Here is a 115,343-nt window from a genome sequence, read left to right as displayed (position 1 = left end):
TTGCAGCATCCAAACGATAAAGCCATAACCACCGACAAAAGCTACGGCCAAAATAGGAAACAGAATAACTGCGATAAACAGGAATACTTTCCACTCGTCAGACTTACTGGGTTTGTCATCCACGACATTGTTACTAGACATGCAAATGCACTCCTACATTTATGTTATGCATACAATTTAACTTAGTCTTGTTACTTAATTTTGACCAGTTTGTGCTTAGATCTTTGAGCTAACCTGTGGCAAGGATCAACAACACATCAATAGCGATGTTTCACTTTTTCAGGCATTGCGGAAAGTTGCTGGTTAGCAAGGGCGCGTAGTATACCCACTAAGGGAGTAGGGTCAAACATTTCTATCTGCTCAAGTGAATATCCGATAGCTTCAATAGTTGAAAGGCCTTTATCTACCGATGTTTTCCGTATTTTATATTGCCCGCTTGGTGCGCTGGTAAAGTGAAATTGATCTAAATTGTGTAACCATGGATTGAGGTGCCAAAGCCGCTTAGCTTTTCGCCAAGTGCCATCTAAAAAAATGAGGCTAGGTGGGCATGGTGGATCGTTGAGGGGCGGCTCTTGAGTTTTTATTGAGGAAAACACCTCTTCAATAGCTCGGCTTTGTGAACTGGGGTAAATCAAATAAAATCGCTCTGGGTGGGCTAACACTTGCTGTTTAAGCATGGCAAAATCAAGTGGCGTTTCTCCCACCAAAATCTGCGCTTTATTCAGTGCCAAACAAGCCAGTTGAGCGGTGCCTTTGGCGTGTTTTTGCTCACTAGGGTGCTGCAAAATAATCACCGAGTGGTGATGCTCACATGGATTAATGTGCTTACATAAGCAGTGAGTTTGCGGGCGCAAACAACGCTGACAGCGGGCTCGACTCATTTAACGATTTGTCAGTGGCAATAATGAACGCCGAGTATAACCTGCCTAAATAGCCTAGTCACAAAACTCAGCCTGCTGTTGCTTGAGCCAAGCGCTGATATCGTCAGGGCACCGCTGAGCGAGGTGTAAATAGGTAGGTAACTCACCACTAGGCTCTGGCCAGGCTTTAAGTATTCCTTCAGCTAGGCGAGACTCAACACTAATTTGTGGCAGGATTGCCCAGCCTAAGCCCGCTTCTAGGGCATCTAGCAGTAAAGTCTCACCATTAAACAGGTTGTTCTGTTCGGCTTCACGCACGTCAAATAGCTTGAGATGCCCGTCGAACCGTTGCTGATGGTTTACCAACTTAGGATGAGCCACCTTGATTAAGCTCGCGGGTTTCCACTTAAGCGTGTCTACCTGCTGCTTTGACGAGCTGGCAGAGAAACTAAAGTGAACCGGCTGCTGAGAAGTACAGCTAAAGTGCAACTCTAGCAAAGGATCAAAGCGTTGTAGTTGGTTGGCCAACAACGTGAGCCATGGGCTAGGAAACCAGGCTTGAAAGCTAATACTTAAGCTTAAGCTTTTGCCGAGTTGAAGATGACGGCAGTGCCGTTGTAGTTCCTGATAGCGGCTTACAATAAGCTCTGCCTGCTCCACCAACGCGAGGCCAGCACTACTCAGTTGATAGGCCGGATTATGCTGGCTAAACAGTGTGCAATTTAGCTGCTGCTGAAGTGCATCTATCCGTGTCAGTATTTGCTGAGGCGAGCATTGTTGCTGCGCAGCGCATCTGGCTAAGTCGGCATGTTTGGCCAGGCATATAAAAGCGGCAAGTGCTTGTTGCTTAGTATTCTCATCCATCATAAGCACTCAAACCTAATAAATTTAAGCATTGGGCGACTTGGCTATCGTGCTGGCTATTTAGCCACAGTATTTCTATTTCTAATTTTGTGGGGGAAAAGTAATTGCTTAAGTGCAGCTCAATCAAGCTCCCGTTTCTAAAGCTGGACTCCAGCCAATGGCGTGGCGCAAAAGCCCATCCCATACCCAAAACTAATAAATCATGCAGCATTTCTCGGTGGGCCAGTTGCCAGCAATTTACCCGATTAAGCTGTAGCTCGACAGGAAGGTGATTTAAACAAAGCTGACGATGGCGCTGCAGTTGTTCGGCGCAGAGTTGCTGATGTTTACTCAGGCTATGGCGCGCAGCACACGCCAAAGCCAGATTAAGGTTACAGTAACGGCGCGAGTGGGTTTTTGGCGGCTTTTGTTGCTGAGCAACACGCAAGGCGATGTCTATTTCACCGGCACAGAGTTGTTGCTGTAATTGAGCGCTACTGAGTTGCACTAACTTGAGTTGTTGCAGTGGCAGTTCGCTAATAAAGCGTGGGTAGTAATGCAGTAAGCTTTGGCTTGGTACAAACTCATCTAAACCAATAATGATTTGCTGTGGCTGAGGTTTTTCTAATGGGCTTTGCAAGAAATTATCTAACTGCAGTTGCAGTTGTTTAGCGCGTTGGTAGAGCAGCTGACCTTGTGAGTTAAGGTTTGAGTAATCACCATCAAATAGTTTGCAGCTTAGCGATTGCTCAAGGGCGGCAAACACTTTTTTACGGCTGCTGGGGCTACTCGTTTCTGGGTAATGGTGACGTTGCTCGTAGGCATTAACAAACCGGTTGAGCAAATCAATATCCGGTTCTTGCATTCGCCTTCGCCATGATTGCAGTTCTTCTATAAGGCTAGCAGATAATGGCGAAGCGAGCGGTTTTAGAACAGGTAACGAACCCCTGCGCTAGCCTCAAGTTTTACTTCTAAGTCGTCAATCACGTACACAATCGGCTGAATTTCGGCAAAAAAGCGAAATTGCTCAACCACAGTATGCGCGCCAAATACTGCTCGAGCACCCAGCTTGTTATGATGGTGGTCACTCCACTTACCGCCAAAACCATAATAAAAGTGTTCTTGGTCGGGAAAGCCAATGATTTTGTCGCCACTTAGCGAAAATTCGCTAAACCCTAGATTTACGCGAATGTCATCAAATTGGGCACTTAAGCCATTGTCGCTACCTACCATTACACCCACTTCAGGGTTTGCTTGGCTAGATAACGCCACCACACTCAGTAGGCTCACGCCAATTACTGCAATTTTCATAGTCACCTCATTTATTATTTGCTGGGCATTTTAAAGAGGCTTATCAATAAGGTAAACAAAACCGCTGCTGCTTTTATCGGCACCACTGCGCATTTATCGTGACAGCCTAGCTTGTTTGGATATTTGCAGATAAATAGTACTTGTTGAGGGCGAAAATGCGTGCTAAATGTAAGGTAAGTGGTGGCATTTTGTTTGGCTTGCCACCCTTGAGCGCTAGCTATTAATAGTCGTAAGGAGTGCTTATGAGAAGAGAACAAGATTTTGCAAAAACCGGTTTGCTAGGCCGTTACTTGGCAGAAAGAGAACAATTCTTTAAAGGGGCATGCTGCTTTGTTCCTGATTCCCACCAAAACTTAAAAGAGCAGCAACATTGTGCCTTACAACACGCCTATCAACAGTCTTGGATTAACATTTCTGAATTTCAACATTGGTCGCAACAGCTCGATTTGTGATTAGCTACTGTGCTTAGCTCACTTCGCGATGGCTTTAGTGAGTTTTGCTCGGGTAAATCAAAATAGGCAATCGGCAGTTTGATTGCCGCTAGCTGCTGGCGTAAAAACTTATTTAACTGCTGTGGGTTAACGTCCTGTTCGCTACTAATAAACGCCACCGGTCGTTGACCATATTCGCTGTTTTGCTGCGGTACAACTATCGCTTGGTTGATCTGTGGGTGCTGTAACAAGGCCAATTCAATTTCTTCTGGCTGAATGTTTTCGCCTGCGCAAATAAACATATTGTTGCTGCGGCCTAAGGTAAACAGCTGCGCGCCTTCAATACGGCCTAAATCACCGCTGTTAAACCAACCATCGGGGTCGCAAGCGCGTATTATGTCGCCATTTTTCCAGTAGCCTAAAAATAAGGTTTTTCCGCGTAAATAGATTTCACCCTGATGAATCTTAGCGCGCCGGTGCGGCAGCAATTGGTAAGTTGCTTGCCCTAGGCGGTGGTGGCGAGTAGCAATTTGTGAGCTCATTTCGCTACTGCCATAGGAACTATAAACCTGAAAACCGCGACTAATGGCTTCTTCTAATAAGCTATCGTTACACGCTGCGCCGCCAATCAAAATGTGTTTTAGGCTAAGCGCGCTTGCCCAAAATTTGGCTTGTGTGAGCAAACGGTACAGTTGAGTGGGCACCAGCGATACATGGGTGGTTTGGCTTGCTAGCAAGTCGGGGAAAACGCGACCTTTGTTCTGTGCCACTACAATCCGTGCACCGGCTAAAATACAGCGCCATACAATGGCTTGGCCGCCAATATGATACAGCGGTAAAGACAGCAACCATTGGCCGTTTTCATCTAATGGAACAACGGCTTGTGAGCCTAGTGCGCTAAAGAAGTGATTACGCCAACAATGCACCACTGCTTTTGGTGGGCCGCTGCTGCCAGAGGTAAATACCATGCTTTGCGGTAACTCGCTATCGAGTTCTGCTTCGGCGTTAAAGCTTTGTGCTTGATGGGGGTTAAACTCTACGCGCTTGGGTGTTGTTAAACAGAGATCTAAATCGCTCCAATAAAACTGACTATCTACGGTTTCGCTTAAGGCTTGTAATTGGCTGAGCGGGTTATGGTGATTGAGCGGGCAAAAAACATAAGCTAGCTGCAAACTGGCGAGTTGTAATAGCAGCATGCGCAGTGGGTCTTCGCCAAAACAACATACTCGCGAACCTTTGCTGATTCCTTGCATGCGCAATTGCTCAGCGGTAGCACTTACCATGGCATAAAGCTGCTGATAACTAATATGCTGCTCACCAATGCTTAGAGCAATGTGCTTGGGCCTAAGCTGGCTTTGCTGTTGCAGGGGCTGGGTTGACAAAGAATTGATGCTCATAGCGGCATTATGCCGCAAACTGTGAAGTTTGTCGCCGCTGTTGCTATGCGCCAGCGGCGTATCATTACGTAAGAATTAAGCGACTAAGGCACTAATGCCAAACGCACCTGCTAGGCCTGCAATGGTGCGAGTGATTTTTTGCGTATATTGAGATTGTTGAGCTGCCTTACCTAGTGCGAATCCGGCACAAATTAGCGCTACTGAACTGGCAATGAAACCAGCGAAGAACAATTTCATGTCTGCGCCAGCGGGTACCTCGTTACCGTGAGCTGCGCCGTGTAGAGCCGCCACTAAACATACCACTAAACCTACAACACCGGTTGAGCGTGGTAGCACTTTAGCCACTAACACTGCCATTACTAGCAAGGAAATGGCTAAGCCTGTTTCTAGCATTGGTGGTACAAAACCCATGCTTGCCACTACTGCCGCTAGTATTAAAGCAAATACGCTTTGAGCAAGACTAAGTTTTAGCTTTCCGGTTTGGCTAGCCAGTAAACCAATTAGGCTTAAGGCGATAAGGTGGTCAAGGCCTGTTAGGGGGTGTAATAAACCTTCTGACAAACCGTGGTGGTGACCTTCGTGAGCAAAACTCGGTAACGAAAATAGTAAGCCTGCGGCTAAAGTAAGTAGCTTTTTCATGTTTGATATCCTTATAAAATAGTTTAGTTAGCAGCGGCTGGGCTGGTTTCTTCCAGCATGCCTTGCTCAATAATAAAGGTGATGATGTCTTGTAAACCTTTATTGGTTTTTAGGTTACTGAATACAAACGGGCGCTCGCCGCGCATCTTTTTCGCATCGCGATCCATCACTTCAAGCGAGGCACCTACATGCGGTGCTAAGTCAGTTTTATTGATGATTAATAAGTCTGACTTAGTGATGCCTGGGCCGCCTTTGCGGGGAATTTTGTCACCAGCGCTTACATCAATCACGTATAGTGTGAGGTCACTTAACTCAGGACTAAAAGTGGCACTTAGGTTGTCGCCGCCGCTTTCTACTAAGACCAAATCGAGGCCTTTGTGGCGACGGTTAAGCTCGGCAATTGCTGCTAAGTTCATTGAAGCGTCTTCGCGAATAGCAGTATGTGGGCAGCCGCCAGTTTCTACACCCAAAATACGATCTTCTGCTAGGGCATCGTTACGTAACAAAAACTGGGCGTCTTCTTTGGTGTAGATATCGTTAGTCACTACCGCTAAGTTGAAACGATCTTTTAGTTCACGACATAAAGCGGTGAGTAATGCTGTTTTGCCAGAGCCTACTGGGCCGCCAACACCTACGCGTAAGGTTTGTTTAATACTCATTGTTATTCCTCTTATTTGTGGCAGCGCTTAAGAGCGGAACAGCCGACAATACTGGGTTTCGTGTAAGGCGCTGGCCAAGCTTAATGCTGGCAGCGACCCGCTAATTTGGTTAAAAGGTAAGGCTAGCCCTGCTTCTCGTGCTGGTGGCAGTAAGGGCAGTAATTCGCTCAATAGCTTTTGGCAGGCGGTTTGTCCCAAGGGCAGCGTTTTACCTGCCACGGCCAGTTGGTTTTCTAGCCAGGTCCATAGATAGCCGTCGGCCAGTTCATCTAGCTCAACTTGCCAATGAACACCGGCCAAGGCAAACATACTGGTCCAGCTCATGGGTTTATCGCTTAAATGCGCAGTGATGCTCTCATCGAGTTGGCTTAATAAGGTGCGCAATGCGTTGCCCATTTGCACATCTTCTAGCTCCAGCTCAAGCGTTTCGCGACTGGCGATTAGCTCTAGGTTTACGCTTTCAAATTGGGCAAAATCTTTGTCTGCGCACGCTTTATACAGCGCCGCTAACATAGGGATGTCTAAACAAGCCAAGCCCGCGTTTAAACAACCACTTATCCACGCTGCCAGTTGCTCTGGGTTATTCACCCAGCCGTTTTCTATGGCGTATTCCAAACCTTGCGAATAGGCAAAGCCCCCCACTGGCAAGCTTGGGCTAACCAAACGCATGAGTTGCAGTTGCGCCATGCTAGACATTAGTGGCTGTGCGCCGGCAAGTGGCTATGGTAAGCGCCTGTTTCTGGGTCAAAGGGGCCTTGATGCTGCTCCACTCGCAAACCATATAGCTCAACCAAGTCTTGCAATACGTGGTCGGGTTGAAAGCGCACCCAACCTTTGCCTACTTGTAGCGGCGTATGGCGGTTGCCTAAGTGGTAACAGACCTTGGCAAACATTAATGGGTTGTCGCTGTAGGCGGTAGTCACCAGCTCGTCGGCACTTTTAATCTCCACCACTTCGCCATTTTCAGCTTCTAAAAACTGTCCATTTTGCAGCACTTGGCCACGCTCCAAGAAAAAGCCTATGTCTTGCTTATCCTCGGTTTGCGCCTTGATGCGGGCTTTTTTGCGCAGCTCGTAACTCAATACCACCTGGTGATGCACCGGGCCGTGGTAGTGATGGAGGGTTTGATACACCTTTAACATTCATTCTCTCCTTAAAATAAAAAGTAACGCTGAGCGAGCGGTAGCTCGGTAGCGGGTTCGCACTCAAGCAATTGACCATCGGCACGCACTTCATAGGTTTGTGAATCAACTTCCATATGCGGCTGATAATGGTTATGCACCATGTCTTGCTTCTTGATGTTGCGGGTATTTTTACAGGCCACTAGGCGACTCGATAAACCTAGGGTCTCATCAATTTTTGCATCTATGGCGGCTTGGCTAACAAAGGTGACGCGAGTTTCGGTCATGGCTTTGCCATAGGCACCAAACATTGGGCGGTAGTGCACCGGTTGTGGTGTAGGAATAGACGCATTAGGGTCGCCCATTGGCGCCGCAGCAATCGCCCCACCTTTAATAATTAATGAGGGCTTAGCGCCAAAAAAGGCTGGCTTCCACAATACTAAATCGGCTAATTTCCCCACTTCAACCGAACCTACTTCATGGGCGATGCCATGAGTAATTGCCGGGTTGATAGTGTATTTGGCGATATAACGTTTAGCGCGAAAGTTATCACAACCAATGTCTTTATCTTCTGGCAACAAACCACGCTGTACTTTCATTTTGTGGGCGGTTTGCCAGGTGCGGGTAATCACTTCGCCAACTCGACCCATGGCTTGTGAATCTGAGGCAATCATCGAGAATGCGCCTAAATCATGCAGAATATCTTCAGCGGCAATGGTTTCTTTGCGAATTCGAGAATCCGCAAAAGCCACGTCTTCAGGAATGGCAGGATCAAGGTGATGACACACCATCAACATATCTAAATGCTCATCAACGGTGTTAATGGTATACGGTCGAGTAGGGTTGGTTGACGACGGCAGAACGTTATCTAAACCACAGGCGGTAATAATATCGGGAGCGTGTCCGCCCCCCGCACCTTCGGTGTGATAGGTGTGGATCACGCGGCCTTTAAAGGCTGCAATGGTATCTTCAACAAACCCTGATTCGTTCAAAGTATCGGTATGAATCGCTACTTGAACATCATAGTTCTCGGCCACGCTTAAGCAGTTATCGATAGACATTGGCGTAGTGCCCCAGTCTTCGTGCAGCTTCAAACCCATGGCACCAGCCATGAGTTGCTCTTCAAGCGGGCGCGGCAAACTGGCGTTCCCCTTACCTAGAAAGCCCAAATTCATTGGGAAACTGTCGGCCGATTGAAGCATTTTTCCTAAGTGGAAAGGCCCAGGAGTACAAGTAGTTGCGTTAGTGCCCGTTGCTGGGCCGGTACCGCCACCTAACATGGTGGTAGTACCCGACATTAAGGCTTCTTCTATTTGCTGAGGGCAAATATAGTGAATGTGCGAATCTACGCCGCCAGCGGTAATAATTTGGCCTTCGCCAGCGATGACTTCGGTACCGGCACCAATTTCGATGTCGATATCGTCTTGAATATCTGGGTTACCGGCTTTACCAATGGCTTGAATACGGCCTTCTTTAAGTGCGATATCGGCCTTAACAATGCCCCAGTGATCGAGAATTAACGCGTTGGTGATAACCGTATCAGGCACCATGGCGCAGCTAGCTTGGCTTTGTCCCATGCCATCACGAATCACTTTACCGCCACCAAATTTTACTTCGCTGCCGTATTGGGCGTAGTCTTTTTCTACTTGAATGATCAGTTCGGTATCGCCTAGGCGTACTTTGTCACCTACAGTGGGGCCAAACATTTCGGCGTAGGCGCGTTTATCCATCTTGCTCATGCTTGTTCCTTATCACTTAGTGGGCCCATTACTTCGCCCCTAAATCCGTACACTTCGCGTTTACCGCTTAGCGCGACCAATTCTACTTTGCGGCTTTGGCCAGGTTCAAAACGTACTGCAGTGCCAGCGGCAATGTTTAAGCGAAAACCCAGTGCGGCTTTGCGGTCAAAATGTAAAGCCGGATTCGTTTCGGCAAAATGGTAGTGGGAGCCTACTTGTACTGGGCGGTCACCACTATTGGCTACATCAACGGTGATAGTGGCTAAACCAGGGTTTAGTTCTATCCAACCGTCTTCAACAATCAATTCTCCAGGTATCATTGGTGGTTCCTCTGTGGTGGCCTAAGGGATTGGGTTATGCACGGTGACCAGTTTGGTACCGTCTGGAAAGGTGGCTTCAACTTGAACTTCATGCACCATTTCAGCAATACCATCCATCACCTCATCGCGACTCAATAGGGTGCGCCCCCAACTCATTAGTTCGGCAACACTGCGGCCTTCACGCGCGCCTTCAACAATACTGGCAGAGAGGTAAGCAACCGTTTCTGGGTAGTTGAGTTTTAGCCCTTTGTCTTTGCGTCGCTCGGCGACCAAAAACGCGGTAAACAGCAATAACTTGTCTTTCTCTCTTGGGGTTAATTCCATGTTTGCCTCGTAGTGTTAAAATTAGGTATTCCAAATGCGTGGGCGAACAGCTGCATGCCCTAATGTACGTGGGCGAATCACTGCCCAAGCCGCTTCAAACTCTTCTCGTACTGTTTCTGCGTTGTCGCCGAGGTAGCGCAATATCACTAAACCGCGCACTAAGGTGATGCCAATATCTGGGCAAGCCAGTTGTTCGCGTAGTTCTTCTAGTAGCTGTTTTTGCGCTTGTTCATCTAGCTTATCTACCGTGGCCAACATGCAGGCATAAACATGCTTGCCAGCTAGTGCCGCTGGGTTAGCCGCCGTTTGTGCGTTGTCGATACGAGTGTTTTCAATCAGTAGTGGACGTTGTTCGCGGTAGACTTTAATTGACTGCATTAGCTCGCCATGATCGAAATCTTCGTCACTGGCTTTACGCCCCAAGCAGGTGATTTCCCAGGCGATAAGCTGAGCATCGCCTTGCAACATGAAATGACTGTCGAGGCGCCCCTGGGCGCCATTAAATATAATGGTTTCTGGTGGAAGCCATTCAAGGCTGCTGTTGTCTTGCAGATGAAAACGTTGCTGCTGACACTGTTCTTGGCGGGCTAAGTTAGAGCGGTATAACTTGCCTGAGGCTGGCGTGGTAAGTACCACTTTGCTGCCTTCGAGGCATTCCACATTCATCAGCAATGTATCACCGGCCACTAATCCACCGGGTGGGTGCAATAAATAAACGTGGCAACAGTCGGGTGCACCAAGTTCTGGATGAAAGGGGCGTTGCACCCTTAAAGGGCCAATGCTCTTATTTAGGGTTAAGCGCGTTTTGTTGGCAATGGGGGCAAAACCAAGCTCAAGCTTTGCTAACCAACCTTGTTTGATTGGCACTGCTGCTTTGCTGTGCTGAGTTTGAATAAGCTGGCTCACATTGCTCCTTTAGTTAACTGCTTGTTTTCGGCTGTGTTTCATTAGCTATATACAGCAAGAACTAAACCAGTTTTTTGGCCTTACTAGGGGCGCGGTTTTGTTACATATTGGTGCTTTTATTTGGTTCATTGGTGGATCAATTTGGTGCGAGCGATTCAAGTTAGTGCATCAGTTTGGGGATTATTATCTATTCGATCATTTTGGTGCGTTTTTCTGAGGCTAACGCTCGTAAAGTGTGCAGTTAAAATCTATTGAGCTAAATGTTTATAAATTAACTTGTTGTTATTGCTGTGTTTTTTGTGTTTGGCACAGTCAATGCTGTAGTCCCTTCAGCACTGCATGAGGTACCGCATGCTCTAAAGGACTATAAAAAAATAGGAAATATAGCAATGACACAACATAGCAAATGGAAGAAGTTAGCAACGGTAGCAAGTGGTGTAGCCCTTGCGTTCTCTCTTAACGCAGCGCAAGCCGCTGAAACCATCAAAGTAGGTGTTTTACACTCTTTGTCTGGCACCATGGCGATTAGTGAAACCACACTGAAAGACACTGTGCTTATGATGATTGAAGAGCAAAACAAAAAGGGTGGTTTGTTAGGTAAGAAGTTAGAGCCAGTAGTGGTTGACCCTGCGTCAAATTGGCCTTTGTTTGCTGAGAAAGCACGTGAGCTACTAGACAAAGAACAAGTAGACGTAATTTTTGGTTGCTGGACCTCGGTATCTCGTAAGTCAGTATTACCAGTAATTGAAGAGTTGAACGGTATGTTGTTTTACCCGGTTCAATATGAAGGTGAAGAAAGTTCTAAAAACGTATTCTACACCGGTGCTGCGCCAAACCAGCAAGCGATTCCTGCAGTGGATTACTTAATGGCTGAAGAAGGTGTTGAACGTTGGGTATTAGCGGGAACCGATTATGTTTACCCACGTACCACTAACAAAATTTTAGAAGCTTACCTTAAGTCTAAAGGTGTGGCTGAAGCTGACATCATGATCAATTACACACCGTTTGGTCATTCTGATTGGCAAACCATTGTTTCTGATGTGAAAAAATTTGGTGGTGCTGGTAAGAAAACAGCGGTTGTTTCAACCATTAACGGTGACGCAAACGTACCATTTTATAAAGAGTTAGCTAACCAAGGCATCTCGGCTGAAGACATTCCTGTAGTAGCCTTCTCAGTAGGTGAAGAAGAGTTATCTGGTTTTGATACTGCCCCTCTTGTTGGCCACTTAGCTGCTTGGAACTACTTCCAAAGCGCTGACAGCGAAGCGAACGAATCATTTATTGCTGCTTGGAAAGCTTACACCGGTGACGACAAGCGCGTAACGAACGACCCAATGGAAGCCACTTACATTGGTTTCCAAATGTGGGCCGAAGCGGTTGAGAAAGCTGGTACTACAGATACAGACCCAGTACGTGAAGCAATGTACGGTATCACTGTGCCTAACCTAACTGGCGGTTACGCGGTAATGAACACTAACCACCACCTCACTAAACCAGTTCTTATTGGTGAAATCCAAGCCGACGGTCAATTCGACACAGTATGGCAAACTGCTGGTGGCGTAATTGGTGATGCATGGACTGACCATCTTGAAGAGTCTGGTTTGATTGTAGCTGACTGGACTGCCCCGATTAAGTGCGGCAACTTCAACATTAAAACCGGCCAATGTTCTGGCCAGAACTACTAATTTAGTTCGCGTACACAGTTAAGTGCCGAAAGGCACTTTTTTAAAGGCGCGATCGAAGTGGTTCGGTGGCGCCTTTTTGTATTGAATCAATCAAGAGTAGGGATTGTTTTGAGCATATACATATCTCGTTTCTCTCGCTTTATCGCCAGTGTATTACTCGTATTATGGGTATTACCTGCGGCAGCTAGCGATTGGGAACAGGCAGTGCAGGCCTTAACTGCTAAAAAAAATAATCAAAAACAACAAGCAATCGAACAGCTTATTGCCACAGGTGATAAGCGTAATAGTCTTATTTTTAACAGCTTGCTAGAAGCAAATTTGTACTATCAAAAATCTGATAAGCAAGTGGTTGTGGCGATTAAAGAAGGCAGTCTTTATCGTTTAAGTTCGGTTATAGATGGCGCCGATTTAGGTACAGTTAAAAAATCTAAAATTAAAAAAATTTCGGTTAACAATAAAATTCGTCGCCAATTACGTAATGGCTTGGCGCTAGTGGGTTTAAACGCCGACGATGCAAGCGAACGTATTGCTGCGATCCGCTCGTTAATGAATACCGCATATGCCTCGTATACACCAATTATTGAGCAACGTTTGGTAGCTGAGCAAGACAAAGACGTGATCGCCAAACTAAAAGAAATGCAGGCGATCATTAACTTGCAAGACGGAGATGCAGCAGCAAGAGAAGCAGCAGCTGAACTGCTCGCTGGTAAGCTTGATCCCGCTTCACGAAACGTATTGGTAAAACAGCAATCAGCTGAACAAGACCCGCAGGTTCTGGCTGCCATTGATAAAGCTATCGCCACTAATCAACAACTACTGCAAATTAACACCGTTGCCGAGAATATGTACTTCGGTATTAGTTTGGGTGCAGTGCTGTTACTGGCCGCAGTAGGTTTGGCGATTACCTTTGGTGTGATGGGCGTGATTAATATGGCCCATGGCGAAATGATAATGCTGGGCGCGTACACTACTTATGTGGTTCAACAATTAATGCCTAACAATATTGAATGGTCTCTGCTGGTGGCAATTCCGGCGGCCTTTGTAGTGTCGGGTTTAGTGGGCATTCTTATTGAACGTGGTGTGATTCGCTTTTTGTATGGTCGCCCATTGGAAACCTTGCTGGCGACTTTTGGTTTAAGTTTGGTGCTGCAGCAAGCAGTACGCAGTATTTTTGGCCCCTTAAACCAAGCGGTAATTACTCCGCAATGGATGAGTGGTTCGCTAGAAATAAACGGCGTGTTGTCGCTTACCTATAACCGCTTATACATCATTATTTTCAGTTTTATGGTCGTTGCCACTCTATGGACTATTTTGCGTAAAACCTTCTTTGGTTTGCAAATGCGAGCTGTTACTCAAAACCGCCCAATGGCCAACTCAATGGGGATCCGCTCAAGTTGGGTAGACGCCATGACCTTTGGTTTAGGCTCGGGCATTGCGGGTATCGCAGGCGTAGCCTTAAGTCAGCTTACCAATGTAGGCCCTAACTTAGGTCAAAACTACATTATTGACTCGTTCATGGTGGTGGTATTTGGTGGTGTAGGCAACCTGTTTGGTACCGTGATTGGTGCCCTTACTTTGGGTATTGCCAATAAGCTAATGGAACCTTTTGCTGGGGCAGTATTGGCCAAAATCTTGGTGTTAGTTTTCATCATTCTGTTTATTCAAAAACGTCCTCGAGGCTTGTTTGCCTTGAAAGGCCGTACAGTGGAGGACTAAACCATGCCTAAGTCATTATTAGTTCGATTTTTAGTGAAAGATAAAGTGGGCAACGCGATGTTGCTGGCTTTGTTATTGTCGGCGATTTTAGTGCCGATTATGAGCCTAGCGCTTAGCCCAGAAAACCCAGTGCATTTAAGCTCTTACTGGGTAACCTTACTGGGTAAATACCTGTGTTATGCCTTATTAGCGATAGCGGTAGATTTAGTCTGGGGGTATTGCGGTATTTTGAGTTTGGGACACGGGGCATTTTTTGCCTTAGGTGGTTACGCCATGGGCATGTATTTGATGCGCCAAATTGGCGACCGTGGTGTGTATGCCAACCCAGAGTTACCCGACTTTATGGTGTTCCTAGATTGGTCTGAAATACCGTGGTATTGGATGGGGTTTGATATGTTCCCCTTTGCCATGCTGATGGTGTTTTTAGCACCAGGTATTTTGGCCTTTATCTTTGGTTACTTAGCCTTCCGTTCACGTGTTACTGGGGTATATCTGTCGATTATTACTCAGGCGCTTACTTACGCGCTAATGCTGGCGTTTTTCCGTAACGACATGGGTTTTGGTGGCAACAACGGCTTAACCGATTTTAAAGATATTCTTGGCTTTAGTTTACAAGCCGATACCACACGCGCCGTGCTATTTGCTTTAAGTGCCCTGGCCTTGGCTGGTGCCTATGTCTTGTGTCGCTGGATTGTTAATTCAAAACTAGGTCGAGTGCTTATTGCGGTACGTGATAGCGAAAGCCGTACTCGTTTTATTGGTTATCGGGTAGAGCGCTTTAAGCTATTTGTATTTGTAGTATCGGCCATGTTGGCCGGCGTTGCTGGCGCTTTATATGTGCCGCAAGTAGGCATTATTAACCCCGGCGAATTTGCTCCGCTTAACTCTATTGAAAGCATTGTATGGGTAGCGGTAGGTGGTCGTGGAACCTTATTTGGTGCGGTATTTGGCGCTTTGTTGGTTAACTTTGGTAAGTCTTGGTTTACTGGGGCATTCCCAGAGCTTTGGCTGTTCTTCTTAGGCGCCTTATTTGTGATTACCACGTTGTGGTTACCTAAAGGTGTGGTGGGTTTATATGGCAGCATTAAAGCTAAGCTGCAAGAACGTGCAGCCACTAAAAAGAACGCGGAACTTGCTCAGCTAAAAGCCAGTGAAGAAGCGGCAACCGCAGCTAAAACGGATTCAGCTGACTCGGCAGAAGGAGCAGTAAATGCGTAGTGTACATATTCCTCAAGACACCATTTTGTATGTAGATGGTGTAACCAAAAGCTTTGATGGTTTTAAAGCCTTAAACAGCTTGTCATTGATTCTAGAGCCGGGCCAAATGCGCGCCATTATTGGCCCTAATGGCGCCGGTAAAACCACCATGATGGATGTAATTACTGGGAAACTGCGCCCCGATGAAGGCACGGTATTTTTTAACAACGACATCGACCTTACCCAACATGATGAAGCCGAAATTGCCAACATTGGCATTGGACGTAAGTTTCAAAAACCCTCGGTGATTGAAAACCTCAGCGTATTTGAAAACTTAGAGTTAGCCCTTGCTGGTCGCCGTGGTGTATTTGAATCACTGATCCATAAGTTATCGTCTAACGATAATCAACAAATCAACGACACCTTAGCGCTGATTCGTTTAGCCGATAAACAAGATTGGCTAGCGGGCTCGTTGTCTCATGGGCAAAAACAGTGGTTAGAAATTGGCATGTTAATTATGCAAGAACCGCAGCTATTGCTCATTGACGAGCCTGCCGCAGGCATGACCGACGAAGAAACCGCCCTTACTGCTGAACTGTTTAAGGAGCTGGCTAAAAAGCACTCCTTAGTTGTGGTAGAGCATGATATGGATTTTGTTAAAGCCCTCGATTGCCCAGTAACGGTATTGCATGAAGGCTCGGTATTAGCCCAAGGCACCCTTGAGCAAGTACAGCAAAATCAGCAAGTCATCGAAGTTTACTTAGGGCGTTAGGAGAAGAATTAATGTTAGAACTTTCTCAGGTTGATAGCCAAGTGATTTGTGGTTTGAGCCAGCTTTGCAGTGAGGTAAGCCAATGCTAGAGCTTTCTCAAGTTGATAGTCATTACGGGGCAAGCCAAGCGCTTTACAATGTAGGCCTAAGTGCCGAGCCCGGTAAAATTAGCTGTGTACTAGGGCGTAACGGTGTGGGTAAAACCACCTTGCTTAAAGCCTTAGCTGGCCAGCAAAGTATTAGCGCGGGCAGCATCATGTTTAACGGCAAAGACATAAGCAAAATGTCGGCGGCGCAACGTGCCAAACAAGGTATAGCAATAGTGCCGCAAGGGCGTGAGATTTTTGGCCAACTTACGGTATTAGAAAACCTTAAAACGGGTTTTTCGGTATTGCCAAAATCGGAGCGTTTTATTCCCGATGAAATCTTCCGTTTGTTTCCAGTGTTAAAGCAAATGCTAGCGCGCCGTGGCGGTGATTTGTCAGGTGGCCAACAACAACAGTTAGCCATTGCGCGAGCTTTAATCATGCGCCCTAAGTTGCTGATGTTGGATGAACCCACCGAAGGTATTCAACCCTCAATTATTAAAGACATTCAAAAGGTATTAGCACTACTGCGCGATCGCGGCGAAATGGCGATTGTATTGGTAGAGCAGTACTTTGATTTTGCGGTAGCTTTAGCTGACCACTACACCGTGTTAGATCGCGGCAACGTAGTGTTGCAAGGCAGCAAAGATGAAGTAGATGAAGCCGACGTAAAACGTTGGATGAGCGTTTAAAAAGTTAACTCGCGTTAATGTTATAGCCGCTCACTTGAGCGGCTTTTTTTATATGTTCTGGTAGCTTATTGCTAAATTTCTAACCTTTTTTAACAAAGCGTGTTATCAAGGAGGGTATTAATGTATTGCCAAATTTACTGCTTAATCAATCGATATTTGAAGTCAGCCATTATTGCTTCCATATTTTTACCATCGAAGCTTGTTACTTCAATTTTCGCGTAATCTAGATCAATTGTCCCTTCTTTTATTTCAAATTGGTCTGGGCTCATTCTAGAATTTCCCATTTTTTGATAGAACTGATTCCCTTCAAACTGCCATTTAGTATTATCCTCATCAGGACTACCCATAAACTCAACTACTAGCCACTCTCCCTGTAATGTACTTTCACTTAAGTCGGCTGCATATGCAGAGGTTGATAGGGTCAACGCTATAATAAACTGTGTGATTTTTTTCATTTAAAAGTCCTTTTGTTGATTGAAATATAACAGCTTCTTAATAGGAAAAACGCCTTGTTTAAACAAGGCGTTTTTCCTATTAAGGTTTATTTTAACAATGCAAGAATATCACTTTTTAATATTGCCATCAGCTACCTACGGTATAAAATGATAAATAAATTATTAGTGGTTGGTGGCGAGTTATACAAGTACCTTTGAATACAGGTATTAATAACCCCTGTGCTTTGCCTGCTAACAAATCTAAAGCATGTATTAGAGGGGTAGGCGGTAAAGGGATGATAACAAGTTAACTAAAGCAACTTGAATTTCAGCTTAGGGACTAACATTTTGTTTAGTCTAAATTCTTAACTTTGAGAGTCACACCATCGTTGACTGCTTTTGGTCGTCGTTCACAAGCGCCTGATTTACAGTTTTGCAGGCACATTTTCCACAGAATGGGTTTTGCTTCTGCTTGAATGTCTGACAAGTCGTTAATGCAAATCGCTCCTGAGGCCAGCAGCTGTTGTAGTTTGTCGACCGACAAGCTCATGTGGATTCTAGGTGGTGTTGCCGATTGATGAGCCATAGTCCTCTCCAAACACTTGTTGCGAATAGTTATCATTAACCAGCCTTTAGGTTAGAGCAAGTGTCGGTTTAGTATTTGTTCGAAAATTCTGTTTGGCGTATAAAAAAGGCTTAACAACATAGCTTGTTAAGCCTTTAACTAAGCGGTTTACTTTTGTTGCTTGAGTAGGGTTTTTATCTCTTTTAGTTCTTGCTGTAACTCGCGTAACGAAGGCTCGTTGGTGCCTTCTGCCACACTGTTTTCTTCTCTTACTTTAGCGTGTTCTTGCTCCATTACATTCACCACAATGCCAATTACCATGTTGAGAAAGGCAAAAGCCGAGAGGAAGATAAAGCTTAAGAAGTAACTCCAGCTTAAGGGGTACACCGCCATGGTCTCGTACATTACGTCGGTCCAATCCTCAAAGGTCATTACCCTAAACAGCGTAAGCATTGAGATGGCAATATCGCCCCAAAGATTAGGGTTTATTTGCTCAAACAAGGTGCTACCAATGGCGGCATAAATATAGAAGATGATAAACATTAGCAGCATTACATAACCTAGTTGCGGTAATGCTTTAACCAAAGACGTAAGCAGAATGCGTAACTCGGGAATAATCGACACCATGCGCAGCACCCGAAATACGCGAATTAAACGGCCAATAACCGCTAGTTCAGAGTTTTCTATCGGGACGAGGCTCACCAATACAATCAGCGTATCAAACACATTCCAGAAGTTATTAAAGAAGCGCTTTTTGTGGGGCTCGGCGATAAAGCGAATAGTAAGCTCAATCAGGAAAAACAAGGTGATGAGGTAGTCGAGAATCACCGTTGCTGTAACTACTTGAGGTGGCAGCGGGTAGGTTTTGGCACCAATCAGTAGAGCAGATACCAAGATCACCGAGATAACAAATAGCTCAAACAGCTTGTTACGTTTTAGCCGTTCAAATTGAGTTTGTAATTGATTGCTAGGCTGAGACAAAGGAAAGCAACTCTGTGGTTAAATAAGACTTATTTAGAGTTTGCCTGAAGTATGCCAGCGAACTCAAGCCTTAGATGATGCCAATAGGGATTACTGGTTTAGGGAGGAGCGAAGTAAAAAGTAAGCCAGCAGCCCGAAAAGGCTGCTGGCTTAAGTGGCTTAGTGAGTATCGGCCTCGGTGGCTAACTCATCTTCAGCATCGTTTTTTTGCGCTAAAGCAGCTTGTGCTTTAGGTGCGTCTAAGCTTAATTCGCTGCTGCGATTAGCTAAACGCTCTGGTGCTGATTCTGCTTTCATCTCTAGGTTTGAGCTGTTGTACTCGTCAATCACTTTGCGCTGTTCATCATTCATGGCGGCTGTGCCTGCTCGACCAGTAATGCTGTGCATTAGTTCGTGATGTAACTCGTCGGCTAAGTTCTCGTCGCCATGCATGGTCATAATGTGGCGTGGGAACATTAGATTAGTGTTACCAATACCTGCAAAGGTAGAGCTGATGACACGAGTAACAAACAAGCGTGGCTGAATAGTAGAGGTGAATACGCTGGTTTCTAGGCTGGTGCTGTCGTTATAGCCTTTACCAAAGGTACGGGTATCTTCTTTAACTGTGCCCTTACACTTGAAATAAACCAAGCTTGATTCAAACTGAATCTCACTCCAGAAGGGGTGACTTAGGTTGCTTAGTAAGCGGCCAAAAATACCACATACGGCAGCGGCTGCTAATACTCCTAATACTGAGAAAAAGCTCTCAATACTGATAAGCGCCAACTCTTTACCTTGTTCATTGCTTAAGGCATCGAAATCAATGCCATCAAAGTAATCGGTAAAGGTTGTTACAGGCGTTAGGCTGTAAAACACTAACAAGGTGGCTAGCAGCAATAATGCTTGAGCGATACTGGTGGTAATAATGCGCAGCTTTTTAGCGACGGGCTCATCATTTTTATCCAGTGTTTTAGGCTGGGTTTCCTGAATGACTTCTCCGTCAAATTCACCATTGTTTGGGTTTTGACGAGCACTTAAAGGTTTATATACACGGTTGGGCACTTTCATGTAGCGGCGACGTTCCATCACTTGGTGAGTGAACTCGTTGAAAATGTCCATTGGTCGCGCACCTACTTCACTGGTGCGAGGCAGTTTGTCGGTAATCTCGGTGCTTGGATTGGCTTCTCTGGCACGCAAAGCGGTAAGGCCAAGAACCAGCGCGCAGCTGATAATTGAGAAGACAAAGATCAAACCTAACCAGGTTGAGTTGCTATAACTGTTATAGGCAAGGTTAACCATGTTGGCGACTTCAGCTTCGGCACGGTTCAATAGCTCTGGTGCTAGTTCTACGCCGCGTAAGCTGTCGATAATCGCGGCTTTCATAGTGTCTTCGTATTGAAACAGTTTGTTTAGTAAAGAGTTTACAATGACCGGGACTAAGCTACAGATCACCACCATTTTTACAAAACCCAATGCACTGACGGTTTCAATGCCGCGACCAAGCTGGCGATTAAGCGGTCTGCCTGCTCTAAACCATACTAAGGCGATGTAGCATAACAAGGTGAAAGCAAAAAATGGCATGAGCAAGGTAGCGTTTCCACCCGCTAAACCTACCGAGGTGACAAAGCTTAAAATAGCGAAGATGAATAAGGCGACGAGGGTTTGCGTTAAGGCGCCGGTAATTCGCTGTGCTAGGTTTTGAATTGGGTAAGGCACAAAAGTAATTTTGGGGAACAAGGTGTGCAGTAAGCGCGCCACTAAGCCAACCGGCTCTTTAAAGGTGTAGTTTTTGCTGCCAACCAACATAGATTCTATTTGTTGCTGGTCGTAGGCCACATCTCTTTTTTCTCGGCTGGCGCTATCTTGCTCAGACTTAGCATGGTTAAACGACAGCGAAGTAGGCGCTGAGCGTCCAACGTAAAAGCGCATAACCTGCATTAAGCCGCGGCCTAAGGTCCATAAGCCATTAGCCATTAATAAAAAGCCAATCAGTGCGTAGGTCCAGCCAGTAATAGGGTGGGTTTGCACTGCGCTCGCAACGTTTAGTAGCGCGAGTAAACCAAGAAATGCGGTAATACCACCGCGAATGGCACGCAAGGTACCTTCAAAGCGAAAGGGATTGCGGATCCCTAAATTGAGAGAACCATGTTCAAAAGACATGTTATTTCCTTAATCGATATCTTGGATTAAATAAGAGTTTGGTAGCCGTCGGCGTCGGTTGTTGCATCTGAGCTAGGCTTGCCAGAAACCGGAGCTGCAGGTGCTGCTTGCTTAGTATTCTCAAAAGCTTTGATAAGCTCTTGTTTTAGCGAGCCAGCAAAGGCTAAGCGCATCTTGTTGCGCAGCCGACCAAGCGGAATACCAATGAATAATTTGCTGAGCACAAAACCGGCAATAGCGCCCATGAATGCCCAACCGTAGCTAACATTGTTGTAGCGCGCGGCATCAGAAAAGTTGCTAATTAAATGAGGGGTGTCGATCAATATATAAGGTATTGATTGAAAGAAAGACATTATTCCGTAGCGGCTGATACTGGCGCCAGCCCAGAATGCACTCCAAGCAAACAGTAGTGCTAAAAAGCCAGTGATTAACGGCTTCCACTTCTCTAGTTTTGCGGCAAAGCCTTGCAGTGGAATGATGCGCTTGGCAGCGTTTAATAGATTAGCTTGAGAGGTATAACCCAAGAAGTCATTGGAATGCAGGTAGTAGCCAAAACGAAAGGTTTTTTTAGTTTTTTTGTCTTCACCCCATAGGGTTGAAATATGCTGAGTAGTTGGCGGAATATCAGGCTTAAAATCAACGCCCATTGTTTCTACTTTGCCATTGTTATCTTCTAGATATATGTTGATACCATCACTAAAGTGTTTAGAACCACCATAGGTTTTTGTTATTGAAATAATGTCGAAGTCATAGTCATTTTTACCCACTCTTATGGTGGTTGGGTGAGATATTTCCATACTGTTCTCGCTACTGCAATTGGTCTATTTAATACAAAAGGAATGGGCTATAAGTTGCCCATTTGCGCAGATTTTGCGGGAAGATTATTACACTAACAATGCGGTGGTTCGTAACTTAACGAATCTATTTGAATTATTTATAGATGATTGATTTAATTTATTTTTACTTGCCTTTCTTGTTTGTTATTTGCCCGTTTATTTAGGCGTGAATAAGTGAAGTTGCCCTGCTCAGTCTGCCGCATTTATATACTCACGGAGTCGTTCGGCGGAGTGAGCGGCATTATCTTGGCAAACAAATAAGCCAATTTGCTCATAACCCCCCATCATTTGAGTTTTAGGCAGAAATTCCACATATAAGCCACAGCCTGGCCCATTGTTAATGATCATGTTGTAAGCAGGCAATATGTTCATTTGCTCCATTAAAGCCAAAATCGCTTGAATGGCTTGCTGTAATCCCAACACCACCTGCTGCTGTTCATCTTGATTTAACTGATGTAAATAGCGTTTGTCGGCGTCTTTTAAAATGAGCAACATGTCTAGTGGTCGTTTCATAAAATAAGGCACCAGTAATTGCCACTCGCCGTAATCTTTGATCAGCAATTCTGGCGGGTTTTCTTCAATCATGTATTGGCTAAAGGATTTGTTATGGCGTTTTCTAAAACGCAAATTGTTGAAAAAGTGCTGCGGCAAAATATTACTGTAAGCGATCTGCTGATGCCCATGCACCAAAGACGCGCCAGCGCTCGCTCCATAGTTTTTAATGATCGACACATAGCCGCTCACCACTTCTTGGTTAAGCTGAGTTTCTGAACGCGCCATAAAGTCGGTAGGTTGGCAAAGCAAACTTTTCTCTAATATTGCCAAGCGTTCAAAACTGATAAGGGCGTCGGCATAAGGCAAGTTTTGCCAATCTTTATCGTGTAAAGATGAGGTCCATTGCAGTAAGTGAAAGCCATAAGATGCGCGGCCTTGGTGCTCTGGATCTTGATGCAGAAAGTAGTCGGCTTCTTCCTGAGGAATATCTTGAATCGGGTGGAAGATGGGATAGAGGTTTTTATTGATAAAGGTAAAGCCTTCGCTGTGTTCGGCAATATCTAATATATCGGCGCTTTTCCCCTCACAAATTGGGCACTGTGTATCGTTTTGATGGTGGCTAGGTTTAGTGGTGGTGTGCACCCGTTTTGCCCGGGCCGAATTGTAGATTACTAAGTTGCCATTGCGTGGATCAATTTGGCAAATACCATCTGGGGCAAATTGTTTGAGCTGCGGGTCGTCACTAATGTTTTGCAGTAGCTGGTGAAATTGCAGCTGGCTAACGTCCTTGCTTAGTGCCAAAGATTGCGCTAATTCTAGGGGTAACTGATGCTTCATCTCGTTGCCTTAACAGGGTGAATAACTATCACTTTTGTGCAATTTGAGTATAGGCAAGCTGAGTGAATTTGTTGGCACTGCTTTAAACAGAATGTTTTTCTAGGCGTCTAAAGCAGCTATCAAGATAGCGGTTTAAACAATAAAGATTGATTAATTAACTTACTTTCATTGGTTTAGCTTTGCTTTTAAATCCTTGTTTAGAGGTGCTTATTGGCGGCTTTATCGTGGTGAAAGAAAATGGTTATGATATTTCAGTGTACATGTGTACGCTGAAATATTATGGTGATAAAAAGTAGATAATAGTTTGGGTAATTAAATGCTGGCTACTAGCTATAGCGCTAGAGAAGAACAACTCAATGTGATCTCTCATGTATTGGGCTTACTGATAGCGATTGTGGGTTTAGTGATGTTAGTTGCTAAAGCGGATGGCGTTATGGAATTAACCGCGGTGAGTATTTATGGCGGTTCACTGATATTGTTATTTTTGGCCTCATCTTTGTATCACGCTGTGGCCCAACACACTTGGAAAGCCGGCTTAAAACTGTTTGATCATTCGGCTATTTATATACTGATAGCGGGCACCTATACGCCGATTTTACTGGTGTCGTTTGACGGTTTGTTATCGCTTATTTCGATGATAGTGATATGGACCTTAGCGGCTTTTGGCGTGGGCTTTAAGTTACTCACTGGTACTCGTTTCCCTAAAGTCTCGCTTACCACTTACTTATCCATGGGGTGGTTATCGTTAGCCTTGGCGTACCCTATGTATCAACATATAGCAGCGGAAGGGTTGTGGCTGTTAGCGGCCGGAGGCTTGCTGTTTAGCGTGGGCGCGATGTTTTATGTCGCTAAGCATAAACCCTATACTCACGCCATTTGGCATCTGTTTGTTGTGGCCGGATGCGCATGCCACTTTGCCACGGTGTATGGCTATGTTATTTAAGTTCAGCCAAAGGCTTATTAGTAATAAGCTTTACCTACTTTTTGTCGGTACAGTATGTTTTGTTGACCTTCACCATCTATGTACAATAGCTCGTTTTCGTTTATTGAAATGATCTGATCACACCAAATACTGCCAATAGGCATAATTTGCGGAATAGTTGATTTAGTAATGGTGGTGCAAAGCGTTTTATCGGTGGTGTCGCTTATCTCATAGGTGCCATCAATTCTAAAGTCAGCATAGGTATCTGGAATCACTCCCCAACTCAGCGTTGTACCGTCAGCATTAAATTGATCGAAGCCCCATACCGACTGACCATGGTCGTCAGAGTTCCCCCAAAGGCCTACCAACGAAGGAGGGGGTGATGTTGCTTTGGTTACCGCCGCTTGCTCTACATATGAGCATGCAATAATGCTTAAGCTCATAATCGAAATAGCTAATGTACTGAGATTCATAGAAAAATTACGTTTATAGTTATGGGAAATCAAAGTGACTTAATTATCATTTAAGCTGGGGAAGGTCAACGTTAAACCTCTCACAACAGCCAATAACTGCTTGCTAACGCACCTTTTTACTAGGTAACACTTTTGTTCGCTAAGGCAACCAGACTAGCTCGGGTAGAGCGCCTAAATCTAACTTGTCACCTCGTTTGGCTGCGACTAAAGCCTGTGGCTGACAGGCCGGTGATTCCCGTATAGCATCAATAAGTCCTTGCTGAGCGCTGGTCTCGCCGTGCACTAATATTAATGGTGGAGAATCTACAAATTGTTGATACCAGCTAATTAACTCGGCTTGATCGGCATGGGCCGATAAACCGCCCACGGTATGTAATTTTGCGGCAACTTTTACAGGCTTACCGCGGATGGTGAGGTGGTCGGCACCATCAACTAACATACGCCCAGGTGTACTGATTGCCTGGTAGCCACAAATAATCACATCGCATTCGCTACGCCACAAATTGTGCTCTAAATGACAGCGGATCCGGCCGCCGTTACACATGCCACTGCCTGCAATAATGATTAAGCCTTTACTTACCTCGTTTAGCTCCATTGATTGCTCAGTACTTTGAATGAATTCTACATTGGACAACAGTGGATGTTCGCCAGGGTGCTGACGAGTGAAGCGTTTGAAGTCATCATCCATCACCGGATAATTGTTGATATACACTTTGGTTGCTTCAATCGCCATGGGACTGTCTAAGCAAATCTTCCAGCGTGATAAGTCCCATTGTTTGGCATAAAGATGGAATAAATACAGCAATTCTTGGGCGCGCCCTACCGAGAATGCGGGCAGTAGTATATTGCCTTGGCTGCCACTAATGGCGGCGGAAAATATCTGCTCCAACTCACTAATGGTATCGTCCCACGAGCGGTGGAAGCGATTGCCGTAAGTGCTTTCCATTAGCACCAAGTCGGCTTGCTCAATGGCTACAGGGTCATTCAAAATAGGCATGCCTTCTCGGCCTAAGTCACCGCTAAAGACGAGTTTTTTGCGAGTACCTATTTCACTTAGCCATAACTCGACAATCGCCGACCCTAGAATATGCCCGGCATCAGAAAGCCGCACACTGAGTTGCGGAAACAGCGCTACCTTTTCGCCATAATTTAGCGGCACAAATTGTTTTACGGTTTGTGCAACATCTTGGTCATCAAACAAGGCTTCAAGTTCAGGCAAGTTATTGCGAATACGCTTTTTGTTAAGCCTTTGAGTGTCTCGGGCTTGCAGCATTGCAGTGTCTTTAAGCATGATTTCGCAAAGTTCTGCCGAGGCTTTATGGGTGTATATAGGGCCGGTGAAACCCGCTTTGACTAGCTGGGGAATACGCCCAGAGTGATCGATATGAGCGTGGCTAAGAATGACCGCGTCGATGCTACTGGGATCAAAGGGGAAGTCTTGATAATTGCGCATAGCATCGGCTTTGCTGCCTTGAATAAGCCCACAATCTAATAATATTTGGTGTTGATCTAGCGTGAGTAAGTGACAAGAGCCGGTGACTTCTTCGGTGGCACCTAAAAACTGCAGAGTCATGGTCATGTTGGGTCCTCTTTTCAGTTCTTTGGCGTCTTATTTAGACGTCTTCACTGTAAGGATAGACCAGCGTTTGTGGGTATTTTGTGCGCCATAGCAAATCGTGACAGTTAGTTGGGTAAAAGAGCACTGAGATAAGAGGTATTGGCTGGATTGGCAAAAGCATGTGCTAGCGGGATGTTAAGTGAAGATAACGCTTATAAGTGGTATAAATATCAATAGTGTATTAGTTAATGGAATAACAATGAGTAGAATTGAACCGAGCTTATCAGACATAGATGACGCAGATACCTACGGAAACTCTTTAGCGGCTAAGCCTCAACATTTAAGCTCAACAAAATTAGCGTCTGTTGGGCGTAGATATGTCGGACAGGTGATTGATGGCTTGATCAGTGTTTTGCTGTATTTAGTTTGTTTAAAGTTGGCCAGCTATGTGGTTAACGATACGGAGAATGCTAGCTGGATAGCGCTATTCGCTGCTGCGAGCTATTTTTTGTTATCTGATGGTTTGCCTAAAGGCCAAAGTATTGCCAAAAGGTTTTTAAGGATCACGGTCATTGATAAGGACAGCGGCGCATATTGTAGTTACTTTCAGTCTTTTGGACGGAATATTTTGAGTCCATTTATTGGCTGGATTGACGCGATTTTTATTTTGTTTCAAGGAAAACGCCGTTTAGGCGACCGTATGGCCAATACCATTGTGATAAAGAATCAAGATTAAGCCATGCTGATACAAAAAAGGCTGCCAATGGCAGCCTTTTATCATCTAGAACTAGGTTTACGCTTTTAATGTAGAAAGCTGACTATCAATTAACTTAGCCACTTGCGACAACTCAGTACTGATGGTTTCTATGTCATGCGCTAATGAGTTCTGTACGCCAGCCGCTTCGCCAATGCCGGTAATGTTGCGATTAATTTCTTCGCTGACTTGGCTTTGTTGTTCGGCAGCTGTTGCTACTTGAACGGCATTGTCGTTAATTGCGGTAATGCTTGCTACTACAGTGTGTAGCTGCTCGTAGCTGGCTTCAGTATCTACAGCGGTGGTGTTCACTTGCTCACGGCTAGTGGCAATTAAATCAACCGTTGCGTTCACGTCGCTTTGTAGCGCTTGAATGAGCTGATTAATCTCTTCAGTTGAGCTTTGTGTTCTACCTGCTAGGTTTCTCACTTCATCAGCAACAACTGCAAAACCACGCCCTTGCTCACCTGCTCGCGCTGCTTCAATCGCTGCATTCAGTGCTAATAAGTTGGTTTGCTCGGCAATGCCGCGAATGGTTTCTAGAATGCTATTAATGTCTTGGCTGCGTCCGGCCACTTTAGTGATACGTTCGCTAATGCCTTCCATGCTGGTGGATACACCGCGAATTTGCTCAACCGAGTTTTGAAACTCTTGCTGAGTTTTACTGAGCTGTTGTTCAGCTTGTTGGGCGTTATTGGCAGTGCCTTGAGCAAGGCCGGCAACATCGCTAGCCGTAGAAGACATTTCGTTTACGGCAGCGGCTACGTTGTCGGTATCGTTGCGTTGTAAACGGCTAGCTTCTCCGGCAGATTCTGCATTTTTAGCGAGAGTTTTTGAGCCTTCAGTGAGTTGGCCAGACTGCTGTTGCAGTTGGGTAATCATCAGGCGTAGCTTTTCAGTGAAGGCATTAAACTGCGTAGACATTTCAAGCAGTTCTTGGTGGCTTTGAATATCTAACTTTAAGGTTAAATCACCATCTTTGCCGGCAAGGTAGCCAATGCGACGCGTTATGGCGTTGAGTGGCTCCAAAAAGCCCTGCACAATACGAGATACAATAAATAGCGCGATGATTCCCACAACCGCAGAAATCATGATCATCTTGCCTTTTGCGTCAGCTGCCGTTTGAGCAAATAGTGCCTGCAATTCTGCAGCACTTAGCTGGCTAGCGGCTGCCGCTTGTTCGGCACTGAGCGAGGCTCCGCCAAACATTAACATGCTGGTTAACACAACAATAAATAATACAGTGATACTGATAAGTAGTTTAAATTTAAACGACAGATTCGCCATTCTGATCCTCCGTGAATGCGTCTGCGGATACAATCGCATACTTTTGAATTTTGCGCTCTATTTTCCTTGGATATTGTTGATGAACAAGCAAAAAAGTTCAGTTTTAGATGCCGTGCAGTGAGCGATATCTAAAACTGTTGGCATGGTAAAGTAAAACTGCGGCCTAGCGGGTTAAGCTGCTGGCCGCAACCTTGATTAAGGATGGCTTTGTAAATCGATTTGATAGAGGGCAAATCCGCTATCATCTAAGCCGACTTTCTGCATCGGATAAATAGCGTTATCAGCGATAAATTTGGCGGCTTTGTCGCTGGGCGAGGTTTCGAAAAAGATGTTTATTTTGGCTTTGCTTTTTGACTGCAAGGGCGCAAATGTCCAGTTGTTATCCGCAGTAGGGTTTATTTCCCCTTGGCTTTTGCTCACTCGACTAATGTAATTGGCCAATACGGTGCGGTTTTCATCGGGGGCCTGAATCACTACTTTATCTTCGCCGGTGCCTGCAAAGCCTCCGCTATAGGCGCGGTAGTTGTTAGTGGCAATTAAAAACTGTTGTGAAGGGTCAATCGCTTTGCCTTGATAAGTAAGTTGTTTAATCCGCTCAGACTGAGGATTAAACGGTTTGCAATCGGCGTCAAAGCGCGCTGGCTGGCTCACATCAATTTGGTAATTGACTCCATCAATCACATCAAAGTTATAGGTTCTAAACTCGCCCCAGTTAATTAAGGCTTGCGGGGTGGCTTGCATTGGGTCTATTTGATTAAATTGTCCGGCTGAACATTCAAGCCAGTCTTTAACCTCTGCTCCGCTTACTTTAAGTACCACCAGAGTATTAGGGTAAAGATATAAGTCGGCGGCATTTCTAACGGTAAGCTCGCCGGCTTCCACCTCAGTGTAATTACTTGGGTCGTTTTTTCGCCCTCCAGCTTTAAATGGCGCCGCAGCAGATAACACCGGTAAGTCGGCTAAGTCTGGGTCACCTTGAATCAATGTTTGCACGTAATCGGTTTGTGCTAGGTTAACAATTTGAATGGTTGGGTCGTCTTGCACTAAGGCCAAGAAGCTGTACATCAAATCACTCGACTTGCCCAAAGGTTGATTAACATAATCACGAGTGGCTTGATGATCGGACGCCACCGCGGCAACAATTTTAGGGTCTGGTTTAGCGAGGGCTTGCTGGCTGCTGTTATCAAAAATAGGCCGATTGAACGATTGGCTTTTGCTAACTTTCCAACCGCTTTCGGTGTGTGTTAACTCTAAGTCGATAATGCCCACATGGCTGCCCCAGCGACCAGGCATTACCGCAGCCACTCCATTAATAGTGCCAAGTTGGTTGTCTACTCCTGGTAAGTTATCAAAGCCTTTACCTGGAAATACGCTGTGGGCATGGCCGAAGGCAATAGCGTCTATATTGGGGACTTCAGAAAGATAATAGACCGAGTTTTCTGCCATCAGTTTATACGGGTCGGTAGATAAACCTGAGTGAGGAATCGCGACAATAATATCGGCTCCCTCTGCTTTCATTTTTGGCACCCAAAATTCGGCACTTTGCTTAATGTCTTGAGCGCTGACTTTTCCTTCTAAGTTAGCTTTATCCCAAATCATAATTTGCGGCGGCACAAAGCCGATGTAACCAATCTTCAGTGCTTGAGCTTGGCCAGCCTTATCGTTAAAGCTATAGCTTTTAATCAAGTAAGGGGAGAAGTAGTTTTGCTGGTTGTCACTTCGAATAACATTGGCGTTAATATAGGGGAAAGTAGCGCCACTCAAGGCTTTGTCCAAAAAGGCTAAGCCATAGTTAAACTCATGATTACCGATATTACCCACCTCGTAATTTAAGGTATTCATGGCTTTGTAAACCGGATGAACTTGCTGCTTATTCAAGCCCCTATTGGCAATGTAGTCACCCATAGGGCTACCTTGTATTAAATCGCCATTATCCACCAATACACTGTTAGCGACTTCTGCTTGTGCTTGTTTCACTAAGCTAGCAGTGCGAACTAAGCCAATTTTTGCCGAGGGTTTGTCTTTGTAATAATCAAAATCCATCACATTGGCGTGAATGTCGGTGGTTTCAATGATCCTCAGTGTTAAGGTTGAATCGTGGGCATGAGCACTGATTGATAAAAATAGGCTGGAAAAAACTAAAAATTTTAAACCCTGCATGATGACTCCATGGTTATAAACTAAGTAATAAAATAAACCATAGCAGACCCAACTAAGTGTTGTGTCTCATTGCGTTGTTAAAGTGTATTTGCAGTACTAATTCAAAGTCTTAGCTATGCTAAAATAGTGCAAAATTTTTGGAGTTGCCATGCCCTACCAGTTGGTTTTACTTGGCCTCGCCGGCTTGATTGCCGTAGGCATTTTATTACACCACCCCTCGCGTACTTTGGGTATTCCCTCGTTGCTGATTTTTATGGGGGTAGGTTTGTCGATTGGTAACGGTGAATTCAACTTTGTTTACGACAACTTGCAAGTGACTTCATTGGTGGGGTCATTTGCGCTGAACATTATTGTGTTTGTTGGTGGCATTAATACTCCAATAAGCAATATTAAGCTGGCGTATAAAGAAGGCGGAGTGCTATCTACGCTGGGCGTGCTGTTTACCTCATTTATTTTTGCGATTATCTTTCACTTAGTTAGCGACTACGACTTTGTATACTGTTTGTTGTTTGCTGCGGTGGTGTCCTCTACCGATGCAGCAGCAGTGTTTTCTATTCTTGAATCAAAAAAGCTCAAACTTAAAGAAAGTACCGATACGGTGCTGGAGTTTGAATCGGCCACCAATGACCCGGTGGCACTGATTATGGTAGTGATTCTTACGGGCTTGTCGTTAGCGCCTGATAGCGGTGTATCGGCCCTAGAAATAAGCCAAACCTTAACTCTGCAAATTGTTGGTGGCCTCGCCATTGGTTATGTAGTGGGTAAATTATGTGTTATTGCTCTGCGCCAAATTAGCTTGCAAGAATACGGATTGATTCCAGTCTTTGTATTAGCCTGTTTCATTCTGGCGGCCTATGGCAGCGAATTGGCGGGCGGTAATATTTTGGTGGCATCGTATGTTGCTGGTGTAGTGATTGGTAATGGTTTGAAGCGAGGAAAAGAAGTAAATAAACACTTCTTTAATAGTGTGTCTTGGCTGGCACAAGCCATCATGTTTATTATCTTGGGCTTGCAGATCTTCCCTCAACAGTTGCTTGAGGTGGTATGGCTAGCCCTTATCCCTAGTGTGTTGCTCATGTTGGTAGCAAGGCCGCTAGCGGTGCAGCTTTGCTATTTACCTTTTACCAAAGCGTCTTGGAAAAAGCGTTTATTTATTTCCTCCATTGGTTTGAAAGGGGCCACTCCAATTGTGTTTGCCCTCATCCCAGCCGCCGCTGGAGTAGAAGGTGCTTTAGAGATGATGCACATGGTGTTTTTTGTGGTCCTCTATTCGGTATTTATCCAAGGCGCAGCCATTGAACCCTTGGCTAAGAAGTTAAAACTTAACCAGGATTAACGGGCTTGGTGGTTTTGCTGCAATGCTCAATAATGAATTGACGTAACCAGCGATGTGCTTGGTCGTGCTCTAAATGTTGCGGCCAAGCCAGTAAATAGCTAAACGGCGCCATTACTACCGGTAAGGGCAACATGGTGAGCTGGTGAGTATCCATCACTTCAGTGGCGAAGCTGCGGGTACAGGTAAACACTAAATCACTGGATTTACATAATAAGGATGCTGCAAAAAAATCCGCAGTAAGAGTGCTGTTTTCAATGTGTAAGCCTTGGTCGGCCAAGACACTGTGTAATAGCCAACGGTCGCCCACTTCACATTCACAATTTACATGCGCTTGCGCTAAATAGAGCTGCAAGTTCCATGGTTTTTGTAGCACTGGGTGGTTGTTGCGAACTAAGCATACATGGTCTTCGGTAAACAGTTCTACAGTTTGCAGTTGCTCGGGGATTTGTCGCGTTTGAAAGGTACTAGGGGCGCGTTCATCGTTGTCTCGAGCAATAATCGCAAGATCAAATTCACCCTTAATTAAGCCATCAATACTGTCACTGTCTAAACGGTGAGTATCGAGTTTTAAGCCCGGTGCTTGTTGCATTAATTTGCCAAAAAAGCGCGGCAGTAAGGTCGTAAAACAGGTTTCGTTCAAGCAACAACGAAAGTTTCGTTGGCTGGAACTTGGCTCAAAACCTTCCGCTTCAATCATGTCATTGGCGCTTTGCAGCCATTGCCTCAGTTTGGGTTCAAGGTTACGCACTCGCGGCGTGGGGCTTAATCCTCCGGCATGGCGAACAAATAGTTGGTCGTTAAGTTGTTGTCTTAACTTGGCTAATTGTTTGCTAACGGCAGATTGGGTGAGGAATAGTTTTTCTGCCGCGCGCGATACACTTTGCTCTTCTAGCAAGGTGAGTAACACTCGCAGTAAATTTAGGTCATATTGCTGTGACATAATATTCCTTAAAGGACTTAGCGTGAATCCAAACTATCATTATCATTCATATTACTGCAGTTCTACAATATTCAACTAGAACTAGGAGTGATTAATGCGTTTGTCTAACCCTTTACCCATATTCATGCTAATGGTGCTGTTTTCTCCCTTAGCCATCGACATCTTTTTGCCTGCTATACCGGAAATGGCCGAAGCCTTTAATGTGCCGGTGGCGTGGATAGCGCAAACCATTCCGGTATTTTTGTTTGCTTTTGGCATTGGTCAGCTATTTGTGGGGCCTTTAGCGGATCGCTTTGGCCGCCGACCCATCGCCTTGGTCGGTGCGCTGCTTTACCTGGTTACCTCTGCACTTGCAGCGCTAGCCAACAGTTATGAAGTATTAATGGTTGCCCGCTTGGGCCAAGGCATTGCGGCCAGCTGTTTATCGGTGGCTGCATTTGCTGGAGTACGAGACCACTTTGGCGCTGAGCGCTCCAAAAGTATGTTTAGTTATCTCAATGGCGTGATTTGCATCGTGCCGGCACTAGCCCCTTTGCTGGGTGGTGTGTTAACTCATTGGTGGTCTTGGTCGGCTAACTTTTGGTTCATGGTGGGTTTTGCCGTGCTGGTGTTTTTGAGCATGCTGCTGGCACTAAAAGAAACCAAACCACAAAGTGATACTTTTAGTGGGCGTTTGTATTCACTAAGCCGTTATAGCAGCGTACTACGGGTGGCCAGTTTTCGTTTTTATTCGTTATTGGTGATGCTAGGCATGGCAATGATTATCGCTTATGTGTCTCAATCACCTAGTCGTTTAATGGTGGATATGCAGCTCTCAAGCAGTGATTACGCCTTTTGGTTTGGTAGCAATGCGGCGATTAACATCGTTGCCGCATTTATAGCGCCGCAAGTGATTAAGTGGCTTGGCCAAACAGTGGGCTTGTGGCTTGGGGCTAGTTTGATGGCTGGCGCGGCAGTCGCCTTGGTGCTGGCACAAAGCATTTTGCATCCCTTGGCGTTTATGGCACCGGTATTTGTATCAAGCATTGGTTTTTGTTTATTAATCGCAGTAGGAACGGGCAGCGCTTTAGCGCCGTTTGGCAATAAAGCGGGTACTGCGTCTGCGTTGCTGGGCTTTATTCAAATGACTGGCTCCGCCTGTTTAGTAGGCATATTAGGCGTGAGTGGATTAGCCAGTAGCGAACAGCTGGCCTTGTTAATGGCCTTACCTTGCGTATTGATGTTTGCTGGTTTGTTTGGCTCACCACTAAATAATCAGGCTTACAAATAGTTATTTGAATTTGTTGAGTTATTTGTTTAAAAGCGCCACTTGGCGCTTTTTGCGTTTATTAGGGTGGTTAGGGCGAGTTTTAACAAACTAAACAGGCTAAATCCGCAGGGTGGTTTATAGTTTTAACTAAGCAAAACCAATACTTGCTGGTTGCCTTAATTTGAAAAGAGACGTGGTTATTTTATTGTTAGTGTTTTGCCCGTTGGTATGGGGGCAAGGTTCTGTGGTGTTTTTGAACCCTGGTAAAGCAGATGAAAGTTTTTGGCAGGACGTAGACACCTTTGCAGCCGTTGCTGCTAAACAGCTGGACCTAGATTTACAAACTTTTCATAGTGAACGTAATCACTACTCTAAGCTCAAGTATATTGAATGGATGATTGAGAACCAGCAATTACCCGACTATTTAATGTTAGTAAACGAGCGCCAAGCCTTGCCGCGTATGCTTAGTTTGTTAGAAGGGCATGCGGTTTATGTGGTCGTGATATTAAACGATTTGGATGAAGAGCAGCTGGCCTTGCGCAAGCTAAATCCACATTGGCAAAAATACTTATTAAGTAGCCTAGTCCCTAACAACTACGCGATTGGCTATGCGACCGCTCAAGCCATGCATGCTGCCGCGGAGGGAGGCGGGGGTGATGCAGTGATTATTTCCGGTGACAAGGCCACTCCCGCCTCCGTGGCCAGAGAAGCGGGGGCAGAGGCGTTTTTTCTGCAGCAAACATCGATCAATATGCGCCAAATTGTTTATGGGCAATGGGACGAACAACGTAGCTACTACCAAACCAAAGTGTTATTGCAGCGTTATCCGCAGCTACGCTTTTTGTGGGCGGCCAACGACCATATGGCATTTGGCAGCCTGAAAGCCATTAAAGAAGCGGGTAAACAAGCAGGAAAAGATATATTTGTTGGCACCGTGAATACCTCAGCAAAAGCCTTAGAGCTGCGTGAAACTGGCGAGATAAGTGCCTTAGGCGGTGGCCATTTTAGTGCTGCAGGTTTAGCTTTAAATCTTATCTATTTACATCAGTTGGGCAAACCTATTCCAGCTACCGTTAATTCCAATATGTTTCAACTGCTGGTTCCGGGAACCCAGGAGTACCAGCAATTGAAAGACAAAAACTGGAGCGATATCTCCTTTGATACCTTGTTGCTAGAGCGGGACAAGTCTTTTAATTTCCCCGTTGTGCAATGAGGTGACTATGGTGAAAGGTTCTTTCAAGCTACACACTCCCATTGCCAAAAGATTACTCATTTTAATTGTGGGTGCCAGCACCCTATTTGCGCTGGTCTCGGTGGCAGTGCAACTTGCATTCAATTTTTCTGGTGCGGTGAAAAATGCAGAGCGCTGGGTTGATGAATACAATCAAGCCAATATGGCGGCCATAGAACGGGCTATTTGGGATGTAGACTATCAGCTATTAGATGAGCTACTGCAGGGGTTTGTACAGCAGCAATATGTTGCCACGGTTAACCTTAGCTCTGGCGATGGCATTAGTTTGGGTATTGGAGATGCCAATTTAAACCAAAAATTCTACGTTTATATGCTTAGTTACCGTGAACGAGATATTGGCCAATTAACCGTTGGTTTAGACTTGTCGTTAATAAAGCAAGACATCGCCGAACAAGCCTTGGTGATACTGTTAACTAACGGCTTAAAAACCTTTTTGATGAGCCTGATTATATTGCTTTTGCTTGGGCGCTTAGTGACTGGCGACTTACGCCGCTTGGCTGAGGCAGCCGATCAAATATTTACCGAAGAGCAACAAATAGTACAGTTGCCTAGCAAGCTGATTCAGCGTAATGATGAGATTGGTTTAGTGGCCAGCTCAATGCAGCAATTGCAGCAACGTTTGCAACGTGGTTTAGATGCCCGGCTAGAAGCCGAGCAACAGCTTCATCAGCACCGTCAGATACTAGAAGAAACTGTAGAACAACGTACCGCACTGTTAAATTGGCAAACCGAAGCCAACCAGTTGCTGTCTGAGATATCGCTATCATTTCTTAATCAAACCCCAAGAAATTCTAAAGCTCTACTGCAGCGCGCAACGTCGGCGATTGGCAGTTTGTTCTCAGTGGAGCGAGTGGTGATATTAGAGTTTGAACGCCAGCAGGCTATTTACCGAGACGTATGGAGTGTGCCCGGTCATTTAGCGCCTATAGAGCCGATAGATCTAAGCCAATTAAGTGAACTTAAGCGGCGTTTAGTGAATGTTGCGCCGATTGTTGTGAACGATGTAGAGAAGATTAAGCGCCAAGCTAAAGAAGAATATAAGCTGCTTAAACAGCATGGTATTAAGTCGTTTGCCGGTTTTCCGTTAAGTGATGGCAACAAAGCCTTTGGCCTGCTTAATTGTGTCAGTTTGAGCTACTGCGCGCTGTGGGACGAGCACCAAATTGCGCTACTTGGGCAGTTTGCCGCGGCAATTAGCGGTTTGTTAATTCAAGAGAAAAATGCCTTAGCCATGGCACGACTACAAAATGAGTTACTGCAAGTGAATGAGCGCTTGCAAGTATTAGCAGAAACCGACGAACTCACAGGCTTGGTGAATCGCCGACCGTTTAAACGGGAATTAAACCGCGCTATTGCTAGTGCTAGGCGTCATCGCTCGCAAATTGCAGTAATGATGGCCGATATTGATTACTTTAAAGCCTATAACGACCGCTATGGTCACCTGCAAGGTGATGAGGCCTTAAAGCTGGTAGCTAAAGCGCTATCTTCCGTAGTTAAACGCAGTGAAGATTGTGTGGCGCGAGTCGGTGGGGAAGAGTTTGCGATATTGCTCTCCGATGTTAATCAGCAAGATTTGCCGCAAATGGCAGAGCGGATAGTACAAGAGGTATCGGCGCAAAATATTGAGCACCAAGGCTCGCAGATTTCTGAAGTATTAACCATTAGCCTTGGCGGTATATTGGTGGAGCCAGATGATGTGCTGGACCCAACCAACTTACTGGAAATGGCCGATACATGTTTGTATAAAGCCAAGCACCAAGGGCGCAATAGAGCGGTACTTGATCTCGACGTATAGCGACTCTGTTTCAGTTCAAAATTCCTACAATTACTTCTTCTATCTTGATACTTGTTGTTACTGATCATGGTCTTAGCTGATCTGATTATTCATGAGTAAAGCGGTGAGCTTGGTCGCATCTATTAGCGAACAATTTTACAACAATGGGTCACTATAGCGTGTTGCAAGGAGAGGAAGATGAACGAACGTTTATTACGGGTTCTCGCGTTAAGTATAGTGTTAAGCAAATACATCGGCATTTTTATTGTGACTGGTTTAGCACTTAGTTCTGCGGCCCTGGCGGCAGAGCTGATGCTTTTCTTGGGTATGGAAAGCCAAGAGTAACGGGCTTATTACGCAGGCTAGCCACTTAGTAGCTTGTTTATCAGTTAATAGGCGTATATGTTTTATACTATAAATATTGGCTGACTAGGAGTGAGTGCCTGCGTATGAGTCATACCAAATTTTTAAAATTAGCCATTACGGCTTATGTCATCTGTGCTTTACTGGCATTTTTGGCGACGGCTTTTAGTGACGCTTATGCCGATAATTTGCTGCTGCAACGGATTTGGATATTTCCGCTACGTTTTGAATTCGCCTTAGTATTGCTGTTTTTAAGCCTCATCGCTGCGTATTCCTTGTTGCATAATAGTTTTCATGGTCGCTTGATGTTGACCGGCGTAGCGGTGGTACACATTCTCAATATGATTTTTGCTACCAGCTTAGTGGAGTCAGCCTTTGCTGCTTTGTTGAGTACCGCCAGTATGCTGAGTTTGGGTTTGCTGCTGTATGTGGCATGGACCAACCCTCAATCTCATAAAGTTAAGCGTTTACAGGCCTATCAGCAGCAGCGCCGCAGAGCCAAAGAAGAGCAAGACAAAATAGATTTTGCGTATTTAAACCCGGTCATCCCGCCGCCAGAACATGGGGCTAAAAAATCCCAACACGAGCAATAATCACTCGGGCTTCGGTGCTTGTAATTGCTGGCAATAACTCCATAAATACAAACTGCCAATCGCTAGCCCAGGTAAAATAGCCTCGACTAAGTCGGGTGTATTTTGCCAAGTATGCAATACCACCGGAATGGCCAACATAACCAACCAACTTACCGACATGGCAGACCAGCGCACCGTTTGACTAAAGCCCCACCGCAGTAACATCCATTTAGCAATAAAGCTTATTAGCCAAGTAGAAACGAAAGCATAACTGCCTTGCACTAAACCGGCTTTAATCGCCACGCCATTGCCATGTTCGCTATTAACAAAAGCGGCCCAAGCGCCGTATACCAAGGCGGCTAACAGCGCTATTTGCCAAGGACTTAGCTGGTTAACTAGCTGGCGGTAGCGTTCAATCATTCTATAACGCTTGGCCAGTTGTTTTCGGCGCTTTGGATATAGTCATCGCGTTTGGCTAGCCATTTTTCTTGCACACTCGCGTTGTAATTGAGGTAAAGCTTGCCGTCTAGCACGGTGAATTGCTCTGGTTCAATGCTGGCTGTCTTACCTTTGGCCACTGCGTAGGCGCAATAACCTCCATATTGCGGAGCATATTTTTCAGGCTCGGCGCTAAACTTAGCTAAGTTGTCGGCGCTGCTAAAGCGCCAAGTCGCCCCTTGCCATTCATATTCAAAGCTTTCTTTACCTTCTACTGGTTTGTTTTCGGTGAAGTAGGCCACACTGTCGTAACCCTTTATCGCTAGGTTATTAAACCAAGGAGTGTAAATGGGGGCGGCGGCAAAACTGTAACCAGAAACAAACAAAAGCGCTAATAGCAGTTTTCTCATGATGATACCTCTTCGCTGAATATGCGGTTAAGCAGTGAATATTGATGGTGTTGTTTATCTAGCGTTGTAACGAGTGGCTTAGCGTTGGCTTGGTGAAGCTGCTCTCGCCATATCTGTAAGCTCGCCTCGGGGTAGTAATTAAGCTCGCAGGTGTGTGAGCTAAGTACTACCTGACAAATACTTTTACTGTGGGCATCTTCGCGATCCATTAATACTGAGTGATCGCGATTATCCCGACATTGTTGTAGGTGAATATCTTGCAGCACGGCGCCGGCGCTGCGGGTTTGGGTACTGTGTAGCCATTGTTCAAAGCGTTGTTTACGAATTGCCAATACTTGCTCGGTATTGAGGGCAGACGAACTTAACTGAAAGGCTGCTTGTTTGATATGAGTTCGACTGAGCAGCTGACCATTCCAGGTGAAATGCTCACTCGTGTTATTGGCCACTAACACTAGATCAAAAGGGTTATAGCCCTGATAGCATTGCTCTGCTAAATGTTCACTTACTTTGCTTGGCGCGCCAAGTAATAAGGCCTGAGGGATGATTTGCCCACGGGTAGGCGCAGGGCTATGTTGTGGATCTTGGTAGCGATTGAGTAAGGCTAGCACCACACCATGGTTATTAATGCCAAACCACGTTCCCCCTGCTTGGCCGTCTACCGGATAGATGGTTTCGGTCAGCGCTGAAGCTTGTTGTTTTAAACCTGCTTCATGGCGCAAGCGAGCTTCATCGCGATTCATGGTGACAAGGGTGCGCTCATTAAGGCGCAACACGCTAAGCGTACACATTTAAGAACCCTGTTGGCGCAAGTAACTGGCAGTGCTAGGGGCAATGCCCATGTTTTCGTCTACCAATAGACCAAGCTCTTTGGCGACTAACTTGGCGTAAGCCACATGGTGCACAGTATGATTGATGAGATAACAAAGCTCGCGACTTAGGCTGCTATCAAACTGCATACTTTGTTGCTGCTTTAGCGAAATCTCTGATTCCACTTTAATCGCCTGCTCATCAATTGCCGATTGTGGATGCAAAAACCAGTTCGATAGCTGCTGAATTAACTGCAGCGCAAGGCTAGGGTTATTTTCAATATCACTATCTCGATGGCGAGTATTGTAATCAATACTGCCTTTATCAAGACCCTGTTGTAGCGCTAAAAAATGGTCCAGTATATGTCGTACATGGCGACCAATGCCCGACTCACTATGCATGGAAGGCTGGTTATAGAGTGTTCCTTCACTCGCTTCTACTAGTTGCTGCACTTGTTGAAGTGCGTCCACGGTAGCCTCACGCAGCTGCTTCATTTTTTCTCCATTTACTTAAAAATATCTTGCTACCAGTTTGACCGAGGTAACGGCGTAAATATTTCTCAGGGGTTTTTCTTAGATCAACAATAATCAAACCGTCTAAAGATTGGTTAAAGCTGTTATTCACTGAGAAACAGACAAAGCGGCCATTTAGAGCCAAATAATGGCGAAGTAAAATGGGGATCGATTTCCCCGGTTCACATTGGCCGACCAGCTTGTTTAATATGGCTATGTTACTTAACGACGCTAGGACTTTGCTGGTCCACACTTTGCCTTTTACCTTAAGGGGCACAATGGGTTTTACGTCATTTAAATACCGTTGTTCGGCACGAAATGCAGAGATCATTGAGTCTGAAATAAAGGCTTGAGCGAGCTCGGAGTGCTCTTGAGATATGCTCACACAGCCAAACAAGGTGTGGTATTGCGGATTTTTAGCCACGTAATGGCCAATGCCTTGCCATAACAAATCCAGTGCTCGAGGATGACGCTGATATTTAGGTACAACAAACGAGCGGCCCATTTCTAAGCAATCACCCATCCGTTTTAAATAGTTTTGATCAAAGTCGTAAAGCGAACGGCTGTACAAGGCGTTAATACCATGTTTTTCTACCACTTCGTTGGCGTGACCGAGTCGGTATCCTCCCACCAAGCAGTGAGTGTCGTTATCCCACACAAATAAATGTAGATAGTGAGGATCGAACTGGTCACTATCTAGATTTTTACCGGTACCTTCGCCAGCGGCTCTAAAGGTGACCTCTCGCGCTAAGGCTATCTCGTCCATAATTGGGCCAAGCCGTTGGTAGGGGGCACAGTAAACGGTAAAATTACGATGAGTCACCAATGCACAATCTTCTAATGTGTCTAGCTGGTCGCGTAAGTTTTGTCGGCCATTGGGTAAACATTCCACTAAGTGCAGCGGAGGATGTTTAGGGAGGACTTTAGCTTGAGGGTTGAGCGGTAAACTCAGCAAGTCGGTGGCTACGCGAAGGTAGTCTGTGACCGCTTGTTGATCACTTAAGTCTTGGTAATCTTTGGGTTTTATTAACTCGCCAATTTGCATGGTAAATTCACGGCCGCGTTTGTTTATCAACTCACGTGGTAGCATCGCGGTACGCAGGCGGCGATGTATTAAACCCGCTAAATAAAATAACTTAGAATTACGGCCACTTACAAAACAGGGCAATACATGCGCTTTATAACGTTTTGCTAAACGGCCCACCAAATTGTTCCAGTCACGGTCTTCAATCTGGCCATTTTCAGTATTAATCGCCGACACCATGCCTGCAGGATAGATCATTAATGCGCCGCCTTTAGAAAGGTGCTGGCAAGACACTCTAATCCCACGGGCATTTTTCTTGGCGGCTTTTTCTGACAGCACATCTACGCCAATAAACAAGTCTTCAAATTCAGGAATATTCGCCAGTAACTCATTAGTGAGTACTTTTAAGTCGGGGCGTACTTGCAACAATAACTCGCTCATGGCAACGCCTTCTAAACCACCCAGTGGGTGATTAGCCACAATTAACAGCGGGCCTTGTTGCGGTATGTCTTTTAGTACCTCTGGGTTGTTGGCCAGTAATGAAAAATCTAAACAGCGCATGGTGTGACGTAAGAAATGTAAGGCAGTATTGCCATCATCTGCAAAACGAGGGCGCTCATCGTAGTGCTTGGCTAGTTGGCTTAGTGCCAAGCCTTTTTCAATGATGCGTGCTAGCCACTGCGGGCGCATACTGAGCCGAAAGGGATTTTTCTTATTCTGCATGGATTACTCCTTAATCCGTTTCTGGATAACAGGCAGTGAGCTCACGTTCGTGTTTCCAGCGTACTAGCAGCTCTTTAAACTTGGGTGGTTGATAGCCGCGCTTGCGGTTAGCTGCACCAAGTTCAAATAGCGTTTTATATTGAAATAACAAAGAGCGCATGGCCTCGAGAAAAGGGGTTTTTCTATCCCAAATGTGTAAGGACTCTGAGCTGGCACTGTTTATTTCAACAATCTCTAGGTTCTTTCCTTGCTGTAGGTGGTCAATGTCGGCAAATTTAATGTCCATACGTCCGTAATAAAACTCCGGCAAATCAGCCATCATTTGATTAACTGCGTTGTTTAGCTCTGGGGTAATTAAGGCATTGGCATCTCTAAAAATAGCGCCGCGGCAATGGCTGGCAGCAAACACCAATTTATAGGGGCTGCCCTCTTCAATAACCTGTTCAAGCTTGTCTTGATGACGACTTAAATATAAGTGCTGTAACTCACTGGCGCGGGGATCGGCTTGAATCAATTGCTTGAGGGTGGATTTGCCGTCACCGACTACATAAGGTGTGTATTTAAGTGCCAGCGAAATGATTTCGCCCTCTGGTTTATCGGGATGGCGAACAAAAAACACCCCTGCTTCGGCTTCATAAGTGGCCAATTTCTGCAGCATTAACGCTGAATTAATCGGGTAGTTATCTAAACAGTCTCGCAGCTGCTGCTGGTTATGCAGCAGTTTTACGCCTGCACCACGACAGCCAATATCTGGTTTACCTACCAGCGGAAATGCCAACCCGCGTTGTTGCATTTGCTGCTGTAAATCTTCTACTTGATGTTCTATTGGCGCGCCAGTGCGGTTGACCTTCATCCAAGATAATACCGCGGCATCGCAGTGGCCGGTGGCTTGGGCCAATAGTTCACTTTTGCCCACTCCTACCATACCTGCCAGAGGCAGTTTAGGGTTGGCTAACAAAGGAAGGGTAAACGAACGGTGGCGTAAACCTAATACTAGCCATTGCAGTACAACCGGAATATAAACAGCCCAAGTAGGCCAAAATTCAAAAAAAGAAGTGGTTTTACCGTTCATATCTAGCGCGGGCATGCCCGGCGATACGTAGGGGCTAGAAGACTGGTTGTTTAATTGTTCGGTCACAGTGTCGGCACTTCCTGTTGCATGTTATCTGTCTTATCAGACCTGCGTAAGCTGATAAATAATTCAAACTCCGTTAGATTTAGTCTAGTTCAGCTCAATGATTAACCCAATACGGTGTATTAATCCTTCAGTCTAAGCGAAGATAGTTACGATTAAATGTAAGACTTTAGGATAGGCAGGCGAAATGATTGTTGAAGATTTACTGTTGGTGGTAGGTGAGCGACAGTTAAACATAAAGCATTGGGAATTAGCCGTAGGTCAGCATTGGGCTATTTTTGGCCATAGCGGCAGTGGTAAATCTTTGTTTGGTGCCTGGTTAAATGGTGAGTTAAGCGCAAAGCGAGGCGAGTGCCAAGGCCGACCAGAGCGAGTAGCGCTGGTATCCTTAGAGCTACAGCAAGCGTTGCTAGAAAATGAATTGGCAGAAGATGACAGCGACTTTAGCGATGAAAGTGATGCTGGCCACAGTGTGGCCGAGCTATTAGCAATAAGCGGCAGCGATTCGCAAAAGATAAGTGAAGTGCTTGAGCAATGCGACTTAAGCCACTTGCTTGAACGCGGTTTTAGAATGTTGTCTACCGGTGAAACTCGCCGCTTAATGCTAGCGCGTGCCTTGTTAACCGATCCTCAGTTATTGATCCTTGATGAACCCTTTGCAGGGCTAGATATTGCTCATCAGCAACGCTTATTGCAGCTGCTAGAGGTGTTATCCAAGTACTGCCAACTGGTGATTATTACCTCGCGAGACGAAGAGTTGCCAGCGGCGATTAGCCATGTAGCGGTGTTAGATGAGGAGGGTTTAAGCCAACAACTCACCATTGAGCAGTGGCAGGAGCATCCAGAACGGAAAATGTTGGAGAGATTGGCCGCGAAGCAGTCAATGGCAATAGTGGAAGCGCTGCGGCAACATCAGCAACAAGATATTCCAGAACCATTGTTTTGTATTACTCAAGGGAGTGTGAGTTACGCTGGCGAGACGATTTTTAGTGGTTTGGACTGGCAAATAAGCCGAGGCCAGCATTGGCAGGTACGAGGACCTAATGGCTGTGGTAAAAGCACGTTATTAAATCTGATCTTTGGTGACCACCCACAGTGTTACAGTAATCACATTCAGGTCTTGGGTTACCAGCGTGGCTCTGGCGAGAGCATTTGGCAGGTTAAGCAGCGTATTGGCATGGTATCAGCTGCGCTGCATTTACAATACCGAGTCAACTGTAGCGCCATAGAGGTGGTGTTGTCTGGGCTTTATGACTCTATTGGTATCTATCAACAGCCCAGCGAATTAGAGCTGGCTCAAGCCCGGTTATGGCTGCAACTTTTTGGTATGCAAGCGCTAGAGAAACAGTATTTCAAATCTTTATCCTATGGTCAGCAGCGTTTATTGATTATTGCACGAGCGATGATAAAAGCGCCTAGTTTGCTGTTGTTAGATGAACCCTGCCAAGGCTTAGACTTTTTGCATCGCAGCACGGTGATTAATGCTCTAGAATTAGTGGCTAAAAATACCCTGAGTCACTTAGTGTATGTGACTCATCATCAAGAGGATGCGCTACCCAGCATTAAGCACTTTGTAGATTTTGATGATGGCGTAGTGCGGGTTAGTTCAACCACCAGAGAGCTTACTCAATAACACTGAGTGCCTAGCAAGTTTTAACCGTTTATATAGAGGCAGATTTATGCAGTGGTACATTGGCGTACTTAAGCAATATTTGGTTTTTTCAGGCCGTTCTCGTCGCAAAGAATATTGGATGTTTGTGCTTATTAACAGCATTGTGAGCGTGTTACTGAGTGTTGTTGACCAAGCTATTGGCTCGGTGAACGTAGAATCTGGAATGGGCATATTAGGCAGTATTTATGGTATTGCGGTGTTGCTACCTTCTATTGGCGTTGCGATGCGTCGTTTACACGATACTGGTCGTACAGGGTGGTGGTTATGGATAGTGTTAGTGCCAATCATTGGAGTACTGGTGTTGTTGTACTTCTTTTGTTCAGACAGCCAATCTGAGAGCAACCAGTACGGTGCTAACCCCAAATTGACTCACGCTTAATGCAAGCACGTGCTTACTGATGTCTTTGAATGACAACAAAGGTACCGGCTTACAGCGTGAATACTATCGTCGTGGCCCAGATTATCGGCATGGGGATGAAGTGGATTTTGCCGATGTAAAACACACTTTTGGCTTTGCTGGGTTAGCGATTGGCGCGTGGGTGACCAAAGCAGAAAAGCAGCGCGCGGCCAGTTTAGTATTTGATGCCTTGGCAGATTTAGCATTTTTGTTAAATTTGCCGCCTAAGGCCTTGGGCTTGCGCAATAGCCTAAATTTAGCTTTTGGCACTGGCGGCCAGCGTAATGTGCAAGCGCATTATGCTCCGGGTAGCCAAACCTTAGCCCTTGCAAAAAATGCTGGAGCAGGGGCTTTGGCTCATGAGTGGTGGCACGCTTTTGATCATTACATGGCCGATAAACTGTTTATTAGCGCAGCCAGGCCCAACGAGTTTGCCGCAACCCGCTGGTTAGTTGACGATCCACAGCGCCGGCATCCCCTTAATCAGCGTTTAAGTCAGTTGTTTAAGGTGGTGTTGTTAAGTCATGAAGGAACTGACTTACATCCTTATGTAGCGCGCTCTGTCGCCTTAGACAAGAAACGCGGGCTGCATTACTTTAGTTTACCTACCGAAATGATGGCACGTGCTTTTGAGGCGTGGGTGCAAAGCCGAGACGAGCTAAAAAATAGCTATTTAGTTAATGGTACCAAGCAAACTGATTTAGCGAAGGCTGGTGGATACCCAGACGCTGCACATCTAAGCCTGATAGGCGAGGCAATGGTTGATTACTTTACGCTATTAGGTCAAGCGTTGAACTCGCAAAGTTGAAGCAGAAAACTTGAAAAATAACTATTGGATTGGCAGTATTTGACCGAGTAGTTAAGTGTTGAGTTCATCAACTATCTACAGCGCTAAACGCAGTGAATTAGCCCACCAAAGTGGTTCACGATATTTTGACTTAGGTTTAACTTTTGGTTCACTATTTTGTTTGAGATCGTATACTTAACGGTCACTCCATTAGCTTAGTAGCAAGAAGCTCATTAGCTAGCAGCTCAACGTACGTTAGGGAACAGGGAATGTTGCGAGTTTTATCTACCTTGGGTTTATGGTTCAGTTTAATTAGCCTACCGATTGCGGCAGAACAAGTTGATTTGCGAGTACTGGCATGGCCGGGTTATGCCGACGCAGACATGGTTGCTGCCTTTGAAAAACGCCACAAAGTGAAAGTTAAGGTGAGTTACATCACCAATGATGATGAAATGTGGCTGAGAATGGGCAATAAACAAGGTGCTGATTACGACGTTTTTGCGGTAAATACCGCCGAACTACAACGTTATATTGATGCTAATTTGGCTGTGGCTATCGAGCCAAGCAGTATTGATAACGTCACCAAGCAACTCCCTCGCTTTAGTCGTTTAAGTGACATCCCCGGAGCAACACGTGGTGATAAAGTTTATGCCATTCCTTATACCTATTCTGAAATGGGCTTGATTTATAATCGAAATTACTTCGATACACCGCCAGAGTCTTGGCAGGTATTATGGGATCCGCAATATCAAGGAAAGGTGTTAGCTTATAATGGCAGCGCACATAACTATTCCTTAGCAGGTCTGGTTGCCGGTGTTAGCAACCCTTTTCAGCAAACCAATCAAGAGTTTACGTCTAGTACCGAGCGTTTATTAGCATTGCGTCGTAATGCTCTCACCTTTTATAGCTCACCAGAAGAAGCGCTCGATTACTTTAGCCAAGAATCTGTGGCACTCGTGTTTGCCAACTACGGCGCTCAACAGCTCAAAAAGCTGCAAGATTCAGGCGCAGACATTGGTTACACCATTCCCAAAGAGGGCGCTTTAGCTTGGTTAGACTGCTGGGCATTGTCGAATGGTGTACAAAACCGAGATTTAGCCCATCAGTGGATTAATTTTACCCTAGAGCCTTGGGTGAGTGAGTTGCTTACCGAGCGCCAAGGTTTAGCCAATACCATTGTGCAAGATACTCGCAGTGTGGCTGAAGATAAGATTATTTGGCTAGAGCAAGTAGAGGATAACCAGCGTAGAACTGATTATTGGGAAAATATTTTAAGTGGTAAAACCTTACAAACAATGGCGCTACCATGATCAACTCAATTTCGCTGCGTTTTGGTTTATGGTTTGCGATGTTTGGTATTTTGGCTTCGGTGGTCACCGCTACCGTTAGTTACCATGAAAGCAGAGAACTATTGGCTGAAAGCGCTGAGCGTGAACTTGCTACGACTACCCATATTCTCTCGCGTGAGTTTAATCACAGCATTAACGAGATCGCCAAAGATGTACTATTTCTGGCTTCAATTCCACAAACTGCCGGATACTTTCAATCTTCAAACAAACCGCTGCTGGCGAAGCAACTAACCGATATCTTTAAACAAAAACTCAAACTTAATAACTCCTACTTTCAACTTCGTTTTATTGGTGCTGACAATTTTGGACAAGAGCTGATTAGGGTGGATCGCTTAAGTGATGGCTTAATTGCCATTGAAACAGAACAGCTAGAAGAAAAAGCCCACTACCCTTATGTGTTTCGCACCCTTCGTTTAGGTGACGGAGACAGCTATTTGTCTGACGTTGATATTCATAACGAAAAAGGCGTTGAGCTTGGTCAGCATCAGCCAACCTTAAAAGTGGCATCGCCGGTATTTAGTGGCGGTAAAGCTCTTGGCTTAGTGGTAGTGAATGTAGGTTTAGAAAATCTCTTTAGTTTGCTGCAAGCCGATTTACCTTCTGGAGTCGAAATCTATTTAGCGAACCAGAAGGGCGATTATCTGGTTAATCCCAATCCCGACAAGCAGTTTGGTTTTCACTATGGCCATCGTTATTTGATGCAGCGTGATTTCCCTCAAATGGAAGCGTTGTTTAGTGATTTTCAGCCGCGTACTTTTGTTTTGGACCCATCTGCTGCGATTAGGTACGAGCGAGCTGTATCGTTTACTCCTTTGTTTTACGGTCCTGCTTCTAGTCAAAAATTAGCGGTTTTAGCTTTGGTAAGCCCTTTGCCTACCTTGAGCAATATTATCGATTCATTGGCCGGCTCAATGATTAAGGTGTGTTTAGCCCTAAGTTTATTGGGTTTGCTGACTTCATTACTCTTCGCCAAGGTATTGTCTCAGCCCATTCGTAATATGGTGGTGGCTGTTAAGGCATTTTCCACGGGGAATTTGCCTGCTAAAAGGTTGCTGCCTAGCCAGCGTAAAGACGAAATAGGGTTACTTGCCACAACTTTTGGGGCAATGTCGCAGCAAATTAATAAACAAATTGAAGAGCTAAAGCGCAATGAGGTGAACCTGCGGCACATGGCTAGCCACGATAGCTTAACGGGCTTGCCCAATCGTGGTTTGTTTTTGGAGCAGTTAAAAATCTCGATTAATCGCGCTCAGCGCAAACAAAGTGGCCTAGCCGTGGTGTTTATCGATTTAGACAACTTCAAACAAGTTAACGACAATCTCGGTCATGAAGCTGGCGATCATCTGCTACAAGAAGTGGCAAAGGTATTACGAGATGTGGTGCGCGCTGAAGATGCGGTCGCCCGCTTTGCCGGCGACGAGTTTATGTTAGCGTTGGAGTCTATCGACGAAGACGAAGCCTCTGAAGTGGTAGACACCGTATTACGCCGTTTAGCCCAGGAAGTGAGCTTAGGTGTACATATTCAACCGGTGTATGCCAGCGTGGGAATTAGTCTTTACCCAGCTAACGGCACCGACCCTGAAATGCTGATTCGTAATGCAGATGCGGCGATGTATAAAGCCAAATCTAGCGGTCGAAATCAATATAGTTATTTTGATTTGGATCTTATTGGTTAGTTAACCTCAGCCACTTGAGTATGCTTGAATCATTATTGCTTTGCCCTTCACTCGGCCTAGAGTTGCGTTGCTCAAGCTTGGTATTACTCACCCCAAAAGCCACATTCTCCTGCGACATTCTGATTTATGGCCGAGTTTCCCAATAGATAACAAACGCTGTTGCTGACACCCTATGAAAGGCGCTTATCGCTTGGCTTTGAGTAAAGTTGAAGGGGGAACTTAAGTTAAGTGTGTTGTTCTATTGCAGGCTAATTAATCGCTTAGCCGATACTAATGATGGAAAAGCCAGAGCGAGGCTCTGGCTTGTTATCTTATGCGCGTTTTTTACTGGCAACGTCCATCCATACAGCAAGCAGTAGAATACTGCCTTTAATAATAGACTGCCAATAGGTCGGCACGTCCATCATGCTCATGCCGTTGTCTAAGCTGGCCATAATAAATGCGCCCATTACCGCACCAAAAACAGTACCCACACCGCCCGCTAAACTGGTACCGCCAATTACACAGGCCGCGATAGCATCTAACTCTGCAACCGTACCCGCAGATGGTGAACCAGCACCTAAGCGCGAGGCCAAAATAAGCCCGGCTACACCCACTAGCAAACCGTTAATGGCAAATACGCTTAGCTTGGTGCGTTCTACATTAATGCCCGATAAACGGCTAGCTTCTAAGTTACCACCAATGGCATAAATACGGCGTCCAAAAGCGGTCTTCTTAGCCATAAATGCGGCGATAAACATCAGTACCACTAATAACAATACCGGGGTGGGTACGCCGCGATAGTCATTAAGCAATAACACTGTACCCAGGGCAAAAATAGCGATTAAGCCAAACTTAAAGATATCACCACTTACTGGTGAGTTAGTCAGTTTGTGCTCGGTGCGATTTTTACGCAGCTTACCCTGCCAGGCAAAAAATACCGCGAGTGCGCCCACCGTGGTAATCATTGAGAACATATCAGGCAAATAACTTTGGCCAATAATGCCCATGTCGGCGGTGGTTGGCGCAACGGTGCTGCCGCCGGTAATTCCAATCAGTATTCCCCTAAAGGCGAGCAAGCCTGCTAGCGTCACAATGAATGAAGGAACTTTGCGGTAGGCTACCCACCAACCATTCCAAAGGCCTAGCAAAAAGCCTGCACCTAAGGTGAGAATAATGGTTAAAGGTAGCGGTAATTCCCACCACACATCCATAATGGCTGCTGCGCCGCCCAATAATCCCATCATTGAACCCACCGACAAATCGATTTCGGCGGAGATAATGACAAACACCATGCCAATTGCCAATATGCCGGTAATGGCGGTTTGGCGTAGTAAGTTTGAAATGTTACGTGGGGTTAAATAGCTGCCCTCTGTAGCGAAGTAAAAGAACAACATGATTACCGCAATAGCGCCAAACATCACCAATACTTGTAACTTCATTTTCTTTAAGTTGCTCATCAGGCTTCCCTTAGCTTCGGTACTGGTGATGGTAGTTTCTTGACTCGACATTTGCTTACTCCTCGGCCAATGCACAGTCCATCACCATTTCTTGGCTCAGGTCTTGATTGTCTAATAGGCCTTTTAGTTTTCCTTCGTGCATCACTAATACGCGGTCACTAATGCCCAGTACTTCAGGCAATTCAGATGACACCATAATGATGCTAATCCCTTGTTTAACCAGCTGGTACATCAGCTTATAAATCTCATACTTTGCGCCTACGTCGATGCCGCGAGTGGGCTCATCGAGGATCAAAATGCGCGGCTCTAACAACAAAAACTTAGCTAAAATGGCTTTTTGTTGGTTACCGCCGCTGAGGCTTTTAATGGCTAATTCAGGTGAAGCTGTTTTTACTTTTAAGCGTTGGATTGATTGGTTTATAGAGGCATGTTCAGCCGATTCATTCACCGTTTGACCTAGGCCGCTAAACATATTCAAACCGGCTAAGGTGATATTCTGGCCAACCCCCATAATAGGGATAATACCGTGACGTTTTCGGTCTTCCGGCACCATGGCAATACCGTGGTTTAGCGCATCGCGGTTATGGCGAATTTTAATCGGTTTACCATCTAACTCTACCGGACATTTATAGATGCCTTCGTAAGAGCCAAATAAACACTGCATTAACTCGGTACGTCCAGAACCTACCAAACCAGCAACACCCAAAATTTCGCCTTTGTGTAAGCTAAAGCTGACATTATCGACTTGTTTTAAGTTGGCGCTTTTGCTGAGTTGGGCGTTTACCGGCCCCACTTTCAAAATAACCTCGCCAATGGGGTGTTCTTCACGCGGGAACAGTTGTTTAAGCTCGCGACCTACCATCATGCTAATAATGTCGTCGGTACTCATACGTTCGGCATCTTGAGTGCCAATGTGTTCGCCATCGCGAATAATACAAATCCGATCGGAAATTTCTTTCACTTCGGTGAGCTTATGGGAGATGTAAACACAGCTAACGCCCTCGCTGCGCAGCTGTTTTACAATATCTAACAGGACTCGAGTTTCGGATTCAGTTAACGGTGCGCTGGGTTCATCTAACACCAACACTTCGGCGTTTTTAGATAAGGCTTTAGCAATTTCAACCAATTGCTGCTGGCCAACACCTAACTCTCGAATCACGGTATCGGGTGACACATCTAGCTTGACTCGGTTCAACAGCTCTTCTGTTAGTTTAAACATCGCGCTGTGATCTAACACGCCATAGTGAGTGATTTCAGCACCCAGGAAAATATTCTCAAGTATCGACAGCTCTTTCACCAAGGTGAGTTCTTGGTGAATAATTGCGATGCCTTTTGCTTCGCTGTCTCTAATGCTATGCGAAACCAGTGGCTCGCCTTTGTAAATAATTTGTCCTTCGTAACTACCATGGGGGTGAACGCCAGTAAGTACCTTCATTAAGGTGGATTTACCAGAACCATTCTCGCCGCAAAGTGATACCACTTCACCGCGTTCTAAATTGAAATTAACCCCATTTAGCGCAATCACTCCGGAGAATTTTTTAACGATGTCAGACATCATCAATAAGCTACTTTGGCTCATCTTTAACTCCTAATAAAAAGGGCGGGGCGTTGGCCCCACCCTTTTTTACTGCATAGTGAATAGTGCTGCGTTTTTATTGGTAAACGTCGGCTTTAGTGTGGAAACCGTCGGCAATTACCGTTTGGTCGATGTTAGATTTATCCACTGGAATCGGTGTAAGTAAGAATGAAGGAACGTCTTTAGTGCCATTGTTTAAGCTTGAGTTAGCTTCTGGCATTTGGCCGTTACCCATTTGTACAGCAAGTTCAGCGGCGGTAGTTGCCAGTAGTTTAATTGGCTTGTAGATCGTCATGGTTTGAGTACCCGCTACTACGCGGCGGCTCGCAGCCAAATCAGCATCCTGACCCGATATATATACTTTACCTGCTAGACCTTGTGCGTCTAATGCTTGAATTGCACCGCCAGCGGTAGAGTCATTAGAGGCAACCACTACATCAATGTTGTTGTCGTTAGCGGTTAGGGCGTTTTCCATAATTTTTAGTGCGTTTTCAGCTAACCAGCCATCAACCCATTGATCGCCCACTACTTTGATGTCGCCTTTGTCGATAAGCGGCTGCAGTACGTTCATTTGACCTTGGCGGAAAAGTTTGGCGTTGTTGTCAACCGGTGAGCCGCCCATCAAGAAAAAGTTACCGTCAGCTTTATGCTTAATCAGCGCTTCGGCTTGTAGCTCACCCACTTTCTCGTTATCAAATGATAGGTAGAAGTCGATATCAGCATTGTTAATTAAACGGTCGTAGGCAAGTACTTGAATACCCTCAGATTTGGCTTCAGCAATCACGTTAGACAATACTTTGCCGTTGTAAGGAATAATCACTAGTACGTCTACACCACGAGAGATCATGTTTTCAATCTGTGAAATCTGGGCGGTTTCATTGCTATTGGAAGATTGTACAAATACTTTGGCACCGAGCGATTCGGCTTTTTCGACAAAAAAGTCTCTATCTTTTTGCCAGCGTTCAAGGCGAAGGTCATCGATGGCCATACCAATTTTAACGGTTTTGGCAAAAACGGGGGCGGAAACTGCTAATGCGACTGCGCACAATAGTGTGGTCAGTTTTTTCATGTTTTGGCTCCTTGCTATATAGCTTGTTTTATAATGTTTTAGCTAATTTTAGGTTGAAGAGGTAATCCCAATTACTCATTCCTCGACAACCAGACTAGGCGCTTAATCCTTGAGCACCAATGACGCTTTTTTGTACGGCTATAATGAATATTCACTTACTGCACCACTATGTGACATGCCTCTAGAAAACGTTTTCCTGTTTTTGTGGAATGTTAAATTTTCTTTAAAGTTGGCATCATAGTTGAGTCACACTTTTATGGCTTATTGAGTTTTTTAGCACTTTAAACAATAACACTTTCAGCGGATGTTTCTCTTTTTGTATATTTAATTTATTGAAAATAAAGATAAAAGTGTGACAAGCCTTAAACGACTCGGGTGATCTCTATTAGAGGTTTTTTTGATGAAGCTGCAAAGTTAACAGCTTGTTTACAGTTTATGCTGAAATGTTTCCAGTACTTCGATGTTGGCTGCTTGCTCGCTAAAAGCTTTTAGGGTATCCAAACCTGGTGCCTGGTCTGGGGTGTATTGTTTGGCCATGGTGTTTATCCATTGCAAACCAAATTCACTTTCGTAAGCTGAGCTTAATACACAACTTACTTGGTCTGCATGAGCTTGCTCGACCAAATTAGCGCAGACTCGCCAAGGTCCTAGTAAGCTGGGTTTTATCACCAAGCAACGTAAACCCTCAAAGTAGTGATAACGGTAACTGCTGTCTTGTAAGGTTTCGTCTAAGCCAATACTTGCGCCAGTACGTTGAGCTAGCAGCGCGCATTGTTGGCTATTCATTAAGGGTTCTTCAATATAATCAATGCGGCTTAAGTCAATGTTTTCTAGCACGTATATCGCTTGGTTCCAGATCCAGCCTCTATTGGCATCTAGGCGTAAGCGTAACTCAGGATCGTGCTCTAGCAATTGATTAATGAGTGCTACGTCTTGTTTGGGAGATTGGCGGGCCACTTTGAGTTTTGCCAGCTTAGTGTTATCCAAGGACAGTATTTGTTGGCAATGCGCAAAATCACCATTGAGCAAGGGATAACCGGAGACGATTGGCGAGCTGGGGGGAAAGCCTGCCATGGCGCAATCCATCCCAAAAGCGACACTCGGGTAGAGTTTACGCTGAGCGTGTCCTTGCAGGTAATCACGAATTTGCTGCTCGGCTTGTTCTAGTGTTTCGTCACTAAAACCAGGCAGTGGGGCTATTTCGCCGCGACCTACTCGACCATCGGTGAAGTGAAGTTCTAGGTATAAACCATGGCGATGAGTAATTTGCAGCGGACCAAATTGCAGTGGTGTATGCAACGCTTGAGTATAGCGACTAAGAGTGGCGCTTTGCCAATTACAGAGCATGCCGAGTCCTCACAAATTTTACCAAGGGTAAGCAAAAATCGTTACCCTTCAAACTTATCATTTCTCGGCTACTTTCCGCAATAACAATTGCTTTTGTTATTAAGGGTTACGTTTAAATTTACTGAATTCTGGTGGGCGTTTCTCATTAAAGGCGTTGCGGCCTTCTTGACCTTCTTCCGTCATATAAAACAGCATAGTGGCATTACCAGCCAGTTCTTGTAGCCCGGCTTGGCCATCACAGTCTGCGTTTAAGGCAGCTTTTAAGCAACGCAGCGCCATAGGACTGTTTTGTAGCATTTCTCGACACCACTGTACGGTTTCTTTTTCTAGTTCGGCGTAAGGCACAACGGTATTCACGAGGCCCATATCTAAGGCTTCTTGAGCGTCATACATACGGCATAAGAACCAAATTTCACGGGCTTTCTTTTGGCCTACAATGCGTGCCATGTAACTCGCGCCCCAACCACCATCAAACGAGCCCACTTTAGGCCCGGTTTGACCAAACTTGGCGTTGTCTGCGGCAATGGTTAAATCACAGATCATATGCAGTACATGGCCACCACCTACTGCGTAACCGGCCACCATGGCAACCACAGGTTTAGGGCAAGTACGAATTTGTCGTTGAAAGTCTAATACGTTGAGGTGATGCGTGCCTTGGTCGTCTTGATAGCCGCCGTAATCTCCGCGCACTGACTGGTCGCCTCCTGAGCAAAACGCCAATTCGCCTTCACCCGTTAAAATAATCACTCCTACTTCTGGGTCGATGCGGGCATCATTTAAGGCGTGCATCATTTCTTGTACCGTTAAAGGGCGAAAGGCATTACGCACTTGTGGGCGGTTTATGGTGATTTTGGCGATGCCGCAGGCCGATTTATGGTAACGAATATCTTCATAACCGTTGTCGGCGTCTTGCCAGCTTACTGCTGTGCTATCAATATTAGTCATTCTCTTCTCTATGGTTATTTAAGACACTGGACAGTTGCTGAAGAAACAGTGTCGGTTGTTCAAAATGGCAATTATGACCAGCCTTGTCGATGCTATGCCAACGTAGGCGAGGGTAATCTTGTTGTAACTGTCGGGCTAGCAGTTGATACTTATTGTCTAGGCTACCGCCAATAAAATCTAGCGGCATTTTTAGCTGTCCCAGTTGCTTGCTTAAGTCGGCCTGTAAACCGATGCTGCAGGCGCGTAATGCGGCGGCGATGCCTTGGCGATCTTGCTGTTGCCGTTTTCGAATCAACTGCTGGCGCTGTTCTGCAGATAGGTTGGCAAATACAGTTTGTTGGTACCAATCGCTCAGCAGTTGGTTAATGGGATCTTTTAACCAACGATCGGCCCAGCGGTTGTCGTGCACTAAACGCTGCTGTCGCGCATCATCGTCGCTTAAGCCAGTATGAGCCGATTCTATAATCAGTGTTTGCAACCCTTTTGGTTCCAATAAAGCATGGTGCAGTGCCAAGCGACCACCTAAGCTATAGCCAATTAGCTGATACTGAGAGATTTTGAGTCGTTTTAGGCAAGCACTTAACTGGTGACTAAAGTCTTTAAACGCGGCCCGCGGTTTTAAGCGCTCGCTGGCACTCATACCGTGGCCGGGGATATCAATGGTCACGCAATAATAGTGTTCACTCAGTTCAGTAATCACTTTTTGCCAATCGCTGCCACAGCCCAAAAAACCGTGCAAAAACACCAAGCAAGGATGTTGGTTTTGGCCATAAACACTAAAGTGCATCTTTACTGGCAACCTCTGCTAATAATGCCTGATAACGAGTGCTGGCGTCTCCTGGTGCAAACTTAACTTCGATTAACCTTGCCCCAGAATTACGCTGTGCCTGCTGAAAGGCGTATTCAAATTGTTGGTTATTACAGACTTCAGTGTAGGGCAAATTAAAGCTAGCGGCGGCATCGGCAAAATTAGTTTGGTGAGGCAATTGGTAAAACTCGCTAGCCAGTTGTTGATGTTTGGCTTCATCCACGCTGTCATCTAAGTTCGGCAGTAATCTGAATATCTCTCCGCCATCGTTATTAAACAGCACAATGGTTAAGTTACTTTTGCTACGACTGGCGAGTGCGAGCGAATTTAGGTCGTGTAATAGCGAGGTATCGCCAATCACCAGTGTTGTCGCTTTGCCTAGGCCTTCGGTAATTCCGGCGGTGGTGGCCACTAAACCATCAATGCCAGAGGTGCCGCGGTTAGCAAAGTAATGCTTGGCTTTACAGGGCTGCCCCAGTAATTCAAACATTCGTACTATCATGCTGTTGCCCATAAAAAGGGCCGAGTCGCTGGCTTGTAAGGCGGATATTTGCGCACAAACCGATAACTCTGAATATTGGTTTTTAACAGTATTTACATCATGTTCAATGGCTTGCTGAGCAGTGCTCCACAGCGCTAAATATTCTGAATTACACTTGTTCGCACTTGCTGGGTGAGCCGCTAACCATGCTGTAGCGGCACATTGCCAGCGCTGCTGGATGTGGTGACTTGGGTTGATACGTTGAGAGTGAGTTGCAATCACATAGTGTAAGGCTGGTGATGTCGCTAGCCACTGGTTTAAACGCTTAGATACCAGCTTATCGCCGAATTGAATAAGTACTTCGGCTTGAACCTGCAGAGCAAAATTGGGATTTGCTAATAGCAATTCTGCTTGGCTAATGACCTTTAGCGAAGTTGGGTCTGGTTTGGCGTGACTCTGCTGCCAATGGCTTTGGCTGTCTGCCACTATCGGCCAGCCAAGCTGTTGCGCCCAGGCAATGATGGCTTGGCTTTGCTCAAGGTTCTGTTGGCCAATCACCACCAGCACTTTTTGTTTGTTGGTTAGGGCGGGCCAGTCGTGAAGTTGATTCACCAAGGTTACGTTTAAGTGCTGCTGGTAAAAAGGCTGAGTGCCAGCCAACCAAGTATGCAAACCTGCTGCATGTTGGCGAAGATCTTGTTGTGCTTGTTGTGGGTAAAAAGGTTCACGATAGGGACAATTTAGATGCACTGGTCCAGCGTGTTGCTGCTGAATCGCTAATGCATGGCCTAGCTCGGTGAGCATAGCTTGAGGTAAATTGTTGAGATTTGGCTCGGCCAGTTGGCCTTGATAAACCGGATAATGAGCAAATATACCTTGTTGTTCAATGGCTTGATTTGCACCTACCGAGAGCAACTCATGTGGGCGGTCAGCACTGAGAATCAGCAAGGGGATCTCACTTTGCTTGGCTTCGATAACGGCGGGATATAAATTACCTACCGCGCTGCCCGAGGTGGTTATTACTGCCACCGTTTGTTGCGTGGCTTTTGCCAAACCGAGTGCGAAAAACCCGAGGCCGCGCTCGTCAAAATGGCAATGGCTTATTGCCTTTGGGTGATTAGCCACCGCGAGAGTTAAGGGGGTAGAACGTGAGCCCGGCGCGATGCAAAAATGGGTAATGCCGTGGCGGGTGCAATCTTCTATTAACCACTGAGCCCAAGCAATATTAATGTTCTGATTCAAGCAGAGCGTCCTCGTCGACTAGCTGCAATACCGTGGCGATTTTATGATTCAATTCTTGCCATTCCTGTTCGGCCTGAGAGCCAGCAACAATGCCCGCTCCAGCAAAAGTACTTAAATGTTGAGGGGTGACTAAAGCGCTGCGAATAGCGACAGAAAACTCGCTTTGAGCACCACTTAACCAACCTACCGCACCAGCATACCAGCCGCGAGCATATCCTTCATTTTTAAGTATATATTGTACCGCCGATGAACGAGGCAAACCGCCTACTGCTGGGGTTGGGTGCAGCGCTTGCAGTAAAGAGCGGTCATCTAGTGCTGGGCTTACTCTGGCTTGAATCCGCCTTTTTAAATGCTGAACCCTATCCAACTTTACCAGTTCTATTTGGTCTAGCGCTCGCACGTGTAAGCTCAACTCTTTAAGGCGACGGGTTAAGTCATCAACGACCAGCTGATTTTCCAATTGATTTTTAGCATCGTCCAACAGCTGTTTGCCTAATTGCGCATCTTGTTCGGGGGTTATCCCGCGAGGTGCAGTGCCTGCCAGCGCCTCACTGACCAGTTGACTGCCTTCGCGTGAATACAATCGCTCGGGGCTGCAACCCAAAAAGCTACTAATGCCATCAAATTGAAATAAGAAGCTATAGCAGTTTTGTTCTTTTTGTTGCCACTGTTGTAGCAAGGCAAAGGCGTTGAGCTCGGCGTTGAGCTGAATATTGGTTTGCCGCGACAGCACTACCTTAGCGGTATGCTGCTGGAAGTCATCACTGGTGACTTGATCGACCAAACTTTGCCATTGGGTGCGGCTGGGCTGATCTTGGCGACTTAACGCTTTTAAACTCACTTGAGGCAAAGCTTGAGTTGGTTTTAGCGCCAGAAATGCTTTTTCGATGCGTTGATATTCAAGCGCTGGCTGATGTTCAAAATTGGCATTGATAAATAAACGGGTGTATTCGCCGTCACAACGGATTTCGAAGCGCGGTAGAATAAAACGTCGATGTGGAAAGCCTGACCATTGAGCGCTTTGCCGAGCAAAGGCAATGCCACCATAAAAGCGTAATTGATTATTGCTGGGGTCGAGTTGATCGCAAACCGATTGCAGTTGCTCAAGATCTAAGATTGATTTGGCGGCGCCCACAAATGCAACTTGTTGTTTGTGTTTATTTTTCCAATAACCGCGAGTGGTGTGCTGTTGCTGATTGAGCCAAGCGAGTAAATCGAGTTTGGGCAGTTTTATGCAAACCTGCTGAAAACCCTGCTGAGGCACTTGCCTAAGCTGGTTAATCGCAATCTTAAATTGGCTAGCAGTGAGTCTCACCTTAACTATTCCTGCTCGAGAATACCGTTTCAATGTAGCTGTTTTTGTTACAACATCATAGTCAGATTTGGCTCAGCCTTGATGCTGAGCAATAATAGACGCTAAGTTCTTATATTAATGTTGAATATTACTTTGAAATCATGGCTTCATGCGGCGCGTTTACGGACCCTTCCCTTAGCAAGTGCGTCGATTATTTTAGGTTCTGCGCTGGCGTTTTCGCAGCAGCAATTTAGTGCGGCTGTACTTGGCTTGGCACTGGTCACCGCTTTGTTACTGCAAATTCTATCTAACTTGGCCAATGATTATGGCGATGCCGTAAAAGGGCTAGATGATGATTCTCGGGTGGGGCCAAAGCGAGCAATTCAAGCGGGTTTGCTCACTAAGCAGCAAATGCTACGCGCCATTGTGGTTGTGGCGTTGCTGTCGATAGGCAGTGGTTTAGCCCTGTTAGCCGTTAGTTTGGGTGCTAACTTACAAGCTTGGTTAGGCTTTATTAGCTTGGGAGGCTTAGCCATTGTGGCGGCAATGGCTTATACCATGGGGGCAAGACCCTACGGTTATCGAGGCTTTGGTGACATTAGTGTATTCCTGTTCTTTGGGTTATTAGGTGTATTGGGCTGTTATTACCTACACACTCAAACGATCAATCTTGCGGTAGTATTGGTGGCCACTGCCAACGGATTACTAGCCACGGCTGTGCTCAATATTAATAACCTACGAGATTTTAAACCAGATCAGCAAGCGGGGAAGTTAACTTTAGCAGTGCGTTTGGGGGAAACCAGAGCGCGTTACTATCATTTGCTGTTGGTATTTTCTGCCTTATTGCTGCTGGCTGTCTTTGTGGTTTGGCAGGCGCCTAGTAGTTTAGCGTGGTTATTTGCATTGCCGGGCTTAGCCTTAGTAAAGGTAGCGAACACCGTGTTTACTCATTACCAGCATCACATTCTCGATCAGCAGCTGCAGGCTACCGCTAAGCTGAGCTTTGTGGTGGCGCTATTATTTAGCATCGGTTTGCAGATCCAATTTTAAGGCTTATTACTCCAAGATACATCATATTCACACTTATTCAGCACTTGGCTTACAAAAAGCATTGAGCCTAGTCCTCTGCCTTTGCTAAGGTAGCCTTATATGTTTTGGAGGATTATTGATGCGCAAGATAGGGATCATCTTGCTGCCAACCCTAGCAATTGCAGGCCAAAGTTTGGCCGCCATGCAACCTGCTAAGTGGTATAGTGCAGACGGAGTAGGTGTTGTACCCAGCGTAGAAGTTTTGGGTTTATACGACAGCAACCTAACCAACAGTAATAAAGATCAAATATCGTCTTGGGGAACCATTGTATCTCCGGCGATTGCTGCCATTTCTGAACAAGATAAAAGTGCTTATTATGCCGCTTACCGACTGGTATGGGGTGAGTACTTTGATAGCTCAGAAGATAACTTTGTAGACCATCATTTACGGTTAAATGGTCAATGGGATTTCTCGGCGCGGCATCGTGCAGATTTACGTTACGATTTTCGTCGTAATCACGAACAACGTGGTGAGGGGATCTCTTCTGGTTTAGGCAACGCGATTGACGAACCGGTGCAATACAACTTGCATTGGTTACATGGTTTGTACGGGTATGGCGTAAAAAGTGCCACTGCTCAGTTGGAGTTTGAGGCAAATGCTCGTCGGTTAGATTATCAAAACTTTCGAGAAACCACTCAGTATCGCGACCGTAATTTGCTTGACGGTAGCGCTCGGTTCTTTTACCGAGTATCGTCGGCCACACGTTTGCTGGCAGAACTTAAAGCGGCGCAAAGCGATTACAAAACCACCGAAGCGAATACCGCTAATCGTGACTTTAACGACCTACTTGCCTACGCTGGTGGCGATTGGGCTGTAACAGGTAAAACCAAAGGTCGGGTTAAAGTAGGTTGGCAGCAACGCCAGTTTAAAGAAGGTGAACGCGAGGACTTTAGTGATTTGAGTTGGTCGATAGCGGCCGATTGGTCACCTCGTAGTTATTCAACCTTTAGTTTGGAAGGTGGGCGTCAAGCCAAAGCGCCAGAGCAAGATGGTGATGTGATCGACAATACCAATATCAATTTGGATTGGGAGCACTATTGGCAAGAACGCCTTGCTACTTACTTTACCGTGGCTTACGACAACAATGATTATGTTGGTATTACTCGCCAAGATAAAATCTACGAAGGTAGAATTGGCGTGAGTTATCAATTTCGTCGCTGGCTAGAAATTTCTCTGTGGCAGCTATGGAGAGATAAAGATTCTACGCTTGAGGCCGTTACCTATGATAAGCAAGTAACCAGTCTTAAATTGAGACTGAGCTTATAGCCAAGGGAATACCATGCAAAAACTCATAGTACGCGTTCAGAACTGGCTTTATATGCTAGCCAGCGTGCTATGTTTTTCTGCCTCAGTCGATGCAAATGACGATTACCGCTTAGCTGCGGGAGATAGTTTTAGGGTGAGCGTATATGGTGAACCAGAGCTAAATATGGAAACGCGTTTAGCCAACGACGGCTTTATTCGCTATCCCTTTCTGGGTGAGATTGAAGTCCGTGGGCTCACCGTTAACCAATTGCAATTACACATTCAAAATGGCTTGAAAGGTGATTACTTGGTGGACCCAATGGTGCAAGTGACCATGGTGGAGTACCGACCATTTTTTATTAATGGTGAAGTTGCTCGCCCTGGTGCTTATCCCTATCAGCCAGGTTTAACGGTAAACCGTGCGATTACTCTCGCTGGTGGTTTTACCGAGCGTGCTGGGAAAAGTAAAATTACTATTCAAGCTGAAAAGACTAGCCCAGAACAACGCCAAAGAGTCAGCTTGGAAGACAAAGTCTCGGCAGGCGACGTGCTCAATATCCCACAGAGTTTCTTCTAAGTTATACAATCAATTACCGCTTATGTTGTGTTAGCTATTTGTTAGTGGCTTTTTAACAAAACAGCGAATTTCGTTATTGCCTTTCTCGATATCGCTATTGTGATTTGGTTTTTTCAGCCCTATACTCGGCTCTCTTGTCGGAGTGCCGAAAGGCTGAGACCACTTGTAGCGTTGCTACTGTTGTGTGGGATCCGTATAACTTGATCAGGATAATGCCTGCGCAGGGAACAAGATGAGTAACCGCTTCCTTCTGTTATTTTAGGTGTATTAGACACTGTTTAACACTGGGTTACTTTTCCTACATCCGACAAGCCTCATTCTTAAATTTTTTATTTAGAGGCCAGTCATGTCAAGACGCGAAACTCGAGCTGCAGCAGAACAATATATTAATAATCTGCAAGGCCAACCTTTTCCAAATTCAGAAAAAATCTATGTTCAGGGAAGTCGTGACGATATCCAAGTAGCGATGCGCCAAATTAACTTGGCCGATAGCTTGGTTGGCGGCACCAAAACCGAACCAAAACTTGAGCCAAATGAGCCGGTACGTGTTTACGATACCTCAGGTATCTACACCGATGAAAACGCTGAATTAGACGTACATAAAGGCTTGCCACAATTGCGTAAAGTCTGGATTGAAGAGCGTGGCGATACTGAAGAACTCACCGGTCTGAGTTCTAACTTCTCTCAGCAGCGTTTAGCTGATGAAGGCTTAGAGCATATCCGTTTTGAAAGCTTACCCACCCCACGCAAAGCCAAATTGGGTAAAACAGTGACTCAGCTGCATTACGCTCGCCAAGGCATTGTTACGCCAGAAATGGAATACATTGCTATCCGTGAAAACATGGGCCGCGATAAAATTCGTGAAGACTTATTAGCAGAACAGCAAAAAGGTCACTCGTTTGGAGCGTCATTACCAGAACACATCACTGGCGAGTTTGTGCGTGACGAAGTGGCCCGTGGCCGCGCGATCATCCCTTCTAACATTAACCACGCAGAAGCCGAACCGATGATTATTGGCCGTAACTTCTTGGTTAAAGTAAATGCCAATATTGGTAACTCGGCAGTGACCTCTTCAATTGAGGAAGAAGTTGAAAAACTGGTATGGGCCAGTCGTTGGGGCGCCGATACCGTGATGGATTTATCCACTGGTCGTTATATTCACGAAACCCGTGAATGGGTCATTCGTAACTCACCAGTGCCAATTGGTACCGTACCGATTTACCAAGCTTTGGAGAAAGTAAACGGCGTTGCTGAAGACCTGACTTGGGAAGTGTACCGCGATACGTTAATCGAACAAGCCGAACAGGGGGTGGACTACTTCACCATTCATGCCGGTGTATTGCTGCGTTACGTGCCAATGACCGCCAAGCGTGTTACTGGCATTGTTTCTCGCGGTGGCTCGATCATGGCCAAGTGGTGTTTAGCCCATCATAAAGAAAGTTTTTTGTATGAGCGATTCCGTGAGATTTGTGAAATTTGTGCCGCTTACGATGTATCACTTTCTTTAGGCGATGGTATGCGTCCTGGCTCGATTGCTGACGCCAACGACGAAGCTCAATTTGCCGAGTTAGAAACCTTAGGTGAGCTAACGAAAGTAGCTTGGGAATACGATGTTCAAGTGATCATTGAAGGCCCTGGCCATGTGCCAATGCAATTGATTAAAGAGAACATGGAAAAGCAGTTAGAAGAGTGTCATGAAGCACCGTTCTATACGCTTGGCCCACTCATTACCGACATCTCTCCCGGCTATGACCACTTCTCATCAGGTATTGGTGCCGCGATGATCGGTTGGTTTGGTTGTGCCATGTTGTGTTACGTAACCCCTAAAGAACACTTAGGTTTACCAAACAAAGAAGACGTAAAACAAGGCATGATTACCTACAAAATTGCTGCTCATGCTGCTGATTTGGCCAAAGGCCATGCTGGCGCGCAAATTCGTGATAACGCCATGAGCAAGGCGCGTTTTGAATTCCGTTGGGAAGACCAATTTAACTTAGCCTTAGACCCAGACACCGCTCGCGCTTACCACGACGAAGCCTTACCGCAAGAATCGGCTAAAGTCGCGCATTTCTGTTCAATGTGTGGGCCTAAGTTCTGCTCAATGAAAATTTCGCAAGAGGTACGCGATTACGCCAACGAGCTAGAAGTTAAGCTACTTGACGAGCCTTTGGCTGACTTAGGCTTTGTTGCCGACGGTATGGCAGAAAAATCGGCTGAATTCAGAGACAAAGGTGCCGAGATTTACCACTCGCCACTACGTGCTGAGACCAGCGATGAAGTCTAAGTTGCCTTTAAGCGACAACTTGCGCCCGCAAATTTGGACTATCGCGGGTAGCGATAGTTGTGCGGGTGCTGGTTTGCAAGCTGACTTGCTTACCGCGCACGACTTTGCCGTGGAGTGTGCTACAGCGGTGACCGCGATTACTGCGCAAAACATCGAAGGAGTGACGACTATTCAGCCCTCATCGCCTGAGTTGTTAGCCGCGCAGTTAGATGCTTTAGCGGCCACTAACCCTGCCAAAGTGATTAAAATTGGCATGTTAGGCAGTGCCGAGTTGGTAAGAGTAGTGGCCGATAAACTGGCCACTTACAAAGCCACTTGGGCTGAGCCGCCCTTGGTGGTGTGTGATCCGGTATTGGTGGCTAGTTCTGGCGCGAGCCTAGCTTTAGACGATCTAATGCAAGCCTTGCCTGCGTTGTTGGCGCAAACCGATGTACTTACACCTAACGCCACCGAGCTTGCTAGCTTAAGTGATATTGAGTTAAACAGCGTTTCTGCCTTAAAACAGGCCTGTGCTAAGTTACTGAAACAGGGTGTAAAAGCGGTATGGGCGAAGGGCGGACATTTAGCGTTAACGCCAAATATTGCCTTAGACTACTTTAGCGATGGCCAGCGAGAAATCGTCTTGTCGAGCCAGATGATTGATGCGCCACATACCCACGGTACTGGCTGTACGCTCGCTTCCGCTTTAGCGTCTGCTTTAGCGCATGACTTTGCTATGGAAGACGCTTTGGTATTAGCCAAAGCTTATGTTTATCAAGGTTTAAAACAAGTGGTGGGTAGAGGTAACTTAGCTCACCTTGGTTGGCCAACTTTGCGTGAGCATTTTCCTCGAGTGGAGTCGGCGCAAACTGCCCTAGGACAGCAGTTTGGCCTCAGCGAGTCTTGGCCGGAAGCGGTTCCCTTTACACCTTGCGATACTACTAAGTTGGGTGTTTACCCTGTTGTTGATAGCGTTGAGTGGATAGAGCGCTTGCTTAATATGGGCGTTAAAACCCTTCAGCTAAGAATCAAAGATAAAACCGATGCCGCAGTAGAAGCCGATGTTATTCGTGCTATCGAACTCGGTCATCAGCATCAAGCGCGTTTGTTTATTAATGACTACTGGCAACTGGCGGTAAAACATGGTGCTTATGGCGTGCACTTGGGCCAAGAAGATTTAGAAGTGGCCAATTTGCAGCACATTGCGGCAGCCGGTTTACGTTTAGGCATTAGTACCCATGGTTATTTTGAATTGCTACGTGCTAGCCAGCTGCAACCAAGTTATATTGCACTTGGACACATTTTCCCTACTACTACCAAGGACATGCCGTCTAAGCCACAAGGTTTGGCGAAGTTAAGTCGCTACGCCGATTTAATGCACGATTATCCTTTGGTAGCGATTGGCGGTATTGATTTAGTTCGCGCTAAACAAGTCTGGCAATGTGGTGTGGGCAGTGTGGCCGTGGTAAGAGCCATAACTGAAGCCGCTGATCCAGCTGCTGCGGTCGCCGAGCTTGAAGCCATTGTGAATCAATCAGCAGCCAATTAGCGAGTAAGCCAAACCATGAGCCAATACCAGCACAGTGACCAAGCCTTAAGTGACGATGAATGTTTGCGTTATAGCCGTCATTTATTATTAAAAGATCTTGGTGAGGCTGGGCAGCTAAAGCTGAAACATGCGCAAGTATTGGTGATTGGTATGGGCGGTTTAGGTGCACCGGCTAGCTTGTACTTAGCCGCGGCTGGCATTGGCCGATTGGTATTGGCTGATTTTGATGAGGTCGATAGCTCTAATCTTCAGCGCCAAGTGCTTTATCGCGAAGACGATATTGGCCAGCCCAAAGTGCAAGCGGCTAAACAGCATCTGCAAGGGTTAAATGCCAACATTCAAGTTCGAGCGGTAAATCGGAAAATGGATGAAATGCTGCTGGCGATGGAAGTGGCTCAGGCCGAAGTGGTGTTAGATTGCAGTGACAACATCGCTACTCGTTATGCGGTAAACCAAGCTTGTGTTAAGGCTAAGGTGCCTTTGGTTAGCGGAGCCGCAGTGGCTTTTGATGGACAGTTAATGGTGTTTGATTTCCGCAAGGCTGAGCAAGGTTGCTATCACTGCCTATTTCCTAATGCCAGTGAGCAGCAACTTAACTGCAGCAACGCCGGCATATTAGGCCCCGTGGTAGGTACTATCGGTAGCTTACAAGCCCTAGAAACCATCAAACTTATTGCCAATATACCGTCTGCACAAGTAGGGCGATTTTCCAGCTTTGATGCCCATAGTCTGGAATGGTTTCACCTTAAAGTAAATGCCGACCTCACTTGTCCAGTGTGTGGCACTAATAAAGAAACAGTATGATTAATATAGAATTTAATGGTCAAATCCAGTCGCATGGTACGCCCTTGAATATCGAGCAGCTGTTGGCATTTCACCAGCAGGCGCTAGAGGGCATTGCCGTGGTGTTAAACGGCAATATTGTGACCCGTAGCGAATGGGCAAATACCTTATTAAATGACCACGCTAAAGTACGAGTATTTCGCGCCATTGCTGGCGGATAAGAGAGAAACCTTGTGTTAAAGATTGCAGATAAAAGTTTTACCAGCCGGCTATTCACCGGTACTGGCAAGTTTGCGACGCCTGAGTTGATGAGCCAAAGCATTCAAGCCAGTGGCAGCCAATTGGTTACCATGGCCATGAAGCGTGTAGATGCGCAAGATCAGCAAGACGATATTCTGGCCCCCTTAATAAAGGCCGGAGTGAATTTACTGCCTAACACCTCGGGTGCCCGTAATGCCGAAGAAGCGATTTTTGCTGCTAATCTAGCGCGAGAAGCGCTTGGCACAAATTGGCTTAAGTTGGAGATTCACCCCGATCCTAAATACTTAATGCCCGATCCTATTGAAACACTAGCTGCCGCAGAAAAACTGGTAGAACAGGGCTTTGTAGTGTTGCCTTATGTACACGCAGACCCGGTATTGTGTAAGCGCTTAGAAGATGCGGGCTGTGCGGCCGTAATGCCATTAGGCGCGCCTATTGGCACCAACAAAGGCCTGCGTAGTCGTGACTTCTTAGAGATTATTATTGAGCAAGCTAATGTGCCAGTGGTGGTTGATGCCGGCATTGGAGCGCCCTCAGATGCGGCTTTAGCTATGGAGCTAGGTGCTGATGCCGTGTTAGTGAATACTGCCATGGCGGTGGCCAAAGACCCCGTTGCAATGGCGAAAGCTTTCGCTCAAGCCGTAGAAGCGGGACGCAGTGCTTACCTAGCTGGTTTAGGCGCTGAGCTTCGCCACGCCGAGGCATCTAGTCCTTTAACTGCCTTTTTAGATACCTTGTAAATAGAGAATATCATGAGTTTTGCCGAGCAATTAGCCCAATACGATAGCGCAGCCGTTCATCTAAATATTAACAGTAAAACCGTTGCTGATGTAGAGCGTGCGCTGGCGAAAGATAAGCTGGATTTAGATGACTTTCAGGCGCTTATTTCCCCTGCGGCAGAGGGTTATTTGGAACAAATGGCCCAGCGTAGCATGCGTTTAACCCAGCAACGTTTTGGTAAAACTCAACAATTCTATATACCGCTTTATTTAAGCAATATGTGCAGCAATGTATGTGATTATTGCGGCTTCTCTATGGGGAACAAAATTCGTCGAGTTACCTTAGATATGGTGGAGCTAGACTCCGAGCTGGATGCCATAAAACAACTGGGCTTTGACCATATTCTGCTGGTGACCGGCGAGTCTGAGCGCAAAGTGGGGATGGAGTATTTTCGCCAAGTATTGCCTAAGATTAAAGCGCGTTTCTCGCATGTATCGATGGAAGTTCAACCCTTAGATGAGGCTGATTACGCGGAGTTGATTAGCTTAGGTTTAGATGCCGTTATGGTCTATCAAGAAACCTACAATCGTCGCCGTTATGCCGAGGTTCATCCAAAAGGTAAAAAGCGTGATTTTGATTACCGCTTGGCTACGCCCGAGCGTTTGGGTGATGCTGGCATTCGTAAAATGGGCATTGGCGCACTCATTGGTTTGGATGAATGGCGCAGTGATTGTTTCTATGTTGCAGCGCATTTGCAGTATTTAGAGCGTAAATATTGGAAGAGTAAGTTTTCTATTTCATTCCCGCGTCTGCGCCCATGTGAAGGTGGTTTTCAGCCTAAATCGGTAATGAGCGACAAACAATTGGTGCAGTTGATTTGTGCTTACCGTTTGTTTAACCCCGATGTAGAGTTATCACTCTCTACTCGGGAATCTGAACATTTCCGCAACCACGCCATCCCATTGGGCATTACTAGCATGAGTGCCTTTTCGAGTACCCAGCCGGGGGGCTATGCCGATACCAGTGAGAAAGCCTTAGAGCAGTTTGAAATTAGCGATGAGCGTCGTCCTGAAGTGGTGGCCGATGCGGTTAAGCAAGCTGGCTATCAGGTTGTATGGAAAGACTGGGATCGAGTACTCGGCTAGTACTCATTGTAAATATTTAGCTTCCAGTTTAGCTAAAGCATCTTGCTCGAGCAGCTGCTTTAGCTGTTTATCAAACTTCAGCACAAATTCTTGGTCTACTTGTTGTTTACTAAAAGCCAAATATACCGGTACTTGACCTAAGGCTGGCTCTATCAGTTTTAGACCGTTCGGCTGACCATCTTGCGCTGCCACTAATAATGCTTGGCGGCTATCGGTCGCTATCATATCCAAACGACCGCGTAACAGCGATTTTACCAAACCCTCTACGCTATTGTGTTTCTCTACGTCGAAAGTGTGTTTGGCTAAAGCTTGGTCAAAAGGAGGCGAAATACGCGCATTGCGCACTTTACCAATGCGGTAATCATCTAACTCAGCAAAGTCACCAGAGAAAGTGTCTGTTGGCCAAGCGTTTAAGGTAATCAGGTGTTGGTCTAAGAATAGAAAGGCAGTATCTGGGTAATAAAAGAATGCTTCTCTATCGGCAGTGCGCATGGTGGGAATAAGCCCTTGGCTTTGATGGCTTTTTACCTTGGCGAAGCTCTGGCCCAGTTACTAATGTGAAAGTCTGCATCTGCATTGAGCTGCTGAAAACTTTGTTCAATAAGCTCTACAATGATCCCCTCTGCTTTTCCCTAGTCATTAACCATAATGTAAGGCGGAAAAACAAAGCTTTGTATTTCAACTGTTTTAGCGTGACATAGTGTGCTGCTAACAAATAATAGGAAAACTACCAGCGGTTTCATCTGTTTCTTCATCCTTGAGCCTAACTCAAATTATAGAGAATCGTGCTATGGTATGCGATCTGAAGCGGCAGTCATTATGTAATTAATGGGCTGTTTGCCTTAACTAACAGAATAAAGAGGTGTGAAGTGTTAAAGAATTTACTGTTAGCAGTAGTATTAGTCATCACTTATACAAGCAGTGCAATGGCTGAAAAGCTAACCGTGGGTGCCGCAGAGCATGTGCGTATTGTAGAGGCAAACCTTACGTTTTTAACGCGAATCGATACGGGTGCAGCAAGTACCTCAATGCATGCGGAAAACATGACGGTATTAGATGGCGAAAACATTAATCCAGACGACTACAGTGAAGCGGAACAAAAATCGATAGTGCGCCCTCTTATGCGTAAAAATATTGGCAAGTATTTGCAATTTACCACCGAGAATGAAGGTGGCGAGAAGCACCAAGGCAAAGCCTTGATTACCGACGTAGCCGCGGTACGTAACTCTCAAGGCTTAGAAATTCGCTATAAAGTTGCCTTAGCTGTGGAATGGCAAGGCCGCGCTAAAACCGTAGATGTAAACCTAAGAGACCGCAGTAAAATGCACTATAAGCTACTAATCGGCCGCAACTGGTTAGAGGGCGATTACTTGGTAGATGTAGAGCGAAACAAACATTTAAAGTAATAAAGCCTATAAGGTTTGATGTACTCGTACAAAGCGGGCAAAGCGGGGCTTGCCGTGCTCAGTTAAGCCGTTGTAACGATACTCTACTAAGCTGCCAATAGGTGGTGGATTTGAGCGTAACTGGTCGCTTAAACCACTGCCTATTTTAAATCTTCTACCTTGTTGATCCTGCACCACTAACGCGCCCAATTTACCACTGTACTTGCCTTTCCCACCACTATAAGCCACGACCTCGGCTTCAGCATCTTGATAGCTTTTATATTTAATTAAGGCGTTGCTACGGCTGGGTATATACATAGATTCGGGGTCGCGCAGCATGAGTCCTTCGCCGCCTTCGGCGCTAATTTTTGCTAGTTCTTGTTCCAGTTTTGGTCGCCCAGGGTAAGCACGATAACTGGGCACTGTCATAAAGGCGCTGGTGCTGCTTAAGGTTTGTAACTGGCGGTAACGCTGTTGGTAAGGGCCGGGGTAATTTGGTAAATCAAACACCACAAAGCGCACATCTTGCCATTGTTCTACACGAGAGTTTTTCTGCTTAACCAAGCTTACTAAGGCGCTAAACTGCCCTCGGCCCAACCAGAGTTCGCCGTCTACAGCCACATTCGGCAGTTGTTGTGCAATGGATTCTGGGAGCCCAATAACGTGGCCATTGCGGCTGAGTAACTGCTTCCCATCCCAGTAGGCTCGTACTCCATCATATTTCTCACATACCCAATAGCGCTGCAGATCTAAGCCTTGTTGGTAGTCTGTGGCTAAAATAAGTTGTGGTGGCTGTTGCTGGGCAAGCCCCTCATTAGCGGTGGCTAAAAACAAGCAAACGCTGAGCTTGGCGCTGAGTGAACGATCCATGTTCTACTCCGTAGTGAGTTAATTGTTATTAATGGTAGTGCAAATGCCTATTGCTCGCTAGCTATAATCACCTTTAGCAGTACTTTATTAGCAACAAACTTACTTAAGGCGAATACAATGAGTAAACAATATCAAGGAAGTTGTCACTGCGGCGCTGTGACATTTAGCCTAAGCACAAACTTAGACTCTGCCGTGCGCTGCAACTGTAGTTTATGCCAACGTAAAGGCATTGTGATGGTAACTGCAGAGGATGATAGCTTTCGTTTATTACAGGGCGAACAAGACTTAACGCTCTATAAATGGAATACTAAGGTGGCGAATCACTATTTTTGCAAACACTGTGGTATTTATACCTTCCACAATCCACGTACCGCACCTGAATTAACTCGGGTTAATGCCGGCTGTTTAGATGGCATCGATCCGTTAGCATTGGATGTAAGTGTGGTTAATGGTGCTGGGTTATCCAGTGAAAAACAGCCATAAAAAAGCCGACGCTAAGCGTCGGCAACATTGGTACTTATAAGGAAAATACTATGTTTTACTTACTGAAAATATGTTTGTTAACAATATTTTCTAGTTCTTCTTGGCGACCAGATACATGTTTAGGGTCAATGTTGTCTGCAATTGCTTGAGTGGCTAAAGACTCTAGGCTGTAATCGCCAGTCATGATTGCTTTACCTAAGTCACCGCTCCAACCAGCGTAACGCTCAGCAACAACGCTGCTGATGTCTTGGCTTTCTAACAAGCTTGCTGCTTTCTCAAGTGCTAATGCACAAGTGTCCATGCCGCCAATGTGGCCGTGGAAGAAGTCAGCTGGATCAATACTTTGACGACGTAATTTAGTATCAAACATCAAACCACCAGTAGTGAAACCACCAGAACGTAAGATGTCGTACATTACCGGCGTCCACTCTTCAACACTGTTAGGGAATTGGTCTGTATCCCAACCTAGTTGTGCATCGCCACGGTTGGCGTCAATAGAGCCAAATAGGCCTAGTGAGATTGCGGTAGCAATTTCGTGATGGAAAGAGTGACCCGCTAAAGTAGCGTGGTTAACTTCAATGTTTACTTTCACCTCGTCTTCTAGACCAAATTGCTTCAAGAAGCCGTAAACAGTGGCTGTGTCGTAATCGTATTGGTGCTTAGTAGGCTCAGCTGGCTTAGGCTCAATTAAGATGGTGCCAGTGAAGCCAATTTTGTGTTTATGCTCTACTACCATTTGGAACAAGCGACCTAACTGCTCGCGCTCTTGGCGTAAATCAGTATTAAGTAGTGTTTCGTAACCTTCACGGCCGCCCCACAATACGTAGTTTTCACCACCTAGCATTTTGGTTGCGTTCATTGCGGTGAAGATTTGGCTCGCAGCGTAAGCAAATACTTCTGGGTTAGGGTTAGAGCCTGCGCCAGACATGTAACGTGCATTTGAGAATGCGTTTGCTGTGCCCCATAAAAGCTTCATGCCGGTTTCGTCTTGCTTCTGAGCAAGTACGTCCATCATCACCTTCATGTTTTCTGAGTACTCTTTAATAGAGTTACCTTGTGGCGCCACGTCAACATCATGGAATGAGTAGAAAGGGGTACCAACTTTTGAGAAGAAATCGAAAGCAACATCGGCCTTCATTTTCGCCATTTCAAGTGCGTTACCTGGTTTTTGCCACGGGCGGTCAAAGGTGCCAGCACCAAAGATATCAAAACCGTCCCAGCAGAAGTTATGCCAGTAACATGCACCAAAACGTAAGTGCTCTTCCATGGTTTTACCCAGGATCACTTTTTTAGCATCGTAATGACGAAATGCTAGTGGGTTAGTGGACTCTGGTCCTTCATAAGCGATTTTTTCAAACTGGTCAAAATATTGAGCCATTGGAACTACTCCTAAAAAGAATTCGGTTTCATTGGAGAACCAATCTCCATCTGTGAGCTTATTGTTAGCCCTAGCGGCCTTTCCCTCAATTATGAAAAATGCGGTCTTTTTTCAGCTATTTACTTTTCGTGCGCTATCTCGCGTTTTATATGAATCTTTTTTAGGATATTTCAACGATTGGGTCATAACATTGGCGAAATGTGAAATTTCATAATGCCATCTATTGGTGGCAATGGTGCCGGTGTATCGATTTTTAGCGATCAAAGGTGAATTGATGAAGGGGTTTGCGGGTTAAGGTTCTCGAATTAGGCTCGGTAAGGTGTAAGAGCTGTCGAGGTAGGTTTTTTGTACCACATCAATGGCACTATTTAAGCGCTGCATAAAGCCAGGGTGTTGCTCTAGATAAGCTTTAGAGATGTAAATACCAAAGGGGGCGGAACGTTGCACTACTTCAATGTATTCCCCCCTCACAAGGTTGGGATGCACTTCGCTACTTTTGAATACGTCGGCCGACATAAAGGCAGCATCTATCCGTTCTAAATCAAACAGCATAATGGCCAGTTTAGCTACGTTGCTTTGTTTGCCTACCACATGGTAATGGTGGGTGTTTAGCCATCGTAAGGTGTTTGTACCTTCTATAGAGGCGACTTTTGCATCGCTTTTAAACTTGCTTGAATAAGGGTTTAGGTAACGGTCGTAACGGAAAAACCAGCTCCAGTTATTGTATAAAACAGATTTTGAGAACACCGCTACGCTATCACGTTGACTGTTTTGAGAGGCAAAGAAGAAGCCGTCGGCCTCGCCATATTGCACTTCACTTAAGGCGCGCTTGTAGTTGGGCACTTGCTTGGTGCTGTAACCCTGCTGCAATTGCTGCATTATTTTCTCTACAAGAAAATTGCCCGCCGCCAAAGGCTGTTGCTGTTTCGTATACGGTGGAAAATGCGGATAAACCAAGCGCAGATCTTCGGCAAGGGCCGAATAACTAAAAAGAAAGGCAACAGCAACTAGTCTTATCAGCAACATTGAACCCAAATGGACAAATCATAGTGATTTACGGTGAATATTACTGGTAAGGGTAGTTAGCAAATAGCTTGAGTGGCAAAGTTGTTGAGGGCTTATTTAAGGTTTTTGTGAGCTTGGAGGGTGATTAGCTAAGTGACGGTTTTACAAAATAAAAAAGCAACGCTAACGAGCGTTGCTTTTAGTCGAGATATAAACAGTAGAATTAGCTGTTTAGTAAACTCAAGCTTTGGTCTACTACGTTTTCTACGGTAAAGCCAAATAACTTGAATAGTTCGCCAGCAGGTGCCGACTCACCAAAGGTCGTCATACCTACGGTTACGCCATCTAGGCCTACGTATTTGCCCCAGAAGCCAGCTTGAAGTGCTTCAACCGCTACGCGAGCACGTACTGCTTTAGGTAATACAGCCTCTCGGTAAGCAGCGTCTTGCTTGTCGAAACGTTCGGTACAAGGCATAGACACTACGCGAACTTGTTTACCTTGCTCGCTCAGCTTAGCAGCTGCGTCTACGGCTAGTTCAACTTCAGAACCCGTCGCTATCAAGATAAGCTCAGGCGTGCCAGCACAGTCTTTAAGTACGTAAGCCCCACGGTTAATTAATTCTAGTTGCTCACCGCTACGCTTTTGCTGGGCCAAGTTTTGACGAGAGAAGATAAGTGCACTTGGGCCATCACTACGCTCTACCGCGTTAATCCAAGAAGCCGCAGACTCTACTTGGTCACAAGGGCGCCATGTTTCCATGTTGGGTGTTAAACGTAAGCTAGCCACTTGCTCAACCGGTTGGTGAGTTGGACCATCTTCACCCAAACCAATCGAGTCGTGAGTGTAAACAAAGATAGAACGCTGCTGCATTAATGCTGCCATACGAACCGCGTTGCGCGCGTATTCCATGAACATTAAGAAGGTGGCCGAGTACGGGACAAAACCACCGTGCAAAGCAATACCATTTTGCATTGCCGACATACCAAATTCACGTACACCGTAGTGTAAGTAGTTACCTGATGCATCTTCTGCGCTTACTGATTTAGAGCTAGCGTGGAAGGTAAGGTTTGAAGGTGCTAAGTCAGCAGAACCACCTAGCAATTCGGGTAAAATCTTACCAATCACGTCTAGGGTGTTTTTAGAGGCCATGCGGCTAGCAATGTTAGCTGGCTCATTTTGTAGGCGCTGTAATAAGGCTTGTGTTTCTGCTTTCCAGTTTTCTGGTAGCTCACCTTCTACGCGGCGAGCATACTCAGAAGCTAGTTCTGGATAGGCTTTCTTGTAAGCGGCAAACTTGTCGTTCCAAGTGTTTTCTTGCTCGCTACCTTTGGCTTTGTTGTCCCAAGCTTGGTAAACATCTGCTGGAATTTCAAAGGCGGCATGTGGCCAGTTTAAGAACTCGCGTGCTGCTTTAATTTCTTCGTCACCTAATGGTGCACCGTGACAGTCATGTGAACCTGACTTGTTCGGAGAACCAAAACCAATCACCGTTTTAGTACAAATAAGCGTAGGCTTAGTGATATCGGCTTTAGCCGCTACAATTGCGGCGTTAATTTGTTCAGGATCGTGGCCATCAACATCGCGAATTACGTTCCAGCCGTAAGCTTCAAAACGTGCTGGTGTATCATCGGTGAACCAACCTTCAACGTGGCCATCAATAGAGATGCCGTTGTCATCCCAAAAGGCAATCAACTTGCCTAAACCTAGGGTGCCAGCCAATGAGCATACTTCGTGAGAAATACCTTCCATTAAACAACCGTCGCCCATAAAGGCGTAGGTGAAGTGATCAACAATGTCGTGATCGTCACGGTTGAATTGTGCCGCTAGCATTTTCTCTGCTAGTGCCATACCTACGGCATTAGCAATACCTTGGCCTAGTGGACCAGTAGTTGTTTCAACACCTGGTGCGTAACCGTATTCTGGGTGGCCCGGCGTTTTAGAGTGTAACTGACGGAAGTTTTTAAGCTCTTCAATTGGCAGTGCGTAACCGCTTAGGTGAAGTAGCGAGTACAACAACATAGAACCATGACCGTTAGACAAAATAAAGCGGTCGCGGTTGCTCCAGCTTGGGTTGCTTGGGTTATGCGCTAAGTGGTCGCGCCACAGTACTTCAGCAATGTCAGCCATGCCCATCGGTGCGCCAGGGTGACCTGATTTAGCTTGTTGTACACCATCCATGCTTAGAGCACGAATAGCGTTTGCATATTGTTGACGAGGGTGAGTCATCTTTAATTTCCTAATATTAAGTAATTCTTAAGCTTCAAGCGCTTCAATTAGCATCTTGTCTAATTTCACTTGGTCAACGGCAAAGGCACGAATACCTTCAGCCAGTTTCTCTGTCGCCATTGCATCTTCGTTGTGTGCCCAAAAGAACTCTGCTTCGGTCATTGGAGCGGGGCGGTTTTGGCTAACACCTTTATCTTGAAGGCGCACATCTAATTGCGCTTCAGTTTGGTCTAACTCTTCAAGTAGTGCAGGACCGATGGTCAAACGGTCACAACCGGCTAGTTCAACGATTTCGCCAATGTTACGGAAACTGGCACCCATCACTACCGTGTTGTAGCCATGGTCTTTGTAGTAGCTGTAAATTTCAGATACCGAGATAACGCCAGGGTCTTTCGCGCCAGCGTAATCTGCGTCAGCGTTGTTCGCTTTGTACCAATCTAAAATACGGCCAACAAAAGGAGAGATTAAGAATACACCTGCTTCAGCACATGCACGGGCTTGAGCAAATGAGAACAACAAGGTTAGGTTACAGTTAATGCCTTCTTTCTCTAACTGTTCAGCGGCACGAATGCCCTGCCAAGTAGAGGCAAGTTTAATTAATACGCGCTCTTTGCTAATGCCAGCCGCTTGGTAAAGCTCGATTAAACGGCGTGCTTTAGTAATGCTGGCTTCGGTATCAAAAGATAAACGTGCATCTACTTCAGTAGAAATGCGACCAGGTACTAATTCCAACACTTTACAACCAATGGTTACTACCAGCTTGTCGGCAGCCATTTCGATTTGCTCGGCTTGCACGTTTGATTGAGTTTTAGCCCACTCAGCCACTTCTTTCAGCAAGCTAGAGTACTCAGGCAAACCTAGAGCCTTAACAATTAACGATGGGTTAGTGGTTGCGTCTTCTGGTGAAAATTTACGCATGGTATCCAAATCGCCAGTATCGGCAACTACCGTGGTGTATTGTTTTAGCTGTGTAAGTAGAGAACTCATAAGATGTATAGACCCTTGTGGTTAAAACAAAATGTGCGGCTTGTTTGGCGGGCCTTCATTATTGGTTGAAGGTCAATGACCAAGCTAAGCTTCATGTCCGTATTAAAGTGCCAGACTGGCATTTGAGCGCAATTACGCTTTTTTTAGCGCTAATGTTGAATTTTCGCAGTCCCGATCTAGATCACGCTTTATTTGGCGTTTTCTGTGGATCTACTGCACAAGCTTCATGGTTTTGTCACACTCCACAGCATGGTGCGCCGATTTGTTGAAAAAAGAAACGCGGCCTCGCCCCAGAGTTTTAATAATCACTATGATGTTTTTTTGATCTTCACCATATTTGTTGGATGCACCAAAGGCGAACTTAGCTATTGCATGTCGCCATTAGTGACCGGTGATAATTGTGTCAAAGCCAGTTATTCACTGGCTTTGATGACCAAATGTTACTAAGGATTTATGCCAAGTAGATGAAACTAGGCCTCTTTTAGTATTTCTCCTTCGTCCTCAATAAGGGGAGCTAGCTCTCGGTTTGTTACACCCTTCTGCTCGCGTAACATGCCCGGCGTCATATTCCAGCGTTTCTTAATGGCACAAGACAAATACTGAGGGCTACTAAAGCCAACTACCTTGGCAATTTCACTTAAGGTTTGCTCGGTATCTACCAGTAACTCTAGCGCTAGATTTAGCTGGCTATCGAGCAAATAGGCATGCAATGACATGCCTAATTCGTCATGAAATTTATTATCAATTGCGCCACGTGAACAGCCCAGTTCCGCCAAGATTTGTTTGACTTTAATATTGCCCTGATTAATGCGAATTAGGCTTAAAGCCCCACGCACTAAGTTGTCTTTAAAGTGGAAAAAGTCGGTAGAGTCGCGGCCAATAACCCGTTCAGGTTGCACGTAATGGTGGCGTTTAGCTAAGTTCTTGCCATCCATTAATGGTTGTAACAAAGAGGCGGCTAAGTAGCCCATGGCACGGGTACCTTGGCGAACCGAAGTCAGGGTTGGCAAGCTTAAGGTACAGTTTAGCTCGTCGTCATCAATGCCCATTATTGATACATCTTCGGGGATACTAATGTTGGCCAGTTGGCAAGCGTAGCTAAGTTGGCGAGCACGTACATCGTTGGCGGCAATAATGCCCACCGGTTTAGGCAAACGGCTTAACCAATCACATAAACACTGTAAGTCGCTGTCCCAAGTGTCGATATTATCTTTGGCGCTAAACTGGCTGTAGGCGCATTGATTGCGTTCACACCAGTCGCGCAGCAGTTGCTCGCGGTTTGCCGACCAATCGTTAAACGGGCGATTGGGGTAACCACAAAATGCCAAGTGGGTGTAGCGACGCATTTTTAAAAAGCGTGCAGCCATGTTGATGATTTGTTTATTGTCAGACATCACCACGGGGTAGTCTTGCATGGTATTGGCAACCATCTCGCTGCTAGAAATACCAACTACTGGAATATTACGCGATTTGATCGCGTCACGAATTTCCGGGTGATCAAAATCAGCTATTACCCCATCGCCTTGCCATTTACTAAAGTCATCTATTGAGAACAAGTTTTGTTCGCCAATAAACAGATTCCATGGCGTACCATTTTTCAAAAATGATGATATGCCGGTAATAATGCCACGGTCGTAGGCCATGTTCGCGTTCAATAACAATGCTACGCGGTTGTTTTTTGCCATAGTATTTATCTTCCGTATTACTACGCTTATTCAGCTAAGGTGACCACATTCGATAAATGCTGATCTATCGAATGTGCTAACCGCTGCTGGATCAAATTAGCCATAGCTGTGCTATGGCTAATTTTCATTTTTTATAAACCGTTAAAATAAAGGCGCTACAGCCGGGTACAGTGCTTGGAACGTTTCGCGACGTTTGCTGTACATAGCATGACGTTGGTTATTGACTTGATGCACTTCTACTAATTCTGGTACTGGGCAAATCACATCTAAATCTGGGCTTTCAGCCACACCTAGTTGGGCTAAACGTGCTGCTCCAAGTGCTGGGCCTACTTCGCCACCTAAGCGGTAACTCACGCTTTGGCCAAATACATCGGCTAACATTTGACGCCAAAACTGACTGCGTGCACCACCACCAATTAAGGTGATTTCATCAGGTTTTAAGCCAGTAGCATGCAGTGCATCTAAGCCGTCGGCAAAAGCAAAGGCCACGCCTTCTAATACCGCGCGACATAGATCTAATGGCCCGGTGGAGTGAGTCATACCAAAGAACACACCCTTGGCTTCAGGGTTGTTATGTGGAGTACGCTCGCCCGATAGATAAGGTAAGAAGAATACTGGGTTGTCACTCTCTGGTGCGGCTTCTACAGCGGCTAGCATGCTGGGTACGTCTGCTTGACCGGTTAAGTTGACCACCCAGTCTAAACATGAAGCAGCGCTCAGAATCACCGACATAGAGTGCCAAGCATTGGGTAAGGCATGACAAAAGCTGTGTAGCGCTGATTCAGGATTGCTTAGGTAGCCGTCACTTACCGCAAAGTAAACGCCAGAGGTACCTAGTGATAACATTGCTTGGCCAGGTTTAGTAATGCCCACGCCTACTGCACCTGCAGCGTTATCACCACCGCCTGCCACTAGCGGTACTGCTGGCATTCCCCAGCGCTCGGCTAATTCAGGTTTTAAGTTACCGGTCACTTCACTGCCTTCAAACAGCTCTGGCATATTGGCGCGGCTTAAGCCGGTAGCGGCTAAGATCTCTTCACTCCAATCACGTTTGGCAACGTCTAACCACATGGTACCGGCAGAATCTGACATGTCTGAGGCGAAGTTACCCGACAACAAGTAACGTAAGTAATCTTTTGGCAGCAATACTTTGTCTACTTGGGCAAAAATTTCTGGTTCGTTTTGCTTAATCCACAGTAGTTTTGGTGCAGTAAAACCAGGCATCATTAAGTTGCCAACTATTTTGCGAGAGTTAGGCACGGCGGCTTCAATTTCTTCACACTGAGCGGCGCTGCGGCCGTCATTCCATAAAATGGCGGGGCGTAGAATTTCGCCTTTAGCATCTAATAAGGTGGCGCCGTGCATTTGTCCGCTTAAACCAATCGCTTTTACTTGGGCTAAAGAGTGCTGCTTGCTTAAGGTGGTCATTGCATCTTGAGTGGCTTGCCACCAATCTTGCGGCGCTTGCTCAGACCATAGCGGCGCAGGACGTGATACCGTTAAGCTTGCTTTGGCTTGGCTTAAAATGTCACCGTTTTCAGCGAGAAGCACAACTTTTACCCCAGAGGTGCCTAAATCAATACCGATATACATAAGTAGTTCCTTAATTGGACGCGGGCTGCTCGGCCTGGTTAAAGGTGTTTTGGTTGGCAGCAAAGATGTTTAATTGTTACCTCATCCTGCCGTGGATCGGAAACGGTACTCAATTATGAAAATTGCTTGCGTGATAGCGTTTTTCCACGACGTGTCTGAGTTCACAGTTTTGCGTGAAATGTGCATGATCATAATCACATTATGATTTTTCACAGTAGCGCTTAGGGTTATTTTTTTACATATTAAATTAAATCTAGATAGGCACCGTGCTTTAGGAGCCCCACATGTTTGCTAAACGTTTCAAAATTACTCTGCTGTTTAATGCTAACAAGGTCTACGACCGCCAAATTATTAAAGGCATCGGTGACTACTTGCAGGCTTCGCAGTGTGATTGGGATATTTTTCTGGAAGAAGATTTTCGCTGCAGGATCAGCAAACTACAACACTGGGTTGGCGACGGCATTATTGCCGATTTCGATGACCCTGAAATAGAACAAGCGCTTACCGGTTTGCGAGTACCCGTTGTGGCCGTGGGTAGCTCTTACGAGAACCCAGACCAATACCCTGATTTTCCTTACGTGGCTACCGATAACCGCGCCTTGGTTAATTCTGCTTACGAGCATTTAAAAGCCAAAGGGCTGGAATACTTTGCTTACTACGGCATGCCGCCAAATGATGGCAACCGCTGGGCGATGGAACGAGAGTCTATTTTCCAACAACTGGTGGCGAGCGATGGTTACGAATGTGCCGTTTATCGTGGTATGGAAACCACGCCCGAGTCTTGGCAATACGCCATGAACCGTTTAGCCGATTGGATTCAATCAATGCCAAAACCGGTGGGCATTGTGGCGGTATCTGATGCACGTGCTCGCCACTTACTGCAAGTGTGTGACCATTTAGGCATTATTGTTCCCGATAAAGTGTCAATTATTGGTATTGATGACGAAGACTTAACTCGCCACTTAAGCCGTGTTTCTTTAAGTTCTGTGGCGCAGGGCTGTCGTAAAATTGGCTTCCAAGCCGCTAAGCTACTGCACCGCCAATTACAGGGACAAGAGTTACGTAAAGTACGTGAGTTGGTCGGCCCTGAGCAGGTTATTGAACGTCAATCTACCGATTACAAAGCACTAAAAGACCCTTATGTGATTCAAGCAATGCACTTCATTCGTCATAACGCTTGTAAGGGTATTAAGGTAGAGCAAGTGCTGGACTATGTAAAAGTCTCACGTTCAAATCTTGAGAAGCGTTTTAAGGATGATATTGGTCACTCTGTGCACCAAGAGATTCACTGCGCCAAGCTAGAACAAGCCATGAGTTTGCTACGTAATACCGAGCTGTCTACCTCAGACATCGCCGAGCTATGTGGCTATCCTTCACTGCAATACATGTACGCGGTATTTAAGAAAGATTTAGAGCTAACACCTAAAGCTTACCGCATCAGCAAGCAAGAACAAGAAGAGTAAGAACAATGCCCGCGCTTTGGCTTGAGTCAGGGCGCGTTTCCTTTTAAGCTCAAGGCTGTTTGCAACGCTTAAAAGGAATGCTTCGCTTGTCTAAAATCAGCAACATCGCCATTGTTGGCGGTACCCACGGAAACGAATTTAGCGGTATTTATCTGCTGAAGAAATGGCAACAACATCCGCAATTATTGGCCCGTTCTAGCCTGAGTGTAGAAACAGTATTTGCTAATCCAAAAGCCTATGGCGAAAACAAACGCTATATTGATGCTGACTTAAACCGCCAGTTTAGTGCCAGCGAATTGGCTGATTTTTCTTTAGCTAATTACGAACAATCTCGGGCTAAAGTGCTGCATCAACAGCTTGGTCCTAAAACCAATCCAAACATGGATTTGGTGATTGATTTGCACAATACCACCTCAAACATGGGGCCAACGCTAATTTTGTTGGATCAAACTCCTTTTGATCTGCAGCTGGCGGCCTATGTAAAAATGCTGATGCCGGAAGCGGTGGTATTTTTAGATGAACCAGAAGACGATTTGGCGAATCATCGATTCCTTGCCAGCTGCGGGCGGCGCGGCGTATTAATTGAAGTGGGCCCGCAGCCGCAATCGGTATTGCGCCAAGATATTCTTGAGCAAATGGAAACCATGACTGGCCACATTCTGGATTTTGTTGACTTGCATAACCAACAACAGTTACCTGAACTCCCTCACTCTGTAGAAGCCTTTTTATATCTCGACAGCATTAAACTGCCACTAGATGAACAGGGTGAACGTATTGCTACTGTACACAGCAATGTGCAAGACAATGACTACCAGCCGATTAATCCCGGCGACCCTATTTTTAGAACCTTTACTGGCGAAGATATTTGCTATGAAGGGGACAAAACCGTGTATCCCGCTTTTATCAATGAAGCGGCTTATTACGATAACGATCTGGCTATGTCTTTGTTAGAAAAAGTACGTTTAGAGCTAAGTTAGCCGACTCATTCTGGCTGAATGTTGTTAACGCTTATTGTTTTTCAGTGGCGTTTTAGCAAACCGTTAAAATGGGCTAGGGCTGTTTGCATGTATTTCATCACCGCTACTTGGATGAGCGAAGAACAAGTCGCTGGCGTGCAATTGCAAACGTGTAGACAGCTGTTGGCTGTCTATACTCTTATACAAATCACAGCCAAGAATAGGGTGGCCAATTGCATGGCTGTGGATCCGTAATTGATGAGTGCGTCCTGTGAGCGGCTCAAACTGTACTAAGCTTCTGCGCGGGTGCTCTAGGCGTTTTAATACCGTGTATTGGCTAATAGCTGCTTTGCCAGTACTGAGGCAAATTTTTACTTTAGGAAAGAGCCGCTTATCTTTAGCGATGGCGAGATTTATCTGCCCTTGCTGCTGTTCGATCCAGCCCTCTACAATGGCTAGGTAATATTTGCGAATAGTACGTGCTTGAAATTGTTTGTTAAGGTGCTGTGCAGCGGCTGCATGTAAACCGACAACCATAATACCTGATGTGCCTAAATCTAATCGGTGGGGCAATAATGCTTTAGGAAAAACCGGGCTTACTCCGGCTTGGCCATGTACTAAGCGATAATGTACTGAGTCCCAGTTAAGAGGATTTTTACCCGACAAACTCAGTAAACCGCTGGGTTTATTGATTAGCAAGATATCTTGGTCTTGATACAATATATCCACCGACTCATCGCAAACAGGTGCCACAAAATCATCAACAATCGCTTGGGTGTGAAGGCTTTTTCTATCGGGCATGTAAACGATCCACAGTTAAAGAAGAGGAATATAGCAATAACCCTTACAAGGCGCTGTTGTATGCTAAGGTTTGGTATGGCTGTGATTGTCTCTATACACATTACCGCCTATTTACTTGCCAACTTTTTTATTGAACATTATTAGAGTTATGCCTGACTCTTGCGCTGTAAATTGAATACGAAACGGCGAGTAATAAGCAAATACTGGCAGGTATAAACAGTGCCTTAAAATGTAAGGTACTAAAAGATAAGGCTCCTAACGTTCCGCCCGCGACAAAGCCAGAAATGATGATCAAAAACAGCATCGCTTTGCGTTTATCAAATGCTTCTCCACGCAGTTTTGCGCCAAACATAATCCCTAAGTCGGTGAAGATGCCGGTAAGGTGGGTAGTGCGAATAACCGCTCCACTGTAAGTGGTGGCTAAGGCATTTTGTAGGCCACAGGCGGCCGAGGCTAAGTAGTGCCCGTGCATGGAATCTTGCGATAATAAAAACACTGAAGCTACCAAGAAAAAAGCCTCTAGCGTGAGCAGTCCGCTGTAGTTACGCCCTAGCTTTAACGAGCCACTGCGAAGAAAAAATCCTGATATTGCCGACCCCGCCAGAAAACTAACCACCACTAGGCTTAAGTGCAGTAAATCTGACAGTGTTGAGTTTACGATACCTGTGCCAATCAGTGTGGCAGTACCCGATAAATGAGAAATAGCTTGGTGTTTAAAACCTAATAAGCCAATTGCATTCACTAGCCCAGCAACAAGGGCCAATACAAATGAACCATATTCTACCCAGCGGGGTAATTTCGAAATCACATTAATCCTTTACGCTGAAGGGAGGGAGAAGCAGCCGGTTAACTAAGCGGCTCATTCAAACCTAAGTGGAATAGTGAGCACAGAATCTAGCATTATAAGGTCTTCACTGAATTAGTTTCACTAGCATTTGCGTTAAACAAGAAAAAGGCGGGTCTTTTAGGCCCGCCTTTCGCATTAATTTAGCACTTTTAAAGGTTCAGCCGTATAAGGCTATTTGGTTTCTAACACCTTAAGAATGTCCTGCATCGATTGCTGGTACTGCTGCTGATTAGAGTTTTTAAATAACAGTAAGTCGTCCACCACTTCTGGGTTATCAATACAGTGAGGAACAGAAAAGTCGACTCCCTTAATGTATTCATCCCAGTTTTCTAATTTCCAAGTATCTCTTGATGAGCTTCGGTCAATCATGCGCTGTTTCACTACATCAACATCGGTTTCTACCCAAACCACAGTGAGTCGAGCATTTTTCTCTACCAACTGTTGTTTTAGTTCATCAATGTAAGCAGTGTCTCTTATCTCGCGGGTAAATGGCGCATTAATTAAAACGATATCGTCGTAATCTAATGCCTCCATGGCAAGGGCTAAGGTAGCCTGATATTCGTAGTTGCGAATATGCTCTTCAAAGAAATCTGAACTGCGGTTTACTTCCACATTGGCCAGCTTAAAAATTTGATGAGATAACACGATAAGTGTGTCTTTATCTAAGTAAACAACGTGCTTGAGCGCTTTGGCTAATTGCTTAGAGATATAGGTTTTTCCGCTGGCAGGCGGAGAGGTGACCAAGATTAATCGTTTCATTATCATTCCGTTGTTTGCTAAATCGTATTCTACGAGGCTTGCTGAGCAGCTATCGCCTTTGATTTTTTTCTATGCCGCATAAATAGATAAACGACAGCTAGGGTTATGGCCAAATAAAATAAGTAGGCTCCGGCTTTTTCAGATGACTTAAGCGGCATATCTAAAGCCAGAGTGTAAATGACAATCGTCATCAGAGCTAACGGCGCAGCGAGCAACCTAAGCGCATAACGAAACCATTTATTCGTGAGCCGATTGCTCAAATAAATGATAAAGATAAAGCTAGCAATTATTGTTGCTGCGGCCAGTAGTGCGATCCAATCCATTACGATCTCCAAAGCGGATAAATACAAATGCATGAAATTAACGACACTAGTTTACCTGTCTTAATAACTTATTTGTTATTTAATGCCGAGTAGGCGCAATGATGAACGCGAGTTTGTTTGTCACTTTGTGCTGAATAAAGACGCAGTAGTTTCAAATAGTTGCCTAATAGGCTTAAAACCAGCGCTTCCATTTAAATAGCCCAATCAAAGTTAGTGCGATAGTGAACATCACACCGATTAAGATAAAGTAGCCATTGGGGTGGTGCAGCTCTGGGATTACCTCGAAATTCATGCCGTAAATGCCGGCTAAAAAACTTAAAGGGACAAAAATGGCGGTAATCAAGGTTAACACTCGCATGGTGTTGTTTAGCTTATGAGAGCTAATTGATAAGTAGCCGTCAACAAGGTCGCCGCATATTTCATAATACATGCTGCTTAGGCTGTGCAACCGTTCGAAGCGCTCGTGCAAATCTTGCAGTACGGGTTGATCAATAGCGATCCCGTTTAGGCTTTGTTCTTGCTCTAAGTTGAGTAGCTTTTTGCTTAAGCTTAAGTGGTAATTAAAGATCCTATTTAAGCGCAATATGTCGGTTTTTTGTCGAGTAATGGTGCTGAGTAACTGGTCGTCACCATGATCGCTAAGTTGTTCTTCTAGCTCACTGAGTTGATCTTCAAATGCCAATAGCTGATTCAAATACAAGGTAGATGCACTGTGCATAATGCGGCTGGCTAAGCTGAGCGGGTGCTGAAGATACTTGTGAAAGTTCTGCGTGAGTAAGTTTTCTATACCTTGTGACTGCCCTTGGTGCAGTGTAATCAGGTAGTTTTTTCCTACCAACATGGCTAGTTGCATATGCTCGAACCGCAACTCGCCTAAGCAGCTTTGAATGCCGCGATACAGCATGAATACTTGTTCTTCAAATAGCTCGATTTTGGGTGGGTGACGAGAGCGAAAAACATCAACAATGGCCAAAGGGTGGCAAGTAAAACGTTTAAGTAATTGTTCTGCTTTGGCTTGGCTAAAGGTGCTTAAATCAATGTCGATCCAAATGCAGCTATCGGTGTTCTCAAACCAGATATTTATCTGTGCCTCATCGCCGTGAGTAGGCGCTTCTTTGCCGGTGCTTAACCAGGTTCTTATCATGGTTTATCCTTAATTGGCTGACTTAAGCCCTTGTCTAGCTTATTAAAAAGAGTGAAGCGAGGCCTAAGAAGGCGACAAAGCCTACAATGTCGGTCACTGTAGTAAGTATTACCGATCCCGCTACCGCAGGGTCAATCTTCATTTTTTTCAGTACAAAGGGAATCATGGTGGCCGAAGCTGCGGCTGCCAAACTGTTTAATACTATGGCGACAAAAATCACCATGCCTAATGGCAGTGATTGAAACCACAAGCTCACCACGCCAGCTATCACCAAACCCAGCATTAAGCCGTTAAAGGCTGCAATTTTAAGTTCTTTGTTTAACAGCAGCTTAAGGTTACTTTGTTGTAAGTGGTTTAGCGCAATACCTCGCAAGGCTACAGCTAAGGTTTGGCTACCGGCAATACCGCCCATGCTGGCCACTACCGGCATTAAAATAGCGAGTGCAACTAATTGCTGCAAAGCGCCTTCAAATAAACCAATTACCCAAGAGGCTAAAAACGCAGTGGCTAAGTTGGTGGTGAGCCAAATTGCGCGCATTTTGGCGGCTGTGGGCACAGGAGTGAACAGATCTTCCTCATCAGAAGGGGAATCGCTAATGGCAATATCTAAGCTACGTTCTTGCAGCCATTGCACAATGTTAGATAGCGCAATCGCACCAATAATTTTTCCGTCTCTCTGCACCGGATGCCAAGCATGCCCCGGCACAACGTTCAGTGACAAAGCGATATCGGCCAGCATTTGCTGGTGGTCGAATACTTCTATGCTTTGGCCGAGTTCACTGAGCCGAGTGTGGTCACTGGCATTGCTGATATCGGTCATGCTGCAGGCACCCTGAAATTGCCCATTGGCATCCACCAAGTAAATGGCGACGTGTTTGTTACTCCGAGTGCTTAAACGTTGTTTAATGCGTTCTACCGTAGAATTTGGTCGGGCACGTAAAATGTGGGTATCTACATAGCGGCCAACTTGTTCGTCTTCGTAGCTTAATGCGTCTTGCAGCTGTGCGGCGGTGAGTTCATCTTGCTGTTCAAGATAAATATCCACCATCGAATCTGGAAGAATATCGGCAAATTCAACAATTTCGGTATCACTAACGAAATGCTGTAACTCGTTGAGTTGTTGTTGGCTAAATTGGCTAAGTAAGTGCTTAACCGTTTCATACTGCATTAAGTGCAGTATGTCCCAGTAGCGCTCGGTGCTGCATTGCGGCCAAATGTGTTGGCGGTAACCGTCGGGCAGTGATTCGATAAGGTTAGCTAATATCGCGTTGTCGTATTGGCTAATAAAGCTGAGATCGGCCGGCTGTTGCTCTTGGTCAAGCGCATCCAAAACGCGGCGTAGTGCCGCGTCATGGTGACCATCAAAGGTTTGTTGGTTGGAGCTTGTCTTTGCTTCGCTGGTCATTGTGGCTGTCCTTATTGGTGGTTAGTGATCTATTCCTCGATGCTGCAAATGGGCGGTACCCCTTAGGTATTCACCAAAAAGCTTTTTGAAGGATCGACCAACACATTGTCACCCATGCCTTCACGGCCTAATAACATTAGATAAGTCATATCTTTACGGTTACTTAGTGTTATTTCAATAGGCCAAACATGTTCGCCCAATTGAAATCTAGTTTGAATAACATAACGTTGTTCAACATCGCCATTAGATGACTTTATTTTCCGCGTATCAAATACTGACGCACTGCAACGACTCACCTGATCCAAGTTATAAATGTCTGGATGTAAATCAAAGCTAATATGTGGCTTACCGTTTACTTTGGTTCGCTCTAAGTTATCTACATGCAGGGCCGAGGTTTTTGCACCAGTATCTACACGCACCTGTAAATCGCTAATCCCTAAATCGGGCAGGTGGCCAGTTTCTAAGTTACCTATGATTAATTTAGCCATTGTTATCTTCTTCTGGTTCTGCCGCTGCAGGGGTTTTCTTTTCTAAGGCTCGGGTAGGCTGGTGCTCGCCAATGACGACCGCTTTTTGAAATACCATGGCATTAGGAAAAGTGAGCTTAGCGCCATTGTCTGCCAGCAAAATCACGTGGAACAGGGTGATTTCTTCTAAACGCCCTTCAATAGAGTTGTCGCCGTCGAGTATTTTTACTCGGTTACCGACTCGGTAAGGGAAAAAGAAAAATACAATAACACTGGCAGTTACGTTGCTTAAAATAGACCACTGGGCAAATAGCGCGACACCTAATACCGCAAATACCGAAGAGAGAAATATACCAAAGTCGTTGAAGCCAACATCACTAACCACGCTAACAACCATGACTAACAGCAGCACTAAAACACTACGTAATATCCAACTGACGTAATGAATCCTTGTTTTGGCAATATTGCGCTCTTCACCGTAGCTAAGCACCACTTGGTTAAGTTTGCTTTGAGCAATAAAAAAGGCTGCAAAAGCTACTGCGATAAGGAAAATGGTAGTAATACTCATTGTTTTACCTTGTTCTGTTAAGGGCTGGTCGAAGGGCTAATCGACACTTGCCAATTTTCTATTTGTTCGGCGACTTCATCTTGTTCTGCGCCAAAAAACGCTAAGTGGTACATGGCGTCACCCTCTTGTACCAAGGGTATGTTCTGCTTACCTATTACTATGCCAGAACGTTTTGCGCGTACTTGATTAATTAACTCGCCAAAAGGGCTGTTAATGTCGGCCATGATGTCACCGGCATCCACCAAATCACCTAGCTGTGCATATTCAGTCACAATACCGCTGGCGGATGCGCGTAACCAAGCGCTGCTATAGGCTACGTATGGCGACGCTTTTTTACTGCTGCGGCGCTTTTTAATCATACCTAAATGCGACAGAACTTTTAGTATGCCTTTTACCCCACTTTGTATCGATAGCTCATCAAAGCGCAGTGCTTCACCCGCTTCGTAAAGCAGTATTTTTGTGTCGTTATCTACCGCCGCTTCCCGTAACGAACCATCTCGTAAATCGGCATTTAGCAATACTGGCACGCCAAAAGCTTCAGCCAGTTGTTGGGTTTCTGGGTCTTTCAAGTTGGCTCTAATTTGTGGCAAATTAGAGCGATGAATCGCGCCCGTATGTAAATCAATGCCGTAGTCGCAATGCGCCACAATCTCGGTGAGAAATATGTGTGCCAGTCGACCGGCTAACGAGCCTTTTTCTGATCCCGGAAAGCAGCGATTTAAATCGCGCCTATCGGGCATATAACGGCTCTGGTTTAACACCCCATAAATATTAACCATCGGCACTGCAATTAGGCAGCCCTTGGTAATTTTAAAGCTAGATGAGCGAGTTAAACGGCGAATAATCTCAATCCCGTTTAGCTCGTCACCATGTACCGCCGCGCTAATAAATACCGTTGGTCCCGCGCGCTTGGCGCGGGTGATATGCACCGGAATAGAAATGTCGGTGTCGGTATAGAGCTTGGCCACCGGAATTTGTAGTTGCTTTTGCTCACCCGGCTTAATCTCTGTTCCAGCAATAATCATGGCTTACCTCTACCCTTTGCCGCGTGTTTTGGTGGCAAAGGGCTTGGCGTTCTTCTCGATAAACTCGAATACCATAGCGGCAACATCTTTACCGGTGGCGTTTTCAATGCCCTCTAAGCCCGGAGAAGAGTTAACCTCCATCACCACTGGCCCGTTGTTTGACTGCAATATGTCTACACCACATAGGTTCAAACCCATGGCCTTAGCAGCATTAATAGCAGTGGCACGTTCTTCTTTGCTTAGGCGCACCAATTGTGCGGCGCCGCCACGGTGTAGGTTGGAACGAAACTCGCCTTCGGCCGCTTGGCGTTTCATAGCCGCAACCACTTTTCCGCCTACCACTAAGCAGCGAATATCGGCGCCACCGGCTTCTTTAATAAACTCCTGCACCAAAATATTGGCTTTTAAGCCCATAAACGCTTCAATCACACTTTCGGCGGCTTTGTTGGTTTCGGCCAATACCACGCCTATGCCTTGAGTGCCTTCTAGCAGTTTGATGACTAACGGAGCTCCGCCAACATTTTTAATCAGATCCTGAATTTTGTCAGGTTTGCTGGCAAAACCGGTACGTGGCAAGCCAATACCTTTGCGAGACAACAACTGTAGTGAACGCAGTTTGTCGCGAGAACGGCTAATTGCTACCGACTCATTGACACAAAAAGTACCCATCATTTCAAATTGGCGCACCACTGCTGTGCCATAAAAGGTAATCGACGAACCAATGCGTGGAATCACCGCATCATATTGCGGCAGTACTTCGCCGTTGTAACGTACTGTTGGTTTACTACTGGTGATATCCATATAGCAATGCAAGGTGTCAATGATGTCAACTTGGTGTCCACGCGCTTCGCCTGCTTCTTTTAAGCGGCGGGTGGAGTAAAGGTTTTCACCTCGAGATAAAATGGCTACACGCATGATTCGATCCTATTAATTTATGATTAGCTTAAATAAATGGGCTTAGCCATCTTCAGTGACAAATGTTTCATCTTCATTCTCAAGATTATCTACCTGAGATTTAGAGCGACTATTCAAGGTATGAAAACGCCGTCTTGAGTGGGCTAGGTCTTTGTATTTAATCCAAATTTTTTCTAGTTTGGTGTTTGCTTCAAGTTGCTTGCTACAGACCAATAAAAAGTGCTGTTCTTGCTGCCCTTCGGGCATCATTTCTCCCGCATCTAGCGCTCGCATTGTTTCGCCATATAAACTGAGCAACTCGGACTCAAGTAGAGTGAAATCACCCGATTTACGAAACCCGTGTTTAAATCGTTTATCGTCGTAGAAACGTTTGTTGCCAAAGCGAAAATCGATCATCATTGCGGTCACTCCAACTTAGTGGTGAAGCGGCTTTTACAGCCGTGGGTAATTTGGCTGCAAGGTAGAGAATATTTGTTCAAGATGAAAACGAATTGTTTTTATCGTATGAACAAATTTTGTTTGTTAACCTCGGGTTAGCGGGAAAGGGGCTATTGAATGGATGTAAAAGTATTCCGAACGTTTTTGGAGGTGGCCAAAGTTAAGCATTTTGGGCGAGCTTCTGAGAACCTGTATATCACCCAAGCGGCGGTGAGTGCGCGGATTAAACAGCTAGAAAGTTTTTTTGATACTCAATTATTTATTCGAGATCGTAACGCCATAAAACTCACCAGTTCTGGCGAACGTTTAATTGCCTACGCCGAAAACATGGTGCGTACTTTAGAGCAATCTAAAGCCGAATTACTGTTGAGCAAAGCACACGCTATTCAGCTTGCGTTAGCGGGTACGCCGAATGTGTGGGACGCTTATTTGCAGCATTGTTTAAGTGTGATTACTGATACCTTTCAAGGGTATGCGTTTAGTGCCGAGAGTTTAGGCCGTGAGCACATGCATCGAGCGTTGGTAGAGCGAACCCTTGATATTGGGGTGGGGCTAGATCAGCTAAAGTCTGATGAATTAGTCTGTAGTAAGGTGGCCGATTTGGAGTTGGTGCTGGTCTCTACTCAGCGGCAGAATCAGCTATCGGCGTTAGCGAAAAGCTATGTGTATGTAGATTGGGGAACACGATTTAGCTCTGAACATGCTTCTCGACACAGCAAAATGCCGCCACCGTTTTTGCGCACCTCTACCGGCCGAATTGCTTTAGACTTTATTCTGGAAAAAGGCGGGGCAAGCTACTTGCCTGCTTCTATGATTGAACCCTTTATCGACAGCCAGCAATTGTTTTATGTTGAAGATGCAGAGCCTTGGTTACAACCTGTGTATTTGAGTTACCGTAAAGACTCGGCGACACTGGACCAGATTAAGCAAGTTGAAAAACTGCTGGATAAAACTGAACCTTCTACCGCCTTTATTTTACAGCAGGCGGGTGAGCTGCCGCCTGCTGATTAAACCTACGCGACTAAAGGCGCGGCTAAGGTAAATTCAATGAGGCTGTCTTTTGGCAGCTCTATGTCGTTACCTTGGGTGAGTACCGATGCGCCAACCCCCACTTTAGCCCCATTTTTCGCGCCATCACTGCCGTTAATTAAGCCACCAATAGCAGCCGCACGTGCGGTTTTTCCCACGGTGTCACCGGCGGTGTTAGCGCCACTAGAGCTTAGTATGTCGGTATGAATATCGTGCATTTGGTCGTTAATAAGAATACTGGTTAGGGTGATGGCCATGTCTGCGGAGCCGGCAATTCGACCGGCTTTTTTCACTTCACTCAGCTCGCCATAAACAGTACTACCACGCTTAGCTACCACCGTATCGCCCGACATTAAGTTGGCTTCTAAGGTTGCGGTGAAGCGCTGGCCAGTTTCATGCTGGCGAGTATTCACGCTTTCGCTCATGCGAATAGTAAGAATAGTGCCTGCTGGAACTTCTACCGGTTCATTCGAGGCTTGAGAGGTAACCGGTTCTTCTGCGGCGGGTGCAGGAGTCACGATGTTATTGGTGTCGTTAAAATCAATGCTGGCCACTTGCTCAGTGGGTAATTTAACTTCAATGCCTTGCATGTCTAACACTAATGTTTCGGCATTTTGCGACACAATGTCGCCTTGCAAAGCGCGGCCGTCTTTTAGCTGAATGTTGGCTGCATGGGCTGTGCTGGAAATCAGGCCTGCAAAGATAAGGGCGTAAACAGAAGTTTTAATGTTCATTAAGTAATACCTGCAATGTGCTCGTTAAGATGGGCACAGTGTAGGCAAACCGTCAGCCGCGAAAAATCCCTCTCGATGCAATGCATTGTTCCAATTTATGAACTAATTAAACTTAGCTTCTAAAAAACGTTGTAGCTTGTCGATAAATATCCTCACCTTGGCTGGCAAGAATTTTCTCGAATGGTAAATGGCATAAATGTAGCCACTCAGTTGCTGCGGGTGGGCGTAAGCTTTTACTAGCTTACCTTGTTGCACTAGCTCTTTAGACAACATATGCGGGACCAAGGCGATGCCTTTATCTTGCAAGCATAAATCTAAACCCAATTCTGGATTTTGCACACTAAAGAAGGGAGAAATAGCTTGCTGCACAATCTCGCCTTGGTAGTCAAAACGCCAAAAATGAACCGGGGACTGGGACACGGAATTAAAGATAATCTGATGTTTTTCTACATCGCTGGGTTGTTGCAGCAAACCATGTTTAGCGATATAGGCAGGGCTTGCATAGTAATCGTATTCAACAATGGATACACGACGCGCAATTAGCGAAGAATCTTTGGGTTCGTCAACATGAAACATAATGTCGTAGCGAGTGGTGGTTTGATCTTCTTGGCGACCTTCGCTGCTAAATGCTTCAAATTTTAACTCGGGATAGTCGTTAATCATCTCTATCACCACTGGCCAAAAAACACGTAACAGGGTATTGGGGATAAAGATGCTTAAGGTGCCGCTGGGTTCGTCGTTTTGCTGCTGGGTATCTTGTTCTAAACGCTTAGCTTGCTCGATTAAACTCTGGCAACCTTGCAGATAGTTTTCTCCCACTTCGGTAAGGCTTAACTTGCGGGTGGTGCGGGCCAGCAGTTGCACACCCAGGTGTTTCTCTAGGTTGGTGATACGTCTACTAATGGTTGATTTTGGAATGTCTGTTGCGTCAGCCGCTTTGGTAAAACTACCGTGTTTAGCTAACTGAACAAATAGATCCATATCTTCTAAATTCACCTGGCGATCCTTGCAAGCTTGATTTGTTCCATTATATGCAACAAAGGGTTTTGATGTCGTGGATTTTTCTCATTGTTCACAAAACCTACACTGGCTGCAGTTTAATGAGTTTATCGAATTGAGGTGTATATGTTATCTAGTGTATTGATTAGTGCGGGCTTGGCGGTGGCGATGTATTACGCTTTCATTATTTTTATGGAGTTAGGCGACTTTGGCCAATGGGTGGTGAAGTCTACGCGGAAAAAAACGATGCGGGCCTGGCACAAGCGTAAAAGCTTGAGTCGCAATACCTTAATCAGCTTGGCTGTTGCTTGGTTAGGGTGGCTGTTGCTGGCTAGCCACATTTCATTGTTAATGATGCTGGTGGTGAGTGCCATTATCTTAGTGATGTATTTTTCTGGGGCGATTAATCCAGACATTATGATGCGTGCTCGCCAAGAAAATGCGGTATTTTTAAGCCCTGAGCAAGCAGCACAGTTTTATCGAGATGATGAAAGTGTGATTGTTTATGAGCATAACGGACAAGCGCGTGCTCATTCTGATAAGCAGCTGGTGCGGCCACATGTGGTTGGTGACCAAAAACATGGGCAGTCTAATGTTGTTATGACCTATTGTGGTTTAACCAATTTGGGCATGGCGGTAGTGCCAGAGATTAATGGCCAAGCTTTATCGCTACGCCCGGTGCTGCAGTTAGAAAATAACTTGGTAATGGCTGATGCCAATACCGACCAACCAGTACAGCAGCTTTGGGCTCGCAGAGAATGCGATATTAATGCTGGGATTGACGGCGAAATGCAGCAAGTGGCGACGTTTAGAATGCCCTTTGCTAAGTTTAAACAGGCTTACCCAGAAGGCTTGGTATTTGTGAACGACTACCAAGAAAAAGGCATGCGAGTGACCTTTTGGGAAAACCCCGTGGTATTTTTATACGACCGAATGATTGAGCTTATTTTTGGTCTAGCGATTAATGCTCAACGCAACTTAGACAAACCGGTTTTTCCTACCATTAAGCATGTTGATAAACGCTTACCTAGCAAACGTTTGGTATGGGCGTTTAATGTGGGGGAGCACTACATTGCCTACACCGAAGAGTTTGTTGTAAGCCAAGGTGGTGTCGTTAACCTGGTGGTTGATGGGCAAAGCATTGTGGTGAACTATGACCAAGAGATGCAAAGTTTAGGGGTATTTTACAACCCCAGCAAACAGCCCGTTAAACAACTCGATTTTGCCGGCTACTTAGAAAATGGTAAGCAGTTGCAGCGTGTTGAAACGCTAAAAGCGGGGATCTTTTGGATTGTATGGGCAAACTTCTTTCCTCAAACCGAGCTAAATCCCAATAAATAGTGAAGACATTGATCGCTAGGTGGCAATGTAATAAAGGTCAAAGTGCTTTCTTTGACCTTTTTCTCAGTGGCAATGGGCGTTTTATTGGTAATGCTAATAATTTGTCGCTTATTGGTCAGCAAGGCTGCGCATCACTGACTAATTGCGCTACAGTACAATCACGAGTTAATTCGTTGTAACCCTGAGATTTATTACAAGGAATGTTTTAATGTTTAGTTTTTTTGAGCGGCTTACGGTCGCTTTCCCAAAACAAGAGCCTGAGCAACCCCCTAAAGGTTTATACCAGTTTTGTATGCACTATTGCGCAGGTATGGGCAAACCACTGTTAGTGATGTCTGTGGTATCGGCGTTAATTGCTATTTGCGAAGTCGCCTTATTTGGCTTTATGGGCCAGTTAGTTGATTGGCTGGGCACTAAAGATCCTGCCACTTTCTTAACTGAAGAAGCTAGTAGCTTGTGGTTAATGGGGATTACCTTATTAATTATTATGCCGCTGCTGATTTTGTTGGATTCTTTAGTGATTCATCAGGCCTTGTTGGGCAATTTCCCAATGGCTATTCGCTGGTCGGCTCACCGCTATTTGTTGCGTCAAAGCGTGAGCTTTTTTGCTAACGACTTTGCTGGTCGAGTTGCGACTAAAGTGATGCAAACGTCTTTGGCCGTGCGTGAAACCGTGATGAAGCTGTTAGACCTGATGGTTTACATCTTAGTGTACTTTTTCTCAATGCTGGTGCTGGTCGCACAGGCCGATATTAGGCTTATTTGGCCAATGCTGTTGTGGTTGTTGGCCTATATTGCGATTCAATTGGTGTTTGTACCACGGCTTAAGCGGATCTCTACTGAACAGGCCAATGCCCGCTCCTTAATGAGTGGTCGTATCGTTGATAGCTACACTAATATTGCTACGGTAAAACTGTTCTCACATAGCCAGCGTGAAGCGGATTATGCTCAAGAGGGCATGAATGGCTTCTTGGTTACTGTTCATAAGCAAATGCGCTTGGTGACAGGGCTTAACTTTTCGGTGCAGTTATCTAACTATTTACTGACCTTTGGTATCTCGGCTTTATCTATTTATTTATGGACCTTAGGTGATGTATCGGTAGGCGCGATTGCAGTGGCGATTGCTTTGGTCTTGCGCCTTAACGGGATGGCGCAGTGGATCATGTGGGAAATCAGTTCACTATTCGAAAATATTGGAACAGTAGCCGATGGCATGACAACCTTAACCACCGAACAAACCATTACCGATAAAGCGGATGCTAAACCGATTAAAGTGACAGAAAGCCGTATTCATTATCAAGATATTCGCTTCCACTATGGTGAAGAGAGTGGCGTGATTGATAAGCTGAATTTGAGCATTAAAGCCGGTGAGAAAATTGGTTTAGTAGGGCGCTCTGGCGCGGGTAAAACCACCCTTGTAAATTTATTGCTGCGTTTTCATGATGTAGAGGGCGGCGCTATTTTGATCGACGATCAAAACATTAGCGAAGTGACCCAAGACAGCTTGCGCGCCCAAATCGGCATGGTGACGCAAGATACCTCGCTGCTGCATCGCTCGGTGCGCGACAACATTTTGTATGGGCGACCTGATGCTAGCGAAGAGCAAATGATTACCGCAGCCAAACAGGCCAAGGCGCATGATTTTATTTTAAGTTTGACCGACCAAGATGGTCGTACTGGCTACGATGCACACGTAGGTGAGCGTGGAGTTAAGCTCTCGGGCGGACAGCGCCAGCGAATTGCGATTTCCCGAGTTTTGCTTAAAGACGCGCCTATTTTGGTATTAGATGAAGCTACCTCTGCGTTGGATTCAGAAGTGGAAGCGGCGATTCAAACCAGTTTGAATCATTTGATGGAAGGTAAAACCGTGATAGCGATTGCCCACCGTTTATCTACCATTGCGGCGATGGATCGCTTAATTGTGCTCGACCAAGGTGAAATTGTTGAGCAAGGTACTCATGCTGAGTTAATTCAAGGCGATGGTATCTACAGCCAATTATGGTCACATCAAACGGGTGGCTTCTTGGGAGAGTAATTTGTTTAGTGAATAAGCGAGGCCAGCCAGTGAGCTGGCCTTTTTTATTGCCTAATGTGTCGCTGCTTAAAACGTGGTGTTTTAGGGGTATCTAAGCGAAGCAGCAATGCTTGGTTTTGAGCCGATGTTTGTTCTACTAATTGAGCGGTGACTTTTAAGCTACTGGCTAGCTGATTGAGTTGGCTGGTGGCAGTAATTACTGCCCGGCTGGTGGGGGCCAGCACAGTAAAATAAATAGCCACTAAAGCAACGATAATAATCAGCACTAGGGCCGCCAGAATAATCACTACCCAACGCTGAATATTGTTAGAGAGTTGGTCAGCTAGATGAATAAGCGGTTTGGTGCTTTTAGCTACGGTATTGGGTAATTGCTGTAGGCTGGTATCAAGCTGCTTACTCAATTGTTCTACCGCTAAAAAAGCACGTTCGAACTGCTGCTGTTGTTGCTCGCTCATCTCTGGGTTTGCTGCTAATTGGTCGATGCTAATAGCAATGTCGCTAAGTGCTTGCGATGCTTGCAGAGCTGCTTGCTCTATACCCACTACTTCTACATTTAACTGCATGTTAAGTTGGGGAGGGTCGAGCTCTGCTGTTGCTTCAGTGTCGCGGTCAGCTGCGCTGAGGGGGAGAATTAAACTTAAACCAATAAACAGCATTACAGTTTTGATCACAGCTAACACTTTGTGTCCTTACCAAAAGAATCGCCATAGAGTATTTAAATGTAACAGTAGTATTAATTAAGTGATAGTTAGGCGCGCTTATTTGAGTTAGCGCTAGAGCCTGACTACGCTTTAAAGATACTTAGCAATAGTAGGTGCGTATGGGTAAGGTTAGTGATATTAGCGCTTATTATGGAATGGTGATTCATCGTAATTTTGTGCCCTTGTTTGCTGACGACCGTTACGCCCAAATGTTTGGTTACGAATCCGCAGAGCAAATACTGGCGCTACCTTCACTGCTCGAACTGATTGCTGAAGACGATCAGCAAGGGGCGATTAATGCCTATGAATCGGTTATCAGTGGCAAAGCTAGGCCAAAAATCCGCGTCTTTGAAAATACCAAAAAAAATGGAGAGCAGTTTTCTGTGCTCACCATCGACCATGTTACCGAGTGGCAAGGCCAACCTGCTTTGCAAATTACCTTGGTGGATTTTTCTCAGCAGATAGAAGCCGAGAAGAAATTACATGCTAGCGAACAACGTTATCGATTGTTACTGGAATCTTCTCTACAAGGCATTGTGGTGCATCGTTTTTTTGAGCCGCTGTATTGTAACCAAGCAATGGCAAATATTTTGGGTTACGACAGCCCGGAAGCGGTGCTTAAGTTAAGTAGCTTGCTGTCGTTAATTCCCGAAGAAAACCAACAAAAAGCGATTCAGCTACATGAGCAATTGATTCAAGGTCGGGTCGATACTAATAGTGTAGTGACAGAAAATGTCCGTCGAGACGGCACCTCTGCCTGGATACACATCAGTGAGGCGGTAGTCAGTTGGAATGGTAAACCTGCGGTGCAGTCGGTAATGATGGATGTAACACAACAGCATCAGGATCAGCGCCGTTTGGAGTTTCAGGCTAATCATGATTCCCTCACTGGTTTAATGAATCGTCGCTCCATGAGTAAAACCCTGATTGAGGAATATGCAGTGAGCAAACGCTCGCTTCAACCTTTATGCTGTATATTGCTCGATATCGACAACTTCAAGCAAATCAACGACCAGTATGGTCATTCGGCGGGTGACGAAGCACTGCGGATTTTTGCCATCGAAAGCCTAAAAGTATTACGCAACGGAGACTATTTAAGTCGCTGGGGCGGCGAAGAATTTTTATTGTTGCTACCTAATACCTTACAAGAGCAAGCGTTGATTATTGCCAACCGAGTACGCGAGCATTTAGCGAGTTTTAAGGTGGAAGCTGAGGCTAGCGTGAAGTTTTCGGCAACCGTAAGCATGGGCTTAGCCATGCTTACGGTTTATGATGTGAGCCCAGAGGCGTTAGTTGCGCGAGCAGATAGTGCGTTATATCTCGCTAAAGAAAAAGGCAAAAACCGCGTGGAATTGGCTCCGCAGGTTTATGAGTTATAGGACGTAAGCAAATATATAACTAGCCCGAATAAGCCATCTCTACCTATGGCTTGGTGAGCCCAAAGCCGTTGAACGCTTGAGCAAACAGTACTTTATGTTGAGTTAAAGAAAGGGCTAAATCGTGAGGAAGTAGCCCTTCAGGTTTATCAGTTATAGGGCTTAAGAAAAAATGTGGTTAGCCCACAGGGTCAAGCCACTGGTGACACTACCAAAGTTATCACCACTCACTAACGGCGCTTGATAGCGTTGCGCCAAAAAGTTTTTAATCATCGGTGAGTTAGCACTACCACCGGTTAAAAATATCGCATCGGGTTGGCAAGCAGCTTGGGTAATAACATCATCACTTAACATGGCGATGCTGTTAAGTAAGCGCTCGGCCGCTTGTTGATAAGCTGTTTGCTCAACCGTTACTTCGAGCTGTTCTGCTAAATAACTAAGATCTACTACGCTTTTTTCACTGCTGCTTAAGGCTATTTTGGCTTGTTCTGCGGACGCACTCATTTGGTAGGTTAATCGCTCATCACTGAGGCGCAGCAAACCTTTAAGGGGCGATAATTGAGGCTCTTTGAGTAAGCGTTGTAATAACAAGCGGGTATCTTTCTCATAAAAGCGAGTTTGCGCTGGAAAATCGTTAATAGCGGCAGCATCCCAAAACGGTTTAATAGGCATGGGTTGGCCACTGGCCAAGTGAAGTTTTGCGCCAAGGCTTGGCATTAAGGTTTCAAAGTTGAGGGCAATATCAAAGTCATTACCGCCAATTCGTTCGCCGTTGTAACCCAGTACTAGGTTGTTATGATCGCGAATAGCGAGATAATCGGGTCCCATTACTAACATTGATACGTCACTGGTACCGCCACCAATATCAATCACTAGTACGCGTTTTTCTTCGCTTAACTGTTGCTGATAGCTCAGTCCGGCCGCCATGGGTTCGAACAAAAACTCAACTTGCTTAAAACCGGCAAAGCTGGCGGCGTTGTTTAAAATAGAAATGGCTTGTTGATTACTCAGATCGCTGTTCAAACCTTGGAAGTTAACCGGACGGCCAATCACCACTTTTTCTAGCTCAGCTTGGCCGGTTTGTTTTACCTGCTCAGCAATGTGCCACATCATAGCGGCGGCAATGTCTTCAAACTGCTGCTGTTGACGTTCGCGAATACCACTAGCGCCTAAAAATGATTTGGGCGAGCGCACGTAATAACAATCGGCGGGATCGATAAGATATTCTTTAAGTGCTTGTTGGCCAAAGCTTAAATGCTCATCGTAACCATCTAACTTGAGTTCTTTGATTGAGCGTAAGCTGGCGCTTAACTGGTTTACGCGGGCTTGTTTGTAACGCTCGGCTTTGCCTTGCTGCTCTAGTTGCTGATAGAGCCAGCCACAAATCATTTCAGATTGAGGGGCAAATAAGGTTGAGGACATGTAGTTACCGTGTTCGGGTAACGCCACCAACTGTGCTTGTTGGTCCTGCATGATGCCTACGGCACAGTTAGATGTTCCAAAGTCGAAACCAGCAATAGATTGACTCAAGGTAGGCGCCTCGTACTGATAAAAAGGCCGCGCAGGGTAGCAAATTTACGGTTGCGGGTACAGCAGCCTAAGCGGCTTTATTGTAGTCGTTTATAAGGCGAGGTCTGCATCGACCAGCGTGAGCAGGTAGTTTTCTTTGCTATTGCTACTTATCGTGTGTTGCCAGTCTTGGTCTGTGACTTGTTGGTATACCGTGCGCATACCGTCGCCTAAATCCGCTTGAATAGTGAGTTGCTCAAAGCTAGCTGAAGGCGGGTTATTAGCATTAGCAATATCAACAAACTCTAGCAAGCTACGGCGTTCGCCGGGGGCGATAGTGCCGCTAAAAGGGCTAGCGCCAAGAGTTATAACTTGCTGATTTAGCGTAATGCTAAGGCTGAAGGGGTAATTACTCAGGTTTTCGATGGAGTAACTACTGTGCAGCGTGTAGTTTTGGTCGGTTAGTGGTTTGTCGCTATTGCAGGCGGTAACACCCAACAATACTGCTAGCCAAACAATGTTGTTTTTAACGCTAAACATTTATCAGTGCTTCGTATGGTCCAAGACTCGCGGAATATACCTTAAATATGTTTTTTGTCAATTTGCTTTATCTCCCTTTTTTCGTGGCATGTTGATGGGCTTTTGATTTAAAAATAGACTATTCCCGGTAACGCTGAGGCGCAGAAAAAGGTAGAATCTATGCTGCTTAATCAAGCTATTGATAAAAATGGAATTTATTTAGTCATGTTGTTGCAACAAGTTTTAGACGTTATCGAGTTTACAGATAGTGACCAGTTGAGTTCGGCCATTGAGCAGTTTAATCATCACGGAGTGCTGCGCAGTGATTTATTGCCTTTTATGAGTGTCGTGTTTGAAAAAGCACCAGAGCAACTGGCCAAAAAGCTCAGTGCGGTAGGGTTTAACGGCGACGTTCAAGTTGCTCAAGTAGACAACAAGCTCGGCGAGGCAAACTTTTTAGTATTCGACAGCTTACGTTTTGGTTTGTCGACTGCATTAGAATGGAGCGAAGCCTGCTAGTATGCCTAAGCCCTCAGATTGGGTTATTGAGTGGCAGAGGTTCCTTGGTTGTTAGTTCAGCAAGCAAGCTGCTAATGCTTTGAGCCTTTCTCCAGTTCCAGTTTTTAGGTAGAGCCACCTTAGGGTGCTGACTTAGTTCAATGGCTAGTTGGCTATTGGAGGTCGCGCTGGCCATGGCAAGTGTATCTAATAATTCAACGTCATCGGTTTTAACGCTGTGATGTAAGTAGTGCGCTTGTAAACCCCAACCACAGTCCCACGCTAATAATTCCACTTTACTCAGGGCAAAAATGTCTCTGATTACATTGCCCTGTATTATCGGCCAACCCTTAAAACTCAAAATACCGTGTTGCTCGCTGAGTTGTGGATTTAGGCGACAGTCTTGCCAAGCTTTTCCGGCAAAAACGAACTGTTCTTGTGGAACATCGAGCGGGTCAAATTGAATATTCAGGATATCTTGTTGAATAAGGTCTAGTTGGGCGTCCACCATCACCCAGCGCTGTTGTGATTGGTGCCAGTATTCGCATATCCAGTGGTCTTCAAATCGGTACATGCCTAGGTAACGCGCAAAGCCGCAACGAGCCCGCGCGGCGATGCCTTGGCTTCGTAGCAGGCTTACCAGCAGTAAACTAAAGTCTCGGCAATTTCCCATCATTCGCTGCCGTGGTGCTTTAGGCTGAAGCGCTGACTTGCTGGTATTACTTAACCAGCGAAGTTTTTGTTCCACGTTCCGTGTTTGCAATTCGTCTAAGCGAGTCTGAAAAGGCGTGGTTAACTGATAGTGCTCAAGCCAATAGGGGTGAATCAAGTTTTGTTGAACCATGGTTACTAAGCTTTGTATATCAGATCGGCAATCTTTAGCTTGCGCTAGGTAATGCTTAGGATCGCTGATTGCGCTATGGCTGGTGTAGTAAACAGTGGGCAGATTCATGGATAGATCCCGTTTATAACGAAGCTTGAATGGGCAAATAGATATCGGTGTTTAAGGCGTCTGGCTGAAGGTTTTGTGGTTGCTGATCTAAATAAAACTCTAAACACACACTGTCGCGCAACTGGTAGTTGGCTAGAGGCAGCCAATGCAATAACAAAACTTGGTAGCTACTCAATATGTGCAGGTAAGCGCCATGGTGCCTTAATTTTGCATAGGTGCCAGCGGGTAACTGCTGCTGTTGTAAACCTAGCCCCACCAATAAATTCGCTGGCAGAGTGTTGCTTTGGCTTAAGCAAGCATCAAAGCGAATTTGCTCAGAGTGAGTCACGCTAGGGTCGTCGTGAGGCAAACCAATTAACTGGCTATCCTCAATTGCGAGGCCGAGTTGCTCACAGCGCTGAAATAGAACTTGGCAAGCTAGCGGAGCAGCCTCTAAGTAACGGCCACTGGTGCGATAACTGAGTACTGACATGGTAGGGAGTTTTACCACTTCTACCTCTGCAGCCGATAAGGGGGTATGGGAAGAAAGTATTGGCTGCTCTGATTGTGTGATAATACAGCTCTTTTGTTGCCTTGCCTGATTTGGGCTTTGCGCAAACTGCAATTTAAAAGCTTTGTTATAGGATGATTGGTTTTGATAACCGCTTCGGTAAGCTATTTCACTGAGAGCTAAATCGGTGTATTGCAGGTGTTTAATGGAGCGTTCAAGCAATAAGCGTTTTCGATAGGCATAAATGCTCTCGCCAACATAGGCTTGGAATAAACGACAAAAATGAAAGGCTGAGAAACCAGCGAGTGACGCAAGTGTAGCGATATCTAGCGCTTGGTCTAGAGTACTTTCGATATGCAGCTTTACCTGGCGAATGCGCTCACTTTGGCTTGTCATTTTTTGCTCAAGTCATTGATTTGAGATCAGTTTAGCCAGATTCAGACCAAGATTCTTTTCCATTCTTGCGCAATATAGAGATTTTGTCGCAGGGCTATAAATACAGCCGCATTAGTAGCTATTTAAGGCTAGCGCTAGCGAGTTATGCCGCATACACTTGGCGTTTTAGTCGTAAATATTAATGTCTTGATGAAAACACAAACTAAAGCCTATGCCTTTGGCATTTCAGCAGTGCTGATGTGGTCTACCGTAGCCACCGCATTCAAACTTGCGCTGCAATGGCTTACTCCAATTCAATTGGTGTTATTGGCTTCTATTAGCTCCATTTTGTTACTGACTGGCGTATTACTGTGGCAGCGAAAACTGCCTTTAGCTTGGGTTTATGCTAAGCAGCGGCCGGGCTTTTTTATGTTGGTAGGAGCCATTAATCCTTTTCTTTATTATTTGGTGTTGTTCAAAGCTTACGACTTGCTACCCGCCCAGCAGGCTCAATCACTAAATTACACTTGGGCAATAACCCTGGCCTTATTGGCGGTGCCTTTTTTAAAGCAGCAATTACGAAAACAAGATGTAATTGCCATGGCGTTAGGGTATTTGGGCGTATTGGTGATAGCCACGCGAGGAGACATACTCGCCATGCAGTTTGATAGTGTTCCGGGGGTATTACTGGCACTGTTTAGCACCTTATTGTGGGCCGGCTATTGGATCATAAATACTCGAAATAGCGGGGATCCGGTGGCCAGTTTACTGGTCGCCTTTTGTTTTAGTTTGCCAATGGTGTTGTTGTATTGCTGGTGGAGTGATGGCTTACCCACTTGGAATGCCAAAGCCTGGCTGGGTGCCGCGTATGTTGGGTTATTTGAAATGGGCATTGCTTTTGTTTGTTGGGTGCTTGCGCTTAAATTTACTCATAACACCGCAGGTATCAGTAACCTGATTTTTATCTCGCCATTTTTGTCCTTGTTTTTTATTGCCTATTTTTTAGGTGAACAGATTGAATCGGCCACTTACATAGGATTGTTGTTAATAATTAGTGGCTTATTGATTCAGCAATGGCGCAGTAAAACCAAGCCCTTAAACGCTGATAAATAGTTGCGTATTTTGTTATTTATTTAAGCTGAGAAAAGCGCCACAAGTTTTGATCTTAGCGCTATTGCCGGTGGATGCATCTGTGTATGCTAAAGCACAACATTGAGCGATGATCTAGGTGTAATGACTAAACAAACCATAAGCCAACAAGCGCTGATCGATATAGCCAATCAGCTACTTCGCGAACACGAAGACTACATTCCCGGCATTGAAGTGCGCGACATTTCTCAACATGGGGATGTGCTTACTTTTAAAGGCGAAGCCTTTTTAGACGATGACTTACTGCCTACCACAAATAGCCCAAAGGCCTTTAATTTGTATAAGTGGTTATGTCACCGCTTATCCGAGCAATATACTCTTAGCGAGTAAGTCTTTAGCGAGTGCTTAGCGCATAAACTATCGCTTGATAGGGCGCTAAGCGTAGTGCTTCTAAATCACTGACTAATTCATCATTCTGCTGAAGGTTATTTAGCACCACTTTTTCCACCGACAAATTCAATCTAATCTGTTGCTCTTGCTCACTCACATTCGCCACCACTAACAAGCGTTGCTGCTGATGCTGCCGCACATAAGCAAATACCTGCGGGTGTTCTGCTAATAGCAGTGCAAAATCACCGTAGATGAGCGTGTCTGAATATTCCGCTGACTTGCGCAAAGCAATGAGCTCCTGATAGTGGTAAAACACCGAATCCTTTCTATCTAACGCATTCGCCACGTTGATATCCGAATAGTTAGGATTAAGTGCTAACCAAGGTTTGCCCTGAGTAAACCCTGCGTTGACACTATTGCCCCACTGCATAGGCGTACGAGCGTTGTCTCTGGCGCTGGAATATACACCTTGCATAAACTGTTGGTGGCTGAGACTTTGTTGTTCTAGCACTTTTTCTTGGTAACTATTTTTTATCTCAATGTCATCGTAGTCATCTAGGTCCTCAAACCGTACATTGGTCATGGCAATCTCTTCACCCTGGTAAATATAGGGCGTGCCTTGCATCCCGTGCAGCAAAGTGGCTAACAACTTAGCGCTGCGCTCTCGATATTGGCCGTCGTTACCCCAACGGCTAACAATGCGCGGTAAGTCGTGGTTGTTCCAGAAAAGCGCGTTCCAACCATCGCCATCAAAACAGGTTTGCCATTTACTCATCACCGCTTTTAATTTAATAAGATTAAAGGGCTGAACTTGCCATTTACCATGTGTTGGGTGCCAATCTATCGAGGCATGTTCAAACTGAAAAACCATCGACAATTCTTGTCGTTGGGGGTTGGAATATAACTTGGCTATTTCTGGGGTGGCGCCCCAGGTTTCACCCACCGTAACGAGTGGTTTGTTGGCAAAACAAGCTTGATGCATTTGCTGCAGAAGTGGGTGTAAGCGTGGGCCGTTTTCAGTAATGCCTTGGTCGATTTGTTTGCCAATTAGATCGATGACATCTAAGCGAAACCCGGCAACACCTTGCTCTACCCACCAAGAAACCATTTGCTGTATTTCTGTCGCTACCTTGGGGTTTTCCCAGTTTAAGTCTGGTTGGGCATCAGCAAATAAATGAAAGTAGTATTGCTTAGTGGTGTTGTCGAACTGCCAAGCGGGGCCGCTAAATACTGAACGAATCTGGTTAGGCTGATCTCGCCAAATGTAATAATCACGATAAGGATTATCGCGGCTTTGTTTGGCTTGCTGAAACCACTGGTGCTGATCAGAGGTATGGTTCAATACCAGATCCATCATGATGCCAATATTATGTTGCTTGGCTGTGTGAATCAGCGTTTGCATGTCGGCCATGCTGCCAAAGCGTGGATCAATGGCTTGGTAGTCGGCAATATCGTAGCCGTTGTCTTTCATTGGCGAAAGGTAAACTGGAGACAGCCAAATTAAATCAATTCCGAGTTTTTCTAAGTAGGGGAGTTTACTGATTATTCCGCGAAGATCGCCGTTGCCATCACCGCTACTATCACAAAAACTACGTGGGTAAATTTGATAAACAACTGCTGAATGCCACCACTGCTTTTCCATTAGATATTCCAACAAACTTGGCTGTAAAGTGCCATTGTAAAGCTTTGTTGTACTTAGACATAGAGAAGAGCAGATAGAAAATAAAATGAAAAAACATAATTAACTATGGATAAAAACACTTGATTAAGTGTTAAATATGGAAATCATTTACAGTTAAATAAGTTGCTTATCTTACTAATGTTACAAAATATCAGAATAATTGTTTGAAGTTTGATCGCTGTCAAACATCATCTATCGTAATGGTTTTTATTTGTGACTAATTGCTCAATAAATGAGCCGCCCTGCCCATTGATTGAAAAATGAGCGTAGATTAGTTTTTGAGGTAAATTGACTACGGATAGTTAAGGTTAAGTTTTACTTGTGGTTCTCTCCAACAGTTGGTCTACCGCCTCACCGCAAAAAACACCATAGAGTGGCGGTGATGTATGTCTAAAGAGACGCTCAACGATTACATGGGAAAGTAACAATGAGAAAATTTAGCAAACTCGCCACTAGCGCTCTGCTAGCTGGTGCGGCGCTGGGCTATGCGTCCACCGCCATGGCGGCACCAAGAACCGCCTTTGTACACCTCTTCGAATGGAGTTGGGAAGATGTAGCACAAGAGTGTGAAACCTTCCTTGGCCCTAAAGGCTTCGCCGCTGTGCAAGTCTCTCCACCTAACAAGGTCATCGGCGGTAACGCCTGGTGGACCCGCTACCAACCAGTGAGTTATGCCTTTGAAAGCCGCAGCGGTAATCGCGGTCAATTTCAAGACATGGTGCAGCGTTGTAAAAACGTTGGGGTAGATATTTATGTAGACGCAGTAATTAACCACATGGCGGCCTACGACAGAAACTTCCCTGAAGTGCCTTACGGGCCGAATGATTTTAACTCTTGTACTAGCGATATTGACTACGGCAATCGCTGGCAAGTGCAAAACTGTGATTTAGTGGGTTTGAATGACCTGAAAACTAGCTCTGATTATGTTCGTCAGAAAATTGCAGACTACATGAATGACGCCATCGGTATGGGCGTTGCCGGTTTTAGGATCGACGCTGCTAAACATATTCCAGCAGGTGATATTGATGCCATTAAAGGCAAGCTAAACGGTAATCCTTATATCTTCCAAGAAGTGATTGGTGCTGGCGGCGAGCCGGTTCGTCCTACTGAATATACCTACATTGGTGATGTAACCGAATTTGCTTATGCTCGAGCGATTGGCCCAGCCTTTCGTGATAGCAACATTGCGTGGTTAAGAGATGTGAGTAACCAAATGGAGCTATCGAGTTCTGATGCGGTTACTTTTGTTACTAACCATGATGAAGAGCGTCATAATCCAAATGGCCCTATTTGGCATGGTGTACAAGGTGACGGTTACTTCTTAGCCAATGTATTCACCTTAGCTTACCCTTATGGTTATCCAAAAATCATGTCGGGTTACTACTTTAACGGTGACTTTGATGCGGGCCCTCCAGGCAGTGGTGTACACACGGGTAACGCTTGTGGATTTAATGGCGGCAACTGGGTATGTGAGCATAAGTGGCGCGGCATTGCCAACATGGTGGCCTTCCGTAACCATACTGCTGGCGAGTGGCGAATCACCAACTGGTGGCAAGGTGGTAACGATCAAATCGCCTTTGGTCGTGGTGGTTTAGGCTTTGTTGTGATTAACAAACGTTATGGTAGCAACATTAACCAAAGCTTTGATACAGGCATGCCTGATGGCCAATACTGTAATATTATTGAGGCTGACTTTGATGAAAGCACCGGCCAATGTAATCAAGCAGCAGGCTCAAGTGGCCAAGCAACCATTACCGTAAGCGGCGGACAAGCTAACTTTACTGTAGGTGGTGATAGCGCGGCTGCTATTCATGTTGGTGCTAAAATTGGTGACGTATGTACTGGCGCAGATTGCCCATGTACCTCTAACTGTAACACCGATCCTAAGCCTGCTACTCCGGTAGCGGCTACATCAATTTGTACTTCTGAGAGCCTATCAACGCTTTATTACTGGGGGGCTCAACCTGCAGGAAGCCTAAGCGATGCAAGTTGGCCTGGTGTGGCAATGCAAACTAATGGTGACTTCAAGTGTCATGATTTGGGTGTAGAGCTTACTAGCGTTAACGCTATCTTCAGTAACAGTGGTGCAAACAAAACAGCAGACTTAAGCGTTGCTGGAGCTGGTTGCTATAAAGGCGGTGCATGGAGCACTTTAGAGGCCTGTGGCTTTGAAATTACCGGTGATATAACCCCTGATCCTGTTGGTGGCACTGAAGTGTGTTACGACAACCAAGCTGGCTTTAACAATCCAACGCTTTACTACTGGTCTGTTAGCGCAGAAACAGCGGTAGCTAATGCGCAGTGGCCTGGTGTAGCTATGGTGCAAAAAGACGGTTACTACTGTCATGACTTTGGAACCAAACTAAGTAGCCTAAACATTATCTTTAATGATAGTGGTGCTAACCAAACAGGCGACTTAAATACTACTGGCGATAGTTTGTGTTATGTAGCGGGTAGCTGGGTAGCGTCAACTAACTGTGTAGGCGGAACTAATCCAGATAATGGCGGTGATGAAGTGTGGTTCTTCCGTGGAACCGCCAATGCTTGGGGTAAAGCGCAGTTAGATTACGATAGTACGAGTGGCTTGTATTACACCATTCAAAGCTTTAGTGGCGAAGAAGCACCAGCGCGCTTTAAAATTGATAGTGGCAATTGGACAGAGGCTTACCCTACTGCCGATTACCAAGTATCAGACAACACCACTTACCGCATTAACTTTAATAGTGCCAGCAAGGCTATTACGGTAAACGCACAATAAGCATTTTTATGCGTCTCAGCTTTTGCCCGGTTTAATACCGGGCTTTTTTATGGCGGCTATTTAAGCTTGGTTGGCTAACCAGGTTTTGTATCCACCGCTAAGGTTTTTGGCGGTAAAACCATTGTTAACCAGTTGACGATACGCCACATTTCCGCGTAAACCTACCATGCAATAAATCAATATTTCTTTATCTTTTGGCAGCTCGTTAATACGTTCGCGAAGCTGATCCACCGGAATGTTTATTGCCCCAGGAATCGCTCCCAGTTTGTCTAATTCGCCGGGGTTGCGCACATCAAGTATTAGCTGTTGAGCGGTGGGTTGGTTGAACTCTTCACTGTGGCACAGTCGAGTATCCCCTTTAATGCTATTTGCCGCCACAAAACCTGCTTGGTTGACTACGTCTTTTGCGCTACCAAAGGGTGGGGCATAGGTAAGTTCTAAATCTTGTAAATCAAATACACTTAAGCCCGCGCGCTGAGCTACGGCAATAACATCAATGCGTTTGTCTATGCCGTCTTTGCCTACCGCTTGGGCGCCATAAATTGCCCCAGTTTTTGGGTGAAATAGTAACTTGAGGTTAATGGGGTGAGCGCCAGGGTAGTAGCCAGCATGACTGGCTGCATGCACGTACACTTTGTCGTAGTCTAGCCCTTTACGTTGTAAGGTTTTTTCATTTAAACCTGTAGAGGCCACGGCTACATCGAAAATCTTACAAATGGCGGTACCTTGGCTGCGTTTATAGTGTTCGCCCGCACCAAAGATATTGTTGGCTACCATTCTACCTTGGCGGTTGGCCGGCCCAGCTAAGGGAATCAGAGCCGCATCACCGGTAACAAATTCGGGGTCTTCAATGGCGTCGCCTACGGCAAAAATGTCTGGATCTGAGGTTTGCAGCTCGCTATTAACTTTTATGCCGCCTAATTCACCTATCTCAAGCTGCGCTTGTGTGGCCAAGCTCGTTTCAGGTTTAACGCCAATTGCCATAATCAACAACTCGGTTTCCAGTAATTCACCGTTACTAAGGCGCAGTTCTAAGCCGTGTTCGTCTATGGCTGCGAGTTCTTCGGCTGATTGTTGCTGGCTAGGGAATACCGCTTCTAGCGCCACACCTAAACGTAAATCTACGCCGTGGTGCTGCATTTCTTGGTGTAGCGGCGTGGCCATTTCTCGATCTACTGGCGCCATTACTTGGGCAGATAGTTCAATTAAGCCGGTGCTAATACCACGTTGAATCAGCGCCTCTGCCATTTCAATGCCGATAAAACCCCCGCCAACCACTGTTGCGTGTTTGGGTTTATTTGCCTCAATATTAGCAATGATTTTGTCCATATCTGGAATGTTTCGTAGCGAGAAGGTCCGAGAGTTTTGAATCCCAGGGATGGGTGGAACAATTGGAGAAGCGCCTGGGCTAAGTACCAGTTTGTCGTAAGACTCTTGGTAGTTTTGTTGGGTCGTAAGATCGCGAATGGTGACCGTTTTTTGTTTACGGTTGATGCTAACGACTTCGTTCATTACCCGTACATCTACGTTAAATCGAGCTTTAAAACTCTCGGGGGTTTGCAGCAACAAGGCGTCACGCTGCTCAATATCGCCGCCTATATGGTAGGGCAAACCACAGTTTGCAAAAGAGATATAGGGGCCACGTTCCAGCATAATGATTTCTGCTTGTTCACTTAATCTACGCGCTCTAGCGGCCGCTGATGCGCCGCCTGCTACGCCGCCTATAATTACAATCTTGGTCATGTTGCTCTCCCACTATTTAAATCAAATAAATGTATAAACAAAGCTAGTGGTGACAGCCTAATCAAAGCCTGAGCGTCCACTGTTGATATAGATCGTTAGTGAGCCATTAGATGGTTCACTAATTTGCAATGACTATATATTAGTTTAATCTAATTCTCAATATTCTAATTAAGTTTAAATTAATTTAGGTTTGACTAATTTAATGGGGTTTGTATAATTCCTGATAATTGAGGAGGTTTCAATGCCTGCAAGAAATGAGTTACATGAGCAAGCCAGTATGGTGAGTGAGTACTTAAAAACCATCGCTCATCCTGATCGTTTAGTAGTGCTGTGTTTATTACGAGAGGGTGAAATGAGCGTGGGTGAACTGCGTCAACATAGCCAAAATAGCCAGTCGGCATTTTCGCAGCACTTAAAAGTACTGCGTGAACAAGGTTTGGTGGCAGTGCGCAAGCAAGCGCAAACGGTGTTTTATTGTATAGCCGACCCCAAGGTGAAAACCTTGTTAGCCGGTTTACAGCAACAATTTTGTAGTGAATGAAATGAGCTTGGAGTAAGTAATGACAGATTTTACCCCTTGGAGTGCGCTCGCGGGCGGCATGTTATTAGGCTTGTCGGTCACTTTATTAATGTTACTTAGTGGTCGTACTGGCGGTATTAGTGGCATTTTAGGGGGGATTTGGGGAGCCTCGCGCAATGAGTGGCCTTGGCGACTTGCCTTTATTGGCGCAATGGCGGCGAGCTTTTTATTTAACCCCTTATTGGGCTTAAGTGAGGCGGCCTTGCCTGATTACTCCTTGGCTTGGTTAATTGCAGGTGGCTTAGCGGTGGGAGTGGGGACTCAACTGGGGAACGGTTGTACCAGTGGTCATGGTATTTGTGGGATTGGTCGATTTTCATTGCGCTCAATCGTGGCAACGCTAGTGTTTATGGCTAGCGCTGCCTTGGTTGTTTGGTTAACCGGTGGTTTAGGAGTTGCGCATGTTTAAAGTACTGGTGGGTTTGTTGACTGGCTTACTATTCGGCCTTGGTATGAACGTGTCGCAAATGGTTAATCCTTACAAAGTGGCTAACTTTTTAGATGTAACTGGGCATTGGGATGCGAGTTTGGCCTGTGTGATTGGTGGTGCGCTGTTAGTATTTGTGCCGTTTTATCACTTGCTAATTAAACCGCGCAGCCACGCGGTAAACGGTGAAGCTATTCAGTGCTCAACACAAAAAATACTTACGCCTAAGCTACTTATTGGCGCGGCTATTTTTGGCATTGGTTGGGGCATGGTGGGTATTTGTCCGGGGCCGGCTGTGGCTAGTTTATTACGCGGTGAAGCGGCGATTTACTGGTTTTTGCTCAGCATGATGCTAGGCCATTATGCGAGTAAGCGAGTCTTTAAGTAAGTTGAATACCAAACTAAAAAAGGGAGCTGAGCTCCCTTTTTTGATTACGCTACACGTGGTTAGTCGGTGTGTTGCTGCATAATGGCAATCATGCCAATGCCGGCCATGTCTTCATCCCAATTGTATTTTTCTACCACGTTATCGACATTGTGATAAGGCAATAGATTTTCAGATAGGGTTTTAGTCATCGACTCTTTCATATAGTCAAAGGCACGTACCCCAGGGCCTGAAATAACAATTTTTTGCGGGTTAAATAGTGCCATTACATTGGCTAAGCCCATGCCTAACACCGTACCAGCTTGAGAAAAAATGTGGCTCATAGCTTGATGTTCATCTTCGGCTAGCTTATTAAGATCGAACATTTGCTTTTCAGAAGGGTGCAACATGTCGGTGGGAGGCAAGTTATACACTGCGCTTGCGTCGCGATAAATCGCGTAATCGCCAACGTAGGCTTCAATACATCCGCGCCCTCCGCAACGACACTGTGGGCCATTTAAGCTAAATTTAGTATGGCCAAACTCAGTAGCGGCTGAGCCAGCATCTTGATAAAACTCACCATTTACAATCAAGCCCATGCCTACCCCATAACCCAGTTGAATGGCGACAAGGTTATTTACTTTGCTATAGCGGGGCAGGCTTTTTAAAGCCACTGCTAAACAGTTTGCGTCGTTGGCTATAAATACTGGCAGTTGCGTTTGTTGTGCCAGTAAGTCAACTAACTCAAGTTGTTGGTCTTTAACGGCAGGGCTCCACAATATACCTTCACCGTGGGGCTCTATAACCCCTTGAACGGCTAAACCTAAACCAAGTAACTTACTGCGTTCAACTTTATGTTGCTGAATAAACTCTTCGATAGCTTTGGAGAGGGCGTCTACTAACTGGGATTGATTGAGCGTTACCGTTAACATTGAAAGAGTCGCTTGCGCGATAATCGCGCCAGATGTATCACCCAACATAAAGCGTACTTCGTTAATCGATAGTTTAACCGCTAGGTAAAATGCCGCTTGTTTGTTTAGCTGCAGTTTTACTTTAGGGCGGCCACGACCACTGCTGGGATCCAATACAACATTCTGTTCAACAATAAAGCCTTGTTGCACCAACTCCGAGGTTATTGAGGTAATGGTGGCCGGGCTTAGTTGGGTGAAATTACCTATCTCAACCCTAGCAAGCTCGCCATGTTGACGAAGGGTTTGAATGATTTCCCGGCGATTGGCACTTCTGATTAGCTCTGTATCGGTAATTTTTTTCATGTTTTTGGTTAAGTGACTGCTTCCACATTAAAAATACGCGTTTTGCGGCGAATAAGAATTTGTTTCTCGATGAAGTGTTATTTCTGTCACGCTTATCTAAATTGCATATCAATTAAGCGCTGAAATATCTCACTATGAGGTAAGTGACAATATTGTAAATATTGGCGGGTATCAAGAAAAACCCGCCAACGAGGGCGGGGTTTGGAAACTTAGTCCATCAAGGAAAGGAAATGCTGCGAACGGTGAGTGCTGATAAAGGTAATTCTCACTCACCATTCTCTTGTGCAATGCAGCCCTACAACTCGGCTTTGCTGAAACATTGCTCAAGATGATTAAAGCTTAACCGCTAAGTTTGTTTTATAAAATTATGAAACTTTATTGCGCTATTAACGGATTTGATTAGCGAGGTGTAAATCACCTTATGAAAGTCTTAGCGCTTTGCAAAAAATTCATTACTCAGCGCTTAAGCGACTAAACTTATGAGGGGAGCTGGATGCTACATAAGGAAGAGTGTCATTGATGAAACCGCGACTGAAATTCTGCTGCGCTTTATTTGTTGCTTGTTTATTCACCGCTCAGGCGCAACCTTTGCGCTTGGTTACTCACCATTTACCGCCCTATCAAATCGTTGACGGTGATGCCTTAAGCGGCAGAACAGTGAGCATTATGCAATGTGCCATGACAGAAGTTGGGGTTCATTATGAAGTGGATGTTAGGCCAATTGGCCGTGCCGAAAAAGAGCTGAAAGAAGGAAAATTTGACGGTTTATTTATTCTTAACCAAACGGCCGAGCGTGATGATTTTGCTAAAGCAAGCGATCCTTTAGTGGTCACTTATCGCAGTTTGTTTAGTTTGCAAGAGGTTGAGTTTGAGACTAACAGTGCTGAAATGAAAGCCATGAACATAGGTGTATTACATGGCTCTGCAATGCACAAGTGGATGACTAAACATCAATACACCAACGTACAGTCACGCTACGATTACCATATATTATTTGAGTTGCTACAACTGGGTCGATTAGATGCTGTAATGGCGCCATTTGACACCTATTATGTTGAGCTGGAACATGGCCATATCACTCAAGACATTGCGGTTAAGCACTTACGAGAAGCAAACCTCTCGGCTTATTTTAATTTTAATTGGTTGGAGAAACACCCCCAGTTTTTACCGCAGTTTAATACGGCTTTAGCAGCGTGCCGTTAACACTCTCATTTCGCGGATTTATGTACTTTCTATCTCTGACCCGTCCTAAAATAGGTTGACGGTTTTTAGGCCAGCTCCAGTAGCTGGCCTTTTCTATTATGCACCTGATTGGGCGTTTCCATATTTAAACTCAGGTGCGGTCTCATCGTGTTGTATATCGCTA

Annotated in this window: 112 protein-coding genes and 1 riboswitch (1 of these 113 running past the window's edge); of the genes, 44 read left to right on the top strand and 68 right to left on the bottom strand. The window is 45.5% G+C overall.

Annotated elements, in window-relative coordinates:
- The 5 genes from torE to FFR00_RS14615 all read right to left on the bottom strand — a co-directional run.
- Nucleotides 1–141, bottom strand: partial view of a trimethylamine N-oxide reductase system protein TorE gene (torE, locus tag FFR00_RS14635; protein ID WP_137674159.1) — the 5' portion only. Its footprint begins 30 nt before the window's first position; only the first 141 of its 171 coding nucleotides appear in the window; it begins with the start codon at nt 139–141; its stop codon lies beyond the left edge, outside the window.
- Nucleotides 142–257: 116 nt separating this feature from the next.
- Complete coding sequence (locus FFR00_RS14630) at nt 258–881, bottom strand: tRNA-uridine aminocarboxypropyltransferase (RefSeq protein ID WP_137674158.1); 624 nt, start codon at nt 879–881, stop codon at nt 258–260.
- A 54-nt stretch (nt 882–935) separates the two neighbouring features.
- Nucleotides 936–1,727: a LysR family transcriptional regulator gene (locus FFR00_RS14625; protein WP_137674157.1), complete on the bottom strand. Its 792-nt coding sequence runs from the start codon at nt 1,725–1,727 to the stop codon at nt 936–938.
- Nucleotides 1,717–2,568, bottom strand: coding sequence for a LysR family transcriptional regulator (locus FFR00_RS14620; protein WP_137674156.1), 852 nt, complete (start codon nt 2,566–2,568; stop codon nt 1,717–1,719). The genes FFR00_RS14625 and FFR00_RS14620 overlap by 11 nt, the downstream gene beginning before the upstream one ends.
- A 62-nt stretch (nt 2,569–2,630) precedes the next feature.
- The gene (locus FFR00_RS14615) at nt 2,631–3,014 is read right to left on the bottom strand and encodes a hypothetical protein (protein WP_137674155.1); all 384 of its coding nucleotides are present in this window, start codon (nt 3,012–3,014) and stop codon (nt 2,631–2,633) included.
- A 242-nt stretch (nt 3,015–3,256) separates the two neighbouring features.
- Here FFR00_RS14615 and FFR00_RS14610 point away from each other — a divergent pair, with 242 nt between their 5' ends.
- The gene (locus FFR00_RS14610; RefSeq protein ID WP_137674154.1) at nt 3,257–3,466 is read left to right on the top strand and encodes a hypothetical protein; all 210 of its coding nucleotides are present in this window, start codon (nt 3,257–3,259) and stop codon (nt 3,464–3,466) included.
- Here the strand turns inward: FFR00_RS14610 and menE are convergent.
- From menE to FFR00_RS14565, 9 genes are all read right to left on the bottom strand, one after another.
- Nucleotides 3,436–4,842, bottom strand: coding sequence for an o-succinylbenzoate--CoA ligase (gene menE, locus FFR00_RS14605; RefSeq protein WP_137674153.1), 1,407 nt, complete (start codon nt 4,840–4,842; stop codon nt 3,436–3,438). The two genes, FFR00_RS14610 and menE, sit on opposite strands and share 31 nt — an antisense overlap.
- A gap of 75 nt (nt 4,843–4,917) precedes the next feature.
- Nucleotides 4,918–5,481 (bottom strand): HupE/UreJ family protein, encoded by a 564-nt coding sequence (locus tag FFR00_RS14600; protein WP_137674152.1) that lies wholly within the window; start codon nt 5,479–5,481, stop codon nt 4,918–4,920.
- A gap of 23 nt (nt 5,482–5,504) precedes the next feature.
- On the bottom strand, nt 5,505–6,140 hold the full coding sequence (gene ureG, locus FFR00_RS14595) for an urease accessory protein UreG (RefSeq protein ID WP_137674151.1): 636 nt from the start codon (nt 6,138–6,140) through the stop codon (nt 5,505–5,507).
- 27 nt (nt 6,141–6,167) lie between these two features.
- A complete protein-coding gene (locus FFR00_RS14590) occupies nt 6,168–6,836 on the bottom strand; it encodes an urease accessory protein UreF (protein ID WP_137674150.1) in 669 nt (222 codons plus the stop codon).
- Complete coding sequence (gene ureE / locus FFR00_RS14585; RefSeq protein ID WP_137674149.1) at nt 6,836–7,282, bottom strand: urease accessory protein UreE; 447 nt, start codon at nt 7,280–7,282, stop codon at nt 6,836–6,838. The genes FFR00_RS14590 and ureE overlap by 1 nt, the downstream gene beginning before the upstream one ends.
- Before the next feature lie 11 nt (nt 7,283–7,293).
- Entirely contained in the window at nt 7,294–9,000 is a 1,707-nt protein-coding gene (ureC, locus tag FFR00_RS14580; RefSeq protein ID WP_137674148.1) for an urease subunit alpha, read from the bottom strand.
- Nucleotides 8,997–9,320, bottom strand: a complete 324-nt coding sequence (locus FFR00_RS14575; RefSeq protein ID WP_137674147.1) for an urease subunit beta — start codon at nt 9,318–9,320, stop codon at nt 8,997–8,999. Before FFR00_RS14575 ends, ureC begins: the two co-directional genes overlap by 4 nt.
- 21 nt (nt 9,321–9,341) lie before the next feature.
- Complete coding sequence (gene ureA / locus FFR00_RS14570; protein ID WP_137674146.1) at nt 9,342–9,644, bottom strand: urease subunit gamma; 303 nt, start codon at nt 9,642–9,644, stop codon at nt 9,342–9,344.
- A 21-nt stretch (nt 9,645–9,665) separates the two neighbouring features.
- The gene (locus FFR00_RS14565; RefSeq protein WP_137674145.1) at nt 9,666–10,550 is read right to left on the bottom strand and encodes an urease accessory protein UreD; all 885 of its coding nucleotides are present in this window, start codon (nt 10,548–10,550) and stop codon (nt 9,666–9,668) included.
- 389 nt (nt 10,551–10,939) lie between these two features.
- Here FFR00_RS14565 and urtA point away from each other — a divergent pair, with 389 nt between their 5' ends.
- From urtA to urtE, 5 genes are all read left to right on the top strand, one after another.
- Complete coding sequence (urtA, locus tag FFR00_RS14560) at nt 10,940–12,235, top strand: urea ABC transporter substrate-binding protein (protein ID WP_137674144.1); 1,296 nt, start codon at nt 10,940–10,942, stop codon at nt 12,233–12,235.
- 108 nt (nt 12,236–12,343) lie between these two features.
- The gene (gene urtB, locus FFR00_RS14555) at nt 12,344–13,951 is read left to right on the top strand and encodes an urea ABC transporter permease subunit UrtB (RefSeq protein WP_137674143.1); all 1,608 of its coding nucleotides are present in this window, start codon (nt 12,344–12,346) and stop codon (nt 13,949–13,951) included.
- Nucleotides 13,952–13,954: 3 nt separating this feature from the next.
- Nucleotides 13,955–15,169: an urea ABC transporter permease subunit UrtC gene (gene urtC / locus FFR00_RS14550; protein ID WP_137674142.1), complete on the top strand. Its 1,215-nt coding sequence runs from the start codon at nt 13,955–13,957 to the stop codon at nt 15,167–15,169.
- A complete protein-coding gene (gene urtD, locus FFR00_RS14545; protein ID WP_137674141.1) occupies nt 15,162–15,920 on the top strand; it encodes an urea ABC transporter ATP-binding protein UrtD in 759 nt (252 codons plus the stop codon). Before urtC ends, urtD begins: the two co-directional genes overlap by 8 nt.
- A gap of 82 nt (nt 15,921–16,002) precedes the next feature.
- The gene (gene urtE / locus FFR00_RS14540) at nt 16,003–16,698 is read left to right on the top strand and encodes an urea ABC transporter ATP-binding subunit UrtE (protein ID WP_137674140.1); all 696 of its coding nucleotides are present in this window, start codon (nt 16,003–16,005) and stop codon (nt 16,696–16,698) included.
- 134 nt (nt 16,699–16,832) lie between these two features.
- On the opposite strand, the gene FFR00_RS14535 is transcribed toward urtE, so the two are convergent.
- The 6 genes from FFR00_RS14535 to FFR00_RS14510 form a co-directional block, all read right to left on the bottom strand.
- On the bottom strand, nt 16,833–17,153 hold the full coding sequence (locus FFR00_RS14535) for a hypothetical protein (RefSeq protein ID WP_137674139.1): 321 nt from the start codon (nt 17,151–17,153) through the stop codon (nt 16,833–16,835).
- Between the two features lie 331 nt (nt 17,154–17,484).
- The gene (locus FFR00_RS14530) at nt 17,485–17,718 is read right to left on the bottom strand and encodes a hypothetical protein (protein ID WP_137674138.1); all 234 of its coding nucleotides are present in this window, start codon (nt 17,716–17,718) and stop codon (nt 17,485–17,487) included.
- Nucleotides 17,719–17,865: 147 nt separating this feature from the next.
- The gene (locus FFR00_RS14525) at nt 17,866–18,678 is read right to left on the bottom strand and encodes an ion transporter (protein ID WP_137674137.1); all 813 of its coding nucleotides are present in this window, start codon (nt 18,676–18,678) and stop codon (nt 17,866–17,868) included.
- Nucleotides 18,679–18,837: 159 nt separating this feature from the next.
- On the bottom strand, nt 18,838–20,817 hold the full coding sequence (locus tag FFR00_RS14520) for a hypothetical protein (RefSeq protein ID WP_137674136.1): 1,980 nt from the start codon (nt 20,815–20,817) through the stop codon (nt 18,838–18,840).
- A gap of 26 nt (nt 20,818–20,843) precedes the next feature.
- A complete protein-coding gene (locus tag FFR00_RS14515) occupies nt 20,844–21,614 on the bottom strand; it encodes a hypothetical protein (RefSeq protein WP_137674135.1) in 771 nt (256 codons plus the stop codon).
- 228 nt (nt 21,615–21,842) lie between these two features.
- Nucleotides 21,843–22,985 (bottom strand): hypothetical protein, encoded by a 1,143-nt coding sequence (locus FFR00_RS14510; protein WP_137674134.1) that lies wholly within the window; start codon nt 22,983–22,985, stop codon nt 21,843–21,845.
- A gap of 316 nt (nt 22,986–23,301) precedes the next feature.
- On the opposite strand from FFR00_RS14510, the gene FFR00_RS14505 reads away from it, so the two are divergent.
- Nucleotides 23,302–23,928 carry a hemolysin III family protein gene (locus FFR00_RS14505; protein WP_137674133.1) on the top strand — a complete coding sequence of 209 codons (627 nt, stop codon included), beginning with the start codon at nt 23,302–23,304 and terminating at the stop codon, nt 23,926–23,928.
- A gap of 17 nt (nt 23,929–23,945) precedes the next feature.
- Here the strand turns inward: FFR00_RS14505 and FFR00_RS14500 are convergent, their stop codons facing one another.
- Together FFR00_RS14500 and FFR00_RS14495 are read right to left on the bottom strand one after the other, a co-directional pair.
- Nucleotides 23,946–24,380 (bottom strand): hypothetical protein, encoded by a 435-nt coding sequence (locus tag FFR00_RS14500; protein WP_137674132.1) that lies wholly within the window; start codon nt 24,378–24,380, stop codon nt 23,946–23,948.
- A 139-nt stretch (nt 24,381–24,519) separates the two neighbouring features.
- Nucleotides 24,520–25,959, bottom strand: coding sequence for an MBL fold metallo-hydrolase RNA specificity domain-containing protein (locus FFR00_RS14495; protein ID WP_137674131.1), 1,440 nt, complete (start codon nt 25,957–25,959; stop codon nt 24,520–24,522).
- A 238-nt stretch (nt 25,960–26,197) separates the two neighbouring features.
- Here FFR00_RS14495 and FFR00_RS14490 point away from each other — a divergent pair, with 238 nt between their 5' ends.
- Nucleotides 26,198–26,674 (top strand): RDD family protein, encoded by a 477-nt coding sequence (locus FFR00_RS14490; RefSeq protein ID WP_137674130.1) that lies wholly within the window; start codon nt 26,198–26,200, stop codon nt 26,672–26,674.
- Nucleotides 26,675–26,731: 57 nt separating this feature from the next.
- On the opposite strand, the gene FFR00_RS14485 is transcribed toward FFR00_RS14490, so the two are convergent.
- Both FFR00_RS14485 and FFR00_RS14480 read right to left on the bottom strand, forming a co-directional pair.
- Entirely contained in the window at nt 26,732–27,979 is a 1,248-nt protein-coding gene (locus FFR00_RS14485; protein WP_161985177.1) for a methyl-accepting chemotaxis protein, read from the bottom strand.
- 195 nt (nt 27,980–28,174) lie between these two features.
- Nucleotides 28,175–30,139, bottom strand: coding sequence for a bifunctional 2',3'-cyclic-nucleotide 2'-phosphodiesterase/3'-nucleotidase (locus FFR00_RS14480; RefSeq protein ID WP_137674129.1), 1,965 nt, complete (start codon nt 30,137–30,139; stop codon nt 28,175–28,177).
- Between the two features lie 148 nt (nt 30,140–30,287).
- Between FFR00_RS14480 and FFR00_RS14475 the strand changes: the two genes are divergently transcribed.
- A complete protein-coding gene (locus tag FFR00_RS14475) occupies nt 30,288–31,475 on the top strand; it encodes a potassium/proton antiporter (RefSeq protein WP_137674128.1) in 1,188 nt (395 codons plus the stop codon).
- Here FFR00_RS14475 and FFR00_RS14470 read toward each other — a convergent pair.
- Nucleotides 31,462–32,415: a LysR family transcriptional regulator gene (locus FFR00_RS14470; RefSeq protein ID WP_137674127.1), complete on the bottom strand. Its 954-nt coding sequence runs from the start codon at nt 32,413–32,415 to the stop codon at nt 31,462–31,464. The two genes, FFR00_RS14475 and FFR00_RS14470, sit on opposite strands and share 14 nt — an antisense overlap.
- Nucleotides 32,416–32,509: 94 nt before the next feature.
- On the opposite strand from FFR00_RS14470, the gene FFR00_RS14465 reads away from it, so the two are divergent.
- From FFR00_RS14465 to FFR00_RS14450, 5 genes are all read left to right on the top strand, one after another.
- Nucleotides 32,510–33,685 (top strand): multidrug effflux MFS transporter, encoded by a 1,176-nt coding sequence (locus tag FFR00_RS14465; protein ID WP_137674126.1) that lies wholly within the window; start codon nt 32,510–32,512, stop codon nt 33,683–33,685.
- 172 nt (nt 33,686–33,857) lie between these two features.
- Entirely contained in the window at nt 33,858–34,877 is a 1,020-nt protein-coding gene (locus FFR00_RS14460; protein ID WP_235836236.1) for an ABC transporter substrate-binding protein, read from the top strand.
- Between the two features lie 7 nt (nt 34,878–34,884).
- Nucleotides 34,885–36,711 carry a sensor domain-containing diguanylate cyclase gene (locus FFR00_RS14455; RefSeq protein WP_137674125.1) on the top strand — a complete coding sequence of 609 codons (1,827 nt, stop codon included), beginning with the start codon at nt 34,885–34,887 and terminating at the stop codon, nt 36,709–36,711.
- 177 nt (nt 36,712–36,888) lie between these two features.
- Nucleotides 36,889–37,035 carry a hypothetical protein gene (locus FFR00_RS21655; RefSeq protein ID WP_154675877.1) on the top strand — a complete coding sequence of 49 codons (147 nt, stop codon included), beginning with the start codon at nt 36,889–36,891 and terminating at the stop codon, nt 37,033–37,035.
- Between the two features lie 104 nt (nt 37,036–37,139).
- Nucleotides 37,140–37,646 (top strand): hypothetical protein, encoded by a 507-nt coding sequence (locus FFR00_RS14450; protein ID WP_137674124.1) that lies wholly within the window; start codon nt 37,140–37,142, stop codon nt 37,644–37,646.
- Here FFR00_RS14450 and FFR00_RS14445 read toward each other — a convergent pair whose 3' ends face one another.
- From FFR00_RS14445 to FFR00_RS14420, 6 genes are read right to left on the bottom strand one after another with little or no spacing between them, the layout of a single operon-like run.
- Nucleotides 37,647–38,045 carry a hypothetical protein gene (locus tag FFR00_RS14445; protein ID WP_137674123.1) on the bottom strand — a complete coding sequence of 133 codons (399 nt, stop codon included), beginning with the start codon at nt 38,043–38,045 and terminating at the stop codon, nt 37,647–37,649. It lies immediately after the preceding gene.
- Nucleotides 38,042–38,473, bottom strand: a complete 432-nt coding sequence (locus tag FFR00_RS14440; protein ID WP_137674122.1) for a YHS domain-containing (seleno)protein — start codon at nt 38,471–38,473, stop codon at nt 38,042–38,044. Before FFR00_RS14440 ends, FFR00_RS14445 begins: the two co-directional genes overlap by 4 nt.
- Nucleotides 38,470–39,261, bottom strand: coding sequence for an NRDE family protein (locus FFR00_RS14435; RefSeq protein WP_137674121.1), 792 nt, complete (start codon nt 39,259–39,261; stop codon nt 38,470–38,472). The genes FFR00_RS14440 and FFR00_RS14435 overlap by 4 nt, the downstream gene beginning before the upstream one ends.
- Nucleotides 39,262–39,774, bottom strand: a complete 513-nt coding sequence (locus FFR00_RS14430; protein ID WP_137674120.1) for a DinB family protein — start codon at nt 39,772–39,774, stop codon at nt 39,262–39,264.
- The gene (locus FFR00_RS14425; protein WP_137674119.1) at nt 39,758–41,539 is read right to left on the bottom strand and encodes a lysophospholipid acyltransferase family protein; all 1,782 of its coding nucleotides are present in this window, start codon (nt 41,537–41,539) and stop codon (nt 39,758–39,760) included. Before FFR00_RS14425 ends, FFR00_RS14430 begins: the two co-directional genes overlap by 17 nt.
- 10 nt (nt 41,540–41,549) lie before the next feature.
- Nucleotides 41,550–42,677, bottom strand: coding sequence for a D-alanine--D-alanine ligase (locus FFR00_RS14420; protein WP_137674118.1), 1,128 nt, complete (start codon nt 42,675–42,677; stop codon nt 41,550–41,552).
- A 184-nt stretch (nt 42,678–42,861) separates the two neighbouring features.
- On the opposite strand from FFR00_RS14420, the gene FFR00_RS14415 reads away from it, so the two are divergent.
- The 5 genes from FFR00_RS14415 (at nt 42,862) to FFR00_RS14395 (ending at nt 48,555) form a co-directional block, all read left to right on the top strand.
- Complete coding sequence (locus FFR00_RS14415; protein ID WP_137674117.1) at nt 42,862–44,307, top strand: ATP-binding cassette domain-containing protein; 1,446 nt, start codon at nt 42,862–42,864, stop codon at nt 44,305–44,307.
- A gap of 46 nt (nt 44,308–44,353) precedes the next feature.
- Entirely contained in the window at nt 44,354–44,725 is a 372-nt protein-coding gene (locus FFR00_RS14410; protein ID WP_137674116.1) for a DUF805 domain-containing protein, read from the top strand.
- Between the two features lie 19 nt (nt 44,726–44,744).
- Entirely contained in the window at nt 44,745–45,551 is an 807-nt protein-coding gene (locus FFR00_RS14405) for a CLCA_X family protein (protein ID WP_137674115.1), read from the top strand.
- 248 nt (nt 45,552–45,799) lie between these two features.
- Entirely contained in the window at nt 45,800–46,840 is a 1,041-nt protein-coding gene (locus FFR00_RS14400) for an extracellular solute-binding protein (protein WP_137674114.1), read from the top strand.
- Complete coding sequence (locus tag FFR00_RS14395; RefSeq protein WP_137674113.1) at nt 46,837–48,555, top strand: GGDEF domain-containing protein; 1,719 nt, start codon at nt 46,837–46,839, stop codon at nt 48,553–48,555. Before FFR00_RS14400 ends, FFR00_RS14395 begins: the two co-directional genes overlap by 4 nt.
- Nucleotides 48,556–48,866: 311 nt before the next feature.
- Here FFR00_RS14395 and FFR00_RS14390 read toward each other — a convergent pair whose 3' ends face one another.
- From FFR00_RS14390 to FFR00_RS14355, 8 genes are all read right to left on the bottom strand, one after another.
- Entirely contained in the window at nt 48,867–50,045 is a 1,179-nt protein-coding gene (locus FFR00_RS14390; protein WP_137674112.1) for a sugar ABC transporter permease, read from the bottom strand.
- Nucleotides 50,046–50,049: 4 nt separating this feature from the next.
- Nucleotides 50,050–51,573, bottom strand: coding sequence for a xylose ABC transporter ATP-binding protein (locus FFR00_RS14385; RefSeq protein ID WP_137674111.1), 1,524 nt, complete (start codon nt 51,571–51,573; stop codon nt 50,050–50,052).
- A 73-nt stretch (nt 51,574–51,646) separates the two neighbouring features.
- Nucleotides 51,647–52,639: a D-xylose ABC transporter substrate-binding protein gene (gene xylF, locus FFR00_RS14380; RefSeq protein WP_137674110.1), complete on the bottom strand. Its 993-nt coding sequence runs from the start codon at nt 52,637–52,639 to the stop codon at nt 51,647–51,649.
- A 426-nt stretch (nt 52,640–53,065) separates the two neighbouring features.
- On the bottom strand, nt 53,066–53,986 hold the full coding sequence (gene menC / locus FFR00_RS14375; protein ID WP_137674109.1) for an o-succinylbenzoate synthase: 921 nt from the start codon (nt 53,984–53,986) through the stop codon (nt 53,066–53,068).
- A gap of 99 nt (nt 53,987–54,085) precedes the next feature.
- Nucleotides 54,086–54,931: a 1,4-dihydroxy-2-naphthoyl-CoA synthase gene (gene menB, locus FFR00_RS14370; RefSeq protein WP_137674108.1), complete on the bottom strand. Its 846-nt coding sequence runs from the start codon at nt 54,929–54,931 to the stop codon at nt 54,086–54,088.
- On the bottom strand, nt 54,924–55,718 hold the full coding sequence (menH, locus tag FFR00_RS14365) for a 2-succinyl-6-hydroxy-2,4-cyclohexadiene-1-carboxylate synthase (RefSeq protein WP_137674107.1): 795 nt from the start codon (nt 55,716–55,718) through the stop codon (nt 54,924–54,926). The genes menB and menH overlap by 8 nt, the downstream gene beginning before the upstream one ends.
- A complete protein-coding gene (gene menD, locus FFR00_RS14360) occupies nt 55,708–57,462 on the bottom strand; it encodes a 2-succinyl-5-enolpyruvyl-6-hydroxy-3-cyclohexene-1-carboxylic-acid synthase (RefSeq protein WP_137674106.1) in 1,755 nt (584 codons plus the stop codon). Before menD ends, menH begins: the two co-directional genes overlap by 11 nt.
- The gene (locus tag FFR00_RS14355) at nt 57,446–58,777 is read right to left on the bottom strand and encodes an isochorismate synthase MenF (protein ID WP_161985176.1); all 1,332 of its coding nucleotides are present in this window, start codon (nt 58,775–58,777) and stop codon (nt 57,446–57,448) included. The genes menD and FFR00_RS14355 overlap by 17 nt, the downstream gene beginning before the upstream one ends.
- A gap of 132 nt (nt 58,778–58,909) precedes the next feature.
- Here FFR00_RS14355 and FFR00_RS14350 point away from each other — a divergent pair, with 132 nt between their 5' ends.
- From FFR00_RS14350 to thiH, 9 genes are all read left to right on the top strand, one after another.
- On the top strand, nt 58,910–59,806 hold the full coding sequence (locus tag FFR00_RS14350; protein ID WP_235836235.1) for a 1,4-dihydroxy-2-naphthoate polyprenyltransferase: 897 nt from the start codon (nt 58,910–58,912) through the stop codon (nt 59,804–59,806).
- 118 nt (nt 59,807–59,924) lie between these two features.
- Entirely contained in the window at nt 59,925–61,112 is a 1,188-nt protein-coding gene (locus FFR00_RS14345) for an outer membrane beta-barrel protein (protein ID WP_137674103.1), read from the top strand.
- A gap of 13 nt (nt 61,113–61,125) precedes the next feature.
- The gene (locus FFR00_RS14340; protein ID WP_137674102.1) at nt 61,126–61,668 is read left to right on the top strand and encodes a polysaccharide biosynthesis/export family protein; all 543 of its coding nucleotides are present in this window, start codon (nt 61,126–61,128) and stop codon (nt 61,666–61,668) included.
- A 128-nt stretch (nt 61,669–61,796) separates the two neighbouring features.
- Nucleotides 61,797–61,912, top strand: a riboswitch (TPP riboswitch).
- Nucleotides 61,913–62,014: 102 nt separating this feature from the next.
- Complete coding sequence (gene thiC, locus FFR00_RS14335; RefSeq protein ID WP_137674101.1) at nt 62,015–63,952, top strand: phosphomethylpyrimidine synthase ThiC; 1,938 nt, start codon at nt 62,015–62,017, stop codon at nt 63,950–63,952.
- Nucleotides 63,942–65,480, top strand: a complete 1,539-nt coding sequence (gene thiE, locus FFR00_RS14330) for a thiamine phosphate synthase (RefSeq protein WP_137674100.1) — start codon at nt 63,942–63,944, stop codon at nt 65,478–65,480. Before thiC ends, thiE begins: the two co-directional genes overlap by 11 nt.
- A gap of 15 nt (nt 65,481–65,495) precedes the next feature.
- Nucleotides 65,496–66,284 carry a molybdopterin-synthase adenylyltransferase MoeB gene (locus FFR00_RS14325; RefSeq protein WP_137674099.1) on the top strand — a complete coding sequence of 263 codons (789 nt, stop codon included), beginning with the start codon at nt 65,496–65,498 and terminating at the stop codon, nt 66,282–66,284.
- Entirely contained in the window at nt 66,281–66,484 is a 204-nt protein-coding gene (thiS, locus tag FFR00_RS14320) for a sulfur carrier protein ThiS (RefSeq protein WP_137674098.1), read from the top strand. The genes FFR00_RS14325 and thiS overlap by 4 nt, the downstream gene beginning before the upstream one ends.
- A 12-nt stretch (nt 66,485–66,496) precedes the next feature.
- On the top strand, nt 66,497–67,264 hold the full coding sequence (locus FFR00_RS14315; protein WP_137674097.1) for a thiazole synthase: 768 nt from the start codon (nt 66,497–66,499) through the stop codon (nt 67,262–67,264).
- A gap of 12 nt (nt 67,265–67,276) precedes the next feature.
- A complete protein-coding gene (gene thiH, locus FFR00_RS14310) occupies nt 67,277–68,389 on the top strand; it encodes a 2-iminoacetate synthase ThiH (protein ID WP_137674096.1) in 1,113 nt (370 codons plus the stop codon).
- 3 nt (nt 68,390–68,392) lie between these two features.
- On the opposite strand, the gene FFR00_RS14305 is transcribed toward thiH, so the two are convergent.
- Entirely contained in the window at nt 68,393–68,881 is a 489-nt protein-coding gene (locus tag FFR00_RS14305; protein WP_137674095.1) for an ABC transporter substrate-binding protein, read from the bottom strand.
- A gap of 377 nt (nt 68,882–69,258) precedes the next feature.
- Here FFR00_RS14305 and FFR00_RS14300 point away from each other — a divergent pair, with 377 nt between their 5' ends.
- Nucleotides 69,259–69,795 (top strand): RimK/LysX family protein, encoded by a 537-nt coding sequence (locus FFR00_RS14300; protein ID WP_201798756.1) that lies wholly within the window; start codon nt 69,259–69,261, stop codon nt 69,793–69,795.
- A gap of 6 nt (nt 69,796–69,801) precedes the next feature.
- Here the strand turns inward: FFR00_RS14300 and FFR00_RS14295 are convergent, their stop codons facing one another.
- Nucleotides 69,802–70,644: a DNA ligase gene (locus FFR00_RS14295; RefSeq protein ID WP_137674094.1), complete on the bottom strand. Its 843-nt coding sequence runs from the start codon at nt 70,642–70,644 to the stop codon at nt 69,802–69,804.
- Between the two features lie 117 nt (nt 70,645–70,761).
- On the opposite strand from FFR00_RS14295, the gene FFR00_RS14290 reads away from it, so the two are divergent.
- A complete protein-coding gene (locus FFR00_RS14290) occupies nt 70,762–71,127 on the top strand; it encodes a GFA family protein (RefSeq protein WP_137674093.1) in 366 nt (121 codons plus the stop codon).
- 55 nt (nt 71,128–71,182) lie between these two features.
- Here the strand turns inward: FFR00_RS14290 and xylA are convergent, their stop codons facing one another.
- The 6 genes from xylA to xylB form a co-directional block, all read right to left on the bottom strand.
- On the bottom strand, nt 71,183–72,505 hold the full coding sequence (gene xylA / locus FFR00_RS14285; RefSeq protein WP_137674092.1) for a xylose isomerase: 1,323 nt from the start codon (nt 72,503–72,505) through the stop codon (nt 71,183–71,185).
- Nucleotides 72,506–72,796: 291 nt separating this feature from the next.
- Nucleotides 72,797–73,531 (bottom strand): hypothetical protein, encoded by a 735-nt coding sequence (locus FFR00_RS14280; protein ID WP_137674091.1) that lies wholly within the window; start codon nt 73,529–73,531, stop codon nt 72,797–72,799.
- A 202-nt stretch (nt 73,532–73,733) separates the two neighbouring features.
- A complete protein-coding gene (gene tkt, locus FFR00_RS14275; RefSeq protein ID WP_137674090.1) occupies nt 73,734–75,737 on the bottom strand; it encodes a transketolase in 2,004 nt (667 codons plus the stop codon).
- A 27-nt stretch (nt 75,738–75,764) separates the two neighbouring features.
- Nucleotides 75,765–76,724 carry a transaldolase gene (tal, locus tag FFR00_RS14270; protein WP_137674089.1) on the bottom strand — a complete coding sequence of 320 codons (960 nt, stop codon included), beginning with the start codon at nt 76,722–76,724 and terminating at the stop codon, nt 75,765–75,767.
- 470 nt (nt 76,725–77,194) lie between these two features.
- Nucleotides 77,195–78,409, bottom strand: coding sequence for a XylR family transcriptional regulator (locus tag FFR00_RS14265; protein WP_137674088.1), 1,215 nt, complete (start codon nt 78,407–78,409; stop codon nt 77,195–77,197).
- Nucleotides 78,410–78,550: 141 nt separating this feature from the next.
- Nucleotides 78,551–80,002: a xylulokinase gene (gene xylB, locus FFR00_RS14260; protein WP_137674087.1), complete on the bottom strand. Its 1,452-nt coding sequence runs from the start codon at nt 80,000–80,002 to the stop codon at nt 78,551–78,553.
- A 284-nt stretch (nt 80,003–80,286) separates the two neighbouring features.
- Between xylB and FFR00_RS14255 the strand changes: the two genes are divergently transcribed.
- Together FFR00_RS14255 and FFR00_RS14250 are read left to right on the top strand one after the other, a co-directional pair.
- Nucleotides 80,287–81,465, top strand: a complete 1,179-nt coding sequence (locus FFR00_RS14255) for a DNA-binding transcriptional regulator (protein WP_137674086.1) — start codon at nt 80,287–80,289, stop codon at nt 81,463–81,465.
- An 86-nt stretch (nt 81,466–81,551) separates the two neighbouring features.
- A complete protein-coding gene (locus FFR00_RS14250; RefSeq protein ID WP_137674085.1) occupies nt 81,552–82,442 on the top strand; it encodes an aspartoacylase in 891 nt (296 codons plus the stop codon).
- A 63-nt stretch (nt 82,443–82,505) separates the two neighbouring features.
- Here FFR00_RS14250 and FFR00_RS14245 read toward each other — a convergent pair whose 3' ends face one another.
- The 11 genes from FFR00_RS14245 to maoP all read right to left on the bottom strand — a co-directional run bounded on the left by FFR00_RS14245 (nt 82,506) and on the right by maoP (nt 91,074).
- Nucleotides 82,506–83,222 (bottom strand): RluA family pseudouridine synthase, encoded by a 717-nt coding sequence (locus tag FFR00_RS14245; protein ID WP_137674084.1) that lies wholly within the window; start codon nt 83,220–83,222, stop codon nt 82,506–82,508.
- 127 nt (nt 83,223–83,349) lie between these two features.
- Nucleotides 83,350–84,030 carry a YoaK family protein gene (locus FFR00_RS14240; protein WP_137674083.1) on the bottom strand — a complete coding sequence of 227 codons (681 nt, stop codon included), beginning with the start codon at nt 84,028–84,030 and terminating at the stop codon, nt 83,350–83,352.
- A gap of 210 nt (nt 84,031–84,240) precedes the next feature.
- Nucleotides 84,241–84,828: an AAA family ATPase gene (locus FFR00_RS14235; RefSeq protein ID WP_137674082.1), complete on the bottom strand. Its 588-nt coding sequence runs from the start codon at nt 84,826–84,828 to the stop codon at nt 84,241–84,243.
- 29 nt (nt 84,829–84,857) lie between these two features.
- Entirely contained in the window at nt 84,858–85,151 is a 294-nt protein-coding gene (locus FFR00_RS14230) for an AzlD domain-containing protein (protein WP_137674081.1), read from the bottom strand.
- A 172-nt stretch (nt 85,152–85,323) separates the two neighbouring features.
- On the bottom strand, nt 85,324–86,295 hold the full coding sequence (locus FFR00_RS14225; RefSeq protein WP_137674080.1) for a magnesium transporter CorA family protein: 972 nt from the start codon (nt 86,293–86,295) through the stop codon (nt 85,324–85,326).
- Between the two features lie 34 nt (nt 86,296–86,329).
- Complete coding sequence (locus FFR00_RS14220; RefSeq protein ID WP_137674079.1) at nt 86,330–87,700, bottom strand: magnesium transporter; 1,371 nt, start codon at nt 87,698–87,700, stop codon at nt 86,330–86,332.
- Nucleotides 87,701–87,762: 62 nt separating this feature from the next.
- Entirely contained in the window at nt 87,763–88,188 is a 426-nt protein-coding gene (locus tag FFR00_RS14215) for a RimK/LysX family protein (RefSeq protein WP_137674078.1), read from the bottom strand.
- Entirely contained in the window at nt 88,181–88,735 is a 555-nt protein-coding gene (locus FFR00_RS14210) for a mechanosensitive ion channel domain-containing protein (RefSeq protein WP_137674077.1), read from the bottom strand. The genes FFR00_RS14215 and FFR00_RS14210 overlap by 8 nt, the downstream gene beginning before the upstream one ends.
- 17 nt (nt 88,736–88,752) lie before the next feature.
- Nucleotides 88,753–89,760 carry a succinylglutamate desuccinylase/aspartoacylase family protein gene (locus FFR00_RS14205; RefSeq protein ID WP_137674076.1) on the bottom strand — a complete coding sequence of 336 codons (1,008 nt, stop codon included), beginning with the start codon at nt 89,758–89,760 and terminating at the stop codon, nt 88,753–88,755.
- 9 nt (nt 89,761–89,769) lie between these two features.
- A complete protein-coding gene (gene rimK / locus FFR00_RS14200; protein WP_137674075.1) occupies nt 89,770–90,675 on the bottom strand; it encodes a 30S ribosomal protein S6--L-glutamate ligase in 906 nt (301 codons plus the stop codon).
- Between the two features lie 42 nt (nt 90,676–90,717).
- Nucleotides 90,718–91,074 carry a DUF413 domain-containing protein gene (gene maoP, locus FFR00_RS14195; RefSeq protein WP_201798755.1) on the bottom strand — a complete coding sequence of 119 codons (357 nt, stop codon included), beginning with the start codon at nt 91,072–91,074 and terminating at the stop codon, nt 90,718–90,720.
- Nucleotides 91,075–91,230: 156 nt separating this feature from the next.
- Here maoP and FFR00_RS14190 point away from each other — a divergent pair, with 156 nt between their 5' ends.
- Nucleotides 91,231–92,124, top strand: coding sequence for a LysR family transcriptional regulator (locus FFR00_RS14190; RefSeq protein WP_137674074.1), 894 nt, complete (start codon nt 91,231–91,233; stop codon nt 92,122–92,124).
- Between the two features lie 2 nt (nt 92,125–92,126).
- Here the strand turns inward: FFR00_RS14190 and FFR00_RS14185 are convergent, their stop codons facing one another.
- On the bottom strand, nt 92,127–92,876 hold the full coding sequence (locus FFR00_RS14185; RefSeq protein WP_137674073.1) for a hypothetical protein: 750 nt from the start codon (nt 92,874–92,876) through the stop codon (nt 92,127–92,129).
- Nucleotides 92,877–92,978: 102 nt separating this feature from the next.
- A complete protein-coding gene (locus tag FFR00_RS14180) occupies nt 92,979–93,872 on the bottom strand; it encodes a LysR family transcriptional regulator (RefSeq protein ID WP_137674072.1) in 894 nt (297 codons plus the stop codon).
- A gap of 129 nt (nt 93,873–94,001) precedes the next feature.
- Here FFR00_RS14180 and FFR00_RS14175 point away from each other — a divergent pair, with 129 nt between their 5' ends.
- Nucleotides 94,002–95,216 (top strand): DUF3179 domain-containing (seleno)protein, encoded by a 1,215-nt coding sequence (locus FFR00_RS14175; RefSeq protein ID WP_137674071.1) that lies wholly within the window; start codon nt 94,002–94,004, stop codon nt 95,214–95,216.
- 208 nt (nt 95,217–95,424) lie between these two features.
- Nucleotides 95,425–97,251, top strand: coding sequence for an ABC transporter ATP-binding protein (locus FFR00_RS14170; protein WP_137674070.1), 1,827 nt, complete (start codon nt 95,425–95,427; stop codon nt 97,249–97,251).
- 44 nt (nt 97,252–97,295) lie between these two features.
- Here the strand turns inward: FFR00_RS14170 and FFR00_RS14165 are convergent, their stop codons facing one another.
- On the bottom strand, nt 97,296–97,931 hold the full coding sequence (locus FFR00_RS14165; protein WP_137674069.1) for a hypothetical protein: 636 nt from the start codon (nt 97,929–97,931) through the stop codon (nt 97,296–97,298).
- Between the two features lie 140 nt (nt 97,932–98,071).
- Between FFR00_RS14165 and FFR00_RS14160 the strand changes: the two genes are divergently transcribed.
- Nucleotides 98,072–99,331, top strand: a complete 1,260-nt coding sequence (locus tag FFR00_RS14160) for a sensor domain-containing diguanylate cyclase (protein ID WP_137674068.1) — start codon at nt 98,072–98,074, stop codon at nt 99,329–99,331.
- 159 nt (nt 99,332–99,490) lie between these two features.
- On the opposite strand, the gene yegD is transcribed toward FFR00_RS14160, so the two are convergent.
- The gene (gene yegD, locus FFR00_RS14155; RefSeq protein WP_137674067.1) at nt 99,491–100,858 is read right to left on the bottom strand and encodes a molecular chaperone; all 1,368 of its coding nucleotides are present in this window, start codon (nt 100,856–100,858) and stop codon (nt 99,491–99,493) included.
- A gap of 90 nt (nt 100,859–100,948) precedes the next feature.
- Nucleotides 100,949–101,377 carry a hypothetical protein gene (locus FFR00_RS14150; RefSeq protein WP_137674066.1) on the bottom strand — a complete coding sequence of 143 codons (429 nt, stop codon included), beginning with the start codon at nt 101,375–101,377 and terminating at the stop codon, nt 100,949–100,951.
- A gap of 159 nt (nt 101,378–101,536) precedes the next feature.
- On the opposite strand from FFR00_RS14150, the gene FFR00_RS14145 reads away from it, so the two are divergent.
- A complete protein-coding gene (locus tag FFR00_RS14145; RefSeq protein ID WP_201798754.1) occupies nt 101,537–101,875 on the top strand; it encodes a hypothetical protein in 339 nt (112 codons plus the stop codon).
- 13 nt (nt 101,876–101,888) lie between these two features.
- Here the strand turns inward: FFR00_RS14145 and FFR00_RS14140 are convergent, their stop codons facing one another.
- Both FFR00_RS14140 and FFR00_RS14135 read right to left on the bottom strand, forming a co-directional pair.
- Nucleotides 101,889–102,806: a transglutaminase domain-containing protein gene (locus FFR00_RS14140; RefSeq protein ID WP_137674065.1), complete on the bottom strand. Its 918-nt coding sequence runs from the start codon at nt 102,804–102,806 to the stop codon at nt 101,889–101,891.
- Nucleotides 102,807–102,819: 13 nt separating this feature from the next.
- Entirely contained in the window at nt 102,820–103,692 is an 873-nt protein-coding gene (locus FFR00_RS14135) for a GyrI-like domain-containing protein (RefSeq protein ID WP_137674064.1), read from the bottom strand.
- A gap of 189 nt (nt 103,693–103,881) precedes the next feature.
- On the opposite strand from FFR00_RS14135, the gene FFR00_RS14130 reads away from it, so the two are divergent.
- Complete coding sequence (locus FFR00_RS14130; protein ID WP_137674063.1) at nt 103,882–104,784, top strand: DMT family transporter; 903 nt, start codon at nt 103,882–103,884, stop codon at nt 104,782–104,784.
- A 99-nt stretch (nt 104,785–104,883) separates the two neighbouring features.
- Nucleotides 104,884–105,150 (top strand): DUF2498 family protein, encoded by a 267-nt coding sequence (locus FFR00_RS14125; RefSeq protein WP_235836234.1) that lies wholly within the window; start codon nt 104,884–104,886, stop codon nt 105,148–105,150.
- A 4-nt stretch (nt 105,151–105,154) separates the two neighbouring features.
- Here the strand turns inward: FFR00_RS14125 and FFR00_RS14120 are convergent, their stop codons facing one another.
- Nucleotides 105,155–106,792 carry an alpha-glucosidase gene (locus FFR00_RS14120; RefSeq protein WP_137674061.1) on the bottom strand — a complete coding sequence of 546 codons (1,638 nt, stop codon included), beginning with the start codon at nt 106,790–106,792 and terminating at the stop codon, nt 105,155–105,157.
- Between the two features lie 466 nt (nt 106,793–107,258).
- Between FFR00_RS14120 and FFR00_RS14115 the strand changes: the two genes are divergently transcribed.
- Complete coding sequence (locus FFR00_RS14115) at nt 107,259–109,589, top strand: starch-binding protein (protein ID WP_137674060.1); 2,331 nt, start codon at nt 107,259–107,261, stop codon at nt 109,587–109,589.
- A gap of 60 nt (nt 109,590–109,649) precedes the next feature.
- Here FFR00_RS14115 and FFR00_RS14110 read toward each other — a convergent pair whose 3' ends face one another.
- The gene (locus FFR00_RS14110; protein WP_137674059.1) at nt 109,650–111,332 is read right to left on the bottom strand and encodes an FAD-dependent oxidoreductase; all 1,683 of its coding nucleotides are present in this window, start codon (nt 111,330–111,332) and stop codon (nt 109,650–109,652) included.
- Between the two features lie 241 nt (nt 111,333–111,573).
- Between FFR00_RS14110 and FFR00_RS14105 the strand changes: the two genes are divergently transcribed.
- Genes FFR00_RS14105 through FFR00_RS14095 form a run of 3 tightly spaced genes read left to right on the top strand, consistent with a single transcriptional unit; the run spans nt 111,574 to nt 112,727 of the window.
- A complete protein-coding gene (locus FFR00_RS14105) occupies nt 111,574–111,873 on the top strand; it encodes a helix-turn-helix transcriptional regulator (RefSeq protein WP_137674058.1) in 300 nt (99 codons plus the stop codon).
- Between the two features lie 19 nt (nt 111,874–111,892).
- Complete coding sequence (locus FFR00_RS14100; protein WP_137674057.1) at nt 111,893–112,321, top strand: YeeE/YedE family protein; 429 nt, start codon at nt 111,893–111,895, stop codon at nt 112,319–112,321.
- Nucleotides 112,314–112,727, top strand: coding sequence for a YeeE/YedE family protein (locus tag FFR00_RS14095; RefSeq protein ID WP_137674056.1), 414 nt, complete (start codon nt 112,314–112,316; stop codon nt 112,725–112,727). The genes FFR00_RS14100 and FFR00_RS14095 overlap by 8 nt, the downstream gene beginning before the upstream one ends.
- 59 nt (nt 112,728–112,786) lie before the next feature.
- Here FFR00_RS14095 and FFR00_RS14090 read toward each other — a convergent pair whose 3' ends face one another.
- Entirely contained in the window at nt 112,787–113,977 is a 1,191-nt protein-coding gene (locus FFR00_RS14090; protein WP_137674055.1) for an ROK family transcriptional regulator, read from the bottom strand.
- Between the two features lie 519 nt (nt 113,978–114,496).
- On the opposite strand from FFR00_RS14090, the gene FFR00_RS14085 reads away from it, so the two are divergent.
- On the top strand, nt 114,497–115,180 hold the full coding sequence (locus FFR00_RS14085) for an ABC transporter substrate-binding protein (RefSeq protein WP_137674054.1): 684 nt from the start codon (nt 114,497–114,499) through the stop codon (nt 115,178–115,180).
- Nucleotides 115,181–115,343 lie beyond the last annotated feature (163 nt).

The organism is Agarivorans sp. Toyoura001 (genome assembly GCF_005405585.1).
In the GTDB taxonomy this organism is placed as follows: Bacteria; Pseudomonadota; Gammaproteobacteria; order Enterobacterales; family Celerinatantimonadaceae; genus Agarivorans.
This window is presented reverse-complemented; position numbering and strand designations above follow the sequence as displayed.

Excerpts from the sequence above, each read along its gene's own strand:
- FFR00_RS14630 (WP_137674158.1), bottom strand. The coding sequence starts at position 881 with ATGAGTCGAGCCCGCTGTCAGCGTTGTTTGCGCCCGCAAACTCACTGC.
- FFR00_RS14625 (WP_137674157.1), bottom strand. The coding sequence starts at position 1,727 with ATGATGGATGAGAATACTAAGCAACAAGCACTTGCCGCTTTTATATGC.
- FFR00_RS14620 (WP_137674156.1), bottom strand. The coding sequence starts at position 2,568 with ATGCAAGAACCGGATATTGATTTGCTCAACCGGTTTGTTAATGCCTAC.
- FFR00_RS14615 (WP_137674155.1), bottom strand. The coding sequence starts at position 3,014 with ATGAAAATTGCAGTAATTGGCGTGAGCCTACTGAGTGTGGTGGCGTTA.
- FFR00_RS14610 (WP_137674154.1), top strand. The coding sequence starts at position 3,257 with ATGAGAAGAGAACAAGATTTTGCAAAAACCGGTTTGCTAGGCCGTTAC.
- menE (WP_137674153.1), bottom strand. The coding sequence starts at position 4,842 with ATGAGCATCAATTCTTTGTCAACCCAGCCCCTGCAACAGCAAAGCCAG.
- FFR00_RS14600 (WP_137674152.1), bottom strand. The coding sequence starts at position 5,481 with ATGAAAAAGCTACTTACTTTAGCCGCAGGCTTACTATTTTCGTTACCG.
- ureG (WP_137674151.1), bottom strand. The coding sequence starts at position 6,140 with ATGAGTATTAAACAAACCTTACGCGTAGGTGTTGGCGGCCCAGTAGGC.
- FFR00_RS14590 (WP_137674150.1), bottom strand. The coding sequence starts at position 6,836 with ATGTCTAGCATGGCGCAACTGCAACTCATGCGTTTGGTTAGCCCAAGC.
- ureE (WP_137674149.1), bottom strand. The coding sequence starts at position 7,282 with ATGTTAAAGGTGTATCAAACCCTCCATCACTACCACGGCCCGGTGCAT.
- ureC (WP_137674148.1), bottom strand. The coding sequence starts at position 9,000 with ATGAGCAAGATGGATAAACGCGCCTACGCCGAAATGTTTGGCCCCACT.
- FFR00_RS14575 (WP_137674147.1), bottom strand. The coding sequence starts at position 9,320 with ATGATACCTGGAGAATTGATTGTTGAAGACGGTTGGATAGAACTAAAC.
- ureA (WP_137674146.1), bottom strand. The coding sequence starts at position 9,644 with ATGGAATTAACCCCAAGAGAGAAAGACAAGTTATTGCTGTTTACCGCG.
- urtA (WP_137674144.1), top strand. The coding sequence starts at position 10,940 with ATGACACAACATAGCAAATGGAAGAAGTTAGCAACGGTAGCAAGTGGT.
- urtC (WP_137674142.1), top strand. The coding sequence starts at position 13,955 with ATGCCTAAGTCATTATTAGTTCGATTTTTAGTGAAAGATAAAGTGGGC.
- urtD (WP_137674141.1), top strand. The coding sequence starts at position 15,162 with ATGCGTAGTGTACATATTCCTCAAGACACCATTTTGTATGTAGATGGT.
- urtE (WP_137674140.1), top strand. The coding sequence starts at position 16,003 with ATGCTAGAGCTTTCTCAAGTTGATAGTCATTACGGGGCAAGCCAAGCG.
- FFR00_RS14535 (WP_137674139.1), bottom strand. The coding sequence starts at position 17,153 with ATGAAAAAAATCACACAGTTTATTATAGCGTTGACCCTATCAACCTCT.
- FFR00_RS14530 (WP_137674138.1), bottom strand. The coding sequence starts at position 17,718 with ATGGCTCATCAATCGGCAACACCACCTAGAATCCACATGAGCTTGTCG.
- FFR00_RS14520 (WP_137674136.1), bottom strand. The coding sequence starts at position 20,817 with ATGTCTTTTGAACATGGTTCTCTCAATTTAGGGATCCGCAATCCCTTT.
- FFR00_RS14515 (WP_137674135.1), bottom strand. The coding sequence starts at position 21,614 with ATGGAAATATCTCACCCAACCACCATAAGAGTGGGTAAAAATGACTAT.
- FFR00_RS14510 (WP_137674134.1), bottom strand. The coding sequence starts at position 22,985 with ATGAAGCATCAGTTACCCCTAGAATTAGCGCAATCTTTGGCACTAAGC.
- FFR00_RS14505 (WP_137674133.1), top strand. The coding sequence starts at position 23,302 with ATGCTGGCTACTAGCTATAGCGCTAGAGAAGAACAACTCAATGTGATC.
- FFR00_RS14500 (WP_137674132.1), bottom strand. The coding sequence starts at position 24,380 with ATGAATCTCAGTACATTAGCTATTTCGATTATGAGCTTAAGCATTATT.
- FFR00_RS14495 (WP_137674131.1), bottom strand. The coding sequence starts at position 25,959 with ATGACCATGACTCTGCAGTTTTTAGGTGCCACCGAAGAAGTCACCGGC.
- FFR00_RS14490 (WP_137674130.1), top strand. The coding sequence starts at position 26,198 with ATGAGTAGAATTGAACCGAGCTTATCAGACATAGATGACGCAGATACC.
- FFR00_RS14485 (WP_161985177.1), bottom strand. The coding sequence starts at position 27,979 with ATGGCGAATCTGTCGTTTAAATTTAAACTACTTATCAGTATCACTGTA.
- FFR00_RS14480 (WP_137674129.1), bottom strand. The coding sequence starts at position 30,139 with ATGCAGGGTTTAAAATTTTTAGTTTTTTCCAGCCTATTTTTATCAATC.
- FFR00_RS14475 (WP_137674128.1), top strand. The coding sequence starts at position 30,288 with ATGCCCTACCAGTTGGTTTTACTTGGCCTCGCCGGCTTGATTGCCGTA.
- FFR00_RS14470 (WP_137674127.1), bottom strand. The coding sequence starts at position 32,415 with ATGTCACAGCAATATGACCTAAATTTACTGCGAGTGTTACTCACCTTG.
- FFR00_RS14465 (WP_137674126.1), top strand. The coding sequence starts at position 32,510 with ATGCGTTTGTCTAACCCTTTACCCATATTCATGCTAATGGTGCTGTTT.
- FFR00_RS14455 (WP_137674125.1), top strand. The coding sequence starts at position 34,885 with ATGGTGAAAGGTTCTTTCAAGCTACACACTCCCATTGCCAAAAGATTA.
- FFR00_RS21655 (WP_154675877.1), top strand. The coding sequence starts at position 36,889 with ATGAACGAACGTTTATTACGGGTTCTCGCGTTAAGTATAGTGTTAAGC.
- FFR00_RS14450 (WP_137674124.1), top strand. The coding sequence starts at position 37,140 with ATGAGTCATACCAAATTTTTAAAATTAGCCATTACGGCTTATGTCATC.
- FFR00_RS14445 (WP_137674123.1), bottom strand. The coding sequence starts at position 38,045 with ATGATTGAACGCTACCGCCAGCTAGTTAACCAGCTAAGTCCTTGGCAA.
- FFR00_RS14440 (WP_137674122.1), bottom strand. The coding sequence starts at position 38,473 with ATGAGAAAACTGCTATTAGCGCTTTTGTTTGTTTCTGGTTACAGTTTT.
- FFR00_RS14435 (WP_137674121.1), bottom strand. The coding sequence starts at position 39,261 with ATGTGTACGCTTAGCGTGTTGCGCCTTAATGAGCGCACCCTTGTCACC.
- FFR00_RS14430 (WP_137674120.1), bottom strand. The coding sequence starts at position 39,774 with ATGAAGCAGCTGCGTGAGGCTACCGTGGACGCACTTCAACAAGTGCAG.
- FFR00_RS14425 (WP_137674119.1), bottom strand. The coding sequence starts at position 41,539 with ATGCAGAATAAGAAAAATCCCTTTCGGCTCAGTATGCGCCCGCAGTGG.
- FFR00_RS14415 (WP_137674117.1), top strand. The coding sequence starts at position 42,862 with ATGATTGTTGAAGATTTACTGTTGGTGGTAGGTGAGCGACAGTTAAAC.
- FFR00_RS14410 (WP_137674116.1), top strand. The coding sequence starts at position 44,354 with ATGCAGTGGTACATTGGCGTACTTAAGCAATATTTGGTTTTTTCAGGC.
- FFR00_RS14405 (WP_137674115.1), top strand. The coding sequence starts at position 44,745 with ATGTCTTTGAATGACAACAAAGGTACCGGCTTACAGCGTGAATACTAT.
- FFR00_RS14400 (WP_137674114.1), top strand. The coding sequence starts at position 45,800 with ATGTTGCGAGTTTTATCTACCTTGGGTTTATGGTTCAGTTTAATTAGC.
- FFR00_RS14395 (WP_137674113.1), top strand. The coding sequence starts at position 46,837 with ATGATCAACTCAATTTCGCTGCGTTTTGGTTTATGGTTTGCGATGTTT.
- FFR00_RS14390 (WP_137674112.1), bottom strand. The coding sequence starts at position 50,045 with ATGTCGAGTCAAGAAACTACCATCACCAGTACCGAAGCTAAGGGAAGC.
- FFR00_RS14385 (WP_137674111.1), bottom strand. The coding sequence starts at position 51,573 with ATGAGCCAAAGTAGCTTATTGATGATGTCTGACATCGTTAAAAAATTC.
- xylF (WP_137674110.1), bottom strand. The coding sequence starts at position 52,639 with ATGAAAAAACTGACCACACTATTGTGCGCAGTCGCATTAGCAGTTTCC.
- menC (WP_137674109.1), bottom strand. The coding sequence starts at position 53,986 with ATGCTCTGTAATTGGCAAAGCGCCACTCTTAGTCGCTATACTCAAGCG.
- menB (WP_137674108.1), bottom strand. The coding sequence starts at position 54,931 with ATGACTAATATTGATAGCACAGCAGTAAGCTGGCAAGACGCCGACAAC.
- menH (WP_137674107.1), bottom strand. The coding sequence starts at position 55,718 with ATGCACTTTAGTGTTTATGGCCAAAACCAACATCCTTGCTTGGTGTTT.
- FFR00_RS14345 (WP_137674103.1), top strand. The coding sequence starts at position 59,925 with ATGCGCAAGATAGGGATCATCTTGCTGCCAACCCTAGCAATTGCAGGC.
- FFR00_RS14340 (WP_137674102.1), top strand. The coding sequence starts at position 61,126 with ATGCAAAAACTCATAGTACGCGTTCAGAACTGGCTTTATATGCTAGCC.
- thiC (WP_137674101.1), top strand. The coding sequence starts at position 62,015 with ATGTCAAGACGCGAAACTCGAGCTGCAGCAGAACAATATATTAATAAT.
- thiE (WP_137674100.1), top strand. The coding sequence starts at position 63,942 with ATGAAGTCTAAGTTGCCTTTAAGCGACAACTTGCGCCCGCAAATTTGG.
- FFR00_RS14325 (WP_137674099.1), top strand. The coding sequence starts at position 65,496 with ATGAGCCAATACCAGCACAGTGACCAAGCCTTAAGTGACGATGAATGT.
- thiS (WP_137674098.1), top strand. The coding sequence starts at position 66,281 with ATGATTAATATAGAATTTAATGGTCAAATCCAGTCGCATGGTACGCCC.
- thiH (WP_137674096.1), top strand. The coding sequence starts at position 67,277 with ATGAGTTTTGCCGAGCAATTAGCCCAATACGATAGCGCAGCCGTTCAT.
- FFR00_RS14305 (WP_137674095.1), bottom strand. The coding sequence starts at position 68,881 with ATGCGCACTGCCGATAGAGAAGCATTCTTTTATTACCCAGATACTGCC.
- FFR00_RS14295 (WP_137674094.1), bottom strand. The coding sequence starts at position 70,644 with ATGGATCGTTCACTCAGCGCCAAGCTCAGCGTTTGCTTGTTTTTAGCC.
- FFR00_RS14290 (WP_137674093.1), top strand. The coding sequence starts at position 70,762 with ATGAGTAAACAATATCAAGGAAGTTGTCACTGCGGCGCTGTGACATTT.
- xylA (WP_137674092.1), bottom strand. The coding sequence starts at position 72,505 with ATGGCTCAATATTTTGACCAGTTTGAAAAAATCGCTTATGAAGGACCA.
- FFR00_RS14280 (WP_137674091.1), bottom strand. The coding sequence starts at position 73,531 with ATGTTGCTGATAAGACTAGTTGCTGTTGCCTTTCTTTTTAGTTATTCG.
- tkt (WP_137674090.1), bottom strand. The coding sequence starts at position 75,737 with ATGACTCACCCTCGTCAACAATATGCAAACGCTATTCGTGCTCTAAGC.
- tal (WP_137674089.1), bottom strand. The coding sequence starts at position 76,724 with ATGAGTTCTCTACTTACACAGCTAAAACAATACACCACGGTAGTTGCC.
- FFR00_RS14265 (WP_137674088.1), bottom strand. The coding sequence starts at position 78,409 with ATGGCAAAAAACAACCGCGTAGCATTGTTATTGAACGCGAACATGGCC.
- xylB (WP_137674087.1), bottom strand. The coding sequence starts at position 80,002 with ATGTATATCGGTATTGATTTAGGCACCTCTGGGGTAAAAGTTGTGCTT.
- FFR00_RS14255 (WP_137674086.1), top strand. The coding sequence starts at position 80,287 with ATGTTTGCTAAACGTTTCAAAATTACTCTGCTGTTTAATGCTAACAAG.
- FFR00_RS14245 (WP_137674084.1), bottom strand. The coding sequence starts at position 83,222 with ATGCCCGATAGAAAAAGCCTTCACACCCAAGCGATTGTTGATGATTTT.
- FFR00_RS14235 (WP_137674082.1), bottom strand. The coding sequence starts at position 84,828 with ATGAAACGATTAATCTTGGTCACCTCTCCGCCTGCCAGCGGAAAAACC.
- FFR00_RS14230 (WP_137674081.1), bottom strand. The coding sequence starts at position 85,151 with ATGGATTGGATCGCACTACTGGCCGCAGCAACAATAATTGCTAGCTTT.
- FFR00_RS14225 (WP_137674080.1), bottom strand. The coding sequence starts at position 86,295 with ATGATAAGAACCTGGTTAAGCACCGGCAAAGAAGCGCCTACTCACGGC.
- FFR00_RS14220 (WP_137674079.1), bottom strand. The coding sequence starts at position 87,700 with ATGACCAGCGAAGCAAAGACAAGCTCCAACCAACAAACCTTTGATGGT.
- FFR00_RS14215 (WP_137674078.1), bottom strand. The coding sequence starts at position 88,188 with ATGGCTAAATTAATCATAGGTAACTTAGAAACTGGCCACCTGCCCGAT.
- FFR00_RS14210 (WP_137674077.1), bottom strand. The coding sequence starts at position 88,735 with ATGAGTATTACTACCATTTTCCTTATCGCAGTAGCTTTTGCAGCCTTT.
- FFR00_RS14205 (WP_137674076.1), bottom strand. The coding sequence starts at position 89,760 with ATGATTATTGCTGGAACAGAGATTAAGCCGGGTGAGCAAAAGCAACTA.
- rimK (WP_137674075.1), bottom strand. The coding sequence starts at position 90,675 with ATGCGTGTAGCCATTTTATCTCGAGGTGAAAACCTTTACTCCACCCGC.
- maoP (WP_201798755.1), bottom strand. The coding sequence starts at position 91,074 with ATGATGATCGATTTTCGCTTTGGCAACAAACGTTTCTACGACGATAAA.
- FFR00_RS14190 (WP_137674074.1), top strand. The coding sequence starts at position 91,231 with ATGGATGTAAAAGTATTCCGAACGTTTTTGGAGGTGGCCAAAGTTAAG.
- FFR00_RS14185 (WP_137674073.1), bottom strand. The coding sequence starts at position 92,876 with ATGAACATTAAAACTTCTGTTTACGCCCTTATCTTTGCAGGCCTGATT.
- FFR00_RS14175 (WP_137674071.1), top strand. The coding sequence starts at position 94,002 with ATGTTATCTAGTGTATTGATTAGTGCGGGCTTGGCGGTGGCGATGTAT.
- FFR00_RS14170 (WP_137674070.1), top strand. The coding sequence starts at position 95,425 with ATGTTTAGTTTTTTTGAGCGGCTTACGGTCGCTTTCCCAAAACAAGAG.
- FFR00_RS14160 (WP_137674068.1), top strand. The coding sequence starts at position 98,072 with ATGGGTAAGGTTAGTGATATTAGCGCTTATTATGGAATGGTGATTCAT.
- FFR00_RS14150 (WP_137674066.1), bottom strand. The coding sequence starts at position 101,377 with ATGTTTAGCGTTAAAAACAACATTGTTTGGCTAGCAGTATTGTTGGGT.
- FFR00_RS14145 (WP_201798754.1), top strand. The coding sequence starts at position 101,537 with ATGCTGCTTAATCAAGCTATTGATAAAAATGGAATTTATTTAGTCATG.
- FFR00_RS14140 (WP_137674065.1), bottom strand. The coding sequence starts at position 102,806 with ATGAATCTGCCCACTGTTTACTACACCAGCCATAGCGCAATCAGCGAT.
- FFR00_RS14135 (WP_137674064.1), bottom strand. The coding sequence starts at position 103,692 with ATGACAAGCCAAAGTGAGCGCATTCGCCAGGTAAAGCTGCATATCGAA.
- FFR00_RS14130 (WP_137674063.1), top strand. The coding sequence starts at position 103,882 with ATGAAAACACAAACTAAAGCCTATGCCTTTGGCATTTCAGCAGTGCTG.
- FFR00_RS14120 (WP_137674061.1), bottom strand. The coding sequence starts at position 106,792 with ATGGAAAAGCAGTGGTGGCATTCAGCAGTTGTTTATCAAATTTACCCA.
- FFR00_RS14115 (WP_137674060.1), top strand. The coding sequence starts at position 107,259 with ATGAGAAAATTTAGCAAACTCGCCACTAGCGCTCTGCTAGCTGGTGCG.
- FFR00_RS14110 (WP_137674059.1), bottom strand. The coding sequence starts at position 111,332 with ATGACCAAGATTGTAATTATAGGCGGCGTAGCAGGCGGCGCATCAGCG.
- FFR00_RS14105 (WP_137674058.1), top strand. The coding sequence starts at position 111,574 with ATGCCTGCAAGAAATGAGTTACATGAGCAAGCCAGTATGGTGAGTGAG.
- FFR00_RS14100 (WP_137674057.1), top strand. The coding sequence starts at position 111,893 with ATGACAGATTTTACCCCTTGGAGTGCGCTCGCGGGCGGCATGTTATTA.
- FFR00_RS14095 (WP_137674056.1), top strand. The coding sequence starts at position 112,314 with ATGTTTAAAGTACTGGTGGGTTTGTTGACTGGCTTACTATTCGGCCTT.
- FFR00_RS14090 (WP_137674055.1), bottom strand. The coding sequence starts at position 113,977 with ATGAAAAAAATTACCGATACAGAGCTAATCAGAAGTGCCAATCGCCGG.
- FFR00_RS14085 (WP_137674054.1), top strand. The coding sequence starts at position 114,497 with ATGAAACCGCGACTGAAATTCTGCTGCGCTTTATTTGTTGCTTGTTTA.